This window comes from Frigoribacterium sp. VKM Ac-2530 (assembly GCF_015350835.1).
Lineage (GTDB): Bacteria > Actinomycetota > Actinomycetes > Actinomycetales > Microbacteriaceae > Frigoribacterium.
In genome coordinates this window covers 1,324,888-1,438,578 of record NZ_JADKSE010000001.1, presented here as the reverse complement: position 1 = coordinate 1,438,578, position 113,691 = coordinate 1,324,888, and the positions used below count along the sequence as shown (strand labels likewise).

Annotated in this window: 107 protein-coding genes (2 of these 107 cut by a window edge); 68 read left to right on the top strand and 39 right to left on the bottom strand. The window is 73.5% G+C overall.

Going from position 1 to position 113,691, the window contains the following annotated elements:
- From ITJ48_RS06790 to ITJ48_RS06755, 8 genes are all read left to right on the top strand, one after another.
- Positions 1–100, top strand: the end of a protein-coding gene (locus ITJ48_RS06790) for an aldo/keto reductase (RefSeq protein ID WP_194612898.1). 869 nt of this gene lie to the left of the window's left edge; 100 of the gene's 969 nt are visible here — the last part of the coding sequence; its start codon lies off the left edge, out of view; the stop codon is at positions 98–100.
- An 81-nt stretch (positions 101–181) separates the two neighbouring features.
- Complete coding sequence (locus ITJ48_RS06785; RefSeq protein ID WP_194612897.1) at positions 182–616, top strand: VOC family protein; 435 nt, start codon at positions 182–184, stop codon at positions 614–616.
- Between the two features lie 84 nt (positions 617–700).
- A complete protein-coding gene (locus tag ITJ48_RS06780) occupies positions 701–1,180 on the top strand; it encodes a nucleoside deaminase (protein WP_194612896.1) in 480 nt (159 codons plus the stop codon).
- A gap of 66 nt (positions 1,181–1,246) precedes the next feature.
- A complete protein-coding gene (locus ITJ48_RS06775; protein WP_194612895.1) occupies positions 1,247–1,828 on the top strand; it encodes a TetR/AcrR family transcriptional regulator in 582 nt (193 codons plus the stop codon).
- A 94-nt stretch (positions 1,829–1,922) separates the two neighbouring features.
- Complete coding sequence (locus ITJ48_RS06770) at positions 1,923–2,960, top strand: medium chain dehydrogenase/reductase family protein (protein ID WP_194612894.1); 1,038 nt, start codon at positions 1,923–1,925, stop codon at positions 2,958–2,960.
- A 141-nt stretch (positions 2,961–3,101) separates the two neighbouring features.
- A complete protein-coding gene (locus tag ITJ48_RS06765) occupies positions 3,102–3,512 on the top strand; it encodes a LexA family protein (protein WP_370544854.1) in 411 nt (136 codons plus the stop codon).
- Complete coding sequence (locus tag ITJ48_RS16410; protein WP_194612892.1) at positions 3,505–4,809, top strand: Y-family DNA polymerase; 1,305 nt, start codon at positions 3,505–3,507, stop codon at positions 4,807–4,809. Before ITJ48_RS06765 ends, ITJ48_RS16410 begins: the two co-directional genes overlap by 8 nt.
- Positions 4,810–4,911: 102 nt before the next feature.
- On the top strand, positions 4,912–5,655 hold the full coding sequence (locus ITJ48_RS06755; RefSeq protein WP_194612891.1) for a hypothetical protein: 744 nt from the start codon (positions 4,912–4,914) through the stop codon (positions 5,653–5,655).
- 52 nt (positions 5,656–5,707) lie between these two features.
- On the opposite strand, the gene ITJ48_RS06750 is transcribed toward ITJ48_RS06755, so the two are convergent.
- Complete coding sequence (locus ITJ48_RS06750; RefSeq protein WP_194612890.1) at positions 5,708–6,568, bottom strand: alpha/beta hydrolase; 861 nt, start codon at positions 6,566–6,568, stop codon at positions 5,708–5,710.
- Between the two features lie 93 nt (positions 6,569–6,661).
- On the opposite strand from ITJ48_RS06750, the gene ITJ48_RS06745 reads away from it, so the two are divergent.
- On the top strand, positions 6,662–7,045 hold the full coding sequence (locus ITJ48_RS06745; RefSeq protein ID WP_194612889.1) for a cupin domain-containing protein: 384 nt from the start codon (positions 6,662–6,664) through the stop codon (positions 7,043–7,045).
- A 90-nt stretch (positions 7,046–7,135) separates the two neighbouring features.
- Here ITJ48_RS06745 and ITJ48_RS06740 read toward each other — a convergent pair whose 3' ends face one another.
- Complete coding sequence (locus ITJ48_RS06740) at positions 7,136–7,825, bottom strand: TetR/AcrR family transcriptional regulator (protein ID WP_194612888.1); 690 nt, start codon at positions 7,823–7,825, stop codon at positions 7,136–7,138.
- Between the two features lie 96 nt (positions 7,826–7,921).
- Between ITJ48_RS06740 and ITJ48_RS06735 the strand changes: the two genes are divergently transcribed.
- The 3 genes from ITJ48_RS06735 to ITJ48_RS06725 all read left to right on the top strand — a co-directional run bounded on the left by ITJ48_RS06735 (position 7,922) and on the right by ITJ48_RS06725 (position 11,181).
- On the top strand, positions 7,922–9,478 hold the full coding sequence (locus ITJ48_RS06735; RefSeq protein ID WP_194612887.1) for an MFS transporter: 1,557 nt from the start codon (positions 7,922–7,924) through the stop codon (positions 9,476–9,478).
- A gap of 103 nt (positions 9,479–9,581) precedes the next feature.
- The gene (locus ITJ48_RS06730) at positions 9,582–10,175 is read left to right on the top strand and encodes a TetR/AcrR family transcriptional regulator (RefSeq protein ID WP_194612886.1); all 594 of its coding nucleotides are present in this window, start codon (positions 9,582–9,584) and stop codon (positions 10,173–10,175) included.
- A gap of 118 nt (positions 10,176–10,293) precedes the next feature.
- Complete coding sequence (locus ITJ48_RS06725; RefSeq protein WP_194612885.1) at positions 10,294–11,181, top strand: NAD(P)-dependent oxidoreductase; 888 nt, start codon at positions 10,294–10,296, stop codon at positions 11,179–11,181.
- Between the two features lie 14 nt (positions 11,182–11,195).
- Here ITJ48_RS06725 and ITJ48_RS06720 read toward each other — a convergent pair whose 3' ends face one another.
- The 4 genes from ITJ48_RS06720 to ITJ48_RS06705 all read right to left on the bottom strand — a co-directional run bounded on the left by ITJ48_RS06720 (position 11,196) and on the right by ITJ48_RS06705 (position 16,649).
- Positions 11,196–13,280, bottom strand: coding sequence for a glycogen debranching N-terminal domain-containing protein (locus ITJ48_RS06720; RefSeq protein WP_194612884.1), 2,085 nt, complete (start codon positions 13,278–13,280; stop codon positions 11,196–11,198).
- 95 nt (positions 13,281–13,375) lie between these two features.
- Positions 13,376–14,311, bottom strand: a complete 936-nt coding sequence (locus tag ITJ48_RS06715; RefSeq protein ID WP_194612883.1) for a carbohydrate ABC transporter permease — start codon at positions 14,309–14,311, stop codon at positions 13,376–13,378.
- Complete coding sequence (locus tag ITJ48_RS06710; protein WP_370544816.1) at positions 14,308–15,417, bottom strand: carbohydrate ABC transporter permease; 1,110 nt, start codon at positions 15,415–15,417, stop codon at positions 14,308–14,310. Before ITJ48_RS06710 ends, ITJ48_RS06715 begins: the two co-directional genes overlap by 4 nt.
- Complete coding sequence (locus tag ITJ48_RS06705; RefSeq protein ID WP_194613385.1) at positions 15,414–16,649, bottom strand: extracellular solute-binding protein; 1,236 nt, start codon at positions 16,647–16,649, stop codon at positions 15,414–15,416. Before ITJ48_RS06705 ends, ITJ48_RS06710 begins: the two co-directional genes overlap by 4 nt.
- 218 nt (positions 16,650–16,867) lie before the next feature.
- Between ITJ48_RS06705 and ITJ48_RS06700 the strand changes: the two genes are divergently transcribed.
- From ITJ48_RS06700 to ITJ48_RS06675, 6 genes are all read left to right on the top strand, one after another.
- Entirely contained in the window at positions 16,868–17,911 is a 1,044-nt protein-coding gene (locus ITJ48_RS06700) for a LacI family DNA-binding transcriptional regulator (protein WP_370544815.1), read from the top strand.
- 180 nt (positions 17,912–18,091) lie between these two features.
- A complete protein-coding gene (locus ITJ48_RS06695) occupies positions 18,092–18,283 on the top strand; it encodes a hypothetical protein (protein ID WP_194612881.1) in 192 nt (63 codons plus the stop codon).
- Positions 18,280–18,462, top strand: a complete 183-nt coding sequence (locus ITJ48_RS06690) for a hypothetical protein (RefSeq protein WP_194612880.1) — start codon at positions 18,280–18,282, stop codon at positions 18,460–18,462. Before ITJ48_RS06695 ends, ITJ48_RS06690 begins: the two co-directional genes overlap by 4 nt.
- Before the next feature lie 13 nt (positions 18,463–18,475).
- Positions 18,476–18,907 carry a hypothetical protein gene (locus tag ITJ48_RS06685; RefSeq protein WP_194612879.1) on the top strand — a complete coding sequence of 144 codons (432 nt, stop codon included), beginning with the start codon at positions 18,476–18,478 and terminating at the stop codon, positions 18,905–18,907.
- Positions 18,904–19,614 (top strand): Type 1 glutamine amidotransferase-like domain-containing protein, encoded by a 711-nt coding sequence (locus ITJ48_RS06680; RefSeq protein WP_194612878.1) that lies wholly within the window; start codon positions 18,904–18,906, stop codon positions 19,612–19,614. Before ITJ48_RS06685 ends, ITJ48_RS06680 begins: the two co-directional genes overlap by 4 nt.
- Positions 19,615–19,853: 239 nt before the next feature.
- Entirely contained in the window at positions 19,854–20,438 is a 585-nt protein-coding gene (locus ITJ48_RS06675; RefSeq protein WP_194612877.1) for a hypothetical protein, read from the top strand.
- A 91-nt stretch (positions 20,439–20,529) separates the two neighbouring features.
- On the opposite strand, the gene ITJ48_RS06670 is transcribed toward ITJ48_RS06675, so the two are convergent.
- Both ITJ48_RS06670 and ITJ48_RS06665 read right to left on the bottom strand, forming a co-directional pair.
- On the bottom strand, positions 20,530–21,366 hold the full coding sequence (locus tag ITJ48_RS06670) for an alpha/beta fold hydrolase (protein WP_194612876.1): 837 nt from the start codon (positions 21,364–21,366) through the stop codon (positions 20,530–20,532).
- A 167-nt stretch (positions 21,367–21,533) separates the two neighbouring features.
- Complete coding sequence (locus ITJ48_RS06665; protein WP_305038539.1) at positions 21,534–22,502, bottom strand: SDR family oxidoreductase; 969 nt, start codon at positions 22,500–22,502, stop codon at positions 21,534–21,536.
- A 64-nt stretch (positions 22,503–22,566) separates the two neighbouring features.
- Here ITJ48_RS06665 and ITJ48_RS06660 point away from each other — a divergent pair, with 64 nt between their 5' ends.
- On the top strand, positions 22,567–23,142 hold the full coding sequence (locus ITJ48_RS06660) for a TetR family transcriptional regulator (protein ID WP_194612875.1): 576 nt from the start codon (positions 22,567–22,569) through the stop codon (positions 23,140–23,142).
- A 194-nt stretch (positions 23,143–23,336) separates the two neighbouring features.
- On the opposite strand, the gene ITJ48_RS06655 is transcribed toward ITJ48_RS06660, so the two are convergent.
- The 3 genes from ITJ48_RS06655 to ITJ48_RS06645 all read right to left on the bottom strand — a co-directional run bounded on the left by ITJ48_RS06655 (position 23,337) and on the right by ITJ48_RS06645 (position 26,353).
- The gene (locus tag ITJ48_RS06655; RefSeq protein WP_194612874.1) at positions 23,337–24,644 is read right to left on the bottom strand and encodes an MFS transporter; all 1,308 of its coding nucleotides are present in this window, start codon (positions 24,642–24,644) and stop codon (positions 23,337–23,339) included.
- A gap of 176 nt (positions 24,645–24,820) precedes the next feature.
- Positions 24,821–25,264 (bottom strand): hypothetical protein, encoded by a 444-nt coding sequence (locus tag ITJ48_RS06650; protein ID WP_194612873.1) that lies wholly within the window; start codon positions 25,262–25,264, stop codon positions 24,821–24,823.
- 102 nt (positions 25,265–25,366) lie between these two features.
- On the bottom strand, positions 25,367–26,353 hold the full coding sequence (locus ITJ48_RS06645) for a helix-turn-helix domain-containing protein (RefSeq protein WP_194612872.1): 987 nt from the start codon (positions 26,351–26,353) through the stop codon (positions 25,367–25,369).
- A gap of 90 nt (positions 26,354–26,443) precedes the next feature.
- Between ITJ48_RS06645 and ITJ48_RS06640 the strand changes: the two genes are divergently transcribed.
- The 3 genes from ITJ48_RS06640 (at position 26,444) to ITJ48_RS06630 (ending at position 28,578) form a co-directional block, all read left to right on the top strand.
- A complete protein-coding gene (locus tag ITJ48_RS06640; protein ID WP_194612871.1) occupies positions 26,444–27,193 on the top strand; it encodes a triacylglycerol lipase in 750 nt (249 codons plus the stop codon).
- A 207-nt stretch (positions 27,194–27,400) separates the two neighbouring features.
- Positions 27,401–28,225: an ammonia-dependent NAD(+) synthetase gene (gene nadE, locus ITJ48_RS06635; protein WP_194612870.1), complete on the top strand. Its 825-nt coding sequence runs from the start codon at positions 27,401–27,403 to the stop codon at positions 28,223–28,225.
- 41 nt (positions 28,226–28,266) lie between these two features.
- Positions 28,267–28,578, top strand: coding sequence for a putative quinol monooxygenase (locus ITJ48_RS06630; RefSeq protein WP_194612869.1), 312 nt, complete (start codon positions 28,267–28,269; stop codon positions 28,576–28,578).
- 6 nt (positions 28,579–28,584) lie between these two features.
- On the opposite strand, the gene ITJ48_RS06625 is transcribed toward ITJ48_RS06630, so the two are convergent.
- The gene (locus ITJ48_RS06625; protein WP_194612868.1) at positions 28,585–29,376 is read right to left on the bottom strand and encodes a hypothetical protein; all 792 of its coding nucleotides are present in this window, start codon (positions 29,374–29,376) and stop codon (positions 28,585–28,587) included.
- A gap of 273 nt (positions 29,377–29,649) precedes the next feature.
- On the opposite strand from ITJ48_RS06625, the gene ITJ48_RS06620 reads away from it, so the two are divergent.
- Positions 29,650–31,062, top strand: a complete 1,413-nt coding sequence (locus ITJ48_RS06620) for a hemolysin family protein (RefSeq protein ID WP_194612867.1) — start codon at positions 29,650–29,652, stop codon at positions 31,060–31,062.
- On the top strand, positions 31,059–32,099 hold the full coding sequence (locus ITJ48_RS06615) for a hemolysin family protein (RefSeq protein ID WP_194612866.1): 1,041 nt from the start codon (positions 31,059–31,061) through the stop codon (positions 32,097–32,099). Before ITJ48_RS06620 ends, ITJ48_RS06615 begins: the two co-directional genes overlap by 4 nt.
- On the opposite strand, the gene ITJ48_RS06610 is transcribed toward ITJ48_RS06615, so the two are convergent.
- On the bottom strand, positions 32,096–32,773 hold the full coding sequence (locus ITJ48_RS06610; protein ID WP_370544813.1) for a GntR family transcriptional regulator: 678 nt from the start codon (positions 32,771–32,773) through the stop codon (positions 32,096–32,098). The two genes, ITJ48_RS06615 and ITJ48_RS06610, sit on opposite strands and share 4 nt — an antisense overlap.
- Before the next feature lie 215 nt (positions 32,774–32,988).
- On the opposite strand from ITJ48_RS06610, the gene sigK reads away from it, so the two are divergent.
- Genes sigK through ITJ48_RS06595 form a run of 3 tightly spaced genes read left to right on the top strand, consistent with a single transcriptional unit; the run spans position 32,989 to position 34,300 of the window.
- On the top strand, positions 32,989–33,570 hold the full coding sequence (sigK, locus tag ITJ48_RS06605; RefSeq protein ID WP_370544812.1) for an ECF RNA polymerase sigma factor SigK: 582 nt from the start codon (positions 32,989–32,991) through the stop codon (positions 33,568–33,570).
- A 20-nt stretch (positions 33,571–33,590) separates the two neighbouring features.
- A complete protein-coding gene (locus ITJ48_RS06600) occupies positions 33,591–33,986 on the top strand; it encodes an SMR family transporter (protein ID WP_192042692.1) in 396 nt (131 codons plus the stop codon).
- Positions 33,986–34,300: a multidrug efflux SMR transporter gene (locus ITJ48_RS06595; protein WP_123546835.1), complete on the top strand. Its 315-nt coding sequence runs from the start codon at positions 33,986–33,988 to the stop codon at positions 34,298–34,300. Before ITJ48_RS06600 ends, ITJ48_RS06595 begins: the two co-directional genes overlap by 1 nt.
- A 115-nt stretch (positions 34,301–34,415) precedes the next feature.
- Here ITJ48_RS06595 and ITJ48_RS06590 read toward each other — a convergent pair whose 3' ends face one another.
- On the bottom strand, positions 34,416–36,173 hold the full coding sequence (locus tag ITJ48_RS06590; protein WP_370544811.1) for an FAD-dependent oxidoreductase: 1,758 nt from the start codon (positions 36,171–36,173) through the stop codon (positions 34,416–34,418).
- 132 nt (positions 36,174–36,305) lie between these two features.
- Here ITJ48_RS06590 and ITJ48_RS06585 point away from each other — a divergent pair, with 132 nt between their 5' ends.
- From ITJ48_RS06585 to ITJ48_RS06570, 4 genes are all read left to right on the top strand, one after another.
- A complete protein-coding gene (locus ITJ48_RS06585; RefSeq protein WP_192042693.1) occupies positions 36,306–37,268 on the top strand; it encodes a sugar-binding transcriptional regulator in 963 nt (320 codons plus the stop codon).
- 126 nt (positions 37,269–37,394) lie between these two features.
- Complete coding sequence (locus ITJ48_RS06580; RefSeq protein WP_194612865.1) at positions 37,395–37,973, top strand: type 1 glutamine amidotransferase domain-containing protein; 579 nt, start codon at positions 37,395–37,397, stop codon at positions 37,971–37,973.
- A 171-nt stretch (positions 37,974–38,144) separates the two neighbouring features.
- The gene (locus ITJ48_RS06575; RefSeq protein WP_194612864.1) at positions 38,145–38,789 is read left to right on the top strand and encodes a hypothetical protein; all 645 of its coding nucleotides are present in this window, start codon (positions 38,145–38,147) and stop codon (positions 38,787–38,789) included.
- A gap of 159 nt (positions 38,790–38,948) precedes the next feature.
- Positions 38,949–40,157 carry a GAF domain-containing protein gene (locus ITJ48_RS06570; RefSeq protein WP_194612863.1) on the top strand — a complete coding sequence of 403 codons (1,209 nt, stop codon included), beginning with the start codon at positions 38,949–38,951 and terminating at the stop codon, positions 40,155–40,157.
- Here ITJ48_RS06570 and ITJ48_RS06565 read toward each other — a convergent pair.
- A complete protein-coding gene (locus tag ITJ48_RS06565; protein ID WP_194612862.1) occupies positions 40,154–43,189 on the bottom strand; it encodes a DEAD/DEAH box helicase family protein in 3,036 nt (1,011 codons plus the stop codon). The two genes, ITJ48_RS06570 and ITJ48_RS06565, sit on opposite strands and share 4 nt — an antisense overlap.
- A gap of 264 nt (positions 43,190–43,453) precedes the next feature.
- On the opposite strand from ITJ48_RS06565, the gene ITJ48_RS06560 reads away from it, so the two are divergent.
- The 5 genes from ITJ48_RS06560 (at position 43,454) to ITJ48_RS06540 (ending at position 48,635) form a co-directional block, all read left to right on the top strand.
- On the top strand, positions 43,454–44,287 hold the full coding sequence (locus ITJ48_RS06560) for a response regulator transcription factor (RefSeq protein WP_370544809.1): 834 nt from the start codon (positions 43,454–43,456) through the stop codon (positions 44,285–44,287).
- Positions 44,284–45,648 carry a HAMP domain-containing sensor histidine kinase gene (locus tag ITJ48_RS06555; RefSeq protein ID WP_194612860.1) on the top strand — a complete coding sequence of 455 codons (1,365 nt, stop codon included), beginning with the start codon at positions 44,284–44,286 and terminating at the stop codon, positions 45,646–45,648. Before ITJ48_RS06560 ends, ITJ48_RS06555 begins: the two co-directional genes overlap by 4 nt.
- A gap of 88 nt (positions 45,649–45,736) precedes the next feature.
- Positions 45,737–47,071, top strand: coding sequence for a glycosyltransferase (locus tag ITJ48_RS06550; RefSeq protein ID WP_194612859.1), 1,335 nt, complete (start codon positions 45,737–45,739; stop codon positions 47,069–47,071).
- Positions 47,068–48,054: an SDR family NAD(P)-dependent oxidoreductase gene (locus ITJ48_RS06545; protein ID WP_194612858.1), complete on the top strand. Its 987-nt coding sequence runs from the start codon at positions 47,068–47,070 to the stop codon at positions 48,052–48,054. Before ITJ48_RS06550 ends, ITJ48_RS06545 begins: the two co-directional genes overlap by 4 nt.
- 239 nt (positions 48,055–48,293) lie before the next feature.
- Complete coding sequence (locus ITJ48_RS06540) at positions 48,294–48,635, top strand: hypothetical protein (RefSeq protein ID WP_194612857.1); 342 nt, start codon at positions 48,294–48,296, stop codon at positions 48,633–48,635.
- A 48-nt stretch (positions 48,636–48,683) separates the two neighbouring features.
- Here ITJ48_RS06540 and ITJ48_RS06535 read toward each other — a convergent pair whose 3' ends face one another.
- The 4 genes from ITJ48_RS06535 to ITJ48_RS06520 form a co-directional block, all read right to left on the bottom strand.
- On the bottom strand, positions 48,684–49,031 hold the full coding sequence (locus ITJ48_RS06535) for a LysR family transcriptional regulator (protein WP_123546825.1): 348 nt from the start codon (positions 49,029–49,031) through the stop codon (positions 48,684–48,686).
- A gap of 121 nt (positions 49,032–49,152) precedes the next feature.
- Complete coding sequence (locus ITJ48_RS06530) at positions 49,153–49,980, bottom strand: ferritin-like domain-containing protein (protein ID WP_123546824.1); 828 nt, start codon at positions 49,978–49,980, stop codon at positions 49,153–49,155.
- Between the two features lie 23 nt (positions 49,981–50,003).
- Positions 50,004–52,406 (bottom strand): SDR family oxidoreductase, encoded by a 2,403-nt coding sequence (locus tag ITJ48_RS06525; RefSeq protein ID WP_194612856.1) that lies wholly within the window; start codon positions 52,404–52,406, stop codon positions 50,004–50,006.
- On the bottom strand, positions 52,403–53,224 hold the full coding sequence (locus ITJ48_RS06520) for a hypothetical protein (protein ID WP_194612855.1): 822 nt from the start codon (positions 53,222–53,224) through the stop codon (positions 52,403–52,405). The genes ITJ48_RS06525 and ITJ48_RS06520 overlap by 4 nt, the downstream gene beginning before the upstream one ends.
- An 86-nt stretch (positions 53,225–53,310) precedes the next feature.
- On the opposite strand from ITJ48_RS06520, the gene ITJ48_RS06515 reads away from it, so the two are divergent.
- The 5 genes from ITJ48_RS06515 (at position 53,311) to epsC (ending at position 58,902) form a co-directional block, all read left to right on the top strand.
- Complete coding sequence (locus ITJ48_RS06515) at positions 53,311–54,132, top strand: SDR family oxidoreductase (protein WP_194612854.1); 822 nt, start codon at positions 53,311–53,313, stop codon at positions 54,130–54,132.
- Positions 54,129–55,163, top strand: a complete 1,035-nt coding sequence (locus tag ITJ48_RS06510) for a lysophospholipid acyltransferase family protein (protein ID WP_194612853.1) — start codon at positions 54,129–54,131, stop codon at positions 55,161–55,163. Before ITJ48_RS06515 ends, ITJ48_RS06510 begins: the two co-directional genes overlap by 4 nt.
- Positions 55,160–56,866, top strand: a complete 1,707-nt coding sequence (locus ITJ48_RS06505) for an FAD-binding oxidoreductase (RefSeq protein WP_369878173.1) — start codon at positions 55,160–55,162, stop codon at positions 56,864–56,866. Before ITJ48_RS06510 ends, ITJ48_RS06505 begins: the two co-directional genes overlap by 4 nt.
- A 544-nt stretch (positions 56,867–57,410) precedes the next feature.
- Positions 57,411–58,349: a cysteine synthase A gene (cysK, locus tag ITJ48_RS06500; RefSeq protein WP_192042708.1), complete on the top strand. Its 939-nt coding sequence runs from the start codon at positions 57,411–57,413 to the stop codon at positions 58,347–58,349.
- 1 nt (position 58,350) lies between these two features.
- Positions 58,351–58,902 carry a serine O-acetyltransferase EpsC gene (gene epsC, locus ITJ48_RS06495; RefSeq protein WP_194612852.1) on the top strand — a complete coding sequence of 184 codons (552 nt, stop codon included), beginning with the start codon at positions 58,351–58,353 and terminating at the stop codon, positions 58,900–58,902.
- Positions 58,903–59,172: 270 nt separating this feature from the next.
- On the opposite strand, the gene ITJ48_RS06490 is transcribed toward epsC, so the two are convergent.
- The 8 genes from ITJ48_RS06490 to ITJ48_RS06455 all read right to left on the bottom strand — a co-directional run bounded on the left by ITJ48_RS06490 (position 59,173) and on the right by ITJ48_RS06455 (position 66,992).
- Positions 59,173–59,526, bottom strand: a complete 354-nt coding sequence (locus ITJ48_RS06490) for an MmcQ/YjbR family DNA-binding protein (protein ID WP_194612851.1) — start codon at positions 59,524–59,526, stop codon at positions 59,173–59,175.
- 90 nt (positions 59,527–59,616) lie between these two features.
- Positions 59,617–60,759, bottom strand: coding sequence for an acyltransferase (locus ITJ48_RS06485; protein ID WP_194612850.1), 1,143 nt, complete (start codon positions 60,757–60,759; stop codon positions 59,617–59,619).
- 280 nt (positions 60,760–61,039) lie between these two features.
- Entirely contained in the window at positions 61,040–62,593 is a 1,554-nt protein-coding gene (locus ITJ48_RS06480; RefSeq protein ID WP_194612849.1) for an MFS transporter, read from the bottom strand.
- A 73-nt stretch (positions 62,594–62,666) separates the two neighbouring features.
- Positions 62,667–63,257 (bottom strand): PadR family transcriptional regulator, encoded by a 591-nt coding sequence (locus tag ITJ48_RS06475; protein ID WP_370544808.1) that lies wholly within the window; start codon positions 63,255–63,257, stop codon positions 62,667–62,669.
- A gap of 111 nt (positions 63,258–63,368) precedes the next feature.
- Positions 63,369–64,004, bottom strand: a complete 636-nt coding sequence (locus ITJ48_RS06470) for an MOSC domain-containing protein (RefSeq protein WP_194612848.1) — start codon at positions 64,002–64,004, stop codon at positions 63,369–63,371.
- A gap of 125 nt (positions 64,005–64,129) precedes the next feature.
- On the bottom strand, positions 64,130–65,152 hold the full coding sequence (locus ITJ48_RS06465; protein ID WP_370544807.1) for a sugar kinase: 1,023 nt from the start codon (positions 65,150–65,152) through the stop codon (positions 64,130–64,132).
- The gene (locus ITJ48_RS06460) at positions 65,149–65,844 is read right to left on the bottom strand and encodes a bifunctional 4-hydroxy-2-oxoglutarate aldolase/2-dehydro-3-deoxy-phosphogluconate aldolase (protein WP_194612847.1); all 696 of its coding nucleotides are present in this window, start codon (positions 65,842–65,844) and stop codon (positions 65,149–65,151) included. The genes ITJ48_RS06465 and ITJ48_RS06460 overlap by 4 nt, the downstream gene beginning before the upstream one ends.
- Positions 65,841–66,992: a type IV toxin-antitoxin system AbiEi family antitoxin domain-containing protein gene (locus ITJ48_RS06455; RefSeq protein ID WP_194612846.1), complete on the bottom strand. Its 1,152-nt coding sequence runs from the start codon at positions 66,990–66,992 to the stop codon at positions 65,841–65,843. Before ITJ48_RS06455 ends, ITJ48_RS06460 begins: the two co-directional genes overlap by 4 nt.
- Before the next feature lie 418 nt (positions 66,993–67,410).
- Between ITJ48_RS06455 and ITJ48_RS06450 the strand changes: the two genes are divergently transcribed.
- From ITJ48_RS06450 to ITJ48_RS06420, 7 genes are all read left to right on the top strand, one after another.
- Entirely contained in the window at positions 67,411–68,742 is a 1,332-nt protein-coding gene (locus tag ITJ48_RS06450; protein ID WP_194612845.1) for an extracellular solute-binding protein, read from the top strand.
- Positions 68,742–69,719, top strand: coding sequence for a carbohydrate ABC transporter permease (locus ITJ48_RS06445; protein WP_194612844.1), 978 nt, complete (start codon positions 68,742–68,744; stop codon positions 69,717–69,719). Before ITJ48_RS06450 ends, ITJ48_RS06445 begins: the two co-directional genes overlap by 1 nt.
- Entirely contained in the window at positions 69,719–70,567 is an 849-nt protein-coding gene (locus ITJ48_RS06440; protein WP_194612843.1) for a carbohydrate ABC transporter permease, read from the top strand. Before ITJ48_RS06445 ends, ITJ48_RS06440 begins: the two co-directional genes overlap by 1 nt.
- Positions 70,568–70,767: 200 nt before the next feature.
- Positions 70,768–71,730: a D-isomer specific 2-hydroxyacid dehydrogenase family protein gene (locus tag ITJ48_RS06435; RefSeq protein ID WP_228506216.1), complete on the top strand. Its 963-nt coding sequence runs from the start codon at positions 70,768–70,770 to the stop codon at positions 71,728–71,730.
- A 53-nt stretch (positions 71,731–71,783) separates the two neighbouring features.
- Complete coding sequence (locus ITJ48_RS06430) at positions 71,784–72,452, top strand: hypothetical protein (RefSeq protein WP_228506215.1); 669 nt, start codon at positions 71,784–71,786, stop codon at positions 72,450–72,452.
- Between the two features lie 226 nt (positions 72,453–72,678).
- Positions 72,679–73,236: an NADPH-dependent FMN reductase gene (locus tag ITJ48_RS06425; protein ID WP_123546805.1), complete on the top strand. Its 558-nt coding sequence runs from the start codon at positions 72,679–72,681 to the stop codon at positions 73,234–73,236.
- 225 nt (positions 73,237–73,461) lie between these two features.
- Positions 73,462–74,031, top strand: coding sequence for a manganese efflux pump MntP family protein (locus ITJ48_RS06420; protein ID WP_194612842.1), 570 nt, complete (start codon positions 73,462–73,464; stop codon positions 74,029–74,031).
- 126 nt (positions 74,032–74,157) lie between these two features.
- Here ITJ48_RS06420 and ITJ48_RS06415 read toward each other — a convergent pair whose 3' ends face one another.
- Complete coding sequence (locus ITJ48_RS06415; protein WP_194612841.1) at positions 74,158–74,511, bottom strand: PRC-barrel domain-containing protein; 354 nt, start codon at positions 74,509–74,511, stop codon at positions 74,158–74,160.
- A 233-nt stretch (positions 74,512–74,744) separates the two neighbouring features.
- Between ITJ48_RS06415 and ITJ48_RS06410 the strand changes: the two genes are divergently transcribed.
- On the top strand, positions 74,745–75,497 hold the full coding sequence (locus ITJ48_RS06410) for a gamma-glutamyl-gamma-aminobutyrate hydrolase family protein (RefSeq protein ID WP_194612840.1): 753 nt from the start codon (positions 74,745–74,747) through the stop codon (positions 75,495–75,497).
- A 343-nt stretch (positions 75,498–75,840) separates the two neighbouring features.
- Positions 75,841–77,328, top strand: coding sequence for an MFS transporter (locus tag ITJ48_RS06405; protein WP_194612839.1), 1,488 nt, complete (start codon positions 75,841–75,843; stop codon positions 77,326–77,328).
- Between the two features lie 319 nt (positions 77,329–77,647).
- On the opposite strand, the gene ITJ48_RS06400 is transcribed toward ITJ48_RS06405, so the two are convergent.
- The 4 genes from ITJ48_RS06400 to ITJ48_RS06385 all read right to left on the bottom strand — a co-directional run bounded on the left by ITJ48_RS06400 (position 77,648) and on the right by ITJ48_RS06385 (position 81,791).
- Positions 77,648–78,310 carry a response regulator gene (locus tag ITJ48_RS06400; protein ID WP_370544806.1) on the bottom strand — a complete coding sequence of 221 codons (663 nt, stop codon included), beginning with the start codon at positions 78,308–78,310 and terminating at the stop codon, positions 77,648–77,650.
- Positions 78,307–79,686: a histidine kinase gene (locus ITJ48_RS06395; RefSeq protein WP_194612838.1), complete on the bottom strand. Its 1,380-nt coding sequence runs from the start codon at positions 79,684–79,686 to the stop codon at positions 78,307–78,309. Before ITJ48_RS06395 ends, ITJ48_RS06400 begins: the two co-directional genes overlap by 4 nt.
- Before the next feature lie 157 nt (positions 79,687–79,843).
- On the bottom strand, positions 79,844–80,668 hold the full coding sequence (locus ITJ48_RS06390; protein WP_194612837.1) for a hypothetical protein: 825 nt from the start codon (positions 80,666–80,668) through the stop codon (positions 79,844–79,846).
- Positions 80,669–80,873: 205 nt separating this feature from the next.
- Positions 80,874–81,791, bottom strand: coding sequence for an ABC transporter ATP-binding protein (locus tag ITJ48_RS06385; RefSeq protein WP_194612836.1), 918 nt, complete (start codon positions 81,789–81,791; stop codon positions 80,874–80,876).
- Positions 81,792–81,923: 132 nt separating this feature from the next.
- Between ITJ48_RS06385 and ITJ48_RS06380 the strand changes: the two genes are divergently transcribed.
- Complete coding sequence (locus ITJ48_RS06380) at positions 81,924–83,369, top strand: NtaA/DmoA family FMN-dependent monooxygenase (RefSeq protein ID WP_370544805.1); 1,446 nt, start codon at positions 81,924–81,926, stop codon at positions 83,367–83,369.
- A 32-nt stretch (positions 83,370–83,401) separates the two neighbouring features.
- On the opposite strand, the gene ITJ48_RS06375 is transcribed toward ITJ48_RS06380, so the two are convergent.
- Positions 83,402–83,833 carry a hypothetical protein gene (locus ITJ48_RS06375; RefSeq protein ID WP_194612835.1) on the bottom strand — a complete coding sequence of 144 codons (432 nt, stop codon included), beginning with the start codon at positions 83,831–83,833 and terminating at the stop codon, positions 83,402–83,404.
- A 351-nt stretch (positions 83,834–84,184) separates the two neighbouring features.
- Here ITJ48_RS06375 and ITJ48_RS06370 point away from each other — a divergent pair, with 351 nt between their 5' ends.
- Together ITJ48_RS06370 and ITJ48_RS06365 are read left to right on the top strand one after the other, a co-directional pair.
- Positions 84,185–85,450, top strand: a complete 1,266-nt coding sequence (locus ITJ48_RS06370; RefSeq protein WP_194612834.1) for an FAD-binding protein — start codon at positions 84,185–84,187, stop codon at positions 85,448–85,450.
- Positions 85,443–86,423 carry an aldose 1-epimerase family protein gene (locus ITJ48_RS06365; RefSeq protein WP_370544804.1) on the top strand — a complete coding sequence of 327 codons (981 nt, stop codon included), beginning with the start codon at positions 85,443–85,445 and terminating at the stop codon, positions 86,421–86,423. Before ITJ48_RS06370 ends, ITJ48_RS06365 begins: the two co-directional genes overlap by 8 nt.
- 88 nt (positions 86,424–86,511) lie before the next feature.
- Here the strand turns inward: ITJ48_RS06365 and ITJ48_RS06360 are convergent, their stop codons facing one another.
- A complete protein-coding gene (locus ITJ48_RS06360) occupies positions 86,512–86,829 on the bottom strand; it encodes a hypothetical protein (RefSeq protein WP_194612833.1) in 318 nt (105 codons plus the stop codon).
- A gap of 310 nt (positions 86,830–87,139) precedes the next feature.
- On the opposite strand from ITJ48_RS06360, the gene ITJ48_RS06355 reads away from it, so the two are divergent.
- From ITJ48_RS06355 to ITJ48_RS06315, 9 genes are all read left to right on the top strand, one after another.
- A complete protein-coding gene (locus tag ITJ48_RS06355) occupies positions 87,140–87,289 on the top strand; it encodes a hypothetical protein (protein ID WP_194612832.1) in 150 nt (49 codons plus the stop codon).
- Positions 87,290–87,477: 188 nt separating this feature from the next.
- Positions 87,478–88,608 carry a multiple monosaccharide ABC transporter substrate-binding protein gene (gene chvE, locus ITJ48_RS06350; RefSeq protein WP_194612831.1) on the top strand — a complete coding sequence of 377 codons (1,131 nt, stop codon included), beginning with the start codon at positions 87,478–87,480 and terminating at the stop codon, positions 88,606–88,608.
- A 97-nt stretch (positions 88,609–88,705) separates the two neighbouring features.
- Positions 88,706–90,256: a multiple monosaccharide ABC transporter ATP-binding protein gene (gene mmsA, locus ITJ48_RS06345; RefSeq protein WP_194612830.1), complete on the top strand. Its 1,551-nt coding sequence runs from the start codon at positions 88,706–88,708 to the stop codon at positions 90,254–90,256.
- Positions 90,243–91,511 (top strand): multiple monosaccharide ABC transporter permease, encoded by a 1,269-nt coding sequence (gene mmsB, locus ITJ48_RS06340; protein WP_192042731.1) that lies wholly within the window; start codon positions 90,243–90,245, stop codon positions 91,509–91,511. Before mmsA ends, mmsB begins: the two co-directional genes overlap by 14 nt.
- Positions 91,512–91,812: 301 nt before the next feature.
- The gene (locus tag ITJ48_RS06335; protein WP_194612829.1) at positions 91,813–92,802 is read left to right on the top strand and encodes a LacI family DNA-binding transcriptional regulator; all 990 of its coding nucleotides are present in this window, start codon (positions 91,813–91,815) and stop codon (positions 92,800–92,802) included.
- 167 nt (positions 92,803–92,969) lie between these two features.
- A complete protein-coding gene (gene araB, locus ITJ48_RS06330) occupies positions 92,970–94,748 on the top strand; it encodes a ribulokinase (protein WP_194612828.1) in 1,779 nt (592 codons plus the stop codon).
- Positions 94,745–95,515, top strand: coding sequence for an L-ribulose-5-phosphate 4-epimerase (locus ITJ48_RS06325; RefSeq protein ID WP_194612827.1), 771 nt, complete (start codon positions 94,745–94,747; stop codon positions 95,513–95,515). Before araB ends, ITJ48_RS06325 begins: the two co-directional genes overlap by 4 nt.
- Positions 95,512–97,065 (top strand): L-arabinose isomerase, encoded by a 1,554-nt coding sequence (gene araA / locus ITJ48_RS06320; protein ID WP_194612826.1) that lies wholly within the window; start codon positions 95,512–95,514, stop codon positions 97,063–97,065. Before ITJ48_RS06325 ends, araA begins: the two co-directional genes overlap by 4 nt.
- A gap of 123 nt (positions 97,066–97,188) precedes the next feature.
- Entirely contained in the window at positions 97,189–98,196 is a 1,008-nt protein-coding gene (locus ITJ48_RS06315) for an LLM class flavin-dependent oxidoreductase (protein ID WP_123546789.1), read from the top strand.
- 434 nt (positions 98,197–98,630) lie between these two features.
- Here ITJ48_RS06315 and phoA read toward each other — a convergent pair whose 3' ends face one another.
- Together phoA and ITJ48_RS06305 are read right to left on the bottom strand one after the other, a co-directional pair.
- Positions 98,631–100,541, bottom strand: a complete 1,911-nt coding sequence (gene phoA / locus ITJ48_RS06310) for an alkaline phosphatase (protein ID WP_194612825.1) — start codon at positions 100,539–100,541, stop codon at positions 98,631–98,633.
- 193 nt (positions 100,542–100,734) lie between these two features.
- Entirely contained in the window at positions 100,735–102,054 is a 1,320-nt protein-coding gene (locus ITJ48_RS06305; protein ID WP_194612824.1) for a hypothetical protein, read from the bottom strand.
- 141 nt (positions 102,055–102,195) lie between these two features.
- On the opposite strand from ITJ48_RS06305, the gene ITJ48_RS06300 reads away from it, so the two are divergent.
- The 3 genes from ITJ48_RS06300 to ITJ48_RS06290 all read left to right on the top strand — a co-directional run bounded on the left by ITJ48_RS06300 (position 102,196) and on the right by ITJ48_RS06290 (position 107,721).
- Positions 102,196–103,347, top strand: coding sequence for a LuxR C-terminal-related transcriptional regulator (locus tag ITJ48_RS06300; protein WP_194612823.1), 1,152 nt, complete (start codon positions 102,196–102,198; stop codon positions 103,345–103,347).
- 277 nt (positions 103,348–103,624) lie between these two features.
- Positions 103,625–106,813 carry a S8 family peptidase gene (locus ITJ48_RS06295; RefSeq protein WP_194612822.1) on the top strand — a complete coding sequence of 1,063 codons (3,189 nt, stop codon included), beginning with the start codon at positions 103,625–103,627 and terminating at the stop codon, positions 106,811–106,813.
- A gap of 206 nt (positions 106,814–107,019) precedes the next feature.
- Positions 107,020–107,721, top strand: coding sequence for an endonuclease/exonuclease/phosphatase family protein (locus ITJ48_RS06290; RefSeq protein WP_370544803.1), 702 nt, complete (start codon positions 107,020–107,022; stop codon positions 107,719–107,721).
- Between the two features lie 140 nt (positions 107,722–107,861).
- Here the strand turns inward: ITJ48_RS06290 and ITJ48_RS06285 are convergent, their stop codons facing one another.
- The gene (locus ITJ48_RS06285; RefSeq protein WP_123546785.1) at positions 107,862–108,143 is read right to left on the bottom strand and encodes a hypothetical protein; all 282 of its coding nucleotides are present in this window, start codon (positions 108,141–108,143) and stop codon (positions 107,862–107,864) included.
- Between the two features lie 377 nt (positions 108,144–108,520).
- Between ITJ48_RS06285 and ITJ48_RS06280 the strand changes: the two genes are divergently transcribed.
- Both ITJ48_RS06280 and ITJ48_RS06275 read left to right on the top strand, forming a co-directional pair.
- Positions 108,521–109,360: an aldo/keto reductase gene (locus ITJ48_RS06280; protein WP_192042245.1), complete on the top strand. Its 840-nt coding sequence runs from the start codon at positions 108,521–108,523 to the stop codon at positions 109,358–109,360.
- Between the two features lie 178 nt (positions 109,361–109,538).
- Positions 109,539–110,363, top strand: coding sequence for a Pr6Pr family membrane protein (locus tag ITJ48_RS06275; protein ID WP_194612821.1), 825 nt, complete (start codon positions 109,539–109,541; stop codon positions 110,361–110,363).
- Here the strand turns inward: ITJ48_RS06275 and ITJ48_RS16095 are convergent.
- Both ITJ48_RS16095 and ITJ48_RS06255 read right to left on the bottom strand, forming a co-directional pair.
- The gene (locus ITJ48_RS16095) at positions 110,276–111,826 is read right to left on the bottom strand and encodes an FAD-dependent oxidoreductase (RefSeq protein WP_228506213.1); all 1,551 of its coding nucleotides are present in this window, start codon (positions 111,824–111,826) and stop codon (positions 110,276–110,278) included. The two genes, ITJ48_RS06275 and ITJ48_RS16095, sit on opposite strands and share 88 nt — an antisense overlap.
- A gap of 146 nt (positions 111,827–111,972) precedes the next feature.
- Positions 111,973–112,770, bottom strand: coding sequence for an alpha/beta fold hydrolase (locus ITJ48_RS06255; RefSeq protein WP_194612820.1), 798 nt, complete (start codon positions 112,768–112,770; stop codon positions 111,973–111,975).
- A 210-nt stretch (positions 112,771–112,980) separates the two neighbouring features.
- Here ITJ48_RS06255 and ITJ48_RS06250 point away from each other — a divergent pair, with 210 nt between their 5' ends.
- Positions 112,981–113,691, top strand: partial view of an NAD(P)H-hydrate epimerase gene (locus ITJ48_RS06250; protein ID WP_194612819.1) — the 5' portion only. Its footprint extends 3 nt past the window's final position; the window shows 711 of its 714 coding nt (coding positions 1–711); its start codon is at positions 112,981–112,983; its stop codon lies beyond the right edge, outside the window.

Below are 113,691 nucleotides of genomic sequence, written 5' to 3'. Positions count from 1 at the left end.
CCTCGCCGACGCCGTGGCCGCGCTCGAGGTCGAGCTGACCGACGACGACGTCCGCCGCCTCGAGGAGCACTACGTGCCGCAGGCGCCCTTCTGGTGGTGACCCACGGCGCCCGACCAGCTCGGGCGGCGTCCGGGACGTCGGGCCCTTGACGGCGGGGGTGCCGGGGGAGAGGGTGTGCGCATGACCCTCTTCCTCAGCTGTCCCGTCGCGGACGTCGAGCGCGCGACCGCCTTCTACGCCGCGCTCGGCTGGGACCTGCAGGCGGGGATGTCGGGCCCCGAGTCGTCGTGCTTCGCGATCGCGCCCGACCAGAACGTCATGCTGACGAGCCGTGCGATGTACGAGAGCGTCGGCGGCGTCGAGGAGCTGATCGGCGGGCCCGACACGCCCTCGAAGGTGACGTTCTCGTTCGACCTGCCCAGCCAGGAGGCGGTCGACGAGCTGGTCGAGCGCGCCGCGGCCGCAGGCGGTCGCGTCGGCGACACCGACGACTACCCCTTCATGTACCAGCGGCAGTTCGACGACCTCGACGGCTACCACTGGTCGCCGTTCTGGATGAAGCCGGACGCCGAGGCCGAGGCCGACGCCGACTCTGACGCGACCGCTTCCGCGTAGGCGCCCACCGCCTCCTGGAGTGCACGGCCCGTTGTCTGCGGTCTGGCTGGACGCGCCTTCGTGCACGAGGTGCACTCTCGGGACATGACCGAACGAGACGACGCCTTCACCGCCCTCACCGTCCAGCGCGCCCAGGAGAACGTGGACGCCGGGGGCAAGCCCTTCGCGTGCCTCCTCGTCCGTGACGGCGAGGTCGTCGTCGAGGCGAGCAACCACGTCGCCCAGACGGGCGACCCGACCGCGCACGCCGAGATCCTCGCCATCCGCCAGGCCGCCGAGCAGGGCATCACCGACCTGCGCGGCTTCGACGCCTACGTGACGGCGTACCCCTGCCCGATGTGCCTCGGCGCGCTCTACTACGCGCAGCCCGACCGGGTCATCTACGCGGTGAGCCGCGAGGAGGAGGGCGAGCACTACGAGGACGGCAACCGGCTGATGAGCCTCGCGACCTTCTACGACGAGTACGCGAAGGCCCCCGAGGACCGCGCCCTGGCGGCCGAGCAGGGCCACGTCGAGGGCGCGACGGCGCCCTTCGCGGACTGGACCGCCCGGCACTCGTCCTGACGCCTCCTCGACGGGTGCGTCGCACGCCCCTTGACAGGCGCGACATGTAAGTGTTCACTCAGTCACATGTCTCCTACCAGCACGGGCACCGCCTCCGGCACCGCCCTCCGCTCGACCGCCGAGGCGCAGCGCGCCCGGATCACGTCGGCCGCGGTGAGGGTCTTCGCCGAGAAGGGGTACCACGCGACGCCCGTCGCGGACGTGGCCGCTGCCGCCGGGGTGTCGCCGGCCTACGTGTTCCGGCTCTTCCCGGGCAAGCTCGGGGTGTTCCTCGCGGCCGTGGAGGACACGTACTCGCGGGTGGCAGTCGCCCTCGTCGGGGCAGGCGAGGCGAGCTCGTCGACCGATCCGGCGGGCCGTCTCGACGCGATGACGGAGGCGTACGTCGCCCTCGTCGAGGACCGCGACCTGATCATGATGCAGTCGCAGGCGCAGAGCGCGAGCGCCGTCCCCGAGATCCGCGCTGCCGTGCGCGACGGCCTCCGCGACGTGGTCCGGGCGGTCGAGCGGGTCTCCGGCGCAGCCCCGGCCGACGTGCAGCGGTTCATCGCGTACGGGCAGCTGTGCCACCTGATCGTGCAGACGGACCTCTCGTCCGTCGGCGACTCCTGGGCCGCCTCGGTGACCGCGGGGATCCGGCACCGGTGACGAGCGCCTCCTGCGCCCTTCTTCTTTCCTGTCCGCAGTTGTGACTGACCAGTCAGTAATTAATCCCACCACCCACTCGAGAAGAGAGATCACGATGACCGACACCACTGCCACCACCACCCGCGTCGTCCTGCCGGGCGTCGTACCGCCCTCCGGGCTGCTGATCGAGCAGGTCGCGACACCCGAGCCGCGAGCGGGTGAGCTGCTCGTCACCGTCGAGGCGACCGGCATCTCGTTCGCGGAGCAGGCCATGCGGCGCGGGCGCTACCCCGGTCAGCCGGCGTTCCCCTTCACGCCCGGCTACGACCTGGTCGGGACGGTGTCGGCCGTGGGCCCGGGCGGCGACCGCACGCTCGTCGGCCGCCGCGTCGCCAGCCTCACCAAGACGGGCGGGTGGGCGACCCAGGCGGTCGTGCGCGAGCGCGACTCGGTCGTCGTGCCCGACGGCGTCGCCGCCGAGGACGCCGAGACCGTCACGGTCAACGGGGTGACGGCGTGGCAGATGCTGCACAGGTCGGCGCGGGTCCGGCCCGGCGGGACAGTGCTCGTCTTCGGCGCCAACGGGGGAGTGGGCGGCGTCCTCATCCAGCTCGCGCTGCACCACGGCGTGCGGGTGGTCGCGGCGGCGTCGCCTCGCCACCACGACGTGCTGCGCCGTGCCGGCGCCGAGCCCGTGGACCACGCCGATCCCGACCTCGCCGCGCGCGTCCGCGAGCTCGCCCCCGGCGGCGTCGACGCCGTGTTCGACAACATCGGCGGCGAGGTCACGCGCACCGCGTGGACGACGCTCGCGCCCGGCGGCACGCTCGTCGCCTACGCGATCGCGAGCGCGACCGGAGGCACGGGGAGCATCTGGCCGCCGTTCCTGCGGCAGCTCGTCCGGATCGGGGCCTGGAGCGTCCTCCCCAACGGCCGACGGGCGACGTTCTACGACCTGTGGAGCGGGCACTTGCGCACGCCGCGACGGTTCCGTGCCCGTCTCGAGCACGACCTGGGGCAGGTGCTCGAGCTCGTGCGCGACGGCGTCGTGGCGGCGAACGTCGCGGCCCGGTTCCCGCTGGAGGCGGTGGTCGAGGCCCTGGAGCTCGCCGAGTCCCGCACGCTCGCCGGCAAGGTCGTGCTGGTGCCGTGAGCTGCCCGGCGGCTGCCGGTCGCGGGCGGCCGGCGCTCGTCGGCTGCCGGCGGCCGGTGGCCGGCCCGGCAGTGTCGGCGGCCGGTGCTACCGTCCGGGCATGACGTGGGAGGAGCGGCCGTGACCGAGGTGATCGGCGCGGTGGGCGGCGAGCCGCGGCCCGACCACCTCCTCCCGCAGCAGGCGGCCGAGGCCGTGCACGCCGGGTTCCCCTCGCCGGCGCAGGGCTACTACAACGGGCCCGTCGACCTGAACCGGCACCTGATGCGCGACCCCACGGCGACGTTCCTCGTGCGGGTCAGCGGCGACAGCATGACGGGCGCCGGCATCTTCGACGGCGACGAGCTGGTGGTCGACCGCGGTCTCGACGCCCACGACGGCAACGTCGTCGTGGCGGTCGTCAACGCCGAGCTGACCGTCAAGCGCCTGTCGTGGCGCGACGGGCAGATGGTGCTCAGCCCCGAGAACCCGGCCTACCCCGAGATCGTGCTGTCCGAGCTCGACGAGGCGACGATCTGGGGCGTCGTGACGAGGTGCCTGCACCGTGTCTGAGCCAGGGAGGGTCGCTGAGCGCAGCATCGCGATCGTCGACGCGAACAACTTCTACGTCTCGTGCGAGCGGGTCTTCGACCCGTCCCTCGAGGGCCGGCCGGTGGTCGTCCTGTCGAACAACGACGGCTGCGTCATCGCCCGGTCGGAAGAGGCGAAGGCGCTGAACGTCGACATGGCCGCGCCCTGGCACAGCATCGCGCCGATCGCCGAGATGCAGGGCGTCGTGGCCGTCTCGAGCAACTACGAGCTCTACGGCGACATGTCGGCCCGGTCGGCCGAGGTCCTCAGCCGCTACACGAGCAGCCAAGAGGTGTACTCGATCGACGAGTCGTTCATCGAGCTGACCGGCACGCTCGACGAGACGGTCGCGCAGGCCCGCGAGATCCGCCGGGCCGTGCGCAAGCTGATCGGCCTGCCCGTCAGCATCGGCATCGCCCCCACGAAGACCCTCGCGAAACTGGCGAACCGCGGCTCGAAGCAGAACCGGGCACTGGGAGGCGTCTGTCACCTGGGCAGCTACGCCCCCGACCGGCAGACCGCGATCCTCGCCAGCGTCGACGTCGGCGACGTCTGGGGCATCGGACGCCGCACCGCGAAGAAGCTCGCGCCGCTCGGCGTCCACACCGCTGCCGACCTCCGCGACGCCGACGCGGCGCGGATCCGCGCGCGGTTCGGGGTCGTGCAGGCCCGGGTCGTGCACGAGCTGCGCGGCGTCGACTGCCTGCCCATCGAAGAGGTCCAGCCCGAGCGCGAACAGATCTACCACTCGCGGTCGTTCGCGGTGCCCGTCACCACGGTGACCGAGCTCGAGGAGGTGCTGTCGGTGTACACGCAGCGGGCCGCGGCTCGGCTGCGGAGGCAGGGCTCGCTCACGCGGATGATGCGCTGCTTCGCGGCGACCTCCCCGTTCTCCGACAGCGCCGCGCACACGAACCACTCGGTCTCGGTGGCGTTCCCCGAGCCGACCGACGACGCGGCGACCCTCGCCCGCGCGGCGATCGCCGCGCTCGGCCCGCAGCTCGAGGCCGGCAAGCGGTACGTGCGCGCCGGCGTCACGCTGATGGAGCTCACCCCGCGCGACGAGCACGCGAGCCTCGACGTGTTCGACCTCGAGGGCGCCGCGCCGCCGGCCTACGGTGCGGTCATCGACCGCATCGCGGGCAAGTTCGGCGAGGACACCCTGGGGCTCGGGGTCGCCGGGCTCCGTCACCGACGAGGCTGGTCGATGAAGCGCGACATGGTCTCGCCCCGGGCGACCACCCACTGGGACGAGCTCGCCACCGTCAGGGCGAACTGACCCGCGTCACCGGAGAGGCGGGTCAGCGGGGTGGGGCGCCGCGGGTGCGCTCAGCGGATCACCCGCGTCGCCACAGGCGGCCGACCGGGTACGGTCGCGATCATGGGGGCGACGGAGCTGGTGTGGTGGGTCCTGCGCCCGGTGCTGCGCCTCCGGCTGGCCTGGTTCCGGCATCTCGTCCGCGGCGGCACGTTCCCGCCTGCCCCGACGGCTGCTGCTGTCCAGGCGGCGGTCGAGGCTCGTGCCGACCCGTCGGCCGACCGGGTCGGCTGGCTCGGCAGCCCCGCCGCGGCCCGCTTCGGCGTGCTGCACGACGACCTCACCACCCTCGCCCGCGTGGCCGTGCTCGTCGAGGCGCACCGTGGCCGGCCCCTGGTGTGGATCGAGGCCGGGGCCTCCCTGCGCACGGTCCGCGATGCTGCGCGCGACGAGACCCCGGCACTCGCGGACGTCGACGTGACCGTCGTCGCGCTCGGATTCAGCGACGTCCTGCTGATGACCTCGACGGCGGCCTGGACGCGCGACCTCGACCGGCTCCTGGACCGTGCACGTCGGCCCGGTCAGGTGCTCAGCCCCGTGATCGTGGGCGGCGTGCCCCCGATGGACCGCTTCACCGAGACCGCGTGGATGGGCCGTGAGCTCATCCGTGCCCAGGCCGCGCGTCTGGACGCCGCGACCGAGGAGCTCGTCCGCCGTCGCGGCGACTGCGTCCTCGTGCGCTTCCCCGACCTCGACGCAGGAGCCGCGCAGGTGCGCGGCCGTCTCTGGTCGTGGTCGCGGGTGCACCAGCTCTGGGCCGCGGCCCTCGCACCCGAGCTCGCGCGCCTCCTCGACGAGGACGCCTAGCCCGCCGGTCCGCGACCGGCGGCGGGAGCCCGCCCGCCGTGCCCCTCCCTGTTCAGGACCGAGGGTCCTGGATGCGGGTGGAGAGGCACCAGTCGGCGATCAGCGACGTCGTCGTCGTGAACTCCCCGAGGCCAGGCCGGTTGAGGAACGCGTGCCGCGTCCCCGCGATGATGTGGTGGTCGACGTCGACGCCCGAGGCCGCGAGCTCCGACGCGAAGAGGTCGCCGGAGGCACGCATGTTGTCGTGCTCGGCGTTCACGACGAGGGTGCGGGGGAACAGCCCGACGTCGTGCCCGCCGGGGAAGGCGAGACGGTCGCCCAGGACCCGTCGCGAGCCGGCGTAGCCACGGTTCATCGCGTCAAGGGCCCACGGGGCGTGCGTCACGCGACGGTGGCGTCGCGACCGCTGTCGCGGATCGCGTGCCCGAGGGTGCACCCCGTGGAAGAACCCGTACGCGAAGACGGCCCCGACGGGGCGGACGCCCTCGTCGAGGGCCCGGAGCGTCGCCGCGGCCGCGAGGCACGCGCCCGCGCTGGCTCCGCCGAGCACCACGCCGTGGGGCGACCGGGCGAGCACGTCCTGGAGGGCGGCGGCCACGTCGTCGAGGGCGGCCGGGAACCGCTCGCGACCCGGGACGACGAACGACCGCGCCCAGCCCAGTCCAGGAGGCGGCGCGAGGCGGTAACCGGCCGTCGCGACCCGCAGGCCCAGGCCGGCGAGCGTCGTTGCGACCTCGTGCGCCTCGGGGATGTCGAGGCTGCCCCTGAAGAACCCGCCCCCGTGCAGCCACAGCAGCGTGGGACCGGGCGTCCGACCGTCCAGGACGCCCTGACCGGGCTCGTACCAGCGGAGCAGGGGAGGACTCGTGCGCCCTGCCTCGTGCCCCTGGTCGTGCCGAGGCTCGTGCGCCAAGAAGATCCCCTCCCTCGAGGCCGCATGGCCGCCTCCCATGCCGATCCTAGGGAGCACGACGGCCGAGGCGTGCCCGCACGGCAGGATGTCCCCATGACGGACATCGACGGCATCGACATCGCCCACGAGCTCGGCCAGGTCGAGGCGCACTGGACCCCGCGGGTCGTGGGGCAGGTCAACGACCAGTACGTGAAGGTCGCGAAGCTGCTCGGCGAGCTCGTCTGGCACGCCCACGACGCCGAGGACGAGATGTTCCTCGTCGTCTCGGGCCGCCTCCGCATCCAGCTGCCCGGCGACCAGGAGGTGGTGCTCGGCCCGGGCCAGTTCCACGTCGTGCCCCGCGGGGTGCAGCACAACCCGATCGCCGACGAGGAGGTGCAGATCGTCCTGATCGAGACGGTCACCACCGCGCACACCGGCGACGTCGTCGTCGAGGGCACCGTGCCTGTCGAGCGCCAGCTGGGTGCCTTCCGCTGACCGGAGGCGCCGCTGACCGCGCCGCGGCGGCGCGACAGGCGAGAAGGGACGCGGCAAGCGTGGGCCCGCGCCTGCCGCGTCCCTTCTCGCCTACGCCCCGGGATCGGCGGGCGGGCGGAGCCCCACGGCGGGCAGGACGACGCCGTCGATCAGGCCGAGCAGGAACGCGCGGTCGACCGGCTGCTTCATGATGATCGTGCGGTAGGCGACCATCGACGGCGAGATGAGAGCGAGGTCGTCGATCGCGATGTCGGCGGGGATCTCGCCACGGTCGATCGCCCGCTGCAGCAGCCGGCGGTTGATCTCGACCCGGGGCTGGACGATCGCCGTGTTGACGGCCGCGGCAAGCTCGGGGCTGTCGGCGAGCAGCGAGACGATGCCGGCCATGACCTTGAGCTTCTTCTCGTTGTCCTGGATCGAGTGCGGCCTGATCATGGCGACGAGGTCGCCGCGCAGGGTGCCGGTGTCGGGCAGGCCCACCGGGTCGCCCGGGCCGGGGGCGGCCTTCATGCAGGCCACGGCGTCGATGACGAGGTCGCTCTTGGACGCCCAGCGCCGGTAGACGGTGGCCTTGCCGGCCTTCGCCCGCGTCGCCACCATCTCGATGGTCATCCCGTCGTAGCCGGTCTCGGCCAGCACGTCGATCGCCGCCTGCAGGATCTCCGCGTCGCGCGAGTGGTCGCGCCTGCGGCCGAGCTTGGGGGGAGTCGTCCCCGGCTCGACGCCGGCTGCGGGCTCGACGGGAGTCTCGACCTCGACGGCTGCGTCGTCCTGCGTCATCGCTCCCTGCCTCCTTCGTCGGCTTCCCCATCCTAGGCGGACATATCCGAAACTGGGTAGTTCCGAAACTGTCGCGAACCGTATAGAGTCCCCGACATGACCCAGACCTCACCCGCCACGAGCGGCCCTCCCGCCGTGGCGTCCCGCCGCTGGTGGACCCTCACCACCGTCGCGCTGGCCCAGCTCATGGTGGTGCTCGACTCGACCGTCGTGAACATCGCCCTGCCCAGCGCGCAGGCCGACCTCGGCTTCTCGGACGGCGACCGCCAGTGGGTCGTCACCGCCTACTCCCTCGCCTTCGGCAGCCTCCTCCTGCTCGGCGGCCGCCTCTCCGACCTGATGGGCCGCAAACGCACCTTCGTGATCGGCCTCGTCGGCTTCGCGCTCGCCTCGGCCCTCGGCGGCGCCGCGGGCAGCTTCGGCACGCTCGTCGCGGCCCGGGCCCTGCAGGGCGCGTTCGGCGCGCTGCTCGCCCCGACGGCGCTCGCCGTCCTCACTACCACGTTCACGGTCCCGAAGGAGCGTGCGCGCGCCTTCGGCGTCTTCGGCGCGATCGCCGGGGCAGGAGGCGCGCTCGGGCTCCTGCTCGGAGGCGTCCTCACCGAGAACGCCGACTGGCGCTGGAACCTCTACATCAACGTCGTCATCGCGGTCGTCGCCGTCGTCGGCGCCGTGCTGTTCCTCCACACCGTGCCGCGTCAGGGCCCTCGTCCGAAGCTCGACGTGCCCGGCACGGTGCTCGTCTCGGCCGCGCTCTTCTCGCTGGTCTACGGCTTCTCGAACGCGGAGGCCGAGGGCTGGGGCTCGCCGCTCACCTGGGGGTTCCTCGCCGCCTCCGGCGTCCTGCTCGTCGCGTTCGTCGCGTGGCAGCGCCGTGCCGAGCACGCGTTGCTGCCGCTCAGCGTGGTCCTCGACCGCAACCGCGGCGCGGCCTACCTGTCGGTGACGATCGCCGGGGCCGGCATGTTCGGCATCTTCCTCTTCGTCACCTATTACCTGCAGACCTCGCTCGCCTACACGCCGATCCAGACGGGCGTCTCGTTCCTGCCGATGATCGGCATGCTGATCCTGGCGGCGCAGCTGTCGACGAACGTCTTCGTGCCGCGCTTCGGGCCGAAGGTCATGGTGCCGTTCGGCATGCTCCTCGGGGCGGCGGGCATGCTCTACCTGACCCGTCTCGGCCTCGACAGCACCTACGCCCGCGACGTGCTGCCCGCGCTGATGGTGCTCGGCTTCGGCATGGGCTCGATCATGCCCGCCTCGATCCAGACCGCCACCCTGGGCGTCGACCGAGGCCACGCAGGAGTCGCCTCCGCGATGGTCAACACGGGCCAGCAGGTGGGCGGCTCGATCGGCACCGCGCTGCTCAACACCCTCGCGGCCACGGCCACGACGGGCTACGTCGCGTCGCACCTGCCCGCCGACGCCCGCACGGCGGCGGAGGCCGCGGTTCACGGCTACGCGACCGCGTACTCGTGGGGCGCCGGCTTCTTCCTGCTCGGCGCCGTCCTCGCGGTGACGCTGTTCCGCACGAAGGCCGACACGCGAGCCCGGGCCGAGGCCGCGGCCGCCCGGGCTGCGCAGGCGGACGATGCCGGCGCCGCGGACGCCGGTGAGGGCTCGCCGGCACCCGAGCCGGTCGTCGCGCACTAGCCCTGCCGACCCGGACGCAGGGAGCCCCCGCCGACCGCCTCCGAGGCGACGTCGACGGGGGCTCTCCCGCGTCCGGCGGACCGATCCGGATAGCCTTGGCCGCATGTCACGTCGGGGTCCGTACGCGAAGGGCGTGGCCAAGCGCGAGGAGATCCTCCGCACGGCCCTCGAGGTCGTCGACCGGAACGGGATGCGGGGCACCTCGGTGCGCGAGCTCGCCGACGCCGTCGACCTGACCCAGGCGGGCCTGCTGCACCACTTCGGCAGCAAGGAGGCGCTGTTCCTCGCCATCCTCACGGTGCGTGACGACGAAGACACGGAGCGCGCTGCGGGGCTCGACGTCATCGACCAGTTCCTGCTGGTCATCCAGCGCAACGCGAGGACGCCGGGCATGGTGCAGCTCTTCACGAGCCTGGCCGCGGCCGCGACCAGCGACCCGGCGCACCCGGCGCACGCCTGGTTCGCCGAGCGCTACGTCCGCTTCCGCACCCTGCTGACCGAGAGCATGCGCGAGCGCCAGACCCGCGGCGAGGTGCCCGCCGACGTCGACGTCGAGAAGCTCGCCGCCGTGATGATGGCGGTCAGCGACGGCATGCAGCTGCAGTGGATGCTCGACCCGTCGACCGACATGTCCGCCCACGTCCGGCTCGTCTGGGAGCTCGCCCTCCGGAGCGCCCCGCGGTCGGTCTCGGGCTGAGCGTCGCCGCGGCCGCCCCGCACCGCCTTCCCCGGCGTAGGGTCGCGCACGTCGGCTCAGCGGACGACCCCGGCGCCCCGACCGGCGGCGGTGCGGACGGTCGTCGGAGGAGAGCACCGTGAAGGTCGTCATCACCGGGTCGCGCGGCAAGGTCGGACGCGCCGCCGTGCGCAGGTTCGTCGAGGCAGGGCACGACGTGCTCGGCGTCGACCTCGCCCGGCCCGTCTTCGACGCCGGGGAGGTCGTGCCGGGGAGGTACGTCATGGCCGACCTGACAGACGCGGGCTCCGCCTTCGCCGTCGTGGCCGGCGCGGACGCGGTCGTCCACGTCGCGGCCATCCCGCAGCCCACGGGGAACCCGGCGCACGTCGTCTTCCAGACGAACCTCATGTCGACCTTCAACCTGGTGGAGGCGGCCGTCCGGTTCGGCGTGCCCCGCTTCGTCAACGTGTCGAGCGAGAGCATCGTCGGCAACTTCTTCCCCGAGCGGCCGTTCCTGCCCGACTACGTCCCCGTGGACGAGGAGCACCCGCTGCGCCCGCAGGACCCGTACGCCCTCTCGAAGGCCTTCGGCGAGCAGCTGATGGACGCGGCCGTCCGGCGGTCCGACCTGCGGGCGATCTCGATCCGGCCCAGCACGGTGCACGACGAGAGCAACTGGGAGGAGAACCTCGGTCCCCAGGTGCGCGAGGCCTCGCCCGAGAGCGCCAACTTCGGCAGCTACGTCGACGCCGACGACCTCGCCGACGCGCTGCTGCTCGCCGCCGAGTCCGACCTGCCGGGTCACGAGGTCTTCTACGTCGCCGCCGCCGACAACGCGGGCGGCCACGACTTCGCCGCCACGCTGCGCCAGCACCACGGCGACGCGGTCGAGCTCCGTGAGCTCGACCGCGTCGACGCGTCGGGCATCTCGACCGCCAAGGCCGAGCGGCTGCTCGGCTGGACGGCCAAGCGTTCGTGGCGCGACCACCTCGACGCCGACGGCCGCCGCCTCACCGCGGGCTGAGGTCCGGGACGGCCCTAGGCCCCGCCGGCGTCGCCGCAGGCGCACGCGCGCGACGTCGCCGCCCACACCGCGACGGCGGCGGCCGCCGACCAGGCCTGCGGCCGGCACGACGCCGGGTACGGCACCGGCGCGGGCACGTCGGCCGCGGCGTCGCCGCCGTGCAGCTCGGGCATGCGGTAGCCGAACCACGGCGTCGCGGCGAGCAGTCCCTCGGACAGCAGCCGCGCCTCCTCGTGGTGGTGCGTCGCGGCGAGGCCGGCGACCGCGACGGCGGTGTCGTGGGTCCAGACGGTGCCGAGGTGGTAGCCGAGGGGCCAGAAGCCGGCCGCGTCCGAGCTGAGCGTGCGGAGGCCGAAGCCGCTCGCGAGCGCCGGGCCGACGAGGCGGGCGGCGACCAGCGCCTCCTCGTCGGCGTCGAGCAGTCCCGTGCCGAGCAGGTGGCCGATGTTGCTCGTGACCGTGTCGACGGCGCGCTTGTCGGCGTCGAGGGCGACGGCGGGGAACCTGCCTCGCGCGTCCGTGACCCAGAAGCGCTTGCGGAACGCCGTCCGCAGCCGGCCTGCCCAGCCGCGCCACTCGTCGGCCCCGGGTCGGCCGAACGCGTCGAGCAGATCGGCGCCGTGCACCGCCGCTTCGTGCGCGTAGGCCTGCACCTCGCACAGCGCGATCGGTCCGTCGGCGAGGCGCCCGTCGCTCCACTGGACGCTGTCGCCCGAGTCCTTCCAGCCCTGGTTCGACAGACCGTGGCCGGTCTCGTCGACGTACTCGAGCAGGCCGTCGCCGTCGCTGTCGCCGTGGTCGCGCATCCAGGAGAGCGCCGCCTCCAGGTGCGGCAGCAGGGCCCGCACCTCGTCGTCGGGGAGGCCCGCTCGCCACGCGTCGTGCAGCAGGCAGACCCACAGCGCCGTCGCGTCGACAGTGCCGTAGTACAGCGGCGCGAGGGTCACTCCCTCGCCGTGGATCTCGAGCGGTCGCTGCCGCAGCTCGTGCATGATCTTGCCGGGCTGCTCGGCGCTCGCCGCGACCTCGCGCGTGCCCTGCAGGCCCGCGAGCACGCGCAGGGTGCCGGCCGCGACGCCCAGGCCGGTGCGGAGGTCGGGGTCGAGCGGCAGCGCCAGCCGCGCAGCCCAGAGCGAGTCGCGGCCGAAGAGGGTGAAGAACCAGGGGGCGCCCGCGGCGAAGAACACGTCGTCGGGTCGGTCGGTCGTCGTCATGCGGAGCGCGGACAGGTCGCCGAGCGCCTGGTCGAGCCAGCGGGCCAGGCGGTCGTCGTGCGGCGCAGGGTCGAGGGCGCCCCAGCGCTGGTCGCCCTCGACGCCGGCCACGACCGCGCCGTCGAGCACCGTCGCGAGCTCGAGCCCGGCCGAGGCGGCTCCGCGGGCCGGCACGCGCAGTCGCCAGGTCAGCCGCAGCCAGCCGTCGGCCGTGGCCTCGACCTGCGCCGCGCCTCCTGCGTCGTCGCTGCCCGTCTCGCTTCCGTCGTCGGCCCTGCCCGTCGCGCCCCCCGAGCCGGTCGTCGTCAGCGTCGTCACGGCGTCGCCGCCCGACCAGGAGGCGCGGGCCCCCTCCACCTGCACGTCCCGCGGCGGCACGGCCGCCAGCCCCGCCTTCACCTCGTCCATCGACGACGCGTCGGGCCGGACGGCCACGGTCAGCACGACGTCGAGCTCGCGAGCCAGGCGCGACGTCACCGTGAGCGTCTCGCGGACCCCGCCGGTGCCGACCTCGCGCAGCAGCGACAGCCGCACGTCGGGGTCGGCCCCGTGGTCGTCGAGGCCGCGCAGCAGCGACTCGAACCGGATCGAGGAGGCGCCGAGCGGCACCGAGGCGATCGTCTCGACCCTGCTGCCCCCGACCTGGACCCGGTGCCCGCGCAGCACGCGGGTGTCGCCGGCCCAGACGCCGTGGATCGCAGCGCCGCCCATCGCGCCGGTCGAGTCGGACCAGGCCTGGGCGGGCGCCTTGAGCACCACGGTCTCGGCGGCGAGGAACGGCTGGAGCGGCTCGGCCGCAGGGGCCGACGTGGCCGACGCGGCGGCGTCGGCGACTGCGGCACCTGAGTCGACGGTGGTCGTGGGTCGCGACGTGGTGTCGGTCATGACGGGAGGGGTCCTTGCGCTGAGGGGCGTGCGGGGGAGGTGCTGCGGGCGTGAGCGGGACGGAGCCGGCCCCGGTGGAGGGCCGGCCCCTGCCCTCACTCCTTCACGGCCCCGTCGCTGCTGTTCATGATCTGGCGCTGGAACACGAAGAAGATCACGGCGACCGGGATGGTCATGACGACCGCGGCGGCGAGCTTCACCGGGTACTGGCTGCCCTGGCTGAGCTGCCCGGAGGCGAGCCCCGCGACGCCCTTGGTGAGGGTGGTCAGCTCCGGCGACTGGGTCGAGATGATGAAGTGCGAGAGCTCGTTCCACGACCCCTGGAACGACAGGATGATGATCGTGATCAGTGCGGGACGGGCCATCGGCAGCACGATCGACCAGAAGACCCGGAACGTGCCGGCGCCGTCGATCCGGGCCTGCTCCTCGACGCTCGGCGGGATCGACTCGAAGAAGTTCTTCATGATGAACACCCCGGCCGCGTCGACGAGCAGCGGGATGATCATGCCGGCGTACGAGTCGTAGATGCCGAGCTGGTTGATCACCAGGAACTTCGGGATCAGCAGCACCACGCTCGGCACCGCCATGACGCCGATCAGCGCGGCGAACACGACGCCCCGCCCGCGGAACCGCAGCCGGGCCAACGCGTAGCCCGCCAGTGAGTCGAAGAACACGCGGCCCGCCGTCACGAACACGGCCACGATCGCGCTGTTCGTCGCCCAGGTCGGGAAGTCGCTGTTGACGAACAGGGTCTGGAACGCCGCCGTGGTCCACGTGGCGGGCACGAGCGAGAGCGGGTCGGCCGCGGCGTCCGCGTCGGTCTTGAACGACGTCGCGACACTCACCAGGAACGGCACGATGTAGACGAGCGCCAGCGCGACCAGCGCCGCGTAGAGCACCGACGACGACACCAGCGAGGAGGCGCGGCGCGGCGGCCGAGGGCCCTTCCGCCCCGCAGCGGAGGACGACGGGGGAGGCCCGGCGGGCCGGCCGGTGCCGACCAGGTCGGTGACGGGGGCCGTGGCGGTCATCGGCGCGCCTCCTTCTCGTTCGTGGCCGTCGGTTCGTACAGCGACATCCGTCGTCGCGAGACGGGACGCTCGCGCAGCACGGCGCGCTGCACGATCGTGAGCACGACGATGATCGCGAAGAGCACGAAGGCGATGGCGGCGCCGCGGCCCCAGTCCTGCCCGGCGAAGGCCGAGGTGTACGACAGGTACGAGGGCGTCAGCGTCGTCTTGGCGGGCCCGCCCTGCGTGCCCGTGTAGATCTGGTCGAACACCTGCCAGGTGCCGATCAGGCCGAGCGTCAGCACCGTGAACAGCGTCGGCCGCAGCTGCGGCAGGGTGACGCGCCAGAAGCGCTGCCAGGCGTTCGCGCCGTCCATCATCGCCGCCTCCTGCACGTCGCCGCCGAGGTTCTGCAGCGCCGCGATGAACAGCAGCATGAAGGTGCCGCTCGTCGTGAAGACGGCCATCAGCACGAAGGCGCTCATCGCGACGGAGGGGCCGGCGAACCAGTCCCACCAGCTCACGCCGAGCAGGTCGTGGTCGGTGAGGAACGCGGGGCCGGTGACGCCGATCGCGCCCAGGGCGTTGTGGACGACGCCGCTCGGGTCCTGGAACCAGGCGGGCCCCTCGATCCCGAGCCACGAAAGCGCTCGGTTCACGGCGCCGGTCTGCGTGAAGAGGAACAGCCACACGACGGTGATGGCGACCGAGCTCGTCACGGACGGGAAGTAGAAGGCGGTGCGGAAGAAGCCCCGGCCGCGCAGCACCTGCCGGTTGACCAGCACCGCCAGGAACAGCGAGACCGCGGTCTGGATCGGCACGACGAAGACGACGTACCAGGCGTTGTTGCGCAGGGAGATGCCGAAGTCACGGGCCGCCAGCCCGCCTCCGTTGACGAGGTCGTCGTAGTTCTGCAAGCCGACGAAGCCGACGGAGGCGCTGAACGGCGAGCCGCGACCGCTCCAGTCCGAGACGCTGACCCACAGGGCCATCACCATCGGCACGAGCAGGAACAGCCCGAGGATCACGATGGTCGGGGTGACGAAGAGCCAGCCCGAGGTGGCCTCGCCCCGCGAGGCGGTGCCGGGGCGGGCCCTGCGTCCGACGCGGGGCGAGGCGGTGCTCACGGCAGGATCGCCGCGTAGTTCGACTGGAACGACTCGAGCAGGTCGGCCGGCTCGGCCGAGCTGAGGCCCTCGAGCTGCGAGTTGAAGTCGGCGATCACGTCGGCCGAGCCCTGCTGCGTCGGCACGCCGACGGCGAAGTCGGCCGAGTCGAGGAAGGCCGCGGAGTCGGGGTTGTCAGTCTTCCACTGGTCGGCGGCCGACTGGACGCTCGGCATCACGCCGAAGGCGTCGGCGAAGGCGAGCTGCTGGTCGGTGCTGACGAGCTGCTCGACGAGCTCGAGCGCGGCCTGCTGGTTGGGGCTGTCGGCGGCGATGCCCCAGCAGTTGGTGAACTGCAGGGTGCCCTGGCCGCCGGGGCCGGCGGGCATCTCGGCGACGCGGTAGTCGACGTCGGGGTAGTCGGCGTTCATCGCGCCGGCGATCCAGTTGCCCTCGACGGTCATCGCCGCCTTGCCGGTGCCGAAGGCCTCGCCGCCCCAGCCGGCGCCGAGGTCGGCCGCGAACGCGGCGTCGCCGCTCGTGATCAGGTCCTTGACGTAGGTCAGGCCCTCGACGTTCTCGTCGGAGTCGACGGTCGCCTCCGTGCCGTCCTCGTTCGTCAGCGAGCCGCCGGCCTCGGCCATGAAGGCGCCGACGCGGGCGTACTCGGCGCCGAAGGCGAGGCCGACGTGGTCGGCGGTGGTGAGCTTCGCGGCGACGTCGGACAGGCCGTCCCAGTCGGTGGGGACGTCCGCGTCGGTGAGGCCCGCCTCCTGCCACATCTGCTCGTTGATGACGAGGCCGAGGGTCGAGAAGTCCTTGGGCGCGCAGTAGAACTGGTCGTCGTAGGTGAAGCTGTCGACGAGCGTGGGGAAGAAGTCGTCGGTCTCGCTGAGCTGGTCGCCGTAGGCGAGCAGGCTGCCGTTCTCGGCGAAGCCCGCGAGGGCGTCGGTCGAGAGGTAGAAGACGTCGGCGGGCGAGCCGGAGGCGAAGCCCTGGCTGAGCTGCTGCGGCAGGTCGCTGGCGACGCTCACCTCGGCGTCGGTGCCGCTGTCGCCCGACCAGCTCGCGACGGCGTCGCGGACGGCCGCGGCCTCGGCGTCGCCGCTCGAGGCGATCAGCACGGTGAGCGAGTCGTCGCTCGAGGTGAGGGCGCCGTCGGAGCTCGCGCCGTCGCCGCCTCCCTCGCTGAAGCCGGAGCCGCACGCGGTGAGCGCGAGCCCGGTCACGGTGGCGATGGCGCCGAAGGCCATCAGGCGGCGGATGCGTCGTTGCACGGTATCTCCTCGTCGAGAACGGTCGTCCCGGTGGTCGTGTCGTTACGGGTTTGAACGATCAAAACCGGGTGGTCGCTAGAGTAGGCACCTGCTCGCGCGGCTGTCAATCGAGGTCGCGGCGGGGTGCGCTCCGCGGACGACGCGGAGCTGCGACGCGGGGCTGATCGATGACGACGAGCGAGACGAGGTGTGCCGTGCCGAGTGTCGAGTCGCCGCGCCTGCCCACGGTCGTGGACGTCGCCAAGGAGGCGGGCGTCTCGCGCCAGACCGTCTCCAACGTGCTGAACACCCCCGACATCGTCGCTCCCGCCACTCGCTCCCGGGTCGAGCAGGCGATCGCCTCGCTCGCCTACCGCCCCCACGCCTCGGCGCGGCGGCTGCGCACCCGCAAGAGCTCGACGATCGGGGTGCGCCTCGACCCGGTCGCGAACGGCATCTCGGGGGCGGTGCTCGACCGGTTCCTGCACGCCCTGACCGAGCGGGCCGACGAGCACGGCCTGCGCGTGCTGCTCTTCACGGCGAAGGACCCCCTCGACGAGGTCGCCCAGTTCCGCCGCCTCCTCGACGGAGCCGACGTCGACTCGTTCGTGCTCACGTCGACCTCGTACGACGACCCCCGCACCGACTGGCTGCTGCGCGCCGAGGCCGACTTCGTGTCGTTCGGACGGCCGTGGGGCAGCGACGTGGCCGACCCGGCCCGGCGCTGGGTCGACGTCGACGGGCACCACGGGGTCGCCGAGGCGACCCGCGCCCTGCTCGACGGGGGAGCCCGCCGCGTCGTGTTCCTCGGCTGGCCGTCCACCTCGGGCATCGGCACCGAGCGACGGCAGGGCTGGCGCGACACAATGCTCGCCCACGGCGGGCTCGACCCCGCGGAGCTCGACGAGGTCGACCTGACCGTCGACGACCAGGTCTCGCTCGCCTCCGACCGGATCCGCCAGCTCGCGGCAGACCTCGCCGAGACCGGCCGCACGATCGACGCGGTCGTCTGTGCCAGCGACTCGCTCGCCCTCGGCGCCTTCATGGTGCTCGGCCGCTCCGTGCCCGTGGTCGGCTACGACGACACCCCCGTCGCCGCGGCGCTCGGCCTCTCGAGCGTGCACCAGCCCGTCGAGGAGGTGGCCCACGCCACCCTGGACCTGCTGCTGCACCAGGGCCCCGCGGCCCGCGTCGCCTCGCCCGGGTCGGCCGCCGACCCGCGGCACCGCCTGCTCGCCCCGCGCCTCGTGCTCCGCTAGCTCGCCGCCCCCTCCCGCCCGCCCTCGCCCCTCCTCATTCAGGAAGATGTGTCCTGATCCGCGAAACTCAGGTCCGGATCGTCCTGATCCGTGCACTGTTCAGGACGCGCGGGCCGAGCCTTCCTGGATGCGTCGTGCCTGCCCCTGGACGAGACACCCGCGACGTGCCAGGGTCGGCACATGATCTGGTGGATGGCACCGCTCGCCGCGGCGGCGGGCTTCGTGGGGCTGTGCCTCGTGCTGCGCGACGAGCAACGGCAGCGGCGTACGACGCGTGCAGCGCGGACGGGCGAGCCCCTGCAGGAGGCGCGGCAGGGGCCGACGACCGCGGTCCGGCCCCCGAGCGGCCAGGCCGGGCAGGGAGCGTCGTGACGGCCCCCGTGGGTCGGGGCCGCCGCCTCCTGCGCGTGCTCGGCGCTGTCGGGGGAGTGCTGCTGGTCGGCGTGCAGACGGCTCTCTCGGCCGTGGCCGTGCTGGGCAGCGACGGCGCGCAGAAGCCGCACCCCGGCCCGGTTCCCGGCCCCGACCAGCGCCCCGAGTACCGGCCCTGAGGCCCGGCCCCACATGCGCACCAGGGCGACACTGCTCGCGACCACGCTGGCGATCGCCGTGCTCGGGACGACCGCGGGCTGCTCGTTCGGCTGGGGCCCGTCGGTCTTCGAGGACGAGCAGGTGGCGGCCGACGCTCTGCCCGACGGCCAGGAGGCGGTCGACACGCTCGCGCCGGAGTCGTCGCGCCTGCTGGGAGACGCCGAGGGCAGCCGCTGGTGGGCAGCCCGCAACGGGGCCGGCGAGTTCTGCCTCGTGAAGGCGGTCGTCCGCACCGGCGGCGCGCTCGACGACGTCTTCTCGGGCTGCGGCGGCGACGAGGGCGGCGGCATGTCGGTCGAGGACGGCGACGGCGTGCGCGGCACGTGGTCCGCGGTCGCCGACCCGGAGGTCCCGGCCGGCTCCACCCTGCTCCGCGAGCACCTGATCGTCACTCCCGCGCCGTGACCGGGCTGGTCTTCCTCGGCGGCGGAGGCTCCGAGGCCGCCGAGGCCGCGTTGTGGGCCGAGGCGTTCCCGGCTGGTTCGCGGGTCGTGATCTGGCCGTTCGCCCACCGCGCCGCCGACGATCGTCGAGCGGCCGGCGCGTGGGCGACCGAGGCGCTGCTCGCGATCGGCGTGGAGGACGTGGACGTCTGGGTCACGACCGAGCCAGCCCTCGACCGGCGCCTGCTCGACCAGCTCGGCGTCCGCAGGCGACGTGACCTCGACGGCGTGGACGTCGTGGCCGTCCCCGGGGGCAACACGTTCGACCTGCTCCAGGCGCTGCGGGAGGCGGGCCTCCTCGACCTGCTGCACGCGCACCTCCTCAGGGGCGGGTCTCTCTACGGCGGCAGCGCCGGTGCCGTGCTCGCGGGGGCCGACGTCGACCTCGCCCGCGCCGCCGACCCCGACGACGTGGGCACGACCGACACGCGGGGCCTCGACCTCGTGCACGGCCACGACGTGCTGCCCCACTGGACCGACGACCAGGAGGCGGCGGCCCGGCGGCACTCCCGCGCGTCCCGCCGCTCCGTGCTCGCGATCCCGGAGCGCGGCGGGGTCGTCGTCGCCCCCGACGGCACGGCCCGGTCGGTCGGCCCGGACGACGTCCAGGTGATCACCGCCGAGCGCACCGTCCGGCGTGCCGTCGGCGAGGAGTGGTCGCTGCGCTGACGCGACCGTCGCTGCAGGGCCGCGCACGTCCGCACCCGCGGGACCCGCGCAGACCCGCCCTCGCGCCGACGGGTGTGCGCGGGTCCGAGGGGTGCGGAGGCGCCCGCGGCCCGGTGCACGGCCTGCATGCACAGTCGAGGAGGCAGTCCTAGGCTGACGGGACGAGCCCGGCACGCAGACGTCCGGGCGGCCGTCGCGGAGCAGGGCTCCCCGGCGGCGACGACCACGAGGGGGACACCGTGACCGATCCGCAGCGAGACGACCGACTCCTCGGGGGCGCGACGGGCGCCTCCTCGTCACGACCGGCGGCGCCGACGTCGGCCCCGCCGGCCGGCCCGACGGCCGCACCGGTCACGAAGCAGGCCGAGCCCCGACCGCCCGTGACAGGGCAGCAGATCGGCGCGACCCCGTACGTGGCCGCCCTCGCGCTCTCGCCGATCGTCACGCTCGTCGTGGCCGCGGTCGAGATCCGGCGGTCGGTCGAGCTCCTCGCGCCGGGCAGCACCGGCGTGCAGCAGGGCGACTACACGCTCGCGATGGTCATCAGCCTCGTCGTCGGCGTCGGGCTGGTCGTGCTCTCCTGGCTCGACCGGCGCACGCTCCGGGCACGAGGCGTCGAGCGGCCGTTCCACTGGGCCTGGTCGATCCTCAGCGTGCTCATCTACCTGATCGGCCGCAGCGTCGTGCTGCGACGCCGCGTGGGAGGGAGCGCCGCACCGCTCTGGCTGTTCCTCGGGCTCTCGGTGCTCGGCGGAGCGATCGCGATCATCATCGGCATCTCGTCGGGAGTCGCCACCATGGACCGACCGCCGGTCAGCTTCTAGACACGGAACACCCCTGATCGTGCACCACACCCTCGAATTCGAGGGTGTGATGCACGATCAGGGGTGTCGTGTGAGCTGAGCGCTAGCGGCCTCAGCGCGCGAGGAACTCCAGCACCACGCGGTTGAACTCGTCCGCGTCGCTGACGTTCGCGCCGTGCGGGGCACCGGCGATGACGTGCAGCTCCGAGCCGGCGATCGCGGCGTGCGTGCGCGCCCCCGAGCCCTCGTAGGGCACGGTGGCGTCGCCGTCGCCGTGGATGACCAGCGTCGGCACGGTGACCTTCGTCAGGTCCTCGCGGAAGTCGGTCGTCGCGAACGAGGCCATCGCCGCGAGGGCCGCGCCCTTGTCGGCCTGCTTCGCGAGGCGCAGCGCGTCCTGGCGGTCCGCCTCTGACACCTTGAGCACGCCGTCGACCGAGAAGAAGCCGGTGGTGAAGTCGTCGTAGAACGCGTCCTCGTCCTTGGTGAGGCCGGCGGTCATCTCGGCAGCCGCCTCCTTGGTGAGGGGGCCGTCGGGGTTGTCGTCGGTCTTCATCAGGTACGGGGGCACGGCCGACGCGAAGACGACGCTGTGCAGGCGCTCGGTGCCGTACTTGCTGACGTAGCGCGCGACCTCGCCGCCGCCCATCGAGAAGCCGACGAGCGTCACGTCGTCGAGGTCGAGCTCGGTGAGGACGGTGTGCAGGTCCTCGGCGAGGTGGTCGTAGTCGTAGCCGGTCTTCGGCTTGTCGCTGCGCCCGAAGCCGCGGCGGTCGTACGTGACGACGCGGTAGCCGGCCTCGACGAACGCGGGGACCTGCTTGCTCCACGACTCGCCCGAGAGGGGCCAGCCGTGGATGAGGACGACCGTGCGTCCGCTGCCGCCGAAGTCGTCGACGTGGAGGTTCGTGTCCTTGAAGAGCCCGTGGTGGGCGGTGATCTCGGTCATGGTTCCTGCCTTCCTCGGTCGCATCTGCGGCCTGTCCTCTCGTTCGTACCCGCGCCTCCTGGCGGTTTGCCCGAGGGGCCGTCCCCCTGGTTCGCGTCGCGGACAGGAGGACGGCCACCCGGCGCTGCCGACCGGCTCAGGCCGCGGTGCGGGCGCCGCCGACCGGCTCAGGCCGCCGAGTACGCCCCGCCGGCGATGTCGTCGAGCAGCGTCGGCCCCGACTGCGACCAGCCGAGGAGGCGCCGCGTCGCCTCGGACGACGCCGGCATGTCCTGGCCGAAGAAGCCACCGATCCAGCCGAAGTGCGCACCTGCGTCGGCAGGTGCCACCGACGTCGACGGCAGGCCGAGCGCCTCGCCGAGGGCCTCGGCGATCGCGCGGGTCGAGACGCCCTCCTCGGCGGCGGCGTGCAGCACGAGGCCGGGCGTGGCCGCGACGAGGGCGTCCGCGACGAGACGGCCGGCGTCCGAGCGGTGCACGGCGGGCCAGCGGGCCGAGCCGTCGCCGATCCAGGCCGAGACGCCCTTCTCCCGGGCCACGGCCGCGATCAGCGCGACGAAGCCCTGGTCGCCGGCGCCGTGCACGGTCGGGGCGAAGCGCAGGCTGACGGTGCGGACGCCGCGGTCGGCGAACTCGAGGGCGAGCGCCTCGGTGCCGCCGCGGGGAGCGTCCGGGCCGCTGTGCGGCGTGCGGTCGGCCTCGGTCGAGAGCCGGCCGCTCGCGAGCCCGGCGAGGCCGCTGGCGAGGAGGAGCGGCCGGTCCGATCCCTCGAGCTCGCCCAGCATCGTCTCGACGGCCCCGCGTTCCGCCCGGTTCGACGCGGCCAGGTCCGACCAGTCGTGCTTGTTCGCGAGGTGCACGACGGCGTCGGCCTCGGCGGCTCCCGCTCGGAGGCCGTCGAGGTCGTCGAGGTCGCCGCGCCTGGCGACGGCGCCGCGACGCTCGAGTGCGGCGGCGGACGAGTCGGAGCGGGCGAGCCCGACGACCTCGTGGCCGTCGGCGAGCAGCTCGTCGACGGCGGCCGACCCGATCCAGCCGGATGCTCCGGTGACGAAGACGCGCATGGTGTTCTCCTTCTCTGCTGACAGGGCCGCAGGAGGAGCGGCACCAGTGATGTCAGTGGCTGACGTAGCCATGTCGAGACCGTACACCTGATGTCAGCCGCTGTCATCCCCGGCCCGGCGACGCTAGGCTCGGACCATGGCTCGATGGGAACCCGGCACTCGGGAGCGGCTGCAGGCGGCCGCCCTCGACCTCTTCGTGAGCCAGGGCTTCGACGAGACCACCGCCTCCGGCATCGCGTCGTCCGCCGGCGTGACCGAGCGCACCTTCTTCCGGCACTTCTCGGACAAGCGCGAGGTGCTCTTCGAGGGGCAGCACCTGCTCGCCGACCGCTTCACGGCGGGCGTCGACGACGCCCCCGAGGGCGCCGGCCCGGCCGAGCTGGTCGCCGCAGCGCTGCGGGGAGCGAGCGGGTTCTTCCCCGACGACCGTCGCGCGTGGTCACGTCGCCGCCAGACGGTGATCGACGCGCATCCTGCCCTGCAGGAGCGTGAGCTGCTGAAGCTCGCCGGCCTCGCGCGCGACGTCGCCGCGGTGCTCGCCTCGCGAGGCGTGCCCGAGCCGGCGGCGTCCCTCGCCGGGCAGGCCTGCCTGGCCGTGTTCGGCGTCGCGTTCGGTCTCTGGATCGCGGAGGGCGAGACGCGGTCGTTCGCCGAGCTCGCGTCGCTCGTGCACGGCGAGCTCGGACGCGTGGCCGCCGCGCCCGTCCGCTGACCTGCCGGAACCGAACCGCTGGCGAGCCGGACCCCCGTGGGTCAGTGCGCCGCAGCGTGCGGGTATCTTCTGCAAATGCCGACCTAGGCGCCCGCAATAGGTGCTTTTCCCGCTGTTGCAGGTCACGGAGGCGGCCGCTGGTCGGCATTTGCGGGGCAGCGCTCCCGCCGCCGAGGGCAGCGCCGCGCTGAGCGTCAGCCGTGCGGATGCGGCAGCGGGCGCCGGCGCCCCGCGAGCACGCCCGACAGCGCGAGCACGACGAGCCCGACGGCGGGGATGAGCAGCAGCCCGACCCGCAGCGAGCTCGCGTCGGCGACGGCGCCGATCAACGGCGGCGCCGCGAGGAACCCGAGCCGCATCAGCCAGCTGACGAGCGTGAGTCCCGTGCCCGGCCGGAACCCCGGCAGCATGTCCGCCGCGTGCATCGCGGCGGGGATCAACGTCGCGACGCCGAACCCGGCCAGGGCGAATCCGAGGATGGTCGTGCCGATCGACGGGAACGCCAGGGCCTGCCCCATCCCGACAAAGACCAGCGCCCCGCCGACCCGGGCGACCGCGCGCTGGCCGAAGCGGTCGACGAGCCTGTCGCCGAGGATCCGCCCGACGAACTGGGCGCCCTGCAGCGCGACGAAGCCGAGCGCGGCGACGGTCACGCCGGCGCCGAGCGAGCCCGAGAGGTAGAGGGCGGCCCAGGTGTTGCCGGCGTCCTCGACGACCGTGCCGGAGGCGGCGATCAGCACGAGCGCGACCAGCACACCCCAGGTGCCGAGCTTCACGGCCGAGCGGCGCACGCGTGCACCGGCGTCGGAGCCGGCACCCGCCACGGGCACCGGGGCGGACGTCGACGACGACGCGACCCCCTCGGTCGGCGTGGCGGGCGCCTCCTCGAGCTCGGAGGCGGGCTCCGGCCCCCGGAGCATCAGCCGGTACGAGACGACCGCGACCACGCCGAAGACGACGCCCGAGATCGCGAGGTGCACGCCGATCGGCACGCCGAGCCCGGCGGCCGCACCGCCCATCAGGCCGCCGGCGACGGCGCCGACGCTCCAGATGGCGTGGAACGAGTTGAGGATGGAGCGCCCGTAGCGCCGCTGCACCCGCAGGCCGTGCGAGTTCTGGGCGACGTCGACGATCGCGTCGAGCGCCCCGGCCACGAAGAGCGCGGCGGCGAACAGGGCGCCGACGGGGGAGAGGCCGGCCAGCAGCACCACGACGGCGGTCACCACCGTGCCGACGACGGCGACGCGCGACGACCGGAAGCGGCGGATCAGCCAGCTCGCCGCGAGCCCGGCGACGATCGCGCCGACCGGGCCGGCCGCGACGGCGAGGCCGAAGGAGGCGTTCGACAGGTCGAGCGCCTCCTTGATCGCCGGGTAGCGCGGCAGCAGGTTCGAGAACAGCGCTCCGTTCGTGAGGAACAGCAGCGCGACGGCCAGCCGCGCCCGTCGGGTCTCGTGGTCGGGCGCGGCGGGCGTGCCGGGTCGGGGGGACGTCGTCGACATCGTCGGGTCTCTCGTGTCTGTCTGGGCGAGGGAGGCGCGGCCCGGGGAGGGGCCGACCACGGCGCTGCTGATGACGGCGACCGTCGATCGAATCGATTCGATCTCTCGACGATGCTAGCGGGACCGAGCGCCGGGAGGCAACGCCACGCGCACCGACGACCCGCGCGAGCGCCTCCTCAGCCAGCCGGTCCGAGCAGCACCGCGAGCATCGTCGCGGCCGAGCCGACCAGGAAGCTGAAGGTGCCGAGCTGCATGGTCCGTGTCTTGTTGCGGTCGGCGACGGGCACGCTCACCTCGAGGATCGGGCAGCCCGACCAGCCGATCAGGCCGAGGCTGAGCGCGACGACGGAGGCGCCGATCCAGAAGAGCGTCTCGACCGGCGTCGAGAGCACGTCGGGCCGCCAGCCCGACACGAGCACGGCGCCGAGGGCGAGCGCGACCGCGACGACAGCGGCCGCGAACCACAGCGTGCCGGTCCACATGATGCGCGTGAGGTTCTCGACCGGGCCCATCAGGTCGCGGCCGTCCGGCTGCGGGGCGTGCGAGGCGTCGTCGACGGTTCCCGTCCGTCCGCGTCCGGGTCGTGCGGCGGTGTCTGGGGTGCTCTGGTAGTCGGTCACCCTGCCACGTTGCCACCACTCGACCCCGGCCGCCCGCCGATGTCCGGTCCGTGCGTCGTCGTCCCCGCACACCCGAGGCTCGTCCCGGCGCGCCCCGGGCCCTCAGCTCCGCAGCGTGACGCTCGGGTGCTCGCCGAACCGCTCGTGGTACGACGCCGAGAAGCGTCCGAGGTGGCTGAACCCCCAGCGGCGCGCAACGCCCCCGACCGTGGCGGTCTCGGGCGTCGCGACGGAGAGGTCGGCGTGCACCCGGTCGAGCCGGATCTGGCGCAGCAGCACGGTCGGGCTGACGTCGAGGGCCCGCTGCAGGGCCACCTGCAGCCCCCGCACGCTGAGGTCGGCGGCCCGGGCGACGTCGGCCACGCCGATCGGCTCGTGGGCGTGCGCGTGCAGGTACTCGACGGCGAGGGCGAGTCGTCGGGCACCCGGCGCGACGGGCGCGCCCAGGGCGAGCGCCACGGCCGAGGCCTGCCCGGCCTCGTGCGGGAACGTCTCGAGCACCGCCAGCGCGAGCCGCCGGTCGGCCTCAGCCCGCAGCAGGGGAGGCGCGGCGAGGTCGAGCAGCACCGGGGTCGTCTCCGAGAGCACGGCCCGCCAGCGCCGCAGCGCCGCCTCCCCGACGGGCGCGGCGTGGAAGAAGGTGACGGGCCCGGACGTCACGTCCCCGCGCTCCGTGGCCAGCCGCTCGAGGTGCGCCGCGCTGACGTGCACGAGCCGCTGGCGGTAGTCGGCGAAGTCGAACGAGTACGCCCGGGTCGGTGCGATCCGGGGCACGAGCGGCCGCAGCTCGACCTCGTCGCGTCCGACGTCGACCGTGCCGCGCCCCTCGACGAGCCACGACACGACGTACTCGGGCGCGACGTCGGCCGTGCCGCGGGCCGACCCGTGGAACTCGGAGGTGCGGAGCGACACGTCGCCGTCGCCCACCGCCGCGTAGCGGTACTCGAACGGACGGTCGAGCTGGTCGAGCCGGAAGCCCTGGCCCGGGTACTGGGCCTGGTAGAGGTCGCGGGCGGCGTCGAGGTCGTCGCCGTGCACGGCACCGCGGAACGGCGGCGGTGTCGCCCCGGTGCCGACCTCTTCGTCCATCGTCGACATCCTCACACGCAGGAGGCGCCGGTCGCGTCTGCGACGCCCTGACCGGACAGCCGCCTCCCTGCCCCCTACTGTGCAGGGACCATGCCGCACGCCCCTGCCGCGCCTCCTCGGCCGCCCCGCCCGACGCTTCGTCGGACGCTGCGCCACGGCGTCTGGTGGCTGCAGGACTACGCCTTCGCCGCCTGGTGGCAGCTGCGCGCCGTGCTCTCGCCGCGCGGCGCCGACGACTACCTCTCGGGCGACGGGCGACCCGTGCTCGTGCTGCCGGGCATCTGGGAGACCTGGGCGTTCCTCCGTCCGCTGATCGAGCGGGTGCACGACGAGGGCCACCCGGTGCACGTGATCGCGTCGCTCGGGCGGAACGGCCGACCCGTGGAGGCGACCGCCCGCGACGTCGCCGCCTACGTGCTCGAGCGCGACCTGCACGACGTCGTGGTCGTCGCGCACAGCAAGGGCGGGCTGGTCGGCAAGTACCTGATGGCCCTGCTCGACGACACCCGTCGGGTCGACGTGATGGTCGCCGTCTGCACGCCCTTCAGCGGCTCCCGGTACGCGGCCTGGCTGGTGCTGCCGAGCCTGCGGGCCTTCTCGCCCCGCGACGCGACGACCGTGATGCTGTCGCGCGACCAGGCCGTCAACGAGCGCATCACGTCGATCTACGGCGAGTTCGACCCGCACATCCCCGAGAGCAGCGTGCTGGTCGGCGCCGACAACGTGCTGCTGCCGACCGGAGGGCACTTCCGGGTGCTGGCGCACCCGCGCACCGTCGCCACGGTGCTCGCGGTCGCGGGTCGGCCCGCTCACGACGCGGACCGGTCAGCCGCGATCTGAGAGGATGGGGCACCGTCACCTCGACCAGGCAGGAGCCTCCCATGGCCGAATTCTTCATCGGACTCGTCAGCGCGATCACCCTCGTCGGCCTGGTGCTGACCGTCGCGGCCTTCGTGGCCCTCTCGACGTCGAAGTAGTCCCGTCGCGGCGCGAGTCCCGCAGGCCCCGACGGGTGCCGGGCGGGCGGTGCGTGGCTAGAGTCGTCGCATGAGAGCGCTGCAGGCCACCATCATCTCCGAGCTCGCCGTCCGCCCCGACATCGACCCGGCTGCCGAGGTCGAGCGCCGCGTCGCCTTCCTCCGCGACTACCTCGAGACGACCGGGGCCGGCGGCTTCGTGCTCGCCGTCAGCGGCGGCCAGGACAGCACGCTCGCCGGGCGGCTCTGCCAGCTCGCCGTCGAGGGCGTGCGCCGCGACGGCGGCACGGCCGAGCTCGTCACCGTGCGGATGCCCTACAAGGTGCAGGCCGACGAGGACGACGCCCAGCTCGCCCTGCAGTTCATCGACGGCGCTGAGGGCCTCGTCGTCAACATCCAGCACGGCGTCGACGGCACGGCGCAGGACGTCGCCGAGGCGACCGGCGCCCCGCTCAGCGACTTCGCGAAGGGCAACGTCAAGGCGCGAACCCGCATGGTGGCGCAGTACGCGATCGCGAGCGAGCGCGGCCTGCTCGTCGTCGGCACCGACCACGCCGCCGAGGCGCTGACCGGCTTCTTCACCAAGTACGGCGACGGCGGCGTGGACCTCGTGCCGCTCGCCGGCCTGAGCAAGCGCCAGGGCAAGGCGCTGCTCGCCCACCTCGGGGCCCCGGCACGTCTGTACGAGAAGGCGCCGACCGCCGACCTGCTCGACGAGACCCCCGGCCAGACCGACGAGGCCAACCTCGGCCTCACCTACGCCGACATCGACGAGTACCTCGAGGGCGGCGACGTCGACGACGCGATCGCCGAGCTGATCGAGGCCCGCTACCTCGCGACCGAGCACAAGCGCCGCGTGCCGGCGAGCCCGGTCGACGAGTGGTGGCGCGCCTGACACGCGCCCCCCTGTCGGTCGTCCGGTGTTGACTGCGAGCCATGATCATCGTGACCGGACACCTGCTCGTCGACCCTGAGCTGCGCGACGACTACCTCGCCTCCTGCGTGAGCCTCGTCGAGGCCGGTCGCGACGCGCCCGGCTGCCTCGACTTCGCGCTGTCGCCCGACATCGTCGACGCCGGCCGCATCAACGTCGCCGAGCGCTGGGTGTCGCAGAACGCCCTCGACGACTTCCGCGGCTCCGGGCCGACCGACGAGCAGGAGGCGGAGATCCGGCACAGCGACGTGCACGACTACCAGCTCACCGGCCCCGAGGAGCCGTCGCTGTCCGAGTCGGGCGACCTCGTCTGAGCCGGGCTAGTCGATCCCGTCGATCCCGCCGAGGCGCTCGAGCACGCCGGTGAGGATGGTGCCGGCAGGGTCGGGCAGCACGTGGTGGTTCAGGTAGATGCCCTCGAGCCAGGGCAGGACCTCGTCGGCAGGCATGCCGACGGCGGCCCAGTCGACGCCGGGCAGGGCCCGGGTGACGGTCTGCTCGGTGCCCGGGGTCAGCCACGCCTCGGCGATCGGCTGGTCGGGCGTGCGGTGCTCGTCGGCGGCCCAGAGCAGGGCGATCGGGTGCTCGCGGACGTCGTCCGGCGCCTCGTCGACGTGGTCGTGCTCGACGTGCCCGGCGCCGAGCCAGGGCAGGGTGAGCAGCTCGCCCTCGATGTCGACCTCGACCAGGTCGAGGTGCGTCGGCTCCTCGACCTCGCACACCCAGAGGTCGAGACCGGCGTCGTGCCAGGCCGCGGCGTCGTCGACGTCGTCGATCAGGTCGGGCATCAGCGCCTGCAGGTCGGTCAGCAGGGCGGTGGCCCACGCGACGACCTGGGCGGTGTCGCCGGGGCCCCACGGGCTGGTGTCGGTGTCGTCGCCCGCCGCGTCGTGGAAGTGGTGCTCGGCTCCGCCGTCGACGGCGTCGAGGTGCACCTGGCCCGTGCCGAACCCGACGTACAGGCTGCTGAGCTCGGTCTCGTCGTCCCACTCGCCGAAGAGGTTGGGCTTGCCGAGCGAGGTGGGCAGCGGCAGCGTCGCCGCGTGGCGCGTGCCCAGCGCGAACACGGCACGGAAGCGCCTGGTCGGCAGCCGGAGGCTCATGTCAGTCACAGGGTGTCTCCGATCGGTCGGCTCCCAGCGTACGGGCTGAGGCCGCACCCCACTGCCCTGGTGCCGAGTGGTCGCGAACGGTCGCTCAGCGGGCCCGCCGGAGCAGGAGTCGACCCCTCGTCCACGAGGGCGACCTGCAGCCTCTGCAGGTTCACAGCATCGTCGCGGCGTCGCTCCCTACCATCACCGCATGGACGACCCTCCCTCTCACATGCCGACGCCCTTCCGCGCCCTGACACCGCACGGTGTCTCTGACGAGCGGGGAGGGGCTCAGTGAACGAGTGGGCCATGCTCGCCGTCGGTCTGGTCCTGACCGTCGGCACCGGCTTCTTCGTGGCGTCCGAGTTCTCGCTCGTGAACCTCGACCGGAACGACCTCGAGGCCCGCCAGGCCCGGGGCGAGAAGCGCCTCGCGCCGACGATCAAGGCGCTGCGCATCACCTCGACCCACCTCTCGGGAGCGCAGCTCGGCATCACGCTGACCACGCTGCTCACCGGCTACACCTTCGAGCCCGCGATCAGCTCGCTGCTCGCCTCGCCGCTCGGCGACCTCGGCGTGCCCGAGGCCGTCATCCCGGGCATCGGCGCCGTGGTCGGCATCGTGATCGCGACCCTGTTCTCCATGGTGGTCGGCGAGCTCGTCCCCAAGAACTTCGCGCTCGCCCTGCCGCTCGCGACGGCCAAGTTCGTCGTGCCGTTCATGGCGACCTTCACGACCGTCTTCAAGCCGGTCATCCTGCTCTTCAACAACACGGCGAACGCGGCCATCCGCAGGATGGGCATCGAGCCGAAGGAGGAGCTGTCCGGCTCCCGGTCCGCCGAGGAGCTCAGCTCGCTGGTGCGGCGCTCGGCGCTCGAGGGCATGCTGGACGACGACCACGCGACCCTCCTGGGCCGCACCCTCCGGTTCTCCGAGCACGCGGCCGTCGACGTCATGACCCCCCGGGTGCGCATGACCACCGTGCGCTCCACCGACACCGCCGCCGACGTCGTCGAGACGGCGCTCGCGAGCGGCTTCTCGCGCTTCCCGGTGATCGGCGACGACAGCGACGACATCGTCGGCGTCGTGCACGTCAAGCAGGCCTTCGCCCTGCCCGCCGAGGAGCGGGCGTCCGTCCCGGTCGCCGGCCTCGTCTCGGACGCGCGCTTCGTGCCCGAGTCGATGGGCGTCGACACGCTGCTCGGCCTGCTGCGTCGCGAGGGCTTCCAGATCGCCGTCGTCGCCGACGAGTTCGGCGGCACGGCCGGGCTCGTCACGCTGGAGGACCTGGTGGAGGAGCTCGTCGGCGAGCTCGAGGACGAGCACGACCGCGCCAAGGCCGGCATCGTGCGGTCGTCGGGCACCGTCGTCTTCGACGCCGCCCTCCGTCCTGACGAGCTCTGGGACCGCGCCACGGTGCGGGTGCCCGACGACGGCGACTACGAGACCGTCGGCGGCTTCGTCACCGAGCAGCTCGACCGGCTGCCCGAGGTGGGCGACGAGGTCGAGCTCGAGGGCGGCACGCTGCGCGTCGAGCGGGTGGTCGGGCAGCGGCTCGAGCGCCTGCGGTTCGTGCCCTCGCCGGCCGAGCTGCCGACCGCCTCCGGCGCCCCAGCGGGCACGACGGACACGGCGCACGCCGTCGAGCCTGCCCCCACCGACCACGACCGGGTCGTCGCCGGACTGCGAGAGGACCTGAAGCGATGAACGAGTACCTGCCCGGTATCATCTGGTTGTTCGTGCTGCTGATCGTCAACGGCTTCTTCGTCGGCGCCGAGTTCGCCGTCATCTCCGCCCGCCGCTCGCAGATCGAGCCGCGCGCCGAGGCCGGCAGCAAAGCGGCGAAGAAGACCCTGTGGGCGATGGAGCACGCCACGCTGATGCTGGCCACGAGCCAGCTCGGCATCACCGTCTGCTCGCTCGTCATCCTCAACGTCTCCGAGCCGGCGATCCACCACCTGCTCGAGATCCCGCTGGCCGCGACGCCCCTGACGCCCGAGGCCATCGGCGTCGTCGCGTTCGTCATCGCGCTGGTGCTCGTGACGTTCCTGCACGTCGTGGTGGGCGAGATGATCCCCAAGAACCTGTCGTTCTCGGTGCCTGACAGGGCGGCGCTGCTGCTCGCGCCGCCGCTGGTGTTCGTGGCGACCGTGTTCAAGCCCGTGATCTGGTCGCTGAACGGCGTCGCCAACGCGGTGCTGCGCCTGTTCCGGGTCGAGCCGAAGGACGAGGCGACGAGCACCTACACGCTCGACGAGGTCGCGACGATCGTGCAGCAGTCGACCCGCGAGGGCGTGCTGTCCGACGCGTCGGGCACGTTGTCGGCGGCCTTCGAGTTCACGACCCGCAAGGTGCGCGACGTCGAGGTCCCCGTGGCCGAGATGGTGCGGCTCGCCCCCGGGGCCACGCCCCGCGACGTGCAGCTCGCCGTCGCCGAGCACGGCTACTCGCGCTACGTGCTGACGGACGACGACGGGCAGCCGACCGGCTACCTGCACCTCAAGGACGTCATGGACCTGACCTCGGCCGAGGCGCTCGACGCGCCCGTGCCGGCGAAGCGGGTGCGCCGCCTCGGTGCGGTGCCGCACGACGCCGACCTCGAGGACGCGCTGGCGTCGATGCGCCGCAGCGGGGCTCACGTCGCGCGCGCCGTCTCGGTGATGGGCGAGACGACGGGCGTGCTGTTCCTCGAGGACATCATCGAGGAGCTGGTGGGCGAGGTCGACGACGCGACGACCGTCTAGCTGCCGGCGCGCTCGGGCGAGAGCGGCCGCTCGCCCGGCAGCTCGTGCAGGGCCTCGGCGGCCAGCTCGGCCCGGATCGGGTCGCGGTCGCGGGTCGCCTGCTCGAGGGCCACGAGCGAGTCGCTCATCGCGGCCCAGTTCAGCACCTCGACGATGTTCGGCACGCGGAGCGAGTAGGCGAGGCCGTCGGTGACGTCGCGGCACACCTTCTTGAGCGCGGCGTTGCCGCAGTGCTCGACGTACATGTCGAAGAGGGCCACGGCGTGGGCGTTCAGGGCAGGGCCGTCCTCCCGCTCGATGTCGCCGATGCAGATCTTGACCGTCGACGAGATCTGCTTCATGACGGCCGCGGGGAGGCGGGGCACGGCCAGCCGGACCGCGCCGCCGTAGAGCACGCCGAGCGTCTGGACCGCCTCGACCGCCTGGCCGGCGTCGGGCGTCGCGACCCGCGTCCAGCGGTTCGGGGCCATCTCGACCAGCCCGGCCCGGACGAGGTCGCTGAGCGCCTCGCGGATCGGCGTGCGCGACACCTGCAGCCAGGCCACCAGCTCGTCGTCGTGCAGGCGCTCGCCGGGCTCGAGCGTGCCGTCGAGGATGGCCTCGCGCAGCCGGCTCCTCACGGTGTCGCGCAGCAGCTGGCGCTCGGTCGTGGGTTCTGAGGTGGGGACGGGCACGGGTGTCTCCGATCGTCGGCGGGTCGGGCGCGGGGCCCTGCCACCAGGATAACGGCACATGTCCCGTGTGGCGGGTGACGCGTCGGGGGTGATGTACCACCGGGCCACGCTGCCCCGAACTGGGGGTGACCAGGATCATGCACGCGCATATGGTGGCGGCAGGGCTCGGGGGAGCGTCCTGTACCCCGCACCCGCCACACCGATCGGACGGCACCGTGACCCTCGCACCTGAGCCGCTCGTCGGGCCGACGCATTCGGACGACGACCTCGTGGCCGCGACCGCCCGCGGTGACCAGCGCGCCTTCGCCGAGTTCTACGACCGCACCGCCTCGCGCGTGCACGGCCTCGTGCGGCGGGTCCTCGTGGATCCCGCGCAGTCGGAGGAGGTCGTGCAGGAGGTGTTCCTGGCGGTCTGGCAGGAGGCCTCCCGGTTCGACCCGGCCAGGGGGACGGCGCTGTCGTGGCTGCTCGTCCGGGCGCGTCGTCGGGCGATCGACCGCGTGCGGTCGTCCCAGGCGAGCCGCGAGCGTGACCTGGCCGTCGGCGTCCGCGACCTCGACGCCGTCCGCGACGACGTGGCCGAGACGGCGGCGATCCGGATCGAGCACGCGCGCGTGAGCCGGGCGCTCGAGGGGCTCTCGGCCGTGCAGCGCCAGGCGCTCGAGCTGACGTACTGGGGCGGCCTCACCCAGTCGGAGGCGGCGAGCCGGGCCGGCGTCCCGCTCGGCACCATGAAGACCCGCCTGCGCGACGGGCTCATCGCCCTGCGGCGCCTCGTCGAGCCCGCGGTCGCCTAGGCTCGACGGATGAGGTGCTCGTGACCTGGCTCTGGTTGGCGGGCGCGATCGTCGTCGAGGTCACCGCCTCCCTGGCGCTGCAGGCCGCCGTCGAGGCCCCCGGCTGGTACGCGCTCGTCGTGGCCGGCTACCTGTCCGCGTTCGTCTGCCTGTCCCGGGTCCTGAGGGGCGGCATGGCGATCGGCGTCGCCTACGGCATCTGGGGCGCCTCGGGCGTCGCGCTCACCGCGGTCATGGCCGCCGTCCTCTTCGGGCAGGCGCTCACCGGCGTGATGGTCGTCGGGCTCGTGCTGGTGGTCGCGGGCGTGCTGCTGGTCGAGCTCGGGTCCCAGAGGGCCCTCGCCGCCCGCGCGGCCGCGGCCGCAGCCTCTGCCTCGGGACCCGCGGCCTCGGCTCCGAGCGGGGGCGACGCCTGATGGGCTGGGTCCTGCTCGCGATCGCGATCGTCTGCGAGGTCGGCGCGACGATCAGCCTCAAGCTCGCCACCGACGGGCGGAGGCGCTGGTACGTGCCCGTGGCCGTCGGCTACGTCACCGCGTTCTCGTTGCTCGCCGGCGCCCTGGCGCTCGGCCTGCCGATCGGGGTCGCCTACGGGGTCTGGGCGGCGACCGGGGTGGCCCTCACCGCGGTGCTCGGACGCCTCCTGTTCAAGGACCCCCTGACGGCGACCATGGCCGCCGGCATCGTCCTCATCGTCGCGGGGGTCGTCCTCATCGAGGTCGGGCACTAGTCCCCGCACCCGGCCGGCCGGTGCCGCCACGGTCGACGGAGCGCCCGGCCCAGGACGCACGAGACCCGCCCGGCCCCGAGGGGCGGGCGGGTCTCGTGGTCGCGGGAGGCGCCTCCTACGAGGCAGGCGTGCTCACGACGGGCGTGCCGCTGGGCACGTGCTGGGACGACACCTCGACGCCGTGCGACGTGCGCAGCACGTCGAGGGTGGCCTCGATCTCGGCCTCGCGCTCGTCGGCCGTCCAGCCGAGGCTCGACGCCAGCACGTCGGCGATCTCGCTGAGCAGCTCGATCGTGACGCCGCCGACGAAGGCGAGGTTGGTGCGGCGCAGGACGACGTCGGCGAGGTGCACCGCGTCCTCGTGCTCGGCGAAGTACGCGATCTCGGCCGTCGTGAGGCCCGGGTCGCTCGCCAGCGGCTCGGACGGCTGGTCGAGCAGCACCTCGATCACGCTCTCGGCACGGGTGCCGTAGCGGGTGAGGAGACGGTCGACGTGCTCACGGCTGAGGCCGTCGGCGTGGGCTGCGACCCAGGTGGTGCGGGCCGCGTCGGTGGTCGGGAAGTCCTTGCCGCCGCCGATCGCCATGCCGGTCGTGTCGACCGTGCGGGTCACGCCGAGACGGTTCGTCGCCTCGGTCGACAGGTGCGCCGACAGGGCGCGGAACGTCGTCCACTTGCCGCCGACGAGGCTGAGCACCTTGCTGGTCGGCAGCTCGGCCACCTCGGTCTCGACGATGCGGTAGTCGCGCGACACGAAGCCGGCGGCGAGGTCGTCGTGCTTCGGGAGCGGGCGGACGCCCGAGTAGCGGTAGACGATGTGGTCGCGCGTGATCTCGATCTCGGGGTAGACGTGCTTGACGAGGTCGAAGAAGTAGTCCACCTCCTCCTCGGTGCAGACCGCGGGCTCGGCCATGTCGGCCTCGAGGTCGGTCGTGCCGATCAGGACGCGGCCCTTCAGCGGGTAGATCAGCACGATGCGGCCGTCGTTGTTCTCGAAGAAGATCTCGCGGCCGTTCGTCGCCTCGAGCAGCTCGGGGCTGTCGACGACGATGTGCGAGCCCTTGGTGCCGCCCATGTACTGCGACTCGGCGCCGAGCGCCGCGTTCGTCAGGTCGGTCCAGGGGCCGGAGGCGTTGACGACCACGTCGGCCGTCACGGTGAACTCCGTGCCGGTGACGACGTCGCGCAGCACGACCCCGCCGTCGGCGGTGCCGGCGGCTTCGAGGTAGTTGGCGCTGCGGGCGTTGTCCCCGGCGGCGAGGCCGTCCTTGAGCACGTCGAGGGCCAGGCGCTCGGGCTCGTGCACCGAGGCGTCGTAGTAGGTGCCCGTGTACTTGAGGTCCTTGTTCAGGTGCGGCATCTCGGCCAGCGCGGCCTTGCGGCCCAGGAACTTGTGACGGGGCACGGAGCCGCCGTCGCGCGAGAACGAGTCGTACATGGTCATGCCGACCTTGATCAGGAGCGCGCCGCGCTCCTTCGTGCTGCGCTGCTTGTGCGTGAGCATGCGCAGCGGGGCGTTGAGGATGCCGGAGAACGTCGAGAAGATCGGCATCGTCGTCTGCAGCGGCTTGACGTAGTGGGGGGCGATCTTGAGGAGGCCGTTGCGCTCCTCCACGCTCTCGCGGACGAGGCGGAACTCGCCGTTCTCGAGGTAGCGGATGCCGCCGTGGATCATGTGCGACGAGGCAGCCGAGGCGCCCGAGGCGTAGTCGGCGCGCTCGACGAGGACGACGTCGACGCCCTGGAGGGCGAGGTCGCGGAACGTGGCGATGCCGTTGATGCCCCCTCCGACGATCAGCACCTGGGCGTGGGGGCGGTCGGCGATGCGCGACACGTTGGCGCGCATCGTCCCTGTCTTCTTCGACTCGGTCACAGTGGAGCTTCTTTCCCGTTGCGTTCGGTGAGCGGTGGGGTCGTGCGCCGGCTGCTCGGGCCGGTAGTGTCCATGATCGACCCCTCCTGACGAGGGTGCAACGTATCTGCACAGATGTGCACGGAGGTGCCGATGGCCGAGGCGACGACGTCCGAGAAGACCCACGACGCGCTCCGTGCGGCGCACCTGTACTACATGCAGGACCTGACGATGGAGGCGATCGCCTCGGAGCTGAACACGTCCCGCTCGTCGGTGTCGCGCCTCCTCAAGGCCGCTCGCGAGACGGGCCTCGTCGAGATCCAGATCAAGTCGCCGCTCGACCAGGCGACCCGCTCCGCCGCGGCCCTGCACGACCGGTTCGGGGTCGTCGCGCACGTCGTGCCCGTGCCCGACCAGATCACCGAGATCGACCGGCTCGAGCGCGTCGCGCTGTCGGCGGCCCGCACGATCACGCCCTACGTCGACTCGAACATGGTGGTCGGCGTGGCGTGGGGCGCGACCCTCAGCGCCGTCAGCCGGTCGTTGGTGCCGCGGGCGACGCACAACTCCGTCGTCGTGCAGCTCAACGGCGCGGCGAACACGCGCACGACGGGCATCGAGTACGCGAGCGAGATCCTCCGGCGCTTCGGGGCGGCGTACTCGGCCGCGGTGCAGCAGTTCCCCGTGCCGGCGTTCTTCGACGACCCGGCCACGAAGCGCGCGCTCTGGCGCGAGAGCAGCACGAAGCGCGTGCTCGAGCTGCAGGCCTCGATGGACCTGGTCGTCTTCGGCGTCGGCTCGCGCGACGCCCGGGTGCCCAGCCACGTCTGGTCGGGGGGCTACCTGGAGAAGAGCGACCAGCTCAGCCTCGACCGCGACGGCGTCGTCGGCGACGTGGCGACCGTCTTCTACCGCGAGGACGGCTCGTCGGCCGACATCGCCATGAACGCCCGGGGCACGGGCCCCGACCTCGAGACGATCCGGCGGGCGCCGCGGCGGGTCTGCATCGTGGCCGGCGAGGCCAAGGTCGCCGGCGTGCGCGGCGCCCTCGCCGCGGGGCTCGCGACCGACCTCATCCTCGACGAGGGGACGGCACGGGCGCTGCTCGCGAGCTGAGTCGCAGGCGGGCCGGGGGAGGTGTCGGCCGGGGGACAGGCTCCCGAGAGCCCCTCCAGCCCCGCGGCGTAGACCGGTCCTCGACATCGATCGGCCCGCCCCGCGGGCCCGGAGGAGGAGAGCCCCATGGCCACCACCGATCTGACCGGACGACGCGTGCTCGCGATCGTCACCAACTACGGCGTCGAGCAGGACGAGCTCGTCGTGCCCGCCCGTGCCCTGCGCGAGGCCGGCGCGACCGTCGTCGTCGCCGCGCAGTCGACCGAGCCGATCCAGACGCTGGTCGGCGACAAGGACCCGGGCGAGACCGTCCGCCCCGACACCACCGTCGACGAGGCCGACGCGGCCGACTTCGACCTGCTGCTCGTGCCCGGCGGCACCATCAACGCCGACACGATCCGCCAGGACGACGGCGCCGTCTCGCTGCTCAAGGCCTTCGCCTCGGCCGGCAAGCCCGTCGCCGCCATCTGCCACGGCCCCTGGCTGCTGGTGGAGGCGGACCTCCTGAAGGGCAAGGAGCTCACCTCCTTCGCCTCGCTCGAGACCGACGTGCGGAACGCCGGAGGCGCCTGGGTCGACCGCTCGGTCGTCACCGACGTCGAGGGCGGCTTCACCCTGGTCACCTCGCGCGACCCCGACGACCTCGACGACTTCGTCGGCGCGGTCCAGGACGCGCTCGTGGCCGCAGGCGGCGAACAGGGCTGACGCCTCGCCGCGCCCGGCGCGGTGCCCTCGACCCGGTGCCGGGACCGATGATTCGTCGCGGTCCCGGCACCGGGTCTTTAATCAGGGAGGCGCCGTGTCAGGACGGCCCGGTCGACAGGAGCAGGTCATGGCAGCGGCAGCAGCACGGGCGGCAGCAACGGGGGAGGCGTCATGAGGTGGCGGAGCACGCGCGGCGGCGCCGGCCTCGCCAGCCCGGACCCGGCGCCGGTCGACCCCGAGGCGCTGGAGCGCGCGGTCGTCGAGGGCCTGCTGATCTCGCGGGCCGCCGCGATCGTGTCGGTCGCCAACCGCATCGTCGTGCGGGCGCTGCGCGACGACGACGTCTTCGACCACGACGAGACCGCCGCCTCCGTCCGTCGCACGCTGCACCGCCTCGCCGAGGAGCAGCGGTACCAGAACCGTCGCATCGGGGAGGCGCGCCAGAAGGCGCTCCGCTCCAAGGGCCGCTCCCGGCACCAGCACGACTACCGCAAGGGCGACGACGAGACCCTCTGGTTCCGCGAGAAGACGTACACGGCCGTCGCGGACCGGCTGGACGCCCTGCGCGACGACGCCGAGTACGTCGACGACATCGTCCAGACGGCGGTCGCCCGTGCCTGGGGGGACGTCGGCGCGGCCGTCGTGACCCGGGTGCGTGCCGCCTCCGTCGTCGTCGACGCCGCCTACGGCGAGGCCCGGGCCGAGCGGCTCGCCGGCCTGGACGACGACCTCGCCGAGCTGAGGGCGCAGGCGGCGTCCCGGCCTGCCCCGACGCCCGGGGCCGATCCCTCGTCCTCGTCGTCGTCCTCGTCGTGACGAGGCCTGGCGCTTCCTGACGAGATCGGCCCCGCCCCGAGCGGGGGCTTGCCCGGCACCGGCAGCACGAGCATCATCGTCACGTCCCACCCGTCACGTCCCGGGGCCCCGCCGCCCGGTCCCCTCTATCACGCCCGTCGTCCGGGTCGGAGTACCCGCATGCGCCGCCTCCCCCTCCCTCTCGTCCGGGCCTGGGTCCGCGCGCGGTACCGCGTGGTCGACGAGCTGCTCTCGACGCCGAGCCCCGACGACCACCCGAGCGGCCACGCGCCCGGCACCGACCCCGACCGGGTCCTCGTGCTGGGCAACGGTCCCGCCGTCGGCTGGGGCGTCCGCAGCCACGACCTCGCCCTGCCGGGCACGCTGGCCCGCGCCCTGTCGGCGCTGACCGGCCGCGGCGCCGACGTCGACGCGCTGGCCGACGCCGAGGTGTCCGTCGCGACCGCCGCCTCCTTCGTCCGGGGTCGCGACCTCGGCCGCTACGACGCCGTCGTCGTCGTCCTGGGCGTGAGCGACGCGCTGCGGCTGGTCCCGCGGTCGCGCTGGGCCGCCGGGCTAGCGGCCCTGCTCGACGCCCTCGAGGAGGAGGTCGACGCGTCGTGCGAGATCGTCGTGACGGGCATCCAGCCGCCGAGCTCGGTGCCGAAGTTCGCCCTGCGCTGCGGCGGCGTGGTGGACGCCCACGCCGACGAGCTCAACCGCGTGACCGCGGAGCTCTGCGCGGCCCGGGCCCGGGTGTCGATGGTGTGCCCGCCCGGCCCCGTCGCCGCGCCCGAGGGCCTCGGGGAGCCGGCCCGCACCTCCGTCCCCTACCCGGCCTGGGCCGCAGCCCTCGCCGCGGTGGTCGCACCGCTGGTCGACGCCGCGCTCGCCGCGGGGAGCACGGCACGGACCGCCCGGGAGGCGCCCCAGACCGACCAGACGCGCATCGCTGCCGTCCGCGCCCTCGGGCTGCTCGACACCCCGGCAGAGAAGCGGTTCGACGACATCGTCGAGCGGGCCCGGGTGCTGCTCGGCGCCCAGGGGGCCGCGTTCTCGCTCATCGACGACGGGCGCCACTGGAACAAGTCGGTCGCCGGGTCGTCACAGGTGGAGGTGCCCATCGCGTCGTCCTTCTGCTCGCAGACCGTGCGGACCGGCACCGCGATGGTCGTGCCCGACGCCTGGCGCGACGACCGCTTCGTCTCGCACCCGAGCGTGCGGTTCTACGCCGGGCACCCCGTCGAGAGCCCCGACGGCGTGCGGATCGGCGCCCTCTGCGTCGTCGACGCCGAGCCGCGGAGCGCCGAGAGCGTCGACCTCGTGCTGCTGCGCGAGCTCGCCCTGCAGGTGCAGCGCGAGCTGCGGGTCGTGCCGGTCGGCAGCTAGGACCACTGCTCCCGCACGAACGGCGCGCGGGGCGTGCCCTCGAGGGCCCGCCGCGCCCGCGAGACCCGCACGAGGTCGTCGGGGGAGTCGATCTCGTGCAGACGGCAGGGCCCGACCCTGCGCGACCAGTCCGCCGCGAAGGCCTCCGCGTCGGCGCGACGCCGACCGATCTGGATCGGCACGGGCACGTGCCGGACGCGGCGCGAGAGCGCCCGGTGCAGCAGCAGGGCGACCGTGAGCAGGGGGCGTCGCCAGGCGTCCGAGATCTCGCCGCGCTCCGCCTCGAGCAGGAAGCGCGGGTTCCCCACCGGGCCGAACAGCTCGGCCATCGCCGTCGCCACGGTCTCCTGGTCGTCCGGTGAGCCGCCCGAGACCGCGACCTCGAACGACGCGGTCGTCCCGAGCGGACCCGGACGGGCGACGACGGACAGGTCGCCCTCGCCGTAGGCCGGCACGCGGCCGGCCCTGTGCAGGCCGTCCACGACGACGCGCGCGACCCGGCGGTGGGCCTCCGCCGTCGAGAAGAGCTGGCGGCTCGCGAGCACGAGCTGGCGCCAGACGGGCCGCACGGCCCAGACGACGATGCCGGCGGCGACCACGCTGGCCACGATCCCCGGGCCGGTGCCGAGGCGCCAGCCCTGGCTCAGCACGTTCGCCGAGCCGAGCAGGCCGGCGACGGCGAGCAGGGCCACGGCGATCAGCGCCAGCTCGAAGGTCGGCCCGCTGCGGAACGGGACGCGTCCGGGGGAGTCGACCACCGCGACCGTCGACTCGCGGTCCGCGTACGGCTCGCCGACGCGCCACGCCCGTCGGGTCGCCTCTCGGGACGGCATCACGGCCTCCACGGAGCCGTTCAGGTCGGCGACCGTCCTCGGCGGGCGCACCTTGCCGACGATCTGTCCGAGGAGGGCACGGTGCTCGTCGGTCAGCGCGATCTCGAGGCCCCTCACCACCTCCGTGTCGTCCGACCGGAGCAGGCCCCAGAGGCGGCTGTGCTTCCGCACGAGCCGGCTCACGTCGGGCGCCGCGTCGAGCGTGGTCGTCGCGGGCAGCACGGCCGTCACCGTCCAGTTGTGGGCGACCTTCTCGGGCCACGCCGGGTCCAGCCGCAGGGTGCGACCACGCAGCTGCTGCGTCGCGGACGACGTCGCGACCGCGGTCAGGTCGATCAGCGTGTTGACCGCCGGGCAGTCCCAGCCCTCCCCGAGCAGGCCGCGGGTGCCGACGACGAGCCGCACGGTGCCGTCGGTGAGCAGGCGGGAGACGGCGGCCACCACGGCCGCCGAGCCGTGCCCGGCGGTGTCGAGCTGCCGCACCTCCGGCGCGCCGGGAGTCCGGTCGGGCACGACCTCGACCGGCAGCGGGTCGCCGTCGGCGCGGCCGAGCGCCGCGGTCAGGGCCGGCACGACGACGTCGAGGTCCCGTGCGGCCACCCGGAGGTGCCGGGCCGTCACGAGGACCGGCCGGAGCCGCGAGGTGGTCGGGTCGGCCACCACGGCGTCGAAGGTCCGCAGCGCACCGGCCGGCGGCCCGTCGGAGCCGTGCTTGTTGCCGTGCACGGCGTGGTCGGTCACGACCACGGCCTTCACGAGCGGGCCGGTCGGCTGGTCGAGCTCGAGGCGCAGGACGTCGCCCACGGCGGCGTCCTTGGCCGCGGACGAGGCGAGCAGGGTGTCGATCGGGTCGCGGGCCCGGCGCACGCCCCGATCGGTGAGCGTGTAGCCGAGGTCGACGAGCACGCGCTTCAGGCGCCGCCACTCGTCGCCGCGAGCCGGGTCGGGCAGCAGCCGGTCGAGGCCCCATCGGGCGAGGAGGCGGATGCTCTGCTCGGTGTCCGGGGCCCGCCGGGCGGCCTCGTGGAGGAGCGGCACGAGCGGGTGCGTCGGCTGCAGGTCGAAGAGCATGCGGGCTGCCGACTCCGCGACGGGGAAGTCGGCGGCGAACGCCGCGGCGACCCGCTGCTCGTCGGTCGCGGGGCGGGCGCCGTCACCGGCGACGGCGTCGTCGCGGTCGCCCCGCAGCTGCTGCTCGAGCCACGCGGTGCCGTCGGGGGTGGCGAGCGACTCGCGGACGAGCCCGACGAGCTGCTCCTCGTGCCCGCGCAGGAACCGCAGCTCGGCCTCCGTCGGCTCGACGAACCAGACGTGGTCGCGGTACGGCGAGAGGTTCCCCTCCTTCACCACGGCCGGCGTCGGCACCTCGTAGTCGACCTCGCCGAGCAGCGACGTGTAGAGGTCGTACGAGTCCTGGTCGTCCGACGACGGCAGCGTCGCCGTCAGTCCGATCAGCAGGGGCGTCCCGCCGGCCTGTCGGATGCGGCTCGCCAGGTAGGCCACGACGAGGGCCCAGTGGTCGAGGAGGTGGTGGCACTCGTCGAGCACGACGGTCTCGACGCCGTGCGACACGAGTCGGTCGACGAGCTCGCGGGCGTTCGGGTGCAGGGCCCCGGCGAGCAGCTCAGGGTCCTCCCGGGCCAGCTGACGGCGCATCGCCCTCGAGCGGCGGGCGACCCCGGCGCGGTGCTCGTCCGGGTTCGAGGACCGCAGGTCGTCGATCCACCGGGCCGCCGCCTCCTCGTCGCGACCCCCGGCGACGAGCTCGCGCGTCCACGCCTCGACGGCGAGATCGGTCAGCGGGGAGCCCGTCTCGAGCACGCTGAGCATCTGGTACGTCAGGGCGGTGACGTCGCCGAGGGCACGCGGGTCGTCGGAGACCTGGCCGTCGGCGCCCTCCAGGGCGTCCGCCGAGCGGACCCACTGCGCTCGGATCGTCGCGGTCGGCGCCAGGACGAGCGTCCGGGTGCCGCGTCGGGCGGCGAGCAGGAGACCGAGCAGGGTCTTGCCCGAGCCGGGCGGGGCCACGACGTGGAGGGGCTCGCCCGGGACGACGGGCACCCGGTCGAGCACGTCGGCCTGGTAGCGGCGCAGCTCGCCGGCGAACCGCCAGGAGCTCAGCGGGCCGGGGATCGCCCCCGCGGCGGGTCGCTCGTGCGCGGCGCCCCGGTCGCGCGCTGCGTGCTCGTCGGTCGTCATGTGGCCCTCCCCCCAGGACGCCGCGAGTCTACCGAGGGCCGCGGGCCCGGTCACGGGCCTGGGCTCGCGAGCCGTGTCGAGCATTCAGGAGGCGGCGTCGCGTCGGCCTCGTCCGGCGGCGTCGCCGCGCGTCCGGCGACACGGTCTCCTGACTCCTCGACGCGGTCGGGCTGTGGTCGCCCAGCGGTTCCCGACATGTCTCATGCGATGCTGTCCGCCTCACGCGCCGTCCCGGCGGCGACCGAGACGGACGGGAGGCGACGGGTGGCACGAAGCGGCGGCGACACGACACGGCAGGCGACGGTGCTCGTCGTCGACGACGACCCGAACGTGCTGCTCGGGGTCCGGGTGGCCCTCGAGACCGACGGGCACCGCGTCGTGTCCGCGGCGGACGGGCGGTCGGCGCTGCTCGCCGTCGCCGAGCACGACCCCGACGCCGTCGTCCTCGACCTGGCCATGCCGTTCCTCGACGGGGCGGGGGTCTGCCGCACCCTGCGAGCGGCCGGCGACGGCGTGCCCGTCCTGGTGCTCACGGCCCACCACCGGCCCGCCGAGCGCGTCGCCGGGCTCGACGCGGGCGCCGACGACTACCTCGGCAAGCCGTTCGACGTCGACGAGCTGCGCGCCCGGGTCCGGGCCCTGCTGCGGCGGGCGCCCGGCGGCTGGGGCGGTCCGCCGGACCAGGCCGGAGCAGGAGCCGCGGCCGGCGCGGGGACGCGAGCCGGTGCCTGGCCCCGATGGCGCGGGGTCGTGCTCGACGAGAGGGGGCAGCGGCTCGTCCGGGAGGACGCGACCGGGACCCCGGCAGGCACGTCGGCCTCCGTCGAGCTGACCCGGATCGAGGCCGGCCTCGCCGGGCTGCTCTTCCGCGACCCCGGGCGGGTCCGCACCCGCGACGAGCTCGTCGACGTCGTCTGGGCCGACCGGCCGCCGCCCGCGTCGAACGCCCTCGACGTCGCCGTCAGCTCGCTCCGCCGCAAGCTGGCGCAGCTCGTGCGCGAGCCGGCCGACGGTCAGCCGGACGGCACCGCCGACGGATCGGCCGCCCGCCCCGTCGTCCGCGCCGTGCGCGGCCTCGGCTACCGGCTCGAGCCGTGACCGCGCGTCGAGGCTCGCTCCGGCGCCGGGTCGCCGTCCTGGTCGCCGGGTCGGTGGCCGTCGCGGTGGTGCTCGTCGCCGTCCTGACCTGGCTCGTCGTCTCGAGCCAGGTCCGCGCCTCCCTCGACACGGCTCTCGACCGCGAGGCGACCCGCGTGCAGCGCCTGGTCCGGGTCGACGCCGACTGGACCGGCGAGGGCAGCGAGGAGTGCCGCTACGCGGCGGAGCCCGCGTGCGTCCGGCTGGTCGAGACCGCCGACGAGGTCGGGGGCGGCACGGGGCCCCTGCGGACGACGGAGGCGGCCCTCGCGGTCGCCCGCGGGGACCAGCCGCGCGCGCGCTGGACGGCCGGGCCGGTGCGGGTGGTGGCCGTCCCGACCCGGCCGGGCGAGGCCGCCCTCGTCGGCGTCCCGACGCGCCAGGCCGACCTGGCCCTCGCCCGGACGGCCGTCGCCCTCACGGCGACGGGCGGCGTCGGCGTCGTCCTCGCGGGCCTCCTCGGCTGGGCGGCCGCGACCGTCGGGCTGCGTCCGGTCCGGCGCCTCGACGAGGCCGTCCGCCGCGTGCGCGACAGCGCCGACCCGCACGACCACGTCGACCTCGCCTCGACCTCGCGGGACGACGAGCTCGGCCGGCTCGCCGTCGCCGTCGACTCGATGCTCGTGGAGCTCGCGGCGGCCGACGACGCCCAGCGTGCCTTCGTGGCCGACGCCTCCCACGAGCTCCGGACGCCGCTCACGACGCTCCGCACGAACGTGCAGCTGCTCACGGCCGACCGCCCGCTCCGGCCCGAGACGAGGGCCGCCCTGTCGGCGGCGCTCGGCGAAGAACTGGCCGCGATGACGCGCACCGTCGACGACCTCGTGGAGCTCGCGGGCGACGACCGGCCGCGCACGGCCGAGCTGGTCGTCGAGGACGTCGTCGCGGCAGTCCGGGAGGCGGTCGTGGCCACGTCCCGGCGTGCTCCGGGCGTGGAGGTGCGGACGGACCTGCCGGACGCGCCCGTGGGCGTGCGCGTCCCCCCGGGACGGCTGGGGCGCCTCCTCGACGTCGTGCTCGACAACGCCGTCAAGTACGGGGCCGGGGGAGCCGTCGAGGTGCGCGTCGTCAGCGCGACGCCGGGCGACGGCGTCGTCGTCGTCACGGTGTCCGACCACGGCGTGGGCATCCCCGCGGACGAGCGGGAGCGGGTGTTCGACCGGTTCCACCGGGCACCGTCCGCCCGCGGGCTGCCCGGCTCGGGGCTCGGGCTCGCCATCGCGGCCCAGGTCGTCGCGCGGGCCGGCGGCACGATCACGGCCGAGGCGCGCGCCGACGGCGGCGCGGGCACGACGATCCGGCTGGTGCTCCCCGCGGGCTGACCTGGTCGCCGCGCAGGGGCAGCGCGATCCGAGCCCCTGGGCGGCCGCACCTCACGTTCGCCTCACGCAGGCGACCGACCCTTGCGGCATGTCATCCACCACCTCGAGACGCGCCCGCTCGACCCCGCCGGTCGACCGCCTCCGCGTCGTCGTCGCCGCCGGGGGCACCGGCGGCCACGTGTTCCCCGGCATCGCGGTCGCCGCGGCCCTCCAGCGACGGGTGCCGGAGGCGGTCGTCACCTTCGCCGGGACCGCCGACCGGCTGGAGGCGACCCTCGTCCCCGCGGCCGGCTACGAGCTCGACACGACGCCGATGGTCGCGTTCCCCCGGCGGCCATGCCTCGCGGCGCTGCTGTTCCCCGCACGGTTCGTCCGCTGCGTGCTCGGGGCACGCCGGCAGCTGCGCCGACGAGGCGCCCAGGTCGTCGTCGGGGTCGGCGGCTACCCGAGCGTGCCGGCCGTCGTCGCGGGCTGGACGCTGAGCCTGCCGGTGGTCGTGCACGAGTCGAACGCGACGCCCGGGCTCGCCAACCGCCTGGCGGCACGGCTGTCGGGGCGGGTGGCCTGTGCCTTCGACCCTGCCTCCGCCGGTCTCGGCGCCCGGGCGGAGGTGCGGCAGGTCGGCATCCCGATCCTCCCGGCCCTGGCGGCGTGCGACCGGGAGTCGCTGCGGGGGCCGACCCGCGCCTCCTGGGGCGTCGACGACGACGAGCTGCTCGTCGTCGTCTCGGGCGGCAGCCTGGGGGCGGCGTCCCTCGACCGGGCGGCGGTCGAGCTCGCGTGCGGGGCGGGCACGGCCGAGACGGCGGACGCGGCAGGGGCCCCTGGCCTGGTCGGCGGTCGGCTGCGGCTCCTGGTCAAGGCGAGCCCGACGCACGTCGAGAGCCTGCGAGCCGCGCTCGTCCAGGGCGGCGGCGACGGGGTCGCCGTGGTCGTCGAGCACATCGACGACATGGCCGCCGCCTACTCGGCCGCGGACGTCGTCGTCGTCCGCGGAGGCGCGTGCACGGTCGCCGAGGTCGAGCACCTCGGCGTCCCCGCGGTCGTCGTGCCCCTGCCGGGCGCGACGGACGACCACCAGACCGCCAACGCGGAGGCGCTCGCCGCGTCGGGTCGGGCCCCGGTCGTCGTCGTGCGTGACGGCGACCTCGGCGGGGCGACGCTGGCGCACGCGCTGACCAGCGTGCTCGAGCTCGCCGAGGGCGCCCGGCTCGGGTCGTCGCGGGGCGCGGGTCCCTCGGGCGGTGCGTCGCCCCACGCAGATGCCGCCGACGCGGTCGCCCGGTGGGTCGTCGAGCTCGCGCCTGCCGCCTCCTCGGTCGACGCGCCTGCCGCCTCCTCGACCGCCTCCGCCTCCTCCGCGATCTCCTCCTCCTCCGCCCGCTCCACCTCCACGACCACCACCGAAGGGACCACTCGATGAACGACACCACCTGGCAGGGCCGCACCGTCCTCGTGACCGGAGCGGAGGGCTTCATCGGCTCGGCGCTCGTCGACGAGCTCGTCGCCCTCGGCGCCCAGGTGCGCGCCCTCTGCCACTACAAGCCCTACGGCGCGGCGGGGAACCTCGCCCGGTACGAGTCCGACCACCGCGTCGAGCTGCTCGCGGGCGACGTGCGCGACCCGTTCGTGGTCGACGAGGCCGTGGCCGGGGTCGAGGTCGTCTTCCACCTCGCGGCGCTGATCGGCATCCCGTACTCGTACACGGCGCCCGAGTCGTACGTGCAGACCAACGTCGTCGGGTCGCACGCCGTCGTCGCGGCCTGCCGCCGGCACGGCGCGCGCATGGTCCACACGTCGACCTCCGAGACGTACGGCAGCGCCCTGCGCGTGCCGATGGACGAGACCCACCCCGCGCAGCCCCAGTCGCCGTACGCGGCCTCGAAGATCGCCGCCGACGCGATGGTGCTCTCGTACCACGCGTCCTTCGGCACCGAGGTCGCGGTCTGCCGCCCGTTCAACACCTACGGCCCACGGCAGAGCGCACGAGCCGTCATCCCGACGATCCTGCGCCAGCTCGCGGCCGGAGCCGACGAGATCCGGCTCGGGGCGACCACGCCGACCCGCGACTTCACCCACGTCTCGGACACGGTCGCCGGGTTCCTCGCGGTCGGCTCCTCGGACGCGGCGCTCGGCCGGGCCGTCAACCTCGGCACCGGCCAGGAGATCAGCATCGGCGCGCTGGCCGAGCTGCTGATCCACGTCAGCGGCCGGGACGCCCGCGTCGTCGTCGACGAGGCACGGCTCCGGCCCGAGGCAAGCGAGGTCGACCGCCTCCTCTCGGACAACGGGCTCGCGCGGAGTCTCGGCTGGGAGCCGCTGACGAGCCTCGAGGACGGGCTCCGCGACACCTGGCGCTGGGTGCTCGGCACCGACGAGCCGGGTGCGACCCGCTACGCGGTCTAGCCGCGGCGGCGAGCCGCGTCGAGCTCTCAGGAGACGCCGTCGCGGAGGTGCCCCGTGCCCGGACCTCGGGCCCACCGTCGACGCCGTCTCCTGAATCGTCGACACGGGACCCGCGGCGGCGCGGTGCGAGGCGCGGCGGCCCCGCGCGGCGCGCGGCGGGGCGGCACGGCGCACGGCGCACGGCGCACGGCGCACGGCGCGGCGGGGCGGGTCGGGGCGGCGCGCGGCAGACTGGCCGCATGGCCGACGCACCCGCACCCCTCGTCACGCCCGACGGCCGCTACCTCGTCGTCCGGGGGCGGCTCTGGCGCCGCACGGACCCGTCGCTGCCCGAGCAGCGCCGGGCCGAGCTGGTGCACGAGCTGATGGAGGCGCGGCGCGCGAAGAAGACCGCGCTGGCCGACGACGACGCCGAGGCCCGCGAGGCCGCCCGCGCCCGCGTCGACGCCGCGAAGACGGCGCTCGGCGAGCGGGGCCCGGTCTGGTGGGACGACGACGCCCCGGACGAGACCCGCCGCATGGCCGAGAACACCCGCTACGCGGACTGGTTCGCGGAGGCGAGCGGCGGCGAGGCCGGCTAGCGCCCCTGGCGCACTGTGACCGCCGACGCCCCTGGCGCCCTGTGGCCCCTAGCGCCCCTGGCGCTTCTTGAACGGCTTCGGCTGCCCCTTGACCGCCGGGGTGCGCCCCTTGCCCTTCGACGCCTTGGCCTTGCCGCCGGCCGGGGGAGCAGGCGGCGCGGGCGGTGTCGAGGGGCTGGCCAGCTCCTCCTCGGCGACGACGACGGCCGCGCGGCCCGCCTTGGTCAGGCGGTAGGGCGAGGCGTCGCGGTCGAACAGCTTCTGCCCGAACTCGAGCTCGAGCGCCTCGATCGACGACTCGAGCTTCTGACGCGAGATGCCGAGCTTGTCGGCCGCCACGGGGAAGTGCAGCACCTCGGCCGCGACGAGGAAGTGCCTCAGGTGGCTCGTCTTCACGTGGTGTCGCCTCTCGCTGGTCGGCCGGGTGCCCGACCGCCCCAGACTAACGGAGCCGCAGGGCGCCCCGCCGAGGCGGGACGACCTGCGGCCGAGGGGACGAGCAGTTCCGGAGGGGACGTCAGGCGACGCTGACCGAGCCGCCCGCGGCGGGGCCGTGCGTGACGCCGAGCCCGTCGAGCGCCTTCTGGAAGATCGTCAGCCCCGACATGCCGGGCAGGTTCGAGATGTTGGCGTCGAGCTTCTCGGCGGCCTTGCGGCCCTCCTCGCCGCTCATGAGCTGGCCGAAGACGAACTTCACGTCGTCGAGCTCCATGATCGACGAGCCGACCGGCGCCCAGACCTTCTGCAGCAGGAAGCGGGTCAGCTTCTGCGCCTTCTTGCTCTTGAGCAGGCGCTCACGGGCCTGGGAGACGTAGAACGCGACGTGGCGCGACTCCTGGCGGGCGATGCGCACGAGCAGCTCGGCGAGCACCGGGTCCTTCTCGAGGGCGGCCATCCGCTTGTACGCGGCGACGGCCGAGTACTCGTTGGCGGCGCCCCACGACATGTGCACGGCCACGAAGTCCGAGCCGACGAACTTGCCGAGCAGGCCCTGCTTCACCGGGTCGAGCTTGTCGCGCCAGCCGAGCTTGAGGCGGTTCGCGCGCAGCTGGTCGTAGTCGACCTTCTCGCCGTGCACCTCGAGGATGGCGGCGAGGGCCTCGCCGTGCCAGAACTCCTCGCGGTTCCACATGGTCATGAAGGTCGAGACGTCGCCCTCCTTGTGCGAGGGCGTCGTCAGCAGATCACGGGTGTAGCAGACCGTGTGGTACTCGACGTCTGCCATGTAGCGCAGGGTGCGGAGGGAGTCCGGGCTGAGCGGGTTCTCCTTGAAGTGGTCCAGGTCGAGGTCGTCCCAGGTGATGCGCTCGCTGGTGGCGGCGAACTTGTCGATGTCGAATGCCATGTGGCGTGAGGAGGCGCGGGTCGTCAGACCCTGTCTCCTTCTCCTTTCGAGGTGGTGCCGACGGCGGGGGCCGTCGATGTTCCGGACGCGGACGAACCGCGGGCACGCGACCAATCTCGGATGCTCCATCTTCTTCGGAGCGCCTCGCGTGCGAGATTGGCGTCGGGGTTGACGGCAGACGGGTTGCCGAGCATCTCGAGCCACGCCAGGTCGGCGTGGCTGTCACCGTACCCGTACGACCCCGAGAGGTCGATTCCCTCTTCGAGGGCCCACTGCGCGAGCCACGCGGCGCGGGCCTCGTCGACGAGCGGCGGCTGGGCGAGGTAGCCCGTCAGGACGCCGTCGCGCTCGTGCATCGTGCTCGCGACGACCTCGTCGAAGAGGTGCGCGATGGGGGTCGCGAGGGTGCCGATCGAGCCCGTGACGAGCACGGTGCGGTGCCCGGCGGCGCGGTGCTCGGCGATGCGCGCGAGCGCCTCGGGCAGCGTGTGCCGGCGGACCGTCTCGGCGTAGCCGGCCGAGCGGACGACTCCCTTCAGCCGCGAGACGGGCATGCCGGCGTAGCGGCGGAGGAACGCCCGGATGAACTCGCCCCGGTCGCGCCCCTCGGCGCGCAGGTAGGCCGGCAGCCCGGTCAGCAGCGACGCGACCTCGGCGGGCCAGGCCGCCTTGCGGAAGCCGTTCGAGCGCACCCAGAGGTACTGCTCGACGATGTTCGAGTCGAGCACGGTGCCCTCGAGGTCGAAGACGGCGACCACGTCGGTGCGCTGCGGCAGCGCCCGGGCGTCGAGCACGGCACCGGCCGCGGCGGGACGGACCGAGAACGCCCGCGTCATCGCGGTGATCGACGGGAAGTGCACGGTCTGGAAGTAGTCCTCCCAGTCGATGTCCGTCACGTCGAAGCCGATGTCGGCCGGCGCCTCCTCGGGGAGGCCGTCGTGCAGGGCGCGCGTGCGGCGGTCGTCGAAGATGATCTCGGACTGCACGTAGTGCCGGTACAGGTCGGTCAGGCTCTGCAGCGACTCGAGGTCGGCCCGCCGCGTCTGCACGCCGGTGAGGGCCGTGCGGGTGCGGGTCGTCGAGGGCAGGCGGACGAGCACGCGCTCGCGCCAGTCGTTCGCGCGCTGAGCGGTCCGGATCGCGCCCTCGACCTTGCGGACGCCGGGGAAGTCCCAGGTCGGCACGGGGATGCTCGTGTGCTCGTCGCGCGGCAGGGGGTTCGCCGTGAAGAACGTCTTGAGGTTGTCGAACATCCGCAGGATCGGGAACGGGTTGCTGTTGCCCGACGCAACGTGGAAGTACTGCGGCTCGGGCGCCGAGGCCGGTGCAGCAGCAGCGCCGGCGGCGGCGTCGACGGCGTCGTCGCCACGGGCCGAGGAGGCGCCGGCCGGGTTCGCGGCCACGGCCAGGATGACGTTCACCACGTAGTCGACCGGCACGATGTCGAGCACGCTGTCGGGCACCCCGGGGAACTCGGGCAGCAGGCCGCGCGCGTACGACATGATCAGCGGGTCGGCGACCTTGAAGCCGTCGATCCAGCCCGGGTAGGGGTGGCGCAGGGCGCTCTCCACGATCGCGGGGCGGACGACGGACAGCCGGTGGCCCTCGGCCGCCCAGATCTGCTCGGCGGCGCGCTCGGCGAAGGCCTTGGTCAGCGTGTAGACGTCGGTCCAGCCGAGGGTCTCGGCGCGGGTGCGCCCGTAGTCGACGAGACGGGCGGCCACCCAGGCGACCCGCGCCTCCTCGGCCGCCGCCGCGACGGCCTGCGGTCCGGTCTTGCCGTGGCCCGCCCGGCCCTCGGCCAGGAACCCGCGGAGCGTCTCGGGCTGGCGCGACGCCGCCTCGACGCGGGCACGGGCGTCCTGGGCCGCGGCGTGCTCGGCGCGCCAGTCGACGTCGTGGCGGAGCGCCGCCTCGGGGAAGACGCCCTTGCGGATGCCCCCGACGTAGGCCGTCGAGACGTGCACGACGTGCGGGTCGCCGCCCGCCGCGACCAGCGCCTCGTAGAGGCCGACGGCACCGCCCACGTTCGTGTCGAACGCCTGGTCGATCGGCGGGTCGAACGACACGGTCGACGCGCTGTGGATGACGACGTCGAGGTCGCCCGGCAGGGCCGGCAGCGAGCCGAGGCCGCTCTCGACGACGCGCAGCCGCTCGGTCAGGGCGCGCTCGACCTCGTCCGCGCCGACGCGCTCGCGCCAGGACGCGAACACGGGCTTCTTGAGGAGGTGCCGGAGGCGCGCGAGCGCCGACGTGCCGGCCTTCGGGCGGATCAGCAGCGTGACCGTCGTGTCGGGGTGCGACGACAACAGCCGCTCGAGGATCGCCTGGCCGACGAAGCCGGTGCCGCCGGTCAGCAGCACGTGTGCCGAGCCGAGGCTGGTCACGGTCGAGCCGGGGACGGAGGAGGGGGCAGGGACGGTCATGCGGTGAGCTTTCGGGTCACGGCGGCGCCCACGGAGGCGTCGAGTCCGGGCAGGGAGGCGACGCGGTCGCCGACGGCGTCCGCCCGCAGGTGGCCGGCGGCGCCGCCCCACACCGCCGCGTCGAAGAAGGTGCGCTCGGCGTCCGAGCGCTCGACGGCGCCCAGCGGCCAGACGGCCGTCGACAAGGAGGCGCGGGTCTGCTTCACGGCACGGGCCGAGTCCTCGAGGCGCCAGCGGGCCTCGACGTCGAAGAACTCCTCGTGCCGCGCCTTGACGGTGCGGAGGCGCTCGACGATCGCCGTCAGGGCCGGGCTGCCGGCGCGCTCGACGAGGACGTCGTACGCGTGCCGCATCACCCACTCGTCGACGAGGCCGGTGGTCATGTGCACCGCCACGATGGGCACGCCGCGTCCGATGGCCTCGATCGCGCGGGTGATCGGGCCTCGTCGCTCGACGGCCTCGGCGGGGCTGTGTCGGCGGGGCCCCTCCTCGACGTCCTTGAGGCGCGGCTCGCCGTTCGCCTCGAGCACGGCGTCGACCGCGTCGGCGATCCAGTACTTCTCGAACGCCCAGGTCACGAGGAACGCGGTGACCCGAGCGTCCTTGTGCGTCGCGGTGACGAGCAGGTTGCGGAGGTGCTCCATCGTCGCGCTCTCGAGGCGGCCGAGGTGGCGCAGGAGGCGGAGCTCGTCCGGGCCGAGCGGCGCGGTCTCGAAGGGGGCCAGGTCGAGCTCGGCGCGGAGCGTGCCCTGGGCGGTCAGGGTGAACTCGCGGATGTCGAAGGTGCTCGAGTCGTAGGGGTCGCGATCGGTCGTCATGGCTGTGTTCCTCCGGGGGACCTCATCGCGGTGGTGAACGGGACACGATGCACGCAGTTTCCCGACAAGACCGTATCGTAAGCGGCATGGCAACAGCGCTCGTCACCGGGGGCACGTCCGGCATCGGAGCCGAATTCGCCCGTCAACTCGCCGCCCGCGGCTGGGACCTCGTCCTGGTCGCCCGCGACCCCGCCCGACTCGACCTGACCGCCCTCGAGCTGAGGGCCCTCGGACGCGACGTCGAGGTGCTCTCCGCCGACCTCGGCGACCGTGCCGACGTCGACCGGGTGGCCGCCCGGCTCGCCGAGGTCGACCGTCCCGTCGACCTGCTCGTCAACAACGCCGGCTTCGGCGTGCACGAGCCGCTCACGAGCACGGACACGGCCGTGCACGACCGGGCGTTCGAGGTGATGGTGCGGAGCGTGCTGGTGCTGTCGGCGTCCGCGGGGCGCGCGATGCGCCTCCGTGGCTCCGGCCACATCGTCAACGTCGGCAGCGTCGCGGGCTTCATGGCGATGGGCAGCTACTCGTCGATCAAGGCGTGGGTCAACTCGTTCAGCGAGGGCCTCGCGGTCGAGCTGAAGGGCACCGGCGTGGGCGTCACGGTGCTGCAGCCGGGGTGGGTGCGCACGGAGTTCCATCAGCGCGCCGGGATCCGGTCGTCGTCCATACCCAACTCGATGTGGCTCAGCGCCGAACGACTGGTGTCCGCGTGCCTGCGCGACGTCGAGAGAGGCAAGGTGGTGTCCATGCCCACGCTTCGGTACAAGGTGCTGATCGGCTTGGTCAAGCACGCTCCGGGCAGCGCCGTGCGCGCGGTGTCCGGCGCGATCTCGTCGAGCCGCCGTGCGCCCGCGGACGCCGTCGCCGGCGGTGCTGCCGGCACGGACGCTCCGGTGGAGCGGTGACGGTGGCCCGCGACGAGCGACCCGACGAGACCGAGCAGGCCGCCGAGGCGGAGTCTGCCTCGTCGTCGTCTGCCGCGTCGTCTGCTGCCTCGTCGTCCTCGTCGTCCGCTGCCGATGCTCGTGCGGCTCGCCCGCGTCGCGACGCCGTGGCCCGCGCCGCCGTCGACGTCAAGGACCGGTTCAGCTCGCGCGGCCACGCGATGGCCCGCTACGTCGCCCAGCGCGTCGTCCTCAAGCCCACGATCTGGTCGATCACGAGCGTCACCGTCATCGACCGCGACCGGCTCAAGGGAGTCGAGGGCGGCTTCATCGTGGTCGCCAACCACTCCAGCCACCTCGACGCGCCGCTCATCCTCGGCGCCCTGCCCCGTCGCCTGGCCCGCTACCTCGCCACCGGCGCCGCCGCGGACTACTTCTTCGACGTGCCGTGGCGCCGCAAGCTGACCGAGCTGTTCTTCAACGCGTTCCCCGTGCAGCGCGGGTCGTCGACCGCGACCCCGGCGGGGACGCCCGGGTCGCCGACGCCCCAGGCGCCGGGGGCCGTGGCTGCGGCTGCCGCCGCCGCGGCCGCGCACCCCTCGACGGGCTCGACGGCGATCCCGTCCGCGGCGCGCCGCAAGGCCGCCGCCAAGGTCGCCGCCCGCCGCCGCGCCGGCCAGCCGACCGTCAGCGCCCGCTCGCTGCTCGAGCGCGGCTACCCGGTGCTGGTGTTCCCGGAGGGCACGCGGTCCAAGGACGGCACCGTCGCCTCCTTCAAGCCCGGCGCCGCGGCGCTCGCCGCCGCCTGCGACGTGCCGATCATCCCGCTCGCGCTGATCGGGGCGCACATCGCGCACCCGCGCGGCTCGAGCTGGCCGCGACCCGGCCGGCTGCCCGTCGGCGTCGCGTTCGGCGACCCCATGCGTCCCGAGCCCGGCGAGACGCCCCTCGACTTCTCCGCTCGGCTCCGCGCCGAGATCCTGCGTCTCAAGGACGCGAACACCGCCCGCATCCTGGGCCCCGAACACCCCTCTGAAGGAGCACGACCGTGACCGACGTCCAGAACAAGCCCCAGACCACGGCCGCCGACCACGGCGTCGCCCACATGAAGTGGTGGGGCTGGGGCGTCGAGGGCGTCGCGTTCCACCACGAGGACAAGCCCGGGTTCGCCCCGTTCGTGAAGAAGATCGTCGGCGTCGAGCTGACCCAGGGCCAGCACGACACGGGCCTCGACTTCGCCCAGCTGACCGTCCCCGCCTCGCGCGCCTCGGCCGAGGTGCTCGACTCGCTCGTGCAGATCGTCGGGCCCGAGCACGTCGACCAGGGCGACCACGACCGCGTCGTGCACACCTACGGCAAGAGCATCCGTGACCTGATCCGCATCCGCGCGGGCATCCTCGAGCGCGTGCCCGACCTGGTGGTCTACCCCGCCGACGAGGCCGAGGTGCAGCAGATCGTCGACCTCGCCGTGGCGAGCGACGTCGTGCTCATCCCCTTCGGCGGCGGCAGCAACATCGTCGGCAGCCTCGAGCCCATGCCGACGGAGGAGCGCACCGTGGTCTCGCTCGACATGGGCCGCCTCTCGAAGGTGCTCGACATCGACGAGGACGGCGGCCTCGCCCGCATCCAGGCCGGCGGCCAGGGCCCCGACCTCGAGGAGCAGCTGAACGCGCGCGGCTGGACCCTCGGCCACTTCCCGGACAGCTTCACGCACTCGACCATGGGCGGCTGGGTGGCGACCCGCTCCTCCGGCATGCAGAGCGACAAGTACGGCGACATCGCGGACATCACGAAGGGGCTGCGCGTCGTGCGCCCCGGGGGAGTCCTCGCGATCCGCGCCGTGCCGAGCGCCTCCACCGGGCCCTCGCTGCGCGAGATGATCATCGGCTCGGAGGGGCGCCTCGGCGTCATCACCGAGGTCACCGCGCAGGTGCACCGTCTGCCCGAGAAGCGCGAGATCCTCGCCTACCTGTTCCCGTCGTGGCACGACGGCCTGGCCGCCATGCAGGCCATCGCCGAGAGCGACGCGCGTCCGTCGGTGACCCGTGTCTCGGACGCCCACGAGACGGCGTTCTCGTTCGCGACCTCGAAGGCGAGCACGGGCATCTCGAAGGTCGTCAACGACGCGCTGCCGAAGGTGCTCAAGGCCAAGGGCTGGGACGTCGACGCGATGTGCCTGTCGTTCATCGGCTACGAGGGCAGCCCCGAGCACGTCGCCCAGACCCAGAAGGCCGTCGCCAAGATCGTCAAGGCGAACAAGGGCATGGGCGTGGGCAAGGGCCCGGGCAAGCTCTACGACCAGAAGAAGTTCGACACGCCCTACCTGCGCGACTTCTTCATGGACCACGGCGGTGCAGCCGACGTCTCCGAGACGGCCGCGCCCTGGTCGAAGCTGCGCGCCGTGTCGTCGCGCGTCTACGCCGCCGCCAACCAGGCCTTCGACCAGATCGGCGTCCAGGGCTGGATCATGGGGCACCTGTCGCACTCGTACCACTCGGGCGCCTGCCTCTACTTCACGTTCGCCTTCGAGCACGGCGAGCAGGCCGAGGCGGAGTACGACGTCGTGAAGCACGCCATCCAGCAGGCGTTCATCGACACCGGCGCGACCGTGTCGCACCACCACGGCGTCGGCCTCGAGCACCAGCCGTGGCTGGCCCAGGACGTCTCGCCCGAGGGCGTCGCCGTCATGCAGGGGCTTTTCGACTCGGCCGACCCGGGGCGCGTGTTCAACCCGGGCAAGGTCACCGGCGCGTAGGCGGCGCCGCTCGCCCGTCGCTCGGCTCGGCGCCCCGTCGCACCTCGTGTGCGGTGGGGCGCCGCGCTGTCTCGTCGCGCGGCTGCGCCGTCGCTGTGTCGCCTCACGCCGCTGCGCTGTCGCGTCGCGCACTCGTGTCGAGGACTCAGGCGCGGGCGTCGTCAGGTGCGCTGCGTCCTCGGTGGGCCGGGCCGCGCCTCCTCCGTCACCTGAGTCGTCGACGCGTCGGCCCGCCCGAGCCGACGCGTCGGCCCGCCCGCACCGACGCGTCGGCCCGACCGATTCGCCGCGTCGACGGCCCGCTCGAGTCGACTCGTCGCCGGTCCGTGCGTCGAGGACTCAGGCGCGGGCGTCGTCAGGGGCGCTGCGTCCTCGGTGGGCAGGGCCGCGCCTCCTCCGTCTCCTGACCCGTCGACGCGTCGGCCCGCTCGAGTCGACGCGTCGACGGTCCGCCGCCGGGCGTCATCTGGGGCGGCGGCGCAGGCCCGCTGCCTACACTGAGGTCTGTTCGTACGTACCGACCCACCTCACGGAAGAGACGCGCATGACCGGCATCCACGACGACATCACCTCCGCCTTCGGCGACACGCCCCTCGTGCGCCTCAACCGTCTGGCGGTGCCCGGCGGCGCCGAGGTCGTCGTGAAGCTCGAGTTCTACAACCCGGGCGCCAGCGTCAAGGACCGTCTCGGCGTCGCCATCGTCGACGCGGCCGAGGCGTCGGGTCAGCTGCAGCCCGGCGGCACGATCGTCGAGGGGTCGAGCGGCAACACCGGCATCGCGCTCGCCCTCGTGGGCGCCGCCCGCGGCTACCGCGTCGTGATCACGATGCCCGAGACGATGAGCGTCGAGCGCCGCACCCTGATCAAGGCGTACGGCGCCGAGGTCGTCCTGACCCCGGGCGGCGAGGGCATGCGCGGCGCCGTCGAGCGCGCGAAGCAGATCGTCGACGAGACCGAGGGCGCCGTCTGGGCCCAGCAGTTCGAGACGTTGGCCAACGCCGAGATCCACCGCCGGACGACCGCGCGCGAGATCATCCGCGACACCGACGGCGCGATCGACTTCTTCGTCGCGGGCGTCGGCACCGGCGGCACGATCACGGGCGTCGGCCAGGTGCTCCACGAGGAGGTGCCGGGCGTGAAGGTCGTCGCGGTCGAGCCCGCCGACTCGCCGCTGCTCAGCGAGGGCAAGGCCGGACCGCACAAGATCCAGGGCATCGGCGCGAACTTCGTGCCGGAGGTGCTCGACCGGTCGCAGATCGACGAGGTCTTCCCCGTCCAGCTCGACGACGCCCTGCGCGTCGCTCGGGACCTCGGGACGAAGGAGGGCATCCTCTCCGGCATCTCGTCGGGCGCGATCGTGCACGCCGCCCTCGAGATCGCCGCCCGCCCCGAGAACGCGGGAAAGCGCATCGTCGCCATCGTCTGCGACACGGGGGAGCGCTACCTCTCGACGGTGCTGTTCCAGGACCTCGCGGACGCCTAGCGTGCGGCTGGTCGCGCGGCTCCGCGAGGACCTCGCCACCGTCCGGCGACGCGATCCCGCGGCCCGCGGACGGCTCGAGACGGCACTCGTCTACTCGGGGCTTCACGCGGTCTGGGCGCACCGCCTGACCAGCCGGCTGTGGCGTGCGGGAGGCGTGCCGCGCCTCCTCGGCTCGCGGTTCGTCGCCCGGGTGCTGTCGCAGGTCGCGCGGACGGCGACCGGCGTGGAGATCCACCCGGGGGCCGTGATCGGGCGCCGGCTCTTCATCGACCACGGGATGGGGACCGTCATCGGCGAGACGGCGGTCGTCGGCGACGACTGCACGCTGTTCCACGGGGTGACCCTCGGGGGCAAGGGCGGTCGTGGCGTCGCCGGGCGTCGGCACCCGACGCTCGAGCGCGGCGTCACGATCGGCGCGGGCGCGGCCGTGCTCGGCGGGGTCGTGGTCGGTGCGGACAGCATCGTCGGCGCGGGGGCGGTCGTCACGCACGACGTGCCGCCCGGGTCGGTCGCGGTCGGAGTGCCCGGCGTCGCACGGCCGCGGCGGCGCTAGCTCGCCGCTGTCGTTGCCACTGCCGCGGCCGCTGCCACTGCCGCCGCTCGTGCGCCTCCCCGTCTCCGCGTCGAGGGATCAGGTGCTGGCGTCGACGCTGGGCTCAGGACCGGGCTGGGCGGCGTAGGTCGTCGTCGTCGCCTGACTCCTCGACGCCGTCGACGTGTCGAAGCGACGACGCGTGGAAGCGACGACGCGTCGACGCGACGGACGAGGGGCGACGGCATCGCCTCTCTGCGGGGGCGGCCGTCCACGCGAGCGGGCCGCGGCCTACGCGAGCGGGCGCCGTGCCTTCGGCATGCCCGCGATGACGCGGTCGTACGAGTTGCCCACGAGGTCCTCGACCATGGTCGCGGGCAGGTCGCCCGACAGATCTAGCGTGATCCAGTGCCGCTTGTTCAGGTGCCACCCCGGAGTGATCTCGGGGTGCTCGGCGCGCAGCTGCTCGGCGTGCTCCGGCACCGCCTTGAGCGAGACGGACGGCGTCTCTGCGTCGACGGGCACCAGGGCGAAGATCTTGCCGCGCACCTTGTACACGGCGATCTCGAGCCCGAACGGGAACGTCAGCTCGGCGGAGGGCTGCTCGGCGCAGATCGCCTGCACCTGCTCGGTCGTCGTCGCCATGCGCCCAGGATGCCACGCACCGCAGACGCCCAGCCTGAGCCTGCCGCACCGTGACGTGCTGCGCGGCGTCGTGCCTGGCGCTGCCGACCGTCAGGCGTTCGTGAGCTCGCGCTCTGCCGGTGTCGTGCTCCGCGCCTCCTTGGCGGACGTGCCGAGGCGTTCCTTGAGGCGGAGGGCAGGGCCCTCGACGAAACGGTGCGAGAGGTACGCCGTCACGACGGACGCGGCGATCACGGCCACGATGCCGAGCGCACCGGGGACGACGGGGGTGATCAGGGCGATGAAGACGACGTGCCACAGGTAGATCGGGTACGAGAGCGCCCGGCCGAACCAGGCCACGGGGCTGAGCGAGAGCACCCGGGCGGGGAGCGACGGGCGGGAGACGAGGCCGCCGATCAGCAGCGCCGATGCGACCGCGACGCCGGGCAGCATCACCGTGAAGGTCGTGACGCTCTGCTGCCAGCCGCTGCCGATCGCCGCCAGGGAGCCGACGACGCCGGCGAGGCCGACCCAGGTGGCGACGCTGCCGAGGCGTCCGCGGAACAGCGCCTGCCCCTTCTCGGAGCCCATCACGAGCGCCAGTCCGCAGCCGAGCAGCAGCGGAGCCACGTTCAGCACGGGGCTGAAGTAGATGTCGGGAGTGGACCCGCCCCCGGGCGCCTCGAAGAGGAAGCCCGACGCCACGACGGAGGCCACGACGAGCGCACCGAGCACGGCCACCATGACCCGGCGGGTGGCGACGACCGCGATGAGGAGCATGAGGAGGGGCGGCCAGACGATGTAGAACTGCTCCTCCATCGAGAGGCTCCACATGGGCGAGAAGACGCCCTGCGACTCGCCGAGGAACGAGCGCGCGACGTTGCCCGTGTAGGTGAGCGCTACCGCTGCGGCGCCGAGGGCGCTCATCGTGGAGCCCTGGTAGTCGCCGATCAGCCACCACAGGGCGACGCCGACCACCACCACGGCGAGCAGGGTCGGGTACAGGCGCAGGATCCGCCTCACCCAGAAGCGGCCGAGGCGGATGCGTCCCGTGCGGGCGTGCTCGCCGAGAAGCAGCGTCGTGATGAGGTAGCCGGACAGCACGAAGAAGACGTTGACCCCGACGAATCCGCTGCCGAAGCCGGGCACGTGCAGGTGGTAGAGCACCACGAAGGCGATGGCGACCGTGCGCAGGCCGTCGAGCGGCAGGACGCGGTCGCGGCGCGTCGATGTCGTCGGAGAGGCGAGGGGCATCGGGCCAGTCTGCCTGGCGGACCTCCGATCTGCCCGGGTGCGGTCGCCCCGAGGTGGCCGGGTGCGCTGGGCGGACAGGTGCGTCACGCGTGTGGAGGAGGCAGGCGCGTCGAGCGTGTCGAGCACGTCGAGCGCGTCGACGATTCAGGCGGCGATGCCGAGATCGACCAGGGAGCCTGCCGGGACGGCGACAGGGCGTCGACGACTCCTGAGTCGTCGACGCCCTGCGTGGCCCGTGGCCCGTGTGCCGGGGCGAGGTGCGATGTGCGCGTTCGGCGCGTCAGGCCGAGGGAGCCTCGGCGTGTGCGCCCGAGCCGTCGCGGGTCTCCTCGCGGCTGCCGGTGCCGGTGCCCGAGGGGCGACCGTGGCCGACCCGTCGCGGCAGGGCGAACACGAGCGCGAAGGCGACCAGCGCGAACGCCGCGCTGACTCCCATGGCCGCGGCGGAGGCGTCGGTGAAGCCCGCGGCGCGACCGGCCGCCGTCGCGAGCTCGCGGCCGCCGGGCAGCGACCCGAAGAGCACGCTGCCGATGATGGCGATGCCCACGGCCGAGCCGATGCGCTGGATCGCGGAGATGACGGCGCTGGCGGACCCGGCGTCCTGCGGGTCGACCGTGGCCACGATGAACTGCACGTTCGGGGCGATGAAGAAGCCGTTCCCGAGGCCGGCGACCAGCAGCGGGACGAGCAAGATCCAGTTGGTGAGGTCGGCCGGCTCGACGACGAGGAGGAGGATCCACATCGCGCCGAGCCCGATCGTGACGAGCGCCGTCCCGAGCACCAGCACGTTGCGGCCGAGCTTCTGGGCGAGCTTGTTGCTCTGGGAGGACGAGATGATGCTGCCGACCGCGAACGGGATGGCGACGGCGCCGGAGGCGAGGGCGCTGTTCCCGAGGCCCGACTGCCAGAGCAGCGAGATCGTGAAGAAGATGCTGGTGAAGGCCGCGAAGTACACGAGGGCGAGGACGACGCCGCCCGTGAACTGCGGGTGGGAGAACAGCTTGGGGGGCACCAGCGGCGTGCGTCCTCGGCGGGTGTAGGCCACCTCCCACAGGCCGAACAGCGCGAGCAGCACGAGGCCACCGGCGATGCTGAGGTAGGTCCAGAGGGGCCAGCCCTCGTCCTGTCCCTGGATCAGCGGGACGAGCAGGGCGACGAACGCCGCCGACACGAGCAGCAGGCCGAACCAGTCGAGACCGCGGTCGGGGCGAGGCACGGACTCGTCGCGACGGGGGAGCAGCACGGCGGCCGCGATCAGCGTGATGATGCCGAAGGGCAGGTTCACGAAGAACACGAGACGCCAGCCGTGCTCGTCGCCGAACGCCTGGATGAGCAGCCCGCCGATGATCGGACCGAGGGCCGACGAGACGCCGATGACGGCTCCCATGATGGCGAAGGCCTTGCCGCGCGACCGACCCGGGAAGAGCAGCTGGATGAACGCGGTCACGGCCGGCACGAAGATGCCGCCCGCGAGCCCCTGCACGACGCGGAACACGACGAGCTGGTGGTCGCTCGTGGCCACGCCGCAGGCGAGGCTCGCGAGCGTGAAGAGCAGCACGCCCGAGAAGTAGACCCACTTGTGCCCGATGCGGTCGCCGATGCGGCCGGCCGGGATGAGCGTCAGGCCGAATGCCAGCGCGTAGCCCGAGATGATCCACGACAGGGTCGACTCGGAGGCGTCGAGGTTCGTCCTGATCGTCGGCAGCGCGACGTTGACGATCGTCGTGTCCAGCAGGGCGATGAACATGCCGAGCAGCAGCGCCGACAGGGCGAGCCACGACTGGCGGGGGATGGCGGGCGCCGGGGCGGCTGCCCGGGCGGTGGCGTCGGTCATGGAGGTGCCTTTCAGGGGGCAGGGTCGGGTGCCCGGCGAGTGGCCGGGAAGAGGGGAGTCGAGGAGGCGGTCGCTACCGACCGGAGGAGCCGGGAGTCAGCGCGTGCCTGGCCCCCGCCTCCTCGTCGGCGACGATCTCGGGGAGCGCGTCGACGAGCGTGTCGTGCCAGGCGAGCTCGGCACGGAGCCGGTGTTCTCGGTGCGCCATCGCGTGCTTCTCGGCGACGGAGAGCCAGGGGCTGGCGCGACGGTGGTGCTCGATCTCGTCGTCGAGGAGACGGCGGACTGCACCGCGACGTTCGTGGACCGTGCCGACCAGGGCGTCGATGGCGTCGGGGTCGACGCGGGTCAGCGCGAGGTCGAAGGGGTCGGGCCGGAGCACGACGGTCTCGAGCGCGTGCCGGCGGGAATCGGCGAGGGCCGCGCGGCCGTCGTCGGTGATCGCCCAGACCTGTCGCTCGGGGAAGTTGCCCTCGCGCTCGGTGCGGACGGGGGCGAGCAGGCCCTCGGCGGCGAGGCGCTTGATGGCGCCGTAGAGCCCACCGACCGAGATGTCGGTCCACTGGTGGACGTGTTCCTGCTCGGCCTGAAGCTTGAGCTGGTGCCCGTGCATCTCGCCGTGGCGCGCGAACGAGTCGAGCACGAAGAGGCGGATGGAGGACACCTACTTACTCTCGCACGAGTAGTCGCCCGCGTCAAATATCGTGCAGTGCGCGCAAGCTAGGCGTCACCGCGGGCGTCGCGGGCCTCGAGGAGACCGGACGCTGTCGAGGACTCAGGCGCGGGACGCGGCGAGCTCGGCGGCGTCGCGCATCACGGGCGCGAGCGACGGCGACTCCTGATCGCTCAACAGCAGTGCGGCACGCTCAGGAGCGAGCCCGGCGAAGCACTCGCCGATGGTGACGCCGTGCTCGGGGCGCGAGACGACCCGGAGGTCGTCGCCCGCCGAGATGTCACCGCCGACGACCACCTTGAGGTAGGCGCCGGGCCTGCCCTCCTCCTGGAACCGCCGCACCCAGCCCCGTTCGCCGAGTCGACGCGCGAACGTGGCGCACGGAGTCCGCGGCATGGTCACCTCGAGGACGAGGCGCTCGCCGACGGCCCACCGCTCGCCGATGACGGCGCCGGTGACGTCGAGGCCCGACGTGCGGAGGTTCTCGCCGAACGAGCCGGGGAGCACCTCACGGCCGAGGAGGTCGGCGAAGTGGTCGGCGTCCTCGTCCGCGAAGGCGTACACGGCCTTGTCCTCGCCGCCGTGGTGGACACGACTGGCCTGGACGTCGCCCCGCAGGCCGAGCTTCCGGACGGGCACCGGCCCCTGGACCGGTCGCTTGTCGATGGCCGTCACTCCGACGCTGCCGGAGTCGTCGAGCAGGGCGTGGACGCGGCAGACGGCGGTGACGTGGGGCATGGATATATCGTGCCCGAGACCACGACCCTGGACAAGACGCACGGCGACCCGCGGGCGTTGGAGAGACGATGCGACGACGACGGCGCGCCTCGAGGCTGCGAGCGTGTCAGCGCTCGTCAGCGCTGTCAGCGCGTGACTGGCTCGCGGGCGTGCAGCAGCCCGAGCTCGGACCGTCGGGGCAGCCCCTCCCAGTCTCCGGCTGCGAGGCACACGAACGCCCCGACCGTCGCCGCGGTCTGCAGGCGGGTCGGCGCGTCGTTCCCGGCTGCGAGCTCGGCGAGGTAGCCCGCGACGAACGCGTCTCCTGCCCCGACGGTGTCGTGCGCGACGATCGGCACAGCTCGCTGTTCGAGGAGCTGGCCGTCGACCATCGCCACGGCACCGGCCGCACCGCACTTGACGACGGCCTGCCGTGGACCGAGCTCGGCGAGGCCGCGCGCCAGCGCGGCGGCGGCGGCAGGACCGGTGGCGGCGTCGGTCGCGAACGACGCCGTCGCGGCCGGTCCGAGCAGCATCGCGGCTTCGTCCTCGCCGGCGAACAGGACGTCGCAGCCGGCTGCGAACTCCCGGCAGAACGTCGCGGCGTCGTCCGTCGACCACAGGGCGCGCCGGTAGTTGACGTCGAACGACACCAGGACCCCCGCCTCGCGGGCGACGTCGGCGGCTCGTCGCACTGCCTGGGCCGCCGAGCCGGAGAGCGCCGGCGTGATGCCGGTCACGTGCATCACGTCCGCCGAGGCGATGGCGGACTCGTCGAGATCGTCGGCCGACAGACGCGAGCCGGCACTCCCTGCCCGGTAGTAGGTGACGTTCTGCGTCGTCGAGGTCCGACGTTCCTTGATCATCAGGCCGGTCGCCGCGCCGTCGTCGATCGTGACCCGGGCGTCGACGCCCTCGGCGCGGATCTCCCGAGCGACGAGACGGCCGACGGAGTCGTCGCCCACTCGGCCGAACCAGATCACGTCAACGCCGAGCCTGCTGAGGCCGATGGCGACGTTGGACTCCGAGCCGCCGATGCCGAGCTGCATCGTGCTCGCGTGGGCGAGCGGCCCCGGCTGCGCGGTCGAGAGCAGCCCCATGGTCTCGCCGAGCGTGACGATCCGTGGCCGCCTGGTCGAGCTCGAGGAGGCGGCTGTCGCGTCCGTCACCGCGCCTCCCCGGCCTCGAGGGCCAGCCCGACGACGCGGCGTGCGCGCTCCTCGAGCGCGCTCGTGGCGCCTCCCGCGAACGCGTCACGCAGGAGCGGACTGCCGAGGCTCACGGCGAGCGAGCCCGCGCGGATCCACGCCGGGACGTCGTCGAGCTCGATGCCGCCTGACGGCACGACCTCGAGGTCGGGGAACGGGCCGCGCAGCTGCCCCAGGTAGCCGGGCCCGACCGTCGAGGCGGGGAAGAGCTTGACCGCCGTGGCGCCCGACGCCCAGCTCGACCAGAGCTCGGTGGGGGTGAGGCCGCCGGGATAGAAGGGCACGCCGCGACTCGTGACGGCCGTGGCGATCGCCGCCGACGTGATCGGCGTCACGACGTAGGCGGCTCCGTGTTCGACGGCGGACACGCCCTGCTCGACCGTGGTGACGGTCCCCACGCCGATCTCGGCGGCGTCGGCGAAGCGGGTGGCGAGCTCGGGCAGCACCCCCAGGACGCCGGGCGTCGTGAGCGTCAGCTCGATGCTCTCGATGCCTCCGCGGATCAGGGCCTCGACCACGGGCTCGAGCTCCCCCGCCGTGGGCGCGCGGAGCACGGCGATGACGCGCGATGCTCGGAGAGCAGCCGAGGCAGGGGTCCGGCCGCCTTGTCCGGTCAGGGCCGGATCGGCCGTGGACGTGCTGCTGACGGTCATCGTGAGTCCTTCGCGCCGGTGCGGTGGTCATGACCAGTATGACCCGAGGCGGGGGAGGAGGCTGATCGGCGTCGGGCACGGGCCTGAGCTCGGTGCCGTTCGGCGAGCTCGCGGCGGCGGGACCAGCTGTGGTGTGCCTCGTCGGGCCGACGACGTGGCAGGCGCCACCGTCGGCCAGCTCGCGAGCGGACGCGCGCGGACCTGTGCTCGGTCGGCTCGTCCCGCCCTCGGCCCGGACCCGGTGTCCGTCCGGTCGACAGGTCGTCGTGGACGCGCGTGCGGCTCGGCGGCACGGGCCCGGCAGCCGTCCCGTCGCGGTGCATCAGGACTGCTGCCTCGATCGCGGCCAGGACGGTGCCCCAGTGCTCCGTGATCAGTTCGTAGCTGAGGTGCACGGGGATCCGCCGGCGGATGAACGTCGCCATGTCCTTGCTGACGTCGGCGTCGAACCGGTCGGCGTGCCACTTGCGCCCGTCCGTCTCGACGCCGAGCACCCCGTTCACGACCAGGTCGGTGTGGCGGCCGAAGCCGACGGGCACCTGCGAGGTGACGTGGAAGCCCGCCCGCCGCAGCCGCGTGCGCACGACGCTCTCGAGGATGCTCTCGCTGTCGGCGTCGACCCAGTCGGCGATGCCGCGGGCGTCGGCGGGCAGACGGGCGAGGACCGCGGAGAACTCGGCTTCCGAGACGCGCCCCTGGTGGAGGGCCCAGTCGCAGAGCGCGACCGCGATCTCGAAGTCCTCCTCGAGGACTGCCCGGACGAGGGCGTCCGCGATCGAGACGACGGCCACGCCGCCCCGCTCCCGGACGCCGACCGGATCCCACACGACCCGTGACCGTCGACACCGGCGGAGCCGCGCGGCGTGGGGCGGGACGGAGACGCAGACCGTGTCGGGACGGTCCCACATCCAGCCGCCGAGGTGGAACAGGGCGGAGGCGCCCGTCAGCCGTCCGCCGACCCGGACCGCCGTGACGCGGTCGTCGTCGAGGGGCAGGTTGCTGTACCAGCCGAGGCGCGGACGATGGAGGTCGCCCGACCGCACGGCCCGGGTGAGGTCGCGATCCGTCGCGCCGGCCCGGCGGAGCTGCTGGCGGGTGGCGAATCCCCCGGCGTCGCCGACGATGTCGGTGAGGGTGCTGGTGTGCATGCCGACACTGTCGCCCGGGGCCCGGTCTCGCCGCCGAGGGTCGGCGCGCTGCTGGGGACGGCCGTGGCGCGTCGGCGGGCTGGGGAGGGAACGCCGACCCGTCATCCCGGTGCGGCCGTGCTGTCGACGAGTCAGGTCCCGGCGCGCGTCCGACCCCGGCTCGGTGCGTCATGACCCGGTGACCGACGGCGTGTCCTGATCCGTCGACCGCACTCCGACCGCACTCCGACCGCACCCCGACCGCACCCCGACCGCACCTCGTCGGAGACGGCGTCCGAGGGCGCGCCGGGCGACCCTCCCGCGCGCTCGGGCGCTCTCGGCGCCCTTGACTCCCCGTCGAGCCCGTTCCTAGGGTGGAAAAGCGCGGTCACGGGAGACCAGCGGCCGTCGCGCACGATCGACACGTCGAGGAGGACGCATGCAGATCGACCGAAGGGGGCTGCTCGCCGGGGCGGCGGGACTGGCAGGAGCCGCGGCGCTCGCGGGCTGCGCACCCCGCGCCGAGCGGACCGAGATCGGCGACTGGCCGACCGAGGTGGGCGACGAGCCCGTCACGATCGACTGGTGGAGCGCCAACATCGCCACCAACGAGGGCGGCGACCTGCGCCCCCGCCTCATCGAGGAGTTCACCAAGCAGTACCCGAACGTGCGGATCAACCTCGTCGCGGCGCCTGCCGACACCGACACGAACCGCACGACCCTGACCACCCAGATCGCGGCCGGCTCGCAGAGCCCCGACGTCATCCACGGCGACATCGCCTGGCCCGGCCAGTTCGCCGAGAACTCCCTCGCCACGCCCCTCAGCACGCTCGTCCCGGACGACTTCTGGGACCAGTACCCCGAGGGCCTCCGCTCCGCCGCGAGCGTCGACGGCGAGTACTACATGTTCCCCGTCTACATCGACAACTCGTTCCTGGTCTACCGGCAGGACCTCCTCGACAAGCACGGCCTCCAGGTGCCGGGGTCGTGGGAGGAGGTGGTCGAGACGAGCAAGGCGCTGATCGACACAGGGGACGTCGACTACGGCTTCGTCTTCCAGGGCAACGTCTACGAGGGCATGACGTGCAACGCGGTCGAGTTCGTCGCCGACGCCGGCGGCCGCTTCACCGACGAGGACGTGACCGAGTCCACGGCGACGAGCTCGGAGGCGCGACGCGGTCTGGAGTTCATGGCCTCGCTGGTCTCCGAGGGCGTGACGCCCCGCGCCTCCTTGACGTACATCGAGCAGGCGAGCCTGGACGCCTTCACGACGGGGCGGGCGGCGTTCCTCCGCAACTGGTCGTACGCGTACGACACCGCGAACAGCCCCGAGGCGTCCAGCGTCGCGGGCAAGATCGGCATCCGGTCGCGGCCCGGGTTCGACGGCACCGACGAGACGCACACGACGATCGGAGGGTGGGGCAGCTACATCAACCCGCACACCGCGAAGCCGGCCGCGGCCCTGGCGTGGGCGCGGTGGCTGGCCGACGAGGACGCCCAGCAGCTGATCGTCCGCGAGGGCGGCGTGATCCCGGCGCGGACGGCGTCGCTGACGAGCCCCGACGCGAAGGCCGCGGCGAAGCCGCAGTACGAGATCGCGGCCGACTACACGCTCGTGCCGCGGCCGACCGCGACCGCCTTCTACCCGAAGGTCTCGCAGGGCATCTACGTCAACGCGAACTCGATCGCGGCCGGGCAGTCGGCCGTCGAGACGGGCACCAGCCGGATGCAGCGGCAGATGGACGTGGCGCTCGCCGGGCAGGCTCTCTGATGAGCGTTCAGGAGGAGACGACGACGACCCGCCCGGACGCCGCGCGGTCGACGACGACGGGGCCGCCGACGCCTGAACGCTCGGCGCGCACCTCGCTCGCCCGCACCCGCAACCGCGCCGCGTGGCTCTTCGCCAGCCCGGCCCTGCTCGTCATCCTGCTGGTGACCGTGTTCCCGGTGATCTACTCGGTCGTGCTCAGCTTCGCGCGGGTCACCATCGACTACGACGGGTTCCAGGTCGAGGAGTACACACTCGCCAACTACGGCGCCCTGCTGCAGAGCCAGGACTGGTACCGAGCCCTCGGCTTCACGATCCTGTACACCGTCATCACCGTGACGATCGAGCTCGTGCTCGGCATGCTCTCGGCGCTCGTGCTCGAACGGCTCGGCGTGACGCGGGGCTGGATGCTCGCGCTGCTGCTGATCCCGTGGTCGCTCGTCACCATCGTCTCCGCGCAGCTCTGGAAGTACATCTACGACTCGACCTACGGCATCGCGACGTGGGGGATAGCCCTGGTCACGGACAGCCCGCCCGTGATCCTCGGCGAACCGGTCAGCGCCGCCGCCGCCCTCATGGTCGCCGACATCTGGAAGACCACGCCGTTCGTCGCGATCATCCTGCTCGCGGGCCTCGTGATGATCCCCGACGAGCAGTACGAGGCCGCCGAGCTCGACGGCTCGAGCGCGTGGTCGACCTTCTGGCGGGTGGTGATGCCGCAGCTGCTGCCGACCTTCACGATCGCCGTCCTGTTCCGCGTGCTGCAGGCGTTCGGCGTCTTCGACCTCCCCTTCGTCCTCACCCAGGGAGGCCCCGGCACCTCGACCCAGACCCTCGCGATCATGGGCTACAAGGTGCTCTTCCAGGACATCAACATCGGCCCGGGAGCGGCGATCGCGACCTCGACCGCCCTGATCGTCGGCCTCGGCTGCCTGCTGTTCCTCAGGGCGTTCCGCAACCAGGCGAAGGGAGTCGACTGATGGCCCGCACCAAGATCCGCCGCGGCTGGCGGCGCTGGGTCAACGTGGTCAACCTCGGCGGCGTGCTCATCGCCCTCGTGACGGCGATCCCGCTCTACTGGCTCGTGGTGTCGTCGTTCAAGACGGCTCCCGAGGTCGCGGCGTCGCCTCCCACGGTCGTTCCCCAGACCTGGACGCTCGAGAACTACGTCACCGCGTTCGTCTCGAACGACCTCGCGGTCTACATGCTCAACAGCGTGATCGTGGCCGTGAGCACCACGGTGCTCGTCCTGGGGCTCGCGCTGTTCGCGGGCTACGCGCTCACCGGCCGCAAGCTCAAGGGCGGCACCACGATCATGACGACGCTCCTGATGCTGTCCGTGTTCCCCGCCATCGCCGTCCTGACGCCGATCTACCTGATCGAGCGGCAGCTCGGCCTGCTCAACAGCTACCCCGGCCTGATCATCCCGTACGTCGCGTTCAACCTGCCGTTCGCCATCTGGATCATGCGCAACTACCTCGCCGGCATCCCCACCACCATCGAGGAGGCGAGCGAGATCGACGGCGCCTCGCCCCTCCGCACCGTGTTCTCCGTGATCCTGCCCATGTCGAAGCCGGGCCTCTTCACGGTCGGCGTCTTCACCTTCACCGCCTCGTGGAGCGAGTTCCTCATGGCGCTCACCTTCAACAGCGAGACGTCGTTCCGCACGATCCCGGTCGGCATCGCCCTCTTCGGCACGCAGTTCACCGTGCCGTACGGGGCGATCTTCGCGGCGTCGGTCTCGGCGACCGTGCCCATCGTGATCCTGGTGCTGATCTTCCGCCGCTCGATCGTCTCCGGGCTGACCTCGGGGGCGGTCAAGGGCTGAGACGAGGAGGCGCGGGCCCGGCCGCGTCGAGGACTCAGGCACCCGAGGCGGTCGGCGTCGCAGGGCCGGCCCCGAGGCCGGTGCGTCGTCGTCGTCGCCTGAGTCCTCGACGGCTGTGCGCCCGCTGGCGCCGCCGTGCCTGCGCTGCCCTGCCCCGCCCGGCCCCGGGCGCCTCCCCGGCACATCGGTAGGTTGGGTCGATGACCGACATCGCCGTGACCGTCCTCCCCGCCCGTGACTCGTCCGGAGGGGGCGGCGACGTCTGGGGCGTCGACCCTGCGATGCGCGCCGTCGAGGCGACCGGCGCCAGGGCGGTCGCGCTCGGCGACGAGACACGGATGATCGTGGTCGGCGGCCGCGTCGACCAGGCCGAGCTGCGCCGGGCGATCGAGGAGCACCCCGACGTCTCGGTCGTGCAGCTGCCGAGTGCGGGCGTGGACTCGTACGTCGAGACGATGAGGGCCACCCGTCGCGACGGGCTCGTCTTCACCAGCGCGAAGGGCGCCTACAGCGCGCCGGTGGCCGAGCACGCGCTCGCGCTGACCTTGGCGACCCTGCGTTCGCTGCCCCTCCGAGCCCGTGCGGCCTCCTGGGAGGAGCAGCAGCGCGGGATCTCGCTCAACGGGGCGCGTGTGCTGATCATCGGCGCGGGCGGGATCGGCACCGAGCTGCTGCGGCTCCTGGGGGTCTTCGACGTCGAGGTGACGATGGTCGTGCGCACGCCTCGCGAGGTCCCGGGCGCCGTGCGCACCATCACCTCCGAGAGTCTCGTCGAGGTGCTGCCCGACATGGACGTCGTCGTGGTCGCGGCCGCCCTCACCGACGGCACGGCCAAGATCGTGGGCCGGGCCGAGCTCGAGGCCATGAAGCCGACCGCCGTGCTCGTGAACATCGCCCGAGGGCCCCTCGTCGACACCGACGCGCTCGTGGCGGCGCTCGCCGCGGGGTCGATCGGAGGAGCCGGCCTCGACGTGGTCGACCCCGAGCCGCTGCCCGACGGGCACCCCCTCTGGGACGAGCCCCTGGCGCTGATCACGCCCCACCAGGCGAACACGAACGCGATGACCGAGCCGCTGTTCCAGGCCCGCGTCGAGGAGAACATCCGGGCGCTCGCCGACGGCGGCCAGCCCGTCGGCGTCGTGGACGTCGACGCCGGGTACTGACCCCTGCTCGTCACCTGAGTCCTCGACACGGCGGTCCGCGTAGCCTCGCCCGCATGCTCAGCTCCGGCCCCGCCCGCCCCTCGTCGCGGCCCTCGCGTCCGTCACGCCCGACGCGCGCCCCCGACGACCGTTTCCGCGGCCGCATCGCGGGCTTCGGCACGTCCTCCGGCACCCGTGTGGTCATCGGAATGTGGGACGACTCGCCGCTCGGCCGCTTCGCCGACGTGATGATCGAGGACGCGGCGGGCCACCGCCTCCTGCTGGCGCCGTCGGACGAGGTCGCCGAGTACGTCTCGTCGACTTACTCGTTCGACGAGGTGCGGGTCGTCCCGGTCGCCCGGCGCCGGGTCGACGGCGGCATCGCCGTGACGGCCGGTGACCTCGAGGTGACGCTCGCCGTCGGGCCGATCTCGTGGCTCGGCGTGCTGCTGCGGCTGGTCCCGCGCGGCCTCGCGACCCGGCCGGCGTGGCTCACCCTCGTCGACCCCGTCGCCCGCGTGCTCGTCCGGGGCGCCCGCACGGCCGGCACCGCGGGCGGAGGCCGCCGCGAGTACTACGGCGTCACGCTGGTGCGCGACCTCGCCGCCGTCACGGCCGTCCGCGACGGCGTCGACCTCGGCTCGCTCGCACCGCTGTCGCCGCCCGTGCGCTTCGGGTTCGGCTCGGCGCCCGCACGGCCCAGCCTGGTCGACGTCGTCAGCACGATCCGCCGCCCCGCCTGAGCCGAGGAGGCGCGCGGCAGCCCCGCGACGACTCGCGCTGCCTGGATGGAGGAGGCACGCGACATCCCTGCGACGATTCGCGCGGCGAGGGGCGGCGCGCGTCCCGCAGCGGTCCTCGGGAATATCCCGCGCCTCCGGGCGGTCTCCCTCCGTGCACGTGCATGACGCGTCACCTACCCGCGTCGGAGCCCGCTGCACCACCGCACCACTTCAGCAAGGAGACCCCATGACCACCGTCCTCGTCCTCGTCGGCAGCCTGCGCGCCGGATCCACCAACAAGCAGATCGCCGAGACCGCGGTGCTGAACGCCCCCGAGGGCGTCACCCTGAGCGTCTACGACGGCATCGCGCACCTGCCGTTCTACAACGAGGACATCGACGTGGACGGCGCTCGTCCGGAGGCGGCCGTCGCGTTCCGCAGCGCGCTCAGCGGCGCCGACGCCGTGCTCGTCGTCACGCCCGAGCACAACGGCACCATCCCGGCCGTGCTCAAGAACGCGATCGACTGGGCGTCGCGCCCCTACGGCGAGAGCCAGATCTCGGGCAAGCCGGTCGCCGTCATCGGCAGCGCGTTCGGCCAGTTCGGCGGCGTGTGGGCGCAGGACGAGACCCGCAAGTCGTTCGGCATCGCCGGCGCGAAGGTCCTCGAGGACGTGACCCTGGCCATCCCCGGCTCGGTCGTCCGCTTCGCCGAGGTGCACCCCAAGGACGACGCCGAGGTCGTCGCGAAGCTCGCCGAGGTCGTCTCCGCGGTCGTGGCGTCGACGCGCAGCGACGCCGCCTAGTCGACTCTTCGCGAGCGTCGTCGCGGGCGCGACGAGCCAGCAGGAGGTGGGCGAGACCCTCGCGGTCTCGCCCGCTTCCGCGCGCGGCCGCCCGACACCCTGAATTCGGCGTCCCGAAGTTGTCTGATCAGGGCTTTTCTGGCGTCACGGCCGCCTCCGGCGTGCCAAGATCGACGGGTTCCGGGGCGACGACGCCCGCCGTCGCCGCCACCGAAAGGACCCGTCGTGAGCTTCTGGGCCCTCCTCTTCATCGCCCTCGGCGTCTCTGCCGACGCCTTCGCCGTCGCGCTCGGCAAGGGCCTGCACATGCGCCAGTTCTCGGTGCGCGGGGCCGCGGTCATCGCCGTGACGTTCGGTCTCTTCCAGGCGGCGATGCCCCTCGCGGGCTGGCTGCTCGGCACCGCCTTCGCCGGCTACATCGCCGACTTCGACCACTGGATCGCCTTCGGGCTCCTGGCCCTCATCGGCGCCAAGATGCTCTGGGAGGCCTTCACGAAGGGCGCGGACGACGACGAGGACGTCGACCGCATCTCCACCCGCGAACTGCTGCTGCTCGCGGTGGCCACGAGCATCGACGCCCTCGCCGTCGGCGTGACGCTCGCGTTCCTGCCGGTGTCCATCGGCGGGGCCGTGCTCCTGATCGGCGTGACGACGACCGTCCTCACCTTCGTCGGCGTGCTCGTCGGCCACCGCGTCGGAGCGCGCTTCGGCAAGCCGGCCGAGATCGCCGGCGGCGTCGTCCTGATCCTCATCGGCACGAGCATCCTGCTCGAGCACCTCGGAGTGCTGGCCTAGCCGGCCGCAGGCCCCGGACGACGGGTCGCGGGCCCGGAACTGCGGGCCGCAGATCGCGACGTCGGGGACGACGACAGGAGGCGCGGTGCCTGTCGCACCGCGCCTCCTCGTGTCCCGCAGCCTGCGTCAGCGGCGGCCGAGCCGACGCTCTCCGCCGGCGCCCAGCGCGTAGGGGAGGCCGTAGTGGGCGAAGACGTCCGCCTCCTGCGAGGCCTCGAGCTCGCCGTCGGTGTCGATGGACGGAGCGTCCTTGACGAGCTTCTTGTCGAACTGGACCTTGACGTGCTTGGGCGCGACGACCGCGCCGTCGAGCGGCACGAAGAGCAGCTTCTTGCCGACCAGGCCGGCCTGCACCGTCGCGAAGGACGGGCTGTCCGACGACGTGTCGAAGTAGACGCTCTCGAGCTGCCCGATCTTGTCGCCGTTCGGGTCGACGACCGGCAGGCCGATCCAGTCGCGCAGGTTCTCCGCTTCGAACATGACATCCCTCTCTGCTGCACGGATCAGGGCCGGCACGCGTGCCTTCGACGGTAGTAGCCCGGCGTGCGCGCGGGCCGGGCAGTGCGCGCGGGCCGGGCAGTGCGCGCGGGCCGGGCAGTGCGTGCGGGCGCGCCGTGCCGACCCGTGCAGCTCCGATCCGCCCCGCGGCGTCGAGGACTCAGGCGCGCGCGTCGAAGCCGGTCGCCGCCCCGGGCGCCTGGCACGATGGCGGCATGTCCGACCTGAGTCCTCGACGCGACCCTGCGTCGACGCCCGTCCTGCTCGTCGTCGACGTCGCCGACGGCGGCCGCGACGACCCTGCCTTCGAGGCGGAGCTGCAGCGCCTCACGGCCAGCGTCGTCGCGGCGGCGACCGCCGTGGGCTTCGTCGTCGACCGCGTGCCGGCAGCGCAGACGGCGCAGGCCGAGCTCGACGAGCGCCTGTCGGCGGCGGACGCGGTCATCGTCACCGGGGGAGAGGACGTCGACCCGTCCTTCTACGGCGGCGACCCCCGCGAGCCGCACCTCGGCCAGACGTTCCCCGCGGCGGACCGGGCCCAGGTCGCGATCGTCCGACGCGCCGTCGAGGAACGCACCCCGCTCGTCGGCATCTGCCGGGGCATGCAGCTCGTCAACGTCGCCCTCGGCGGCGACCTGGTGCAGCACCTCCACGACGGCGGACACGTCGGGGACGACACCGCCGACAGCATGGTCGACCACCGAGTGCTCGTCGAGCCCGACAGCGAGCTGGCGACGGCGCTCGGCGCGACGGAGCTCGACGTGCGGAGCTCCCACCACCAGGCCGTCGGCCGGGTCGCCCCGGGCCTCAGGGTCGTCGCGCGTGCCGACGACGGCACGATCGAGGCGGTCGAGCACGAGGAGGCGCCCGTCTGGTGCGTCCAGTGGCACCCGGAGGACGCAGGGTCGCGCGGCACCGTGCTCACCGACCTGCTGGAGGCGGCGCTGGCCGCACGCCGCGCCTCCTGACGCTGTCGGAGCTGTCGGAGCTGTCGCAGCTGTCGCAGCTGTCGCAGCTGTCGGAGCGGTCGGCAGCTGTCGGCAGCTCGTCGACCAGAGCGACGGCGCTGCGCCGGCCGCAAAACCGAATGTCGTTCCGGATCTTGCGGAGGGGACGGGGGGCCGTGCAACACTGGAGGGACGCCCTCGTCGTGGAGTGGCCCATCCCCGAACGCCCGCCCCTCCGCCGCGACGAGCGCGCTCCGCCTCCCGACACCGCCCGCGTCATCACGCCGGGTCCTGTCGGCTAGGTGGTCCCTCGACGAGCTGATCGTCGTGCGCGCCCGGCCGGCCCGTCCAGGAAGGCCTGACCGTGCCCCAGAACTCCCCGCGTCCCGACGACACCCGCACCGGCTCCGTGGCCCTCGCCCCCGAGCCCGACACTCAGAGCTCGACCCCGGCCCCGGCCTCGACCTACACGGGGTCCATGCGGGTCAGCGGCATCGACACTCCCGGCCCCGGTCCGACCCACGGCCACGACGGCACGCCGCACGTCCTCACCCCGTCGGCGATCGTCGGGATCGCCGTGCTCGGGCTGGCCACCTTCTTCGCCATCACGACCGAGCTGATGCCCGTGGGCCTGCTGTCGACGATGAGCGAGGACCTCGGGGTCACCGAGTCCCGCATGGGCGTCGTCATCACGGTCTACGCCCTCGCGGTCGCCCTGCTCGCGCTGCCGCTGACGTGGGTCACGGCGCGCGTGCCGCGGAAGGCCGTCCTCGTCGCGACCCTCGGCGGCTACACGGCGTCGAACCTGATCGTCGCGCTCGCCCCGAACTTCGAGACGGTCTGCGTGGGACGCGTCGTGGGCGGCGTCGCCCACGCCCTGTTCTTCTCGGTGGCCTCGGCGTACGCCACGCGCATCGTCCCGCCCCGGCTCGCGGGCCGCGCCATCGCGTTCGTCTACTCGGGCAGCTCCCTCGGCTTCGTGCTCGGCGTGCCCCTGGCCACGGCGGTCGGCGACCACCTCGGCTGGCGCTCCGCGGTGTTCGCCGTGGCGGTCGCCTCCGCCGTCCTCGCCGTCGTGGCGCTGGCGTTCCTGCCCGCGGTCCGGGGCGAGTCGTCGCCGCACCTCGGCTCGGTCGCGGCCTGGGCTCGTTCCGGTCTGCTCGCCGTCGTCGTCGCCGACCTCCTCCTCTTCGCCGGGCACTACGTCGTCTACACCTACGTCGGCCCGTACCTGATGACGGCCGGACTGGGCGACGACGCGGTCGCGCCGGCCCTCCTCGTGCTCGGGGTCACGGGCATCGTGGGGCTGCTCACCGCCGGGGCCTTCGTCGACCGAGCGCCGCGACAGACGCTCATCGCGGCCGTGGCCGTCATGGCGCTGGCGCTCGCCGTCCTGCCCCTCGTGCACGGCTCGCTCGTCGGCACCTTCGTGGTCGCCGGGCTCTGGGTCGCGGCCAACGGCACCACCGGGACCTTGTTCATGGCGGCGGCGATCCGCACCGGAGGCGTCAGTCCCGACATCGCCGGAGCTCTCGTCAACGCAGGCTCCAACGTCGGCATCGCGGGCGGGGCCGCGCTCGGCGCACAGGTGTTCGGCACGGCCGGGCTCGGCCTCGGCGCACTGCCGTTCGTCGCCGCCGTCGTGGTCGGGGCGAGCCTGGTGGTCGTCGTCCTCGGCCGCCGGGGCTTCCCTGTCTCGGGACACACGCAGTCGACCCTGTCGACGTCGAGCCTCCGCACGATCACGTCGTCCGTGTCGGTCGTGACGGCGTCGATCGCGACCGTGCAGGCGGCCCGCACGGGCTCGGTGCCGACCGGGCCCGCGGTGCGCGGCGGGCGCCGGAGCCGCTAGCCCCGGTCGGGGTCCGTCGGTCGCCTGCCGGCGCCTCCCGTGCTCGGGACCACCGGGGCGCGGGTGCCGTGTCGAGGACTCAGGCAGCGGCGCCCTCGAGGGTGCCCGATCGGCGGCGTGCACGGCGCGCACGGCGTCGTCTCCTGAAGGGTCGACGCCTGTCGACGCAGTCGACGCAGTCGAGCGGGGCGGCCCTCGTGTCGAGGACTCAGGCGTCGACGTCCTCGACCGGCTCCGACCCGCGGCACGCGCCTCCGCGGCGTCGCCGCCTCCTGATCGCTCGACACGGTCGCGCGCGAAGGGCGCCCGCGGCCCGGGATCAGCCCCCGGCGAGCCCGTTCTCGTAGGCGAAGATCACCGCGTGCACCCGGTCGCGCACGTCGAGCTTGGCCAGCACCCGTCCGACGTGCGTCTTGACCGTCGACTCGGACAGGAACAGCTCCCGGGCGATCTCCGAGTTGCTGAGCCCGCGTCCGATCGCGACGAGCACCTCGCGCTCGCGCTCCGAGAGCAGGTCGACCGAGGAGGCGCGACGCACGCCCGCAGGATCGGGCAGGCGCCCCCGGTACAGGTCGATCATCGCGCGGGTGACGCGCGGCGACACGATGGCGTCGCCCGCCGCCACGGTGCGGATCGCGGCGACCAGCTCGGCCGGGGGAGCGTCCTTGAGGAGGAAGCCGCTCGCGCCCGCGTTCAGGCCGCCGAAGGCGTACTCGTCGAGGTCGAACGTCGTCAGCACGAGCACGCGCGCCTCCGGGCGCGCCGCGACGATGCGGCGAGTGGCCTCGATCCCGTCGAGGGCGGGCATGCGCACGTCCATCAGGACGACGTCGGGCCGCAGCTCGGCGTCGCGCTCGACGGCGGACAGGCCGTCGGCGGCCTCGCCCACGATCCGGAGGCCCGGCTGGGCACCGAGCACCATGGCCATGCCGGCACGCAGCAGGTCCTGGTCGTCGACGAGCATGACGGTGATGTCGGTCACGGTGCCTCCTCGGGCAGCTGGTCGGCGTCGGCCGAGGCCGAGGCCGAGGTCGGGGTCGGGGTCGCGCGCGCGGCGGGCCGAGCGTGCGGCTCAGGGAGGGGCTGGGCGCTCGCCCCGGGTGACGGCTGAGCACCGGCGGCGCCGCCGGGTCCCGGCAGGGCGAGCCGCAGCCGCCACCCGCGCCCGCCCAGCTCCGGGCGCGGGCCGGCCTCGAGGGTCCCCCCGTACAGGGCGGCGCGCTCGCGGAGCCCGACGAGCCCGCGCTCCGTCCCGACCGAGGCGGCAGGGGCGGTGCCCGCGCCGTCGTCGACGACCTCCACGGTGACCCCGCCGAGCCCCAGCCCGAGCGCGTCGACGCTGCCGCTGCCGCCATCGCCGCTGCTGCTGCTGCCGCGGCCGCTGCCGCCGCTGCTGCCGCTGCCGCTGCCGGCACCGGCTCCCCGACCTTCGGCCCCGCGCAGGACCACCGCGACCCGCGTCGGCCCCTCGGCGTACCTCAGGGAGTTCGTCAGCCCCTCCTGCACCGTCCGGTAGAGGACCACCTGCAGGGCAGGAGCCGTCGGCAGCGCGCCCACGCGGGTGAGCGCGACGGGCAGTCCGGCCGTGCGGTAGGTCTCGACGAGGTCGTCGAGCCCGTCGAGCCCCGGCTGGGGAGCGAGCGCCGCAGCGTCGGCGTCGTCGTGCAGCACGCCGAGCAGGCGGCGCATGTCGGCCAGCGCCTCCCGCCCGACGACGCCGATCTGCCGCACGGCGTCGCGGCTGCGCGCCGGGTCGACCTCGGCGACCGCGTCGGCCCCGTCGGAGAGGCTGATCATCACGGACATGCCGTGGGCGACGACGTCGTGGAGCTCGCGGGCGATCCGCGCGCGTTCCGCGCCCGCGGCGAGGCGCGCCTCCTGGTCCCGGTCGCGTTCGAGCTGTGCGGCACGGTCGATGAGGGCGGCGAGGTACTGGCGCCGGCTGCGCACGTTCAGCCCGACGAGCACGACCACGACGATGCCGAAGGCCGCGACCAGGGGGGCCTCGACGCTCGGGACGACCGTCCCCGCGAGGGCGAGCGTCCCCACGACGGCCGCCGAGCAGACCCAGGCCCACCGCGCCCCGCGCTGGACCGCCACCGAGTAGAGCCCGATCAGCAGCGCCCACGGGAGGCTGACCGTGTCGAGGGCGTTCTGTGCGACGAGGGAGACCAGGGCGACGGCCGTCACGACGACGGGCGCCCTGCGGCGCAGCAGGAGGCTCGCGTAGGAGACCGCCCAGAGCGCGTACCAGGGCCACGGGGCAGGCAGCACGACGACCCACGTGTCGATCTTGGCGGTGCCGCTGATGAACGCCACGGCGCCCGCCGTGAGGGCGAGCACGACGTCGGCGGCCACCGGGTGCTCCGCGATGCGTCGTCGGATCAGGCCCGGAGGCCGCAGCGGCCCCGCGTCGGAGCCCCCGTCCGGCAGGCCGCCGGCGGGGGCTGCTCCGACCCCGGCGCGGGGCGGCCTCGGGGCCGACCCGGACGAGGAGGCGCGGCGGACGCGCATCTCAGACGTCGCGTCGCGCGGTGGCCCACGCCGCGGCCGCGGTCGGCACGACGAGCCAGGCGGCGAGCACGCCCACGTCGCGGCCCAGGTCGGCGACGGGCTCGGTGCCGGAGAAGAGCTGGCTCATGGTCGTCTCAGCGTACGTGAGGAGCAGGACGGACCAGTCGGATCCCTGGCCGGCGGTCAGCAGGATCACCGCGACGGGCAGCACGAGCAGCACGCCGAGGACGATGGCGATCGCCCCGGCCGAGCTCCGGACGAGGGTGGCGACCATCACGGTGAACACGGTGAGCACGGCCAGCCACGCCGCCGCGGCGCCGACGGCCTGGAGCACGGCGGGGTCGACGAGCGAGGTCCGCAGGCCCGTGCTCCACAGCAGCACGCTCGACGCGGCCCACGCCGCGACCGACGAGGCCACCGAGAGCACGACGGCGGCCCCTGCCGCGACGAGGGTCTTCGCCGCGAGCACGGGCAGCCGCCGGGGCACGGCGGAGTAGGTGGTCCGCTTCTGGCCGGTCGCGAACTCCTGGGTGACGAAGAGCACGACGAGCACGGCGACGAAGAGCTCGCCGACCGTCGTCGCCGGCGCCATCGTGCGGAGGGTGGTCGCCACCCCGCCCGCCAGCGCGCCGGCAGGGTCGGAGGCGTCGGTCAGGGCGACGGCGGCGCTCGCCGCGGCGGACAGGACGACGGTCAGCGCCGCGATCAGCCAGGTCGAGCGCACGCTCGTCAGCTTGGTCCGCTCCGACCAGGCGACGCGGGCGAAGGTCAGGCGCGGTGCGCGGTCGAGCGGGCTGAGCAGGGGGGCGGTGGTGGCGGTGGTCACGAGGTGTCTCCGATCGGGAGGAAGTGCGAGGAGGGAGGAAGAGAAGGGGGAGGAGGAGAGGACGAGGAGGCGGGCACGGAGCAGCCGCAGGCCGGAGCAGCGGAGCAGCGCGGCAGCGCGGCAGCGCGGCTCAGGCCCGTCGAGGACTCAGGAGGCGCGGGTCACGCGGCCCCGGCGGCGCCGGTCCCCGAGGCGCTCCCGTCGGTCACGCCTGAGTCCTCGACCCGGACCGGTACTCGACCGAGTCGTCGGTGAGGCCGAAGAAGGCGTCCTCGAGCGACGTCTGCGTGGGCGTCAGCTCGAACAGCAGCACGCCGGCCGGCGAGGCCGCCCGGGCGATCTGCTCCGCGGTGAGCCCCGCGACCTCGAGCCGATCCGCGGCGAGGCGCGTGACCGTCCCGCCGAGCGGTCGCAGCAGGGCCTCGAGGCGCTCGGTCGAGTCGGTCCGGACGGCGACCGTGCCGCCTCCCTGGCCGGCGAGCACGTCGGCGACGGAGGCGTCGGCGATGACCCGGCCCCGGCCGAGGACGACGAGGCGGTCGGCCGTCTGCGCCATCTCGCTCATCAGGTGGCTGGAGAGCAGCACGGCCCGGCCCTCGGCGGCGAGGGAGCGGCAGAGCTGCCGCACCCAGATCACGCCCTCGGGGTCGAGGCCGTTCACGGGCTCGTCGAGCACGAGCGTGTCCGGGTCACCGAGCAGGGCCGTCGCGATGCCGAGACGCTGGCCCATGCCGAGCGAGAAGGTGCCGGCGCGTCGGCGGGCGACCGACTCGAGGCCGGCGAGGCCGATGACCTCGTCGACGCGGCGCTCGGGGATGCCGTGCGTCCGGGCCACGGTCCGCAGGTGGTCGCGGGCGGTGCGCCCGGGGTGGACGGCTCCGGCGTCGAGCAGGACCCCCACCTCCTGCAGGGGAGCCGGGCTGTCGGCGTACCGGTTCCCGTTCACGGTGACCGTGCCCGACGTCGGCCGGTCGAGCCCGACGATCATGCGCATGGTGGTCGACTTGCCGGCGCCGTTCGGCCCGAGGAACCCGGTGACGGCCCCCGGAGCGACGGTGAACGAGACGTCGTCGACGGCGAGGGAGGCGCCGTGGCGCTTGGTGAGGTGGCTGGCTTCGATCATGGTCACGACGCTACGGAGAGCGGCGGCCGCCCTCGTCGGAGCAGGGTGCCGCCGTGGTGGTACCGCGGTACCACGCGTCGCGCGGCGTCACGGGCTCGGCCCGCGCCTCCGGCCTGTGGCAGTGTCGACCGGGTGACCGACGAGACCGCCCCGACGCCCGAGACCGCCCCGACGACCGCGCCCGCACCCGCACCCGCGCCCGCGCCCGCCGCGAAGAAGAAGCTGATCCTCAACCTCTTCGAGATGAACTGCGTCGGCCACATCACGCACGGCCTCTGGCGGCTGCCCGGCAACCACCGTCGCGAGTACACCGACATCCGCTACTGGACCGAGCTCGCGCGGCTGGCCGAGCAGGGCGGCTTCGACGCCGTGTTCCTCGCCGACGTGCTCGGCACCTACGACGTCTACCGCGACAGCCCGGCGCCGGCCCTGCTCGAGGGGATCCAGGCGCCCGCGAACGACCCGATGCTCGTCGTGCCGGCGATGGCCGCGGTGACCGAGCACCTCGGCTTCGGCGTCACCGCGTCGACGAGCTACGAGCCTCCCTTCGCGTTCGCGCGCCGCATGTCGACGCTCGACCACCTGACGGGGGGCCGTGTCGGCTGGAACGTCGTCACGTCGTACCTCCCGTCGGCCGCGCGCAACTTCGGGCTCGACGACCAGATCCCGAAGGAGGAGCGCTACGCCCGGGCGGCCGAGTACCTGGACGTGCTCTACAAGCTCTGGGAGGGCTCGTGGGAGGACGACGCCGTCGTCGCCGACCCGACCGCCGACGGCCTCGCGCCCGGCTCGGGCGTGTACACCGACCCGTCGAAGGTGCACACGATCGACCACGACGGCCGCTTCTACAAGGTCGTCGGGCCGCACCTCAGTGAGCCGTCGCCCCAGCGCACCCCCGTGCTGTTCCTCGCGACCGCGTCGCCGACCGGCGTGGAGCAGGCCGCCCGCAACGCCGAGGTCGTCTTCACCGGCGGGCGTGCCGTGGCCCGCGTGGCCGAGGCCACCCGCGCGGCCGCCGTCGAGGCAGGCCGGGCTGCCGACGACGTCCGCTTCATCGTGCAGGCCGGCGTGATCACGGCCGAGACCGAGGAGGCGGTGGCCGAGAAGCTGGCCCTCTACCGGTCGTTCGCCAGTGAGCAGGGCGCGCTCGTGCACCGCAGCGTCCCCTTCGACGCGCCGTCGCACGACCCCGCGACGACCGTCCGCGAGGCCCTCGTGGCGGAGGGGCGCCTCGAGCACCCGGGGGCCGCCTCCCTGCCTCTCGACATCACGGTCGGCGAGCTGATGGCGAGCGTGGACGAGGCCTGGGGCGGCGCGTTCTTCGTCGCCGGGACGCCGACGGTCGTCGCCGACGAGATCGAGCGCTGGCTCGACGAGGAGGGGATCGACGGCATCAACCTGCGGCAGTACCACTCGTACGACACGCTGCGCGACTTCGTCGAGCTGGTCGTGCCCGAGCTGCGCCGCCGCGGCCGGGTGCGCGAGGCGTACGTGCCGGGCGAGACGCTGCGCGAGCGGTACACGGGGGGCGGCCCGCGCCTCCCGGCGTCGCACCCGGCGGCGGCGTACCGGCGCTAGGTGGCGCGTCGCCCGGACGCCGTGAGTGCCGTCTAGGCGGCGCGGCGGACGCGGTAGCGCGCGGGCACCGAGGGCACGCGCAGCCAGGTGGTGCGGCGGACGCCGTCCGACGAGGTCCACTCGACGAAGACGGTGCCGAGCTCGGCGAGGGAGCCGATCTCGGTCGGCGTCGCGACGCCCATCGCCGAGCGGCGACGGAGGGCGTCCGAGCGGCGGGCGACGCCGCCGGGCAGCTCGACGACGACGTCGCGGGGGGTCTGGCCGCCGACGCGGCGGAGCACGAGGCAGGCGCCGAGCGGCAGGGCCGGGTCGCTGCCGTCGTTCGGGACGTCGAGCCAGGTGAGGAAGAACGAGGGCGCACGGCGCAGTCGGACCACGCGTTCGTGGCGGACCCGGCGGTCGTGGCGGAGCTGCTGCGGAGCGGAGGCGCGGACGGCGTCGGTGCCGTGTGCGGTCGAGTCCATCGTGGTGTTCCCCTGGGTCGTGGTCGGTCGGCGGCGGTCTCCCGGGGCCTGCACCCAGCGAACCGCGTCCCGGCCCGGGGGACAACGGGGGACGCGGCCCCGGTCCGGGGGGTCGCCGGTCCCCAGTGAGGGGGACACGAGGTCGGCGGCGGCGGGGACGGAAGGGGGTCGCGTCGAGGACTCAGGCGTGGTCGTCGTCGCCGCCCGGCACCGCCCGGCCCCACGGCGCACGGAGACGCCGCCGCCTGAGTCCTCGACGCGACCCGACGTGGCCGGCCGAGCCCGCCCGGCGCGGCCCCGTCGAGTGAGCGCTCACTAGACTGGACGACGCCACCGAGTCGAAGGAGTCTCATGCACAACTGGGCCGAGAACGTCGAGTACACGACGACCGACCTCCGCACCCCCACCTCGGTCGACGAGCTGCGCGACGTGGTCGCCTCCAGCCGTCGGGTCAAGGCCATCGGCTCGCGGCACTCGTTCAACCGGGTGGCCGACACCGACGGGGTGCTCGTCTCGACCGAGGCGCTCGGGCTGCCCATCGAGCTCGACCAGGCCGCGGGCACCGTCCGGGTCGGGGCCGGCACCACGCACGCCGTCCTCGCCCGCGAGCTGCAGGCCCGGGGCCGGGCCCTGCCGAACCTCGCCTCGCTGCCGCACATCAGCGTGGCCGGCGCCGTCCAGACCGGCACCCACGGTTCCGGGGTCCGCAACCCCGCGCTCTCGGCCAGCGTCGCCGCGGTCGAGATCGTGCGGGCCGACGGCTCGCTCGACGTCGTCCGCCGGGGCGACGACGCGTTCGGCGCCTCCGTCGTGGGTCTCGGCGCCCTCGGCATCGTGACCGCGCTGGTGCTCGACACCGTGCCGACGTTCGACGTCGTGCAGACCGTCCACCACGACCTCCCGTGGGAGGCGGCCCTCGAGAACTTCGACGCACTGATGGCGCACGCCTACAGCGTCAGCCTCTTCACGCGGTGGACCGGCGACGTCGTCGGCCAGGTCTGGGCCAAGGCGCGGGTCGGCGACGCCCCGCTCGCGACGCCGCTCGACCTCGTCGCGCTCGGCGCTCGCCCCGCCTCCGAGGCCGTGCACATGCTGCCCGACACGGCGGCCGACGCCGTCACCCCGCAGCTCGGCGTCCCCGGCCCGTGGCTCGACCGGCTGCCGCACTTCCGCGCCGAGTTCACCCCGAGCGCGGGGGAGGAGATCCAGAGCGAGTACCTCGTCCCCGCCGAGCACGCCCCGGCCGCCGTCGAGGCCCTCCGAGCGATCGGCGAGAGCCTGGCCGACGTGATCTTCGTCAGCGAGATCCGCAGCGTCGCGGCCGACGACGCCTGGCTCAGCCCGAGCGGCGGCCGCGACAGCATCGCGTTCCACTTCACCTGGCGCCGCGACACGGAGACGGTGCTCGCGGTGCTCCCGAGCGTCGAGGAGGCGCTGGCCCCGTTCGACGCCCGCCCCCACTGGGGCAAGGTGGCCGGCCTCGACCACGGGGTGCTGCGTCGTCGCTACCCTCGACTCGACGACTTCGCGGCCCACGCCGCCGCCGTCGACCCGGAGGGCCGGTTCCGCAACGCGCACCTCGACCACACCGTCTTCGGAGGAGCCGCCCGTGCCTGAGACCACCACCGCCACCGCCGTCACCGACCCGGCGACGCCTGCCGCCGTCCCCGTCAGCGGCATCCGGACCGTGCTCGAGCACGGTCCGTACCGGGCCGAGATCGCCGGGGTCGGTGCCACGCTGCGTTCGCTGACGCACGACGGTCGCGACCTCGTCGTCCCGTTCGGCCTCGACGAGGTGCGTCCGCTGTACCGCGGCGCGCTGCTCGCCCCGTGGCCGAACCGGGTCGTCGACGGCTCGTGGGACGACGACGGGGTCGAGCGCCAGCTGCCGATCACCGAGGTCGAGCGCGGACACGCGCTGCACGGCCTCGTGCAGTGGAGCGACTGGGACGTCGACGCGACCAGTCCGAGAGAGCCGCACCGCGCCTCCCTCGTGACCCAGCTCGCACCGAGCGACGGCTACCCCTACCGCCTCGAGCTCCGGGCCGTGTACGCGCTCGGCGACGCCGGCCTCGTCACCACCGTCACGGCGACGAACGTCGGGCAGGGCACGGCTCCGTACGGCGTCGCGCCGCACCCCTACCTCGTCGCCGGCGAGGGCCGGGTCGACGACTGGTCGCTGCTGCTCCCCGCGGCGAGCTACCTCGAGGTCACCGAGGAGCGCCTCGTCCCCACCGGCGTGCACGGCGTCACCGAGCGCGAGGGCTTCGACTTCCGCGAGGCCCGCCCCGTCGGCGACCTGTTCGTCGACCACGCCTTCACCGAGATCGACTCGGACGCCGAGGGCCGCGCCACGGTCGAGGTCGTCGCCCGCGACGGCCGCGGCGTCGCGATGTCGTGGGCCGTCTCCGAGCTGCCCTGGGTCCAGGTGCACACCGGCGACCGCCCCGAGCCCGAGCTCGACCGCCTCGGCCTCGCCGTCGAGCCGATGACCTGCCCGCCCGACGCCTTCACGAGCGGCGTCGACCTCGTCCGCCTCGCGCCGGGGGAGTCGCACACCGCGTCGTGGACCATCGCCGCGATCGCCTGACCCGGCCCCGCAGGGGGCGCGACGGGGCCCGGGAGGAGGCGCGGCCCGGCCGAGCAGGCCGTGTCGCGCCCGGCTCCGGCCCGACCACCTACGCGCCGATCGGCTCCGCCCCGAGCGGGGCCGCCTGCCAGGTGACCGCCGAGACGGCGCCGAGCGACCACCGGGCGAGCACGGCGTCGAGGGCGCGCCGGGTGCGGCGGGCTGCGAGCTCGTCGCGCACCACGACGTCGAAGCGCAGCATCTCGGGCAGCTCGGTGAGCAGCACCGTCCCCGCGTCGGCGAGCTGCACGAGGTACTGCCCCTCGTCGACGCGCGCCGTCGTGTGCTCCGCCAGGAGCCGCCGCGACAGCCAGAACAACCCGGCGCTGTCGTGCGCGGTGTGGACGGTGGCCGTGACGGTGATCATGCGCACATCGTGCCCCGCGTTCCGCTCAGGCCCGTGAACGGCGTGTATCCGGCGTGTGAACCCTGGCCCCCGAGCGCGCGACTTGACATCGGTCCCGGCCTGCCTCATAGTTGCCCCGGACCACAGATGTGAGCGCTCACATGAAACGGTCACATCCGCTTCGTCGGGTCGGCACAGCAGCCGCACCGGAGACGCACGGCCCCGACATCGGCGCCGCCCAGCACCACCTGCCACACCTCCCGCATCGCCTGCCGCACCCCCCGCACCGTCCCGCGCACCAGCGACACACCACCTGACGAAGAGGTCACCTGTGAACCGCACCGCTCGCACCGCCCCCGCCGCCTCGGCCCCGCGCCGGGCCGCAGCCGACTCCTCGGCCGCTCGCGCCGCCTCCTCAGCACCTGCGCCGGCCGCTCGCGTCGCCGCCGCCTCGGCCCTCCGCGCTTCCGCCCCCGCCTAGGCCCCCCAGCTCCGGCGCACCTCCCCGTGCGCCGGCCGGCTCGACGCGACCCCGGTCGCGACCCGCCGCCCCCGGCCCGGTCCCGCGACGTCCCGCCGCCCGGCCCCGCCGATCCCTGCACCACCCACGCAGCACACCATCCGTCATCGACGACGCCGTCGAGATGACACGGACACGAAGGAATCCCCGTGAACAAGAAGAAGCTCCTCGTCGGCATCGTCGCCGCAGGTCTCGCCGTCTCCCTCGCCGGCTGCGCCGGCGGCGGTCGCGGCGGCGACAGCGGCAGCAGCGGCGACAGCGGCGGAGACAACTCGGGCGCCCTCGTCGGCGTCGCGATGCCCACGAAGGTCTCCGAGCGCTGGATCAAGGACGGCGACGCCGTCAAGAGCGCGCTCGAGGACAAGGGCTACAAGGTCGACCTCGAGTACGCCGACAACAAGATCCCGCAGCAGGTCCAGCAGGTCAGCAACATGATCACCAAGGGCGCGAAGGTCCTCATCGTCGCCTCGATCGACGGCGGCTCGCTCAGCGACCAGCTCGACTCGGCCGCCAAGGCCGGCATCAAGGTCATCTCGTACGACCGCCTCCTGACGGGCAACGAGAACGTCGACTACTACGTCTCGTTCGACAACTACAAGGTGGGCGTCGACCAGGGCACCAGCCTCCTGACGGGCCTCGGCCTCGTCGACGCCGACGGCAAGAAGGTCGACGGCGCCGAGCCCAAGACCATCGAGGTCTTCGCCGGCAGCCCCGACGACAACAACGCGACCTTCTTCTTCAACGGCGCGATGGACACCCTCAAGCCCTACATCGAGGACGGCTCGCTGACCATCGGCTCCGGCCAGGACCAGTTCACGCAGGCCGCCACGCAGCAGTGGGACCCCGCGACCGCCAAGGCCCGCATGCAGAACCTGGTCGCGTCGACCTACTCGGGCGGCACCAAGCTCGACGGCGTGCTCTCGCCCTACGACGGCATCTCGATCGGCATCATCTCGGCGCTCGAGGGTGCCGGCTACTCCGACGACACTCTTCCGATCGTCACCGGCCAGGACGCCGAGGCCGCCTCGGTCAAGTCGATCATCGCCGGCCAGCAGTACTCGACCATCTACAAGGACACCCGTCAGCTCGCTGACCAGTCCGTCGTGATGGCCGACGACATCCTCAACGGCAAGACGCCCGAGACGAACGACGACAAGACGTACGACAACAAGGTCAAGGTCGTCCCGACGTACCTGTTCCAGCCCGTCACCGTCACCAAGGACAACTACAAAGAGGTCCTGATCGACAGCGGCTACTACACCGAGGACGACCTCAAGTAGGTCTGCCCTCCCCGGGGCGCAGGAGGTGCGGTGCACCCGCTCCGCACCTCCTGCGCCCCACAGCTCCGCCCCACCCCATGCACGAAAGAAGGAACACGTGGCGAACACGATCCTCGAGATGCGCGACATCACGAAGACGTTCCCCGGCGTCAAGGCCCTGCAGGACGTCACGCTGGAGGTCGAGCGCGGCCAGGTCCACGCGATCTGCGGCGAGAACGGCGCCGGCAAGTCGACGCTGATGAAGGTGCTGTCGGGGGTCTACCCGTCGGGCTCGTTCGACGGCCAGATCCTGCTCGACGGCCAGCCCGTCGACTTCAAGAACATCAACGACTCCGAGGCCGCGGGCGTCGTGATCATCCACCAAGAACTGGCGCTCAGCCCGTTCCTGTCGATCGCCGAGAACATCTTCCTCGGCAACGAGCAGTCCAAGGGCGGCTTCATCGACTGGAACAAGACGAACCTCGACGCCGCCGGCCTCCTGGCCCGCGTCGGCCTGCGCGACAACCCCGTCACCAAGGTGACCGACATCGGCGTCGGCAAGCAGCAGCTGGTCGAGATCGCGAAGGCGCTGTCGAAGCGCGTGAAGCTGCTCATCCTCGACGAGCCGACCGCCGCCCTGAACGACGACGACTCCGCCCACCTGCTCGACCTGATCAAGAGCCTGCAGGGGCAGGGCATCACGTCGATCATCATCAGCCACAAGCTGAACGAGATCAAGTCGATCGCTGACAAGGTCACGATCATCCGTGACGGCAAGACGATCGAGACCCTCGACATGCACGCGGGCGAGGTCACCGAGGACCGGATCATCAAGGGCATGGTCGGCCGCGACCTCGAGAGCCGGTACCCGTCGCACGAGTCGACGATCGGCGAGGAGCTGCTCCGCATCGAGGACTGGACCGTCCACCACCCGCTCGACGCGAGCCGCGAGATCATCCACCAGGCGAACCTCAACGTGGCCGCCGGCGAGATCGTCGGCATCGCGGGCCTGATGGGCGCCGGGCGCACCGAGCTCGCGATGAGCGTCTTCGGCAAGAGCTACGGAACGGGCATCTCGGGCACCGTCTACAAGCGGGGCCAGAAGATCGACACCAGCACGGTGAGCAAGGCCATCGACGCCGGCATCGCCTACGCCACCGAGGACCGCAAGAAGTACGGCCTCAACCTGATCGACGACATCACCCGCAACGTCTCGGGCTCGGCCCTCCGCAAGCTGGCGAAGGCCGGCTTCGTGAACAGCTCGGAAGAGAGCACGGTCGCCGAGGGCTACCGCAAGAGCATGAACATCAAGGCGCCGAACGTGGCCGCCCTGACGGGCAAGCTCTCCGGCGGCAACCAGCAGAAGGTCGTGCTGTCGAAGTGGATGTACACCGACCCCGACGTGCTGATCCTCGACGAGCCCACCCGCGGCATCGACGTCGGCGCAAAGTACGAGATCTACACGATCATCAACCAGCTCGCGGACGCCGGCAAGGGCGTGATCGTCATCTCGAGCGAGCTGCCCGAGCTGCTCGGCATCTGCGACCGCATCTACACCCTCTCGGAGGGGCGCATCACGGCCGACGTGCCCGTCGCCGAGGCGACCCCCGAGTTCCTCCTGAAGTACATGACCCTCGAACGAGAGAGCCCCGTCAATGAGCGCGCCTAGCCCCACCCAGGCCACCGACCCGAAGCCCACGGGCGGGTCGCCCACCTCCCGTCAGCCGCAGAGCGGCTCCGGCGGCAACCCCCTCGTCGGGGCGGTCTCGTACCTCGGAGGCCAGCTGCGCCAGATCGGCCTCTTCATCGCGCTGATCGTCATCGTGCTGTTCTTCCAGATCACGACGAACGGCATCACGCTGGCGCCGATCAACGTGTCGAACCTGGTGGTGCAGAACAGCTACATCCTGATCCTCGCCATCGGCATGGTGATGGTCATCATCGCCGGCCACATCGACCTCTCGGTCGGCTCCATCGTCGCCTTCACGGGTGCCATGGCCGGCGTCATGATCACGCAGTGGGGCCTGCCCTGGCCCGTCGCGGTCGTCCTCTGCCTCGTGCTCGGCGGCCTGGTCGGCGCCTGGCAGGGCTTCTGGATCGCCTACTTCGGCATCCCGGCCTTCATCGTCACCCTGGCGGGCATGCTCGCCTTCCGCGGCGCGGCGCAGATCGCCCTGCAGACGCAGCAGATCTCGCCGTTCCCCCAGGGCTTCCGCGACATCGGCTCCGGGTTCCTCCCGACGTTCGGGTCGACCGGCTACGAGCCGCTGACGCTCGTGCTCGGCGCGATCGCCGCCGTGGCCCTGATCGGCACCGGCCTCCGTGGCCGTGCCACGCGTCGCAAGTACCAGCTCGAGGACGAGCCGTTCCTGTGGTTCGTCACGAAGATGGTCTTCACCGTCGGCCTCGTCATGTACATCGGGTTCCTCCTCGCCAGCTACTCGGGCACCCCGATCGTCCTCGTCGTCCTCGCCGTGCTCGTGGTCGTGTACTCGACGGTCATGAAGAACTCGGTCTTCGGCCGCCACGTCTACGCCATCGGCGGCAACCTGCACGCCGCCGAGCTGTCGGGCATCAAGACGAAGCGCGTCACGTTCCTGCTGTTCGTCAACATGGGCGTCATCTCCGCCCTCGCCGGCCTGGTCTTCACCGGCCAGCTGAACCTCGCCAGCGGCAGCGCCGGCAACGGGTTCGAGCTCGACGCCATCGCGGCCGTCTTCATCGGCGGCGCGGCGGTCACGGGCGGCATCGGCACGGTCACCGGCGCCATCGTCGGAGGCCTGATCATCGGCATCCTGAACAACGGCATGTCGATCCTCGGCGTCGGCAGCGAGTACCAGTCCCTCATCAAGGGGCTCGTGCTCCTCGCCGCGGTCGCGTTCGACGTCTTCAACAAGCGTCGCGCCGGCTCGAGCACCAAGTAGCAGCAGCGAACGAACGAGCGAGCACCAGCTCAGCTCGGCGAGACTCGTCGACCGGTCGGTCGGTCGACGGATCAGGAGGCGCGGCCCAGGGGGGACCGCGCCTCCGTCGTACCTGGGCACAGCCGACGCCCGCACCTGAGTCCTCGACGGCGCCGGCCTGGCCGGCCCGGGCGGCTGGCACCGGGGCCGGCCCACCGCCCCGGGCGGCTGGCACCGGGGCCGGCCCACCGCCCCGGCCTCCGGGCACCGGGGCCGGCCCACCGCCCCGGGGCACAAACCGAACGACCTTTAGGATCAGACAGTGGCAACCCTCTTCGACGTCGCGGCCGAGGCCGGCGTATCGCACCAGACGGTGTCGCGCGTCGTCAACGGCGACCCCACCGTGCGCCCGGCGACGAAGGCGAAGGTCGACGCGGCCGTCGAGAAGCTGAGCTACCGGCCGAGCCTGACGGCGCGAGCGCTCGCCAGCCGCAAGACCCGCTCGATCGGCCTGATCAGCACCGGGTTCCCGTTCTACGGCCCGTCGAGCACGATGCACGGGTTCAACGGCGCCGCTCGCCGCGCCGGCTACCAGGTGTCGATGGCCACCCTCGACGGCGACGACGCCCGGGCCGTGCAGCAGGCCGTCGACGCCTTCGTCGGCCAGGCGGTGGCCGCCATCGTGCTCATCGCGCCCGACGCCGAGGCCCTCGACGTGCTGCGCTCCTCCCGGGTGGCGGTCCCCCTGGTCACCGCCGACAGCGTCGCCGAGGACGGCCACCACGCCGTGTCGATCGACCAGGCCGCCGGCGCCGAGCTCGCCGTCGAGCACCTCGCCTCGCTCGGCCACCGTTCCGTCGCCCACGTGGCGGGGCCCGAGGCCTGGATGGACGGGCGCGACCGCGAGCGAGGCTGGCGCGACGCGTGCGAGCGGCTCGGCCTCGACGCGGGGCCGCTGCTGCGCGGGGACTGGACGCCCGCCTCCGGGCACAGGCTGGGCCTCGAGCTCGCCGAGCGCGGAGACGTCACCGCGGTGTTCTGCGCCAACGACCAGATGGCGCTGGGTGCCGTGCACGCGTTCTGCGACGCCGGCCTCGAGGTGCCGCGCGACGTGAGCATCGTCGGCTTCGACGACGTGCCGGAGGCGGCCCACTTCCTTCCTCCGCTCACGACCGTCCGGCAGGACTTCGAGGCGCTCGGCCGCCGCATCATGGACACGGTCGAGGCCGTGCTCGCGGGCGACGACGAGACCGTCGACGCCGTGCTCCCCGAGCTGGTCGTCCGGCGCTCGACGGCGCCGCCCCGGCTCTGAGCCGTCGCCGGGCAGGCGTCGAGCCGGCCTCGTCGGGTCCTCTCCGGGGCCCCCTCCGCGTTGCACGCACCACCCGCGGCGTGTGAGAATGTGAGCGCTCACTTTCGCGTGGGCCCCTCACCAGACCCGCCCCTCCGGGGCTCGCACCACCAGGACAAGGACGTTCCATGGCAGACACCACCGCCGCGCCCGACGCACACGTCGTCGGCGTCGACTTCGGCACGCTGAGCGGACGGGCGGTCGTCGTCCGCGTGTCCGACGGGGCCGAGCTGGGCATCGCGACCCACGACTACTCGCACGCCGTCGTCGACCGCACGCTCCCCGTCGGCGGGGCGAAGCTGCCCGCCGACTGGGCGCTGCAGGTCCCGAGCGACTACGTCGACGTGCTCAAGCAGGCCGTGCCCCGTGCCCTGGCCGAGTCCGGTGTCGACCCTGCCTCCGTCATCGGCATCGGCACCGACTTCACCGCCTGCACGATGGTCCCCACGACGGCCGACGGCACGCCCCTCAACGAGCTCGAGCAGTTCGCCGACCGGCCGCACGCGTACGTCAAGCTGTGGCGTCACCACGCCGCCCAGGGCCAGGCCGACCGCATCAACGAGCTCGCGCGCGACCGCGGCGAGTCGTGGCTGCCGCGCTACGGCGGGCTCATCTCGAGCGAGTGGGAGTTCGCCAAGGGGCTCCAGCTGCTCGAGGAGGACCCCGAGGTCTACGCCGCGACCGAGCACTGGGTCGAGGCCGCCGACTGGATCATCTGGCAGCTCAGCGGTCGCTACGTCCGCAACGCCTGCACGGCCGGCTACAAGGGCATCCTGCAGGACGGCGAGTACCCGAGCCGCGAGTTCCTCGCCGCTCTCAACCCCGACTTCGCCGACTTCGCCGAGACGAAGGTCGTGCACGAGATCGGCGCCCTCGGCGACGCCGCCGGCACGCTGACCGCGGAGGCGGCCGGCTGGACCGGCCTGCCCGAGGGCATCGCCGTCGCCGTCGGCAACGTCGACGCCCACGTCACGGCCCCCGCCGCCAAGGCCACGCAGCCCGGCCAGATGGTCGCGATCATGGGCACGAGCACCTGCCACGTCATGAACGGCGCCGAGCTGGCCGAGGTCCCCGGCATGTGCGGCGTCGTCGAGGGCGGCATCACCGAGGGCTTCTACGGCTACGAGGCCGGCCAGTCGGGCGTCGGCGACATCTTCGCCTGGTACGTCCGCAACCAGGTGCCGCAGTCGTCGGTCGACGCGGCGGCAGCGGCCGGCACCAGCGTGCACCAGTACTTGACCGACCTCGCCTACGAGCAGCCCGTCGGCGCGCACGGCCTCGTCGCGCTCGACTGGCACAGCGGCAACCGCTCGGTGCTCGTCGACCACGAGCTGAGCGGCGTGATCGTCGGGCAGACGCTCGGCACCGCCCCCGAGGACGGCTACCGAGCGCTGCTCGAGGCCACCGCCTTCGGCACGCGACGCATCGTCGAGGCCTTCAACGACTCCGGCGTCCCCGTCACCGAGTTCATCGCCGCCGGCGGCCTGCTCAAGAACCGCCACCTGATGCAGACCTACAGCGACGTCCTCCGCATGCCGATCTCGACGATCCGCAGCGAGCAGGGCCCCGCGCTCGGCTCCGCGATCCACGCCGCCGTCGCCGCAGGTGCCTACCCGGACACCCGCGTGGCCAGCGACGCGATGGGCAGCCTGGACCGCGCCTCCTACACGCCCGACCCCGCTGCCGCCGACGCGTACGACGCGCTCTATGCCGAGTACCTGCTGCTGCACGACTGGTTCGGCCGCGGCGGCAACGACGTGATGCACCGCCTCAAGGCGATCAGCAGGGAGGCGCGGGGCGGCTCGCGCGCACCGGTCGCCGAGCCCGAGGCGCCCGCCGCCTCCGCCGCGCCCGCCGCCTCCGCCGGCTCGGCCGCCGCCGACACCGCCGCGGAGGTGACCGCGTGAGCTTCATCGACCGCGCCACCGAGACCGCCATCGACGAGACGCGTCGCGCCGTGTGCGACCTGCACGCCGAGCTGACCCGGTACGGCCTCGTGGTCTGGACGGGCGGCAACGTCTCGCAGCGCGTGCCCGGCACGAACCTGTTCGTGATCAAGCCGAGCGGCGTCGACTACGACGACCTGACGCCCGAGAACCAGATCCTCTGCCACCTCGACGGCACCGTCGTCGAGGGCAGCCCCGGCAGCGAGCGCAGCCCGTCGAGCGACACCGCGGCGCACGCCTACGTCTACCGCCACATGCCGAAGGTCGGGGGAGTCGTGCACACGCACTCCACCTACGCCACGGCCTGGGCCGCCCGCGGCGAGTCGATCCCGTGCGTCATCACCGCGATGGCCGACGAGTTCGGCGGCGAGATCCCGATCGGCCCCTTCGCGATCATCGGCGACGAGTCGATCGGCGAGGGCATCGTCGGCACGCTCGACGGCCACCGCAGCCGCGCCGTCCTGATGCAGAACCACGGAGTGTTCACGATCGGGAAGGACGCCCGCGACGCCGTCAAGGCCGCCGTCATGACCGAGGACGTCGCCCGCACGATCCACCTCAGCCGCCAGCTCGGCGAGCCGATCCCCATCCCGGCCGAGAGCATCGACGCTCTCTTCGACCGCTACCAGAACGTCTACGGGCAACGCGGAGCGTTGCCCCGGGCCGCAGGCTCGGACGCACACGACAGCGCTAGACCCGGACAATCGAACTACGGAGCACTCGCATGAGCATCGACACCACCAGCACCACCCCCGCCCACGTCGTCGACCCCGAGGCCTTCCTCGCCTCGAAGCAGGTCTGGTTCCTCACCGGCAGCCAGGGCCTCTACGGCGAGGAGACGCTCCGCCAGGTCGCCGAGCAGTCGAGGGCCATCGCCGACGAGCTCGCCGCCGCCTCGGGCGTGCCCGTCGAGCTGGTCTGGAAGCCCGTCCTCACCGACGCCGAGACGATCAAGCGCACCATGCTCGAGGCGAACCTCGACGACTCCGTGATCGGCGTCACCGCCTGGATGCACACGTTCAGCCCCGCCAAGATGTGGATCGGCGGCATCGACGCCCTCCGCAAGCCGCTGCTGCACCTGCACACGCAGGCGAACGTCGAGCTGCCCTGGGCCGAGATCGACTTCGACTTCATGAACCTGAACCAGGCCGCGCACGGCGACCGCGAGTTCGGCTACGTCCAGACCCGCCTCGGCGCCCCGCGCAAGACCGTCGTCGGCCACGTCAGCGACCCCCGCGTGCAGCAGCAGGTCGGCACCTGGATGCGTGCCGCCGCCGGCGCCGCCGCCATGCGCTCGCTGAAGCTCGCCCGCTTCGGCGACAACATGCGCTTCGTCGCGGTCACCGAGGGCGACAAGACCGAGGCCGAGCTCGCCTTCGGCGTGCAGGTCAACACCTGGGGCGTCAACGAGCTGGCGGAGGCGGTGGCCGCGGCCCCCGAGTCCGCGGTCGACGACCTCGTCGCCCTGTACGAGCGCGAGTACGACGTCGTCCCCGAGCTGCGTGCCGGAGGCGAGCGCCACCAGTCGCTGCGCGACGGCGCCGCGATCGAGATCGGTCTGCGCTCGTTCCTCGAGGCGGGCGGCTTCGGCGCCTTCACGACCAACTTCGAGGACCTGGGCGCGCTGAAGCAGCTCCCCGGGCTCGCGGTGCAGCGCCTGATGGCCGAGGGCTACGGCTTCGGCGCCGAGGGCGACTGGAAGACCTCGGTGCTGGTGCGTGCCGCCGCCGTGATGGGCGCCGGCCTGCCGGGGGGCGCCTCCTTGATGGAGGACTACACCTACCACCTCGTGCCCGGCGCCGAGAAGATCCTCGGCGCGCACATGCTCGAGGTGAGCCCGTCGCTGAGCTCGGCCCGCGCCTCCCTCGAGGTGCACGAGCTCGGCATCGGCGGCAAGGACGACCCGGTCCGCCTGGTCTTCACGGCCGACCCCGGCGAGGCCGTCGTCGTCGCGATGAGCGACGTCCGCGACCGGTTCCGCCTCACGGTCAACGTCGTCGACGTGGTCGAGCCCGACGCCGACCTGCCGAACCTGCCCGTCGGCCGTGCCGTCTGGGAGCCTCGCCCGTCGTTCGCCGTCTCGGCCGAGGCCTGGCTCACGGCCGGCGCCGCTCACCACACCGTGATGTCGACCTCTGTCGGCCTGGAGGCCTTCGAGGACCTGGCGCGCATCCTCGAGACCGAGCTGCTGATCATCGACGAGCACACCACCATGCGCGAGTTCACGCGCGAGGTGCGCTGGAATGCGGCGTACCACCGCCTGGCGCGCGGCCTGTAGCAGCCGTCGGAGCCAGCCGAGGAGGCGGTCCGCGCGGTCCTGAGGGACGGCGCGGGCCGCCTCCTCGTTCGTCTGCGCAGCACCCGTGGGAACACCACCTGCGCCTCCGTGGTTGCAGTCGGCATGACCGTTCCCCTCTCGATTCTGGACCTCGCCCCCATCGCACCCGGAGAGACGGCGCGCGACAGCTTCGCGGCGTCCGTCGCCCTCGCGCAGCAGGCCGAGAAGAGCGGGTACCGGCGCGTCTGGTACGCCGAGCACCACAACATGGCGACGATCGCGTCGAGCGCGACGTCGGTGCTGATCGCCCACGTGGCGAGCCAGACGTCGACGATCCGGCTCGGCTCGGGCGGCGTGATGCTGCCGAACCACTCGCCCTTGACCATCGCCGAGCAGTTCGGCACCCTCGAGACCCTGCACCCGGGGCGCATCGACCTCGGCCTCGGCCGCGCTCCCGGCAGCGACCAGGCGACGTTCCGCGCGCTGCGCCGCGACCCGGCGTCGTCCGAGCGGTTCCCGCAGGACGTCGTCGAGCTGCAGGCGTTCCTCGCCGGGCAGTCGCGCATCCCCGGCGTCAGCGCCACGCCCGGCGCTGGCACGAACGTCCCGCTGTACATCCTCGGCTCGTCCACCTTCGGGGCGCAGCTCGCCGCCGCGCTCGGCCTGCCGTTCGCGTTCGCGTCGCACTTCGCGCCGGACATGCTGCACGACGCCGTGGCGATCTACCGCCGCGAGTTCCAGCCGTCGACCCAGCTCGACGCCCCGTACGTGATCGCCGGCGTCAACGCCATCGCGTCGGACGACTCGGACGAGGCCCACCGGCAGCTCGCCGACGTGAAGCGCGCCCGCCTGCTCATGCTGTTGCGCCAGAGCGGGCAGATCACGGTCGACCGGACCTTCGGCGACGACGAGCTCGACCACCTGCTCCGCACGCCCGTCGGCGCGCACGTCGCCAGCATGACGACCTTCACCGGCGTCGGCACGGGCGAGGAGGTGGCGGACTACGTCGCCGAGTTCGCCCGCAGTGCCGACGCGGACGAGGTCATCGTCGCGCACTCGTCGCTCGCCACGTCGGCCCGCCTGCGCTCGGTCGAGCTGCTGGCCGACGCGCACGCCCGCGTCGCCGCGTAGGCCCCGCCAGCTGGCCCGCCCGCGCGTCCGCTGCCGCCGGACGTCGAGCGTTCAGGAGACGACGTCACGCCAGACCCCGACGGCCGCAGCCTCGTCCGCTCGGCGCGGCGTCGCCTGATCGGTCGACGGGGTCGGGTCGCGCGATGCCGCGTCGAGGTCTCAGGAGGCGTCGTCGCGAGCAGCCACGACGGGGGCGCTCGCGACCGTGGTCGACCGCCGTCGCCTGAGTCCTCGACGCAGCCGGTCCGGCCGCGTCGTGTCGAGGAGTCAGGAGACGACGTCGCGGGCGGCGCGGCCGGAGGGCGTCGAGCCGGGGTCGCGACGCCGTGACCTGACTCGTCGACGGGACGGGTCGAGGCGGTCTGCAGGGACCGGGACGTGAAGGAGGCGCGGGCCCTGTCGGACCCGCGCCTCCCGTCGATCTCCCGCCGGGACTACAGCCCCGAGTGGTCGATCAGGGTGCGGCGTCGCCGACGCGCCACGAGCACCGTGCCGGCGCCCGCGAGCAGCAGCGCGAGCACGAGGGCGGGGAGCGCGTCCGAGCCGGTGAAGGCGAGCGGGCCGGAGCCCGCGGCCGTGCCGGAGCCCGAGCCGCCGACACCGGTGCCGGTTCCGCCGGCCCCGCCGGTGGCGGGAGCGGAGGGCGACGGCGAGGCGACGGGGTCGGCCACGACCGAGACCGCGGCGCTCCGCACGGTGCGCGTCTGCACGCCCGTGACCGTGACCGTCCGGTCGCCCAGCGTGGCCGGTGCCGTCACCGAGAACGTCGCGACGCCGTCGATCACGTCGACCGTGCCGAGGCCGGCCCCGTCGAAGGTGGCCGAGGCCTGACGGTCGCCGTCGAGGCCGGAGACGACCACGTCGAAGGTCGCGCCCGGCGCGACCTGCGTCGGCGCGGCGATCGTCGCGTCGGCGCTCAGCGAGACCAGGTCGCGGTCGAGCTGCAGCGCGTTCGCGATCGTGAAGAAGTTGTCGGTCTGGTCGATCAGGCCGACGACGTTCGCGGCTCCCGGGCCGTAGCCGGCGACGCGCAGCTGCGTGCCGGTGTGCTGCTGCGACCCGCCGGCCGCGGCGGTGCCGTACGCGATCTTCATCGTGCTGCCGTCGACGGTGGTCAGCGCGGTGCTGAGCGTGGCCGGGGGAGTCGAGTCGACGATCTGGCTGGTGTGGGCGTGGTCGGCCGTGACGATGACGAGCGTCTCGCCGTCGGCCTCGGCGAAGTCGAGGGCCGAGCGGACCGCCTCGTCGAGGTCGAGCACCTCGCCGATCTGGCCGCACGCGTCGGCGCTGTGGTCGCGCTTGTCGATGGAGGCGCCCTCGACCTGGAGGAAGAAGCCGTCGTCGCCGTCGAGCAGGTCGATCGACTTCTCGGTCAGCGAGGCGAGCGACAGGTCGGTGCTGAGGCGTGCCGGGTTCGGCTGGCAGGTCTGCGGTGCGAGGTCGGCGCCTCCCACGGTCGCCGTCGTCGAGGCGAAGCGCGTGGGGAAGTTGCCGTCGGCGAAGGTGCCGAGCACCGGCGCGGTCTGGTCGGCGGCCGTCAGGGCGTCGAGGCCCGCCTGGTCGTTGATCCGCTGGTAGCCGCGGTCGGTCGCCTGGGCGTCGAGGGTCTGGCCGGTCCACTGGCCGGCGCGAGCCGTCTGGCGGAACGACGCCGCGCCTCCTCCGAGGGTCAGGTCGGCACGGGTGCCGATGATCTGCTCGCTGATCGAGCCGAGGCCGCCCTGGTCGAGGGCGTCCGCGCCGCACTGCGTGACCGAGTCGGGGCCGTAGCAGCTGCGCGCCGCGACGTGGGCGGCCTGCACGGCCGGGGTCGCGTCCTGCAGCTCGGCGGTCGAGACGTTGCCGGTCTTGAGGCCGTTGGCCTTGGCGATCTCGACGAGGGTGTCCTGCGGGGTGCCCGCGATGTCGACCGAGATCGCGTTGTCGTAGGTCTTCGTGCCGGTGGCCCAGGCCGAGCCGGTCGCGGCCGAGTCGGGCACGTAGTCGGGCTTGCCGTCCTTGCCGAGCGAGTAGGTCGTGTACTGGCCGGTGAGGGGCAGTGCGTCGATGCCGGGCAGCGTCCCGCCGGCGCCGTAGGCGTAGTTGCGGGCCGACGTGATCTCGCTGTCGCCCATGCCGTCGCCGATCAGCAGGATGACGTTCTTCGCCGGTCCGGCGTTCACCGACTCGAGCAGGGCTGCCGTGCTGTCGTCGGCGCTGCGGGCGGCCCCGCCGTTGTCGGCGACGTCGGCCGGCGTCGCCGCGAGGGCGACGGCCGGGCTGAGGACGAGGGCGAAGGAGGCGAGGGTCGCCGCCGCCCCCGTGGCCAGTGCCGCGCGGCGGCGGCGGGTGTTCGTGGGGGTCACGTGTCTGCTCCAGTGATCGTGGTCGCGAGTGGGCGTGCACTCCCTGCACGTCCGCGCCCAGCAGAACCTGCGGTCGTGTCCGCCCGGTGAACGGACGCGGTGCGGCAGGTGAACACCCCCGGACGGGGCACGTGAGACGACTGCGGCGACGGCGTGACCACGTTGTTGCGGCTACGGCGCGCCCGCGCTGCAGCTACGGCGCGACGTACAGCCAGAGCAGCACGACCGCGACCGGCTGCAGCACGATCCCGCCGACGAGCAGCGTCCGGCGGACGACGGGCCGCTCGGAGACGGCCGGCGCGCCGAGCAGCGGCGTCAGCGGCAGCAGCAGCCGGAACAGGCTCTGCTGCGGCAGGAACACCGCCACGAGGTAGAGCGCGAAGCTCGCCGTGAACGCGACGGTCTCGTGGCCGAGGCGCAGCGTCGACCGGCGGGTGAACCACACGGCGGCGAGCACGAGCAGCGCGACGACGAGGGCGATGCCCGCGATGCCGAGCCACCGCCCGGCGAGCAGGAACCACGGCGTCAGCGGCACGAAGGCCGGGCGGCCGACGTAGTCGACCCACCAGGCCATCTCGGTCTGCAGGTAGGCGTCGTGCTGACCGGTGGCGAGGTGCGCGACGACGGGCCAGGCGAGCCCGGCCGCGGCGACGGCCGCTCCCGCCGTCACGATCTGCACGAGGTCGCGCCGGGGCAGCACCTGCCACGGCCACGGCCGCAGCCTCGCCCACAGCTTCGGCGACGCCGACGACGCCGACCCGGCAGCAGGCTCGTGACCCGACGACTGGCCCGCATCCCGCTCCGTCCGCCAGCGCACCACGAGGTGCACGGCCAGTGCCAGTGCCAGCGCCAGGGCTCCCGGCCGCGTGAACGCCGCGACCACGCCGCACGCGAGCACGAGCCCGTACCGCCGCTGCTGCATCGCGAGCACGCCGCCGAACAGGAGGAACAGCATCAGGCCCTCCGCGTACCCGACGGAGAACAGGAACCCCAGCGGCCCGAAGCAGAGCAGCAACACGGCCCAGATCGCGCCGCGGTGCCCGACGGCCCGGTCGACGAGCCGGTAGAGGACGAGTGCGGCGCCCGCGCCGAAGGCGGTCGACAGCAGCAGGGCCGCACCGCTGAACGGCATGCCCGTCGCCACCATCAGCAGGTGGCAGAGCGTCGGGAACACCGGCAGGAACGCCCACTCGTTCGGCAGCACGTTCCCCGCCGCGTCGGTCGGCAGCACGGTCGGGTAGCCCTGCAGGGCGATCGTCCGGTAGCGGTCGGCGTCCCACGACGTCGTGAAGTCGAGCAGCGAGAGCTCGGCGCCCGGCGTGCGGAACTCGACGCCGGCGAGGCGCGCGACCTCCCAGACCACGGCGAGCAGCACCAGGGAGAAGACGCGCGACACCAGGTAGACGGTCAGCACCGACGACCAGCGGGCGGGCAGCCACGACGCGAGGTCCGGCGACCGGCGCCGACTGACGTCGGGGCGCAGCGAGGAGGCGGTGGTCGCCCCGTCGCTCACGGAGCGTCCCCGAAGCTGGTCATCCGGAAGACGTTACCCCGCGACGGGCGGCGGGGCGGCCCCGGGCACGCCGGGGTCGCCCAGGGGCCAGCCGGGACTGCCGGGTCGCCACGGGACGCCCCGGCAGGGCACGATGGCCAGATGACCCTGCCCTCCCTCGCCGCGCTCGGCATCGACCCGGTCACCGCCGCGGTCTACGAGTTCGTGCTCACCTGCGGCGACACCGTCGACGTCGCCGCCATCGCCTCCGCCCGCGAGCTGGACGACGCCGTCGTCGTCACCGCCCTCGAGCAGCTGCGCAACATCGGCCTCGTGCACCGCACCGCCGAGGGCCACGGCCGCCAGGCTCCCGGCTACGGGGCCGTCGACCCCCGCGTCGCGGTGTCCGCCCTCGTCGCCGCCCACGACGAGCAGCTCGCCGACGCCCGCACCGCCGTCTCGGGCCTCGGCGCCCTCTTCGACGACGGCCGCCGGGTGGCCGACCCGTCGGGCACGACCACGGTCCTGACCGGCCACGCGGCGGTGGGCGACTGGTACTCCCGGCTGCAGCACCGGGCGAGGGGCGAGTTCCTCGCGTTCGACCGGCCGCCGTACGTGGTCGCCACGAACGAGTCCGTCGAGCGCGGTGCGCTCAACCGCGGCGTGCACTGGCGCGCGATCTACACCGTCGCGAGCTTCACGGTCGACGGCAGCCTGCAGGGCGTCCACCGCCTCGGGGCGGACGGCGAGGAGGCGCGGGTCACCCACGACCTGCCGGTCAAGCTCGCGATCGCCGACCGCCAGGTCGCGCTCGTGTCGGTCGGGCCGCTCGACGACCCGACGGCCGCCCCCGAGGCCCTCCTCACGGAGTCGCCCGCGCTGATCGCCGCCCTCTGCGACCTGTTCGAGTCGCGCTGGCGGACGGCCGTCCCCGTGCCCGCCCTGGCCGAGACGGCCGGCGCCGCGGGCAAGGGGGCCGGCGCCGCCGTCGACTGGTCCGAGGTCGCGGCCCGGCTCGCGGCGGCCACGCAGGGCTCGGGCCCCGGCGTCCCCTCCGACGTGCTCGCAGCCGGGGCCGGCCGTGTCTCCGCCGACGGCCCGCCCGACCCGGCGACCGGCCTCCGCGCCCCGACCGTCGACGAGCGCGACCTGCTCGCGTTCGTGGCCGCCGGCGCCACCGACGACGTCATCGCCCGCCAGCTCGGGATCTCGCCCCGCACCCTGCGCCGACGCCTGCACGACCTGTTCGACGAGCTCGGCGCGAGCAACCGCTTCCACGCCGGCGTCGAGGCGGCACGGCGCGGCTGGGTCTGACGCACGCCCCGCTCGGCTGACGCACGCCCTGTGCGGCCGATCCGCGCCTCCTCGCCTCGTACCCCGTCGAGGAGGCGCGCGTCGGCGGGCGGCCTTGTCCAGTGGGCATCGTGGGGGACCGGGCGTACCCCGTTCGGCTGCGTCCGTGTAAATTCCGTGGCCGGTCGAGGACAGTGGCCGGGTTCGGCCATGGCCCCCGGTTGAGGGGCGTCGCATTCTCAGGTAATTCTTACGGATCGACCGTGCCCGACCGGGTGCGGCACCCGGAAGGCACCCTGTGATCACATCGTCCGGCCGACGACGGCCGAAGGCTCCACTCTCCGCACTGCTCATCTCGGGACTCGTCGCCGCCGGCGTCGTCGCGCTGCCGGCCACCTCGGCCCTGGCGGCCGACGGTCCCGCCGTGGTCGGCGACTCCCAGTTCGCGAGCGGGTCGTACATCGTCACGCTGCGCGAGCCCGCGGCCGCGACCTACGAGGGAGGCAAGGCCGGCTTCGCCGCCACCGCCGCCCCCGAGGGCGCGCGCCTCGACGCGTCGGCCGCGCCGGTGCAGGAGTGGTCCGAGCACCTCGAGCAGACCCAGGCCGACGTGGCCGGGGCGGTCGGCGCCACGGTCGACGCGCACTTCTCCGTGACGACGAACGCGTTCGCCGCCGACCTCAGCGCCGACCAGGCGCGGGCGCTCGCCGCCGACCCGTCGGTCGCGGCGGTCTCGAAGAACGAGCTGCTGAAGCTCCAGGCGACGCCGTCGACCGAGTTCCTCGGGCTCGGCGACGCCGAGGGGAACGGCGGCGTGTGGGACGAGATCGGCGGCCGTGACGCCGCGGGCGACGGCGTGGTCGTCGGCATCATCGACTCGGGCATCGCCGCGGGCAACGCCTCGTTCGCGGGCGACTCGCTGGGCGAGCAGGACAGCGCCGAGCCGCACCTCGAGGGCGACTCGATCGTCTACGACAAGGGCGACGGCGGCACCTTCACCGGCGTCTGCCAGACGGGCGTCCAGTTCACCGCCTCCGACTGCAACACGAAGCTGGTCGGCGCGCGCTACTTCGTCGACGGCTTCGGCGTCGACAACATCGGCACGGAGGAGCAGGGCGAGTACCTGTCGCCCCGTGACGGCAACGGCCACGGCTCGCACACGGCCTCGACCGCGGCGGGCAACGCCGACGTCGAGGTGACGATCGGCGACCGCGACTTCGGCACCATCTCCGGGGTCGCCCCGGCCGCGAAGATCGCGGCATACAAGGTCTGCTGGGACGGCCCCGACCGGGTCGCCACCGACGACGACGGCTGCGCCACGCTCGACCTCGTCGCGGCCATCGAGGCCGCGGTGACCGACGGCGTCGACGTCATCAACTACTCGATCGGCGGAGGCGGCGCGACGAGCACCTTCTCGGCCACCGACCAGGCGTTCCTCGGCGCGGCCTCAGCGGGCGTCTTCGTCGCGGCCTCGGCCGGCAACGACGGCCCCACGCCGACGACCGCGGACAACGCGGCGCCCTGGATCACCACCGTCGCCGCGAGCACGGTCCCGAGCTACGCGGCCACCGCCCTGACCGGCGACGGCGCCTCGTACCTCGGCGGCTCGATCACGGTGCCGACCGGCACCGAGGGCGTCAGCGGCCCCCTCGTCGACGCGGCGACCCTCGCGGTCGACGGCGCGACGGCGGCCGACGCGGCCCTCTGCCGACCCGACTCGCTCGACGCCGACGCGGCCGCCGCCTCCGGCGCGATCGTGCTCTGCGACCGCGGCGTCTACGACCGCACGGCCAAGAGCGCCGAGGTCGAGCGCATCGGCGGCGTCGGCATGCTGCTCGTGAACCCCGCGCCCAGCTCGGTCGACCTCGACGAGCACGCCGTCCCCACGGTCCACGTCGACGCGGCGTCCCACGACGCCCTGCACGCCTACGCGGCCACCGAGGGCGCGACGGTCAGCCTCGTCGACGGCAACCCCGCCGGCCTGCCCGAGCCCGCCACGCCCCAGATCGCCGGCTTCTCGTCGCGCGGTCCGGTGACGGCGGACGGCGGCAACCTGCTGAAGCCCGACATCTCCGCGCCCGGCGTCGCGATCCTCGCCGACGGCGCCAACGCCGCGGGCGAGCCCGGCAGCTACGAGTTCCTCTCGGGCACGTCGATGTCGTCGCCGCACGTCGCGGGCCTCGCGGCGCTCTACCTGTCGCGCACCGTGCACCCCGACTGGACCCCGGCCGAGGTGAAGTCGGCCATGATGACCACCGCCTACGACCTCGTCGGAGCCGACGGCGCCCCGACCCAGGACGTCTTCGCCCAGGGCGCCGGCCACGTCGACCCCACGGCCTTCCTCGACCCGGGCCTGCTGTACCGCAGCGGAACGGCCGACTGGCAGGCGTACGTCAACTCGATCGACACGATCGAGGGCACCGACTCGTCGCTGAACCTCCCCTCGATCAGCGTCGGCTCGCTCGCGGGCACGACGACGGTCACCCGGTCGGTCACCGCGACGGGCCCGGGCACCTGGACGGCCGAGCCGGTCACCATGGCCGGCGTCACGGCCGAGGTCTCTCCCTCGACGCTGACCTTCGCGGAGGCAGGCGAGACGCAGGACTACACGGTCACCTTCACCCGCACCACGGCCGCGCTCGACGAGTTCGCCACCGGCTACCTGACGTGGACCGACGGCACCCGGGACGCGCGCAGCCCGCTCGCGGTGCGGCCCGTCCAGCTGGACGTCGCCGCGGAGTTCGCGGGCGAGGGCGTGACAGGCGAGGCGACGGTCGACGTGACCGCCGGCGACGCCCTGTCGCTGCCGCTCGCCGCCGAGGGCCTGGCCCTCGGCCAGGTCGCGACGGGCTCCGGGACCGCCGGCGCCGACGCCGCCCAGGTGCCGCTCACGGTCGCCGAGGGCACGACGCACGCCCGCTTCGTGCTCGACTCCGCCGAGGACACGGCCGACCTCGACCTGCTCCTCTACACCGCCGACGCGTCGGGCCAGCCCGACGAGCTGGTCGGCACGGCAGCCACCGGCTCGGCCGACGAGCAGCTCGACGTGGAGACGCCGGCGGCAGGCCAGTACGTGCTGCTCGTCGACTTCTACTCGGGCGCGGGCGACCTCGGCTGGACGCTGACGTCGTACCTGCTCGACCCGGCCGCGGCCCAGGGCGGCCTCGCCGTCGACCCGGCCGTGCTCGAGGCCGGGCTCGGCGAGACCACGACGGTCACCGCCTCCTGGTCGGACCTCGCGTACGAGAGCAGCTACCTCGGCCGCGTCGTCTACGGCGACACGGGCACGGCGAGCTACCTCACCGTCACCACGGGCGAGGAGCCCGAGACGCCGGTCGACCCGGGCCCCGGCCCGGGGGAGCCCGGCGGGCCCGGCCACGGCGGACCCGGCCACGGCGGGTTCGACCTGCCCGGCCTGATCGGCTGGATCTGGGGCGCCATCGGCGACCTGTTCCACCGCTGGTTCCCGGGGTTGCCCTGGCGCTGAGCCGAGGCTGACGCCACAGCGGGCTGACGCCACAGCGGGCTGACGCCGCAGCGGGCTGACCGCGCAGGAGGCGGCCCGCACCTTCCCCAGGAGGGTGCGGGCCGCCTCCTCGTCCGCCGCCTGACCACGCGCCGGACGACGCGCCGGATGGCCCCTGAGCGCACCCTGCGCCTCCGTGAAACACGAAGGGACTAGGTTCGTCACTCGTGACTGGACAGAACGGCAACACCATGCGCGTGGTGAGCTACAACCTGCGCGAGCACACCGCCAAGGGCGAGATCCGGGCCCTCGCCGAGGACCACAGCGCCGACGTGCTCTGCCTGCAGGAGGCCGACACGAAGGACATCCCCGACGAGTTCGGCGAGTTCTCGCTCGCGGCGTCGACCCGGAACAACCGGCTCGGGCTCGCGGCGTACTACCGCCGCTCCCGCTTCGAGCTGTTGGGCACCAACGTCTACGCGCTGAAGAAGAGCATGCACGACCGCGTCATGTCGCCCGCGCACGAGCGCCTGCTGGCGATGCACCTGCACGACCGCATCTCGGGCGCCGACGTCCTGATCGGGTCGTTCCACGCCGCGCCGCTCACCGCCACCAACGGGCTGCGCAAGAAGCAGGTCGAGTCGGCCCACCAGCTGATGCGCGCGCTCGCGCCCGGCGTGCCGATGCTCATGGTCGGCGACTTCAACTACCCGTGGTTCCACGGCGGGCTCAAGAAGCGCATCGAGCGCGACGGCTTCGTCCTGACCCGCAGCAGCACGCCGACCTACCTCGGCTACAAGTACGTCAAGGGCCACTTCGACTTCGCGACGAGCTACGACCTCACCATCGAGGACGTCGTCACGCTGCCCGCCGGCATCAGCGACCACCGGCCGATCCTCGTGCGCGCCACGGGGCTCGCCACGGCCTAGCGGAGCTTCCTCCGGCGAGACGACGACGAGAGGTCCCGGTGCGTGTGCACCGGGGCCTCCCGTGTGTCGTGCTGTCGTGGCGTCGACGCGCAGGTCGCGACGGGCGTCGAGGAGGCGGGTCGCGCCTCCTCGGGACCTGCCTAGGCGGCGAGCGCGAGCGCGTGGGCGCTCACGGCGTAGGCCTGCACGATGGTGCGGCTGGGCTCGCGGCGCCAGCTGCGGCCGGGGATGACCCAGCCCTGGGCGCCCTCCACGGTGACGGTCGCGCCGACGCGGACGTCGTCGGTGACGACGTCGCTCCAGGCGCGGACGACGAACTCGGCGCCGGAGGCGTCGACGACGACGAACTCGGCGAGGCGGGCGGTGGACAGGACGGGCTCGGTGGTGACCGTGCCGCTCAGGGTGGTGATGTTCTCGTTCATGCGTGTTCTCTTCTTCGATGTGTGCTGTGTTGCTCAGCGTCGTGGCACGCAGCGCGGGGCATGCGTGGACCGCCGTTCTCGGCGGTGGGGCGGACGGATGTCCTCAGGCTCGGGGAGCCTGGTCGGGCCTCGTCTCGGGCGACGACCGGTGAGTAGGCGAGCGGGTGAGGCTCGGACCGGGGTTCTCGAGATGTGCAGACAGGATCTGCAGGCTGTTCGACTCGGCCTGCGTGTGGACGACAGGGCCGTGAGTCGGGAACGATCTGAGAGGATCGTTGCCAAGCGACCTGCAACGGTAACACGGTCGGGACGGATGCACCAGGGCTGATCCGTGACGTCGCTGAGAACGCCGCGGGAGGCGGTGGTTCGATGGGTGCATGACATCGATCCCCACCATCACCCTGAACAACGGCGTCGAGATCCCCCAGCTCGGCTTCGGCGTCTACCAGGTCGAGCCCGACCAGACGAAGGACGCGACGCTCACCGCCCTCGAGGTGGGCTACCGCCACATCGACACGGCGCAGATGTACGGCAACGAGGCAGGCGTCGGCGAGGCGCTGCGCGAGTCGGGCATCGACCGCTCCGAGATCTTCGTCACCTCCAAGCTCAACAACGGCTTCCACCGTCGCGACGACGCCCTGAAGGCGTTCGACGGCACGCTCGAGGCGTTGAACGCCGACTACGTCGACCTGTTCCTCATCCACTGGCCCCTGCCGACCACGGACGTCGACTACCTCGAGACCTGGAAGGCGCTCGAGGAGATCTACGCCACGGGCCGCGCCAAGGCCATCGGCGTCTCGAACTTCCACCAGCCGCACCTGCAGCGCCTGCTGGACGAGGCCGATGTCGTGCCCGCCGTGAACCAGATCGAGGTCCACCCCTACCTCACCAACGACTCGCTGCGCCTCTTCGGCGTCGAGCACGGCATCCACACCGAGGCGTGGTCGCCCATCGCCCAGGGCAAGGTCCTCGAGGACCCGACCCTCGTCGAGATCGCGGAGCGCGTCGGCAAGTCGACCGCCCAGGTGACCCTGCGCTGGCACGTGCAGCGCGGCGACATCGTGTTCCCCAAGTCGGTCACGCGCTCGCGCGTCGAGGAGAACTTCGCGCTCTTCGACTTCGAGCTGTCCGACGCCGACGTCGCGGCCATCACGGACCTCGACAAGGGCGAGCGCACGGGTCCCGACCCCGACACGTTCGACTACATCCCCAGCTGAGCTGCGAACGGGTCAGGTCAGGTGAGCTGACCTGACCCGTCCGGCCCCCGGGCCGGGCCCGGCTGTGCCGACGGGCCGGTCTCCCCGCAGGGGGAGACCGGCCCGTCCTAGTAGGGTCGTCGTCTGCACGGGAGGCCTACCCGAGGCGTCCCCGCGCTACCAGGAGCGAGTGAACAGGGTGCGAACAGTCGTCGGCGTGCTGCGCCTCGTCGTCGCCGCCGTGGGCACGGCCGCCCTCGTGTCGTACTTCTTCTACACGCTCGGCTTCTCGACCTTCTCGACGGTCAACTACTTCGCGTACTTCACGCAGCAGAGCAACATGGCGAACGTGCTCGTCCTCGCCGTCTCGGGGGCGCTGTCGCTCCGGGGCCGACCCGAGGGCCGCGCCTTCGCCGCGGTGCACGCCCTGGTCACGACCTACGTCGTCGTGTCGGGCATCGTCTACGGCATCATCCTGATCGAGTCGCTGAGCAACGACTTCGCGATCGGCGTGCCCTGGTCGACCCAGGTGCTGCACTTCTGGATCCCCGGGTTCCTCGTGGTCGACTGGGTGCTCGCCCCCGGGCGCACCCGCGTCAGCTGGGCGATGCTGTCGGTCGTGCTGGTGTTCCCGGTCGTCTGGGGCATCGCGACGATCGTGCGCGGCGCGGACGTCGGCTGGTACCCGTACTTCTTCCTCGACCCCGCGCAGGTGCGCTGGCCGGACGAGTTCGTGATGTACAACGCGATCGCCCTGGGCGTCATCGTGGGGGTCATGTCGGCGTTGATCGCGCTCAGTCACCTGCGGCCGGGGCCGCGGCCGGGCGTGCTGCTGCGGCGCGGCCAGCGCGCCGAGGCCGTGGGGGCTGAGGTCGGCGGCGCCCAGGTCGGTGGCGCCGAGGTCGGGGGCGCGGAGGTGCGCCGCGCCGGCGAGGATCAGCCGGCCGGTGCCTCCGACGAGTCCGTCCCCGCGGCGGGGTCGGACGTGGACTCGGGCGCTGCCTCGGGCACGAGGTCGAAGTAGGGCGCGAGGCCGGCCAGCGCGTCGGCGACGGCCTCGTCGTCGCCGAGCTCGAGGCTCGCGACCGCGTCGTCCCCGCCCGCCAGTGCGACGAGCACCGGCTCGCCCGTCGAGGGCATCAGGTTGACGAAGACGCGGAAGCCCGAGGCACCGTCGACCGTGGTCAGCACCGTCGCCTCCGTGCTCCACGCGCGCTCGTCGAAGCGCAGCCAGAGCACCTCCTGCTGGGCGACGCCGAGCGTCTCGATCGCCGCCGTGTGCGTGGTCGGCAGCTCCGGGGCGAACTCGGTCGTCCCCTCCTTCAGGACGCCCAGCGGCAGGGTGACCACGACGCGGTCGACCGACAGGCTCTCGCCGGTGGCGAGGCGGAGGCCGACGCCGCGGTCGCCGTACTGGATCCGGGCCACCGTGCTGCCCCGCAGCACGTCGAGGCCGTCGAGCTGCGCCTCGACGAACGCGGACAGGTCGCCGGTGACGAACGGCTCGCCGAGCGGGAACAGGCTGCCGAGGTCGGCGGCGACGAGCTCGCCGACGTCGCCCGGGTCCTGTCGCTCGGCGAGGTCGTCCGGCCCGGCGCCCCAGCGGACGGGCAGCGCCTCGTCGAGCACGAACTGGAGGCGGGCGGCGTCGGACACGCCCGAGGCGTCGGGCTCGAGCGACTGCTGCTCGGGCCCCGCGCCGGCGCCGGTGACGGCCTGCGCGACCGTCACGGAGGCCGCCTGGTCGTCGGCCCACCCGGCGGCCGACGCGAAGGAGCGCTCGGGGACGCCGTCGAGCGAGGTCGCCTGCCCGCCGGAGGACCGCACCTCGAGCACCTCGCCGAGGCGCACGGTGTCGACCCGGCCGAGGGCGAGCGCGGCGCTGAGAGCCGTGGCTGCCTGGCCGTCGAGGGAGGCGGCGCCCAGCTGGACGGGGAACGGCCAGTCGCCCCCGGTGTACGAGGCGACTCGGCCGCCCACGCGGTCGCGGGCCTCGACGACGACGACGTCGTAGCCACGTGCCGCGAGGCTCCTGGCTGCGGTGGCGCCGGACATCCCGGCGCCGACGACGGCGATGCGCTCGCCCTGCTCGGCGACCCCGGCGACGGCGTCCGCGACGTCGAAGCCGCTGGCGCGGGCCCCGCCGAGGGTGCCCGGCGCCGTGCTCGCGGTGGCCTCGCCGGCGAAGAAGACCCGGTCGTCGACCGGGCGGCGGAGCGCCGCGCGGTCGTCGTCGGACGACGACGTGGTGAGGTAGCTGCCCGACCCCCGCGCGAACGGGTCGTCGGCCCAGCTGCTGCGGCGGAACGCGGACGGCGTCGGCCCGGCCGAGGGGGTGGCGGTCGGGGTCGGCGTGGGCGTCGGCGTCGGCGTGCTGCTCGGGGTCGTCGGCGCGGGGGAGGGGCCGTCGGTCGTGCAGGCCGCGAGCAGCAGCACGGCGGCCCCGGAGGCCGACCCCGTCAGGAACGCTCGACGACTGATGCCCATGGTGCGTCCATCATCGCAGGGCGGGGGCCCGTGCGGCGACGTGCGCGGCGGGGCGGACCACCACGTGCGCGGCGGGGCGGACCACGACGTGCGCGGCGGGGAGCGCCGCGACGTGGGGGCGGGGCCGACCGCGACGCGGGCGCGCCTCAGGCGTCGACGGCCTCGAGCCAGGTGCGGAGCAGGTCGGTGACCTGGTCGACGGGCATCAGCGACGACGCGTGGTCCTGCCCGACGAGCTCGAAGAACGCCGCGGTCGGCATGCGGCGGGCGGCGTCCTGCGACTCGCGGTGCCGTGCCTCGTCGCGGGTGCCCGCGATCAGCAGCGTGGGCACGGACACGTCGTCGAGCTGCTTCGCCGTCAGCCCGCCGCCCGTCTCGGCCGCCCGGAAGAACGCCGCCAGGGCGAGCGGGTCGTCGCTCATGAAGGCGAGGCGCGTCGCCGGGTCCAGGCGACGGCCCATGGTGTGCTCCCAGCGCTCGACGAAGGCGGGCATGCCCCCGGTCAGGAGCGCCTCCTCCCAGTCCGGGGCGAACGTGGCGCCGATGTTGCCGTTCATCGGGGCCCAGCTGCCGCCGATCGTGGTCAGGGTGCGGAGCAGCTCGGGCTCGTGCGCGGCGATCGACAGGCCGACGCGGGCGCCGAACGAGTAGCCGACGAAGTGGACCGGCGCGAGGCCCGTCGCGGCGAGGACGGCCGCGACGTCGCCGCGGTGCAGGGCCATGTCGTACGAGGCGGCGTCGTGCGGCGCGCCGCTCCGCCCGTGGCCGCGCAGGTCGAGGGCGACGACGGTGAAGTCGCGCTCGAGGTCGCGCAGGTAGCCGAGACCGCGCCACGCGCCGCGCGACAGGCCCGAGCCGTGCACGAGCAGCAGGGGCGGCCCCTCGCCCGCGACCTCGTACGCGATCTCGGTGCCGTCGACGGGGTTCTGGACGTGGTCGCGCATCGGACCAGTCTGGCAGCGCGGCGACCCGTCGACGACTCAGGTGCCGTCGTCGCCAGGCGGCTCGGCACCGGCGCGGCTCCTGCCCGCCGGCCCGCGCCTCCTGAGTCCTCGACGCGTCCCGCTCACCCCGGCGCCGCCTCGGTGATCCGCCGTCGGCGCGGCCGGGCGGCCGGGCGGGCGGCGTGGGCGGCGCGCGGGCACGATGGATCGATGATCGACGGGTGGACTGCCGCACAGGTGAAGGCGGCCGAGCAGCCGCACCTCGACGCGGGCGAGCCGCTGATGCAGCGCGCGAGCGCAGGGCTCGCGCACGAGGTGGAGCGGCTGCTGCGGGCCCGGGACCGCTGGCCCGCGCCCGTCGTGCTGCTCGTCGGCAGCGGCAGCAACGGGGGCGACGCGCTGTTCGCGGGCGCCGCGCTGGCCGACGCGGGCTGCGCCGTCACGGTCGTCCCGACCGGCAGCCGGCTGCACGAGGAGGGGCTCGCCGCGGCCCGCGCCTCCGGTGCCGTCGTCGACGAGCCGACCCGGTGGTCGACCGTCGAGGAGGCGGGCGCCCGGCTCCGGGAGTCGGGCGCGGCCGTCCTCCTCGACGGCGTGCTCGGCACCGGCACGAGCGCCGACCCGGCCCTGCGAGGCCCGGCCCGTGACGTCGTCGCGGGGCTGCTGCCCTGGGTCACGGCCGCCGACGGCCCGCCCGTCGTCGCGGTCGACGTGCCGAGCGGCATCGGCCCCGACGACGGTGCCGTGCCCGACCCGACCGTGCTGCCCGCGACCCTGACCGTCACCTTCGGCGCCCACAAGGCCGGGCTCCTGATCGAGCCCGCCGCCGCGCTCGCGGGCGAGGTGGTGCTCGTCGACATCGGCCTGCTGCCCGACCTGGCCGCGGTGCCGCCGGCGGTCAGCGTGCCCGAGCCCGCGCCG

Coding starts and splice junctions, on each gene's coding strand:
- ITJ48_RS06575 (WP_194612864.1), top strand. CDS start 38,145: ATGAGGTGGCGGAGCACGCGCGGCGGCGCCGGCCTCGCCAGCCCGGAC.
- ITJ48_RS06315 (WP_123546789.1), top strand. CDS start 97,189: ATGACCGTTCCCCTCTCGATTCTGGACCTCGCCCCCATCGCACCCGGA.
- ITJ48_RS06685 (WP_194612879.1), top strand. CDS start 18,476: ATGCGCACCAGGGCGACACTGCTCGCGACCACGCTGGCGATCGCCGTG.
- araB (WP_194612828.1), top strand. CDS start 92,970: ATGGCAGACACCACCGCCGCGCCCGACGCACACGTCGTCGGCGTCGAC.
- ITJ48_RS06630 (WP_194612869.1), top strand. CDS start 28,267: ATGATCATCGTGACCGGACACCTGCTCGTCGACCCTGAGCTGCGCGAC.
- ITJ48_RS06485 (WP_194612850.1), bottom strand. CDS start 60,759: ATGCCCCTCGCCTCTCCGACGACATCGACGCGCCGCGACCGCGTCCTG.
- ITJ48_RS06775 (WP_194612895.1), top strand. CDS start 1,247: ATGTCTCCTACCAGCACGGGCACCGCCTCCGGCACCGCCCTCCGCTCG.
- ITJ48_RS06445 (WP_194612844.1), top strand. CDS start 68,742: ATGAGCGTTCAGGAGGAGACGACGACGACCCGCCCGGACGCCGCGCGG.
- ITJ48_RS06450 (WP_194612845.1), top strand. CDS start 67,411: ATGCAGATCGACCGAAGGGGGCTGCTCGCCGGGGCGGCGGGACTGGCA.
- mmsB (WP_192042731.1), top strand. CDS start 90,243: ATGAGCGCGCCTAGCCCCACCCAGGCCACCGACCCGAAGCCCACGGGC.
- ITJ48_RS06745 (WP_194612889.1), top strand. CDS start 6,662: ATGACGGACATCGACGGCATCGACATCGCCCACGAGCTCGGCCAGGTC.
- ITJ48_RS06585 (WP_192042693.1), top strand. CDS start 36,306: ATGGCCGAGGCGACGACGTCCGAGAAGACCCACGACGCGCTCCGTGCG.
- cysK (WP_192042708.1), top strand. CDS start 57,411: ATGACCGGCATCCACGACGACATCACCTCCGCCTTCGGCGACACGCCC.
- ITJ48_RS06455 (WP_194612846.1), bottom strand. CDS start 66,992: ATGCACACCAGCACCCTCACCGACATCGTCGGCGACGCCGGGGGATTC.
- ITJ48_RS06370 (WP_194612834.1), top strand. CDS start 84,185: ATGCACAACTGGGCCGAGAACGTCGAGTACACGACGACCGACCTCCGC.
- ITJ48_RS06780 (WP_194612896.1), top strand. CDS start 701: ATGACCGAACGAGACGACGCCTTCACCGCCCTCACCGTCCAGCGCGCC.
- ITJ48_RS06665 (WP_305038539.1), bottom strand. CDS start 22,502: ATGGCTACGTCAGCCACTGACATCACTGGTGCCGCTCCTCCTGCGGCC.
- ITJ48_RS06660 (WP_194612875.1), top strand. CDS start 22,567: ATGGCTCGATGGGAACCCGGCACTCGGGAGCGGCTGCAGGCGGCCGCC.
- ITJ48_RS06530 (WP_123546824.1), bottom strand. CDS start 49,980: ATGGCATTCGACATCGACAAGTTCGCCGCCACCAGCGAGCGCATCACC.
- ITJ48_RS06565 (WP_194612862.1), bottom strand. CDS start 43,189: ATGACGACCGACGAGCACGCAGCGCGCGACCGGGGCGCCGCGCACGAG.
- ITJ48_RS06640 (WP_194612871.1), top strand. CDS start 26,444: ATGCCGCACGCCCCTGCCGCGCCTCCTCGGCCGCCCCGCCCGACGCTT.
- ITJ48_RS06740 (WP_194612888.1), bottom strand. CDS start 7,825: ATGACGCAGGACGACGCAGCCGTCGAGGTCGAGACTCCCGTCGAGCCC.
- ITJ48_RS06430 (WP_228506215.1), top strand. CDS start 71,784: ATGCTCAGCTCCGGCCCCGCCCGCCCCTCGTCGCGGCCCTCGCGTCCG.
- ITJ48_RS06545 (WP_194612858.1), top strand. CDS start 47,068: ATGAACGACACCACCTGGCAGGGCCGCACCGTCCTCGTGACCGGAGCG.
- ITJ48_RS06470 (WP_194612848.1), bottom strand. CDS start 64,004: ATGCCCCACGTCACCGCCGTCTGCCGCGTCCACGCCCTGCTCGACGAC.
- ITJ48_RS06755 (WP_194612891.1), top strand. CDS start 4,912: ATGGGGGCGACGGAGCTGGTGTGGTGGGTCCTGCGCCCGGTGCTGCGC.
- ITJ48_RS06645 (WP_194612872.1), bottom strand. CDS start 26,353: ATGGACGAAGAGGTCGGCACCGGGGCGACACCGCCGCCGTTCCGCGGT.
- ITJ48_RS06670 (WP_194612876.1), bottom strand. CDS start 21,366: ATGACCGAGATCACCGCCCACCACGGGCTCTTCAAGGACACGAACCTC.
- ITJ48_RS06705 (WP_194613385.1), bottom strand. CDS start 16,649: ATGGCCTTCGGCGCCATCGCCACCGTGACCGGGCTCGCGCTCACCGCG.
- ITJ48_RS06515 (WP_194612854.1), top strand. CDS start 53,311: ATGGCAACAGCGCTCGTCACCGGGGGCACGTCCGGCATCGGAGCCGAA.
- ITJ48_RS06490 (WP_194612851.1), bottom strand. CDS start 59,526: ATGGCGACGACGACCGAGCAGGTGCAGGCGATCTGCGCCGAGCAGCCC.
- ITJ48_RS06735 (WP_194612887.1), top strand. CDS start 7,922: ATGACCCAGACCTCACCCGCCACGAGCGGCCCTCCCGCCGTGGCGTCC.
- araA (WP_194612826.1), top strand. CDS start 95,512: ATGAGCATCGACACCACCAGCACCACCCCCGCCCACGTCGTCGACCCC.
- ITJ48_RS06410 (WP_194612840.1), top strand. CDS start 74,745: ATGTCCGACCTGAGTCCTCGACGCGACCCTGCGTCGACGCCCGTCCTG.
- ITJ48_RS06720 (WP_194612884.1), bottom strand. CDS start 13,280: ATGACCGACACCACGTCGCGACCCACGACCACCGTCGACTCAGGTGCC.
- nadE (WP_194612870.1), top strand. CDS start 27,401: ATGAGAGCGCTGCAGGCCACCATCATCTCCGAGCTCGCCGTCCGCCCC.
- ITJ48_RS06655 (WP_194612874.1), bottom strand. CDS start 24,644: ATGTCGACGACGTCCCCCCGACCCGGCACGCCCGCCGCGCCCGACCAC.
- ITJ48_RS06460 (WP_194612847.1), bottom strand. CDS start 65,844: ATGACCGTCAGCAGCACGTCCACGGCCGATCCGGCCCTGACCGGACAA.
- ITJ48_RS06550 (WP_194612859.1), top strand. CDS start 45,737: ATGTCATCCACCACCTCGAGACGCGCCCGCTCGACCCCGCCGGTCGAC.
- ITJ48_RS06300 (WP_194612823.1), top strand. CDS start 102,196: ATGACCCTGCCCTCCCTCGCCGCGCTCGGCATCGACCCGGTCACCGCC.
- ITJ48_RS06615 (WP_194612866.1), top strand. CDS start 31,059: ATGAACGAGTACCTGCCCGGTATCATCTGGTTGTTCGTGCTGCTGATC.
- ITJ48_RS06520 (WP_194612855.1), bottom strand. CDS start 53,224: ATGACGACCGATCGCGACCCCTACGACTCGAGCACCTTCGACATCCGC.
- ITJ48_RS06785 (WP_194612897.1), top strand. CDS start 182: ATGACCCTCTTCCTCAGCTGTCCCGTCGCGGACGTCGAGCGCGCGACC.
- ITJ48_RS06715 (WP_194612883.1), bottom strand. CDS start 14,311: ATGACCGCCACGGCCCCCGTCACCGACCTGGTCGGCACCGGCCGGCCC.
- ITJ48_RS06415 (WP_194612841.1), bottom strand. CDS start 74,511: ATGTTCGAAGCGGAGAACCTGCGCGACTGGATCGGCCTGCCGGTCGTC.
- ITJ48_RS06280 (WP_192042245.1), top strand. CDS start 108,521: ATGACATCGATCCCCACCATCACCCTGAACAACGGCGTCGAGATCCCC.
- ITJ48_RS06695 (WP_194612881.1), top strand. CDS start 18,092: ATGATCTGGTGGATGGCACCGCTCGCCGCGGCGGCGGGCTTCGTGGGG.
- ITJ48_RS06540 (WP_194612857.1), top strand. CDS start 48,294: ATGGCCGACGCACCCGCACCCCTCGTCACGCCCGACGGCCGCTACCTC.
- ITJ48_RS06425 (WP_123546805.1), top strand. CDS start 72,679: ATGACCACCGTCCTCGTCCTCGTCGGCAGCCTGCGCGCCGGATCCACC.
- ITJ48_RS06480 (WP_194612849.1), bottom strand. CDS start 62,593: ATGACCGACGCCACCGCCCGGGCAGCCGCCCCGGCGCCCGCCATCCCC.
- ITJ48_RS06525 (WP_194612856.1), bottom strand. CDS start 52,406: ATGACCGTCCCTGCCCCCTCCTCCGTCCCCGGCTCGACCGTGACCAGC.
- ITJ48_RS06440 (WP_194612843.1), top strand. CDS start 69,719: ATGGCCCGCACCAAGATCCGCCGCGGCTGGCGGCGCTGGGTCAACGTG.
- ITJ48_RS16095 (WP_228506213.1), bottom strand. CDS start 111,826: ATGGGCATCAGTCGTCGAGCGTTCCTGACGGGGTCGGCCTCCGGGGCC.
- ITJ48_RS06570 (WP_194612863.1), top strand. CDS start 38,949: ATGCGCCGCCTCCCCCTCCCTCTCGTCCGGGCCTGGGTCCGCGCGCGG.
- ITJ48_RS06435 (WP_228506216.1), top strand. CDS start 70,768: ATGACCGACATCGCCGTGACCGTCCTCCCCGCCCGTGACTCGTCCGGA.
- ITJ48_RS06285 (WP_123546785.1), bottom strand. CDS start 108,143: ATGAACGAGAACATCACCACCCTGAGCGGCACGGTCACCACCGAGCCC.
- ITJ48_RS06730 (WP_194612886.1), top strand. CDS start 9,582: ATGTCACGTCGGGGTCCGTACGCGAAGGGCGTGGCCAAGCGCGAGGAG.
- ITJ48_RS06255 (WP_194612820.1), bottom strand. CDS start 112,770: ATGCGCGACCACGTCCAGAACCCCGTCGACGGCACCGAGATCGCGTAC.
- ITJ48_RS06375 (WP_194612835.1), bottom strand. CDS start 83,833: ATGGACTCGACCGCACACGGCACCGACGCCGTCCGCGCCTCCGCTCCG.
- ITJ48_RS06595 (WP_123546835.1), top strand. CDS start 33,986: ATGGGCTGGGTCCTGCTCGCGATCGCGATCGTCTGCGAGGTCGGCGCG.
- ITJ48_RS06770 (WP_194612894.1), top strand. CDS start 1,923: ATGACCGACACCACTGCCACCACCACCCGCGTCGTCCTGCCGGGCGTC.
- ITJ48_RS06360 (WP_194612833.1), bottom strand. CDS start 86,829: ATGATCACCGTCACGGCCACCGTCCACACCGCGCACGACAGCGCCGGG.
- ITJ48_RS06580 (WP_194612865.1), top strand. CDS start 37,395: ATGGCCACCACCGATCTGACCGGACGACGCGTGCTCGCGATCGTCACC.
- ITJ48_RS06385 (WP_194612836.1), bottom strand. CDS start 81,791: ATGATCGAAGCCAGCCACCTCACCAAGCGCCACGGCGCCTCCCTCGCC.